Annotated in this window: 88 protein-coding genes; 70 read left to right on the forward strand and 18 right to left on the reverse strand. The window is 52.2% G+C overall.

Annotation, left to right across the window (positions count from 1 at the left end; translation table 11 throughout):
- The coding region (locus QWY27_RS12220; RefSeq protein ID WP_290195450.1) for an IS3 family transposase at positions 1-89 on the forward strand (89 nt) is incomplete at its 5' end.
- A 138-nt stretch (positions 90-227) separates the two neighbouring features.
- Positions 228-968 (forward strand): CoA pyrophosphatase, encoded by a 741-nt coding sequence (locus QWY27_RS12225; RefSeq protein ID WP_290198658.1) that lies wholly within the window; start codon positions 228-230, stop codon positions 966-968.
- Between the two features lie 10 nt (positions 969-978).
- On the opposite strand, the gene rsgA is transcribed toward QWY27_RS12225, so the two are convergent.
- Positions 979-1,878, reverse strand: coding sequence for a ribosome small subunit-dependent GTPase A (gene rsgA / locus QWY27_RS12230; RefSeq protein WP_290198659.1), 900 nt, complete (start codon positions 1,876-1,878; stop codon positions 979-981).
- A complete protein-coding gene (locus QWY27_RS12235; protein ID WP_290198660.1) occupies positions 1,875-3,119 on the reverse strand; it encodes a M48 family metallopeptidase in 1,245 nt (414 codons plus the stop codon). Before QWY27_RS12235 ends, rsgA begins: the two co-directional genes overlap by 4 nt.
- Before the next feature lie 59 nt (positions 3,120-3,178).
- Between QWY27_RS12235 and orn the strand changes: the two genes are divergently transcribed.
- Positions 3,179-3,772, forward strand: a complete 594-nt coding sequence (gene orn, locus QWY27_RS12240) for an oligoribonuclease (RefSeq protein WP_290198661.1) — start codon at positions 3,179-3,181, stop codon at positions 3,770-3,772.
- Here orn and QWY27_RS12245 read toward each other — a convergent pair.
- From QWY27_RS12245 to QWY27_RS12255, 3 genes are all read right to left on the reverse strand, one after another.
- Positions 3,759-5,162: an MATE family efflux transporter gene (locus tag QWY27_RS12245; protein WP_290198662.1), complete on the reverse strand. Its 1,404-nt coding sequence runs from the start codon at positions 5,160-5,162 to the stop codon at positions 3,759-3,761. The genes orn and QWY27_RS12245 overlap by 14 nt on opposite strands.
- A complete protein-coding gene (locus tag QWY27_RS12250; protein ID WP_290198663.1) occupies positions 5,159-6,898 on the reverse strand; it encodes an ArnT family glycosyltransferase in 1,740 nt (579 codons plus the stop codon). Before QWY27_RS12250 ends, QWY27_RS12245 begins: the two co-directional genes overlap by 4 nt.
- A gap of 106 nt (positions 6,899-7,004) precedes the next feature.
- Positions 7,005-7,271 carry a type B 50S ribosomal protein L31 gene (locus QWY27_RS12255; protein ID WP_290198664.1) on the reverse strand — a complete coding sequence of 89 codons (267 nt, stop codon included), beginning with the start codon at positions 7,269-7,271 and terminating at the stop codon, positions 7,005-7,007.
- A gap of 199 nt (positions 7,272-7,470) precedes the next feature.
- Between QWY27_RS12255 and QWY27_RS12260 the strand changes: the two genes are divergently transcribed.
- The 7 genes from QWY27_RS12260 to pgsA all read left to right on the forward strand — a co-directional run bounded on the left by QWY27_RS12260 (position 7,471) and on the right by pgsA (position 14,145).
- Entirely contained in the window at positions 7,471-8,286 is an 816-nt protein-coding gene (locus QWY27_RS12260; protein WP_290198665.1) for a class I SAM-dependent methyltransferase, read from the forward strand.
- Positions 8,287-8,309: 23 nt separating this feature from the next.
- Positions 8,310-9,326, forward strand: coding sequence for an ABC transporter substrate-binding protein (locus QWY27_RS12265; RefSeq protein ID WP_290198738.1), 1,017 nt, complete (start codon positions 8,310-8,312; stop codon positions 9,324-9,326).
- 100 nt (positions 9,327-9,426) lie between these two features.
- Positions 9,427-10,191 carry a pyridoxine 5'-phosphate synthase gene (locus QWY27_RS12270; RefSeq protein WP_290198666.1) on the forward strand — a complete coding sequence of 255 codons (765 nt, stop codon included), beginning with the start codon at positions 9,427-9,429 and terminating at the stop codon, positions 10,189-10,191.
- A 10-nt stretch (positions 10,192-10,201) separates the two neighbouring features.
- Entirely contained in the window at positions 10,202-10,639 is a 438-nt protein-coding gene (gene acpS / locus QWY27_RS12275) for a holo-ACP synthase (RefSeq protein WP_435433484.1), read from the forward strand.
- A 2-nt stretch (positions 10,640-10,641) separates the two neighbouring features.
- Positions 10,642-11,700 carry a beta-N-acetylhexosaminidase gene (nagZ, locus tag QWY27_RS12280; RefSeq protein ID WP_290198668.1) on the forward strand — a complete coding sequence of 353 codons (1,059 nt, stop codon included), beginning with the start codon at positions 10,642-10,644 and terminating at the stop codon, positions 11,698-11,700.
- Positions 11,687-13,549, forward strand: a complete 1,863-nt coding sequence (gene uvrC / locus QWY27_RS12285; RefSeq protein ID WP_290198669.1) for an excinuclease ABC subunit UvrC — start codon at positions 11,687-11,689, stop codon at positions 13,547-13,549. The genes nagZ and uvrC overlap by 14 nt, the downstream gene beginning before the upstream one ends.
- Before the next feature lie 17 nt (positions 13,550-13,566).
- Entirely contained in the window at positions 13,567-14,145 is a 579-nt protein-coding gene (gene pgsA / locus QWY27_RS12290) for a CDP-diacylglycerol--glycerol-3-phosphate 3-phosphatidyltransferase (protein ID WP_290198670.1), read from the forward strand.
- Between the two features lie 58 nt (positions 14,146-14,203).
- Here pgsA and queF read toward each other — a convergent pair whose 3' ends face one another.
- Positions 14,204-15,049 carry an NADPH-dependent 7-cyano-7-deazaguanine reductase QueF gene (gene queF / locus QWY27_RS12295; RefSeq protein ID WP_290198671.1) on the reverse strand — a complete coding sequence of 282 codons (846 nt, stop codon included), beginning with the start codon at positions 15,047-15,049 and terminating at the stop codon, positions 14,204-14,206.
- Between the two features lie 142 nt (positions 15,050-15,191).
- On the opposite strand from queF, the gene QWY27_RS12300 reads away from it, so the two are divergent.
- The 9 genes from QWY27_RS12300 (at position 15,192) to QWY27_RS12340 (ending at position 21,766) form a co-directional block, all read left to right on the forward strand.
- Positions 15,192-16,115 carry a P-type ATPase actuator domain-containing protein gene (locus QWY27_RS12300; RefSeq protein WP_290198672.1) on the forward strand — a complete coding sequence of 308 codons (924 nt, stop codon included), beginning with the start codon at positions 15,192-15,194 and terminating at the stop codon, positions 16,113-16,115.
- Positions 16,116-16,123: 8 nt separating this feature from the next.
- On the forward strand, positions 16,124-16,312 hold the full coding sequence (ccoS, locus tag QWY27_RS12305) for a cbb3-type cytochrome oxidase assembly protein CcoS (RefSeq protein WP_290198673.1): 189 nt from the start codon (positions 16,124-16,126) through the stop codon (positions 16,310-16,312).
- Positions 16,313-16,412: 100 nt separating this feature from the next.
- Complete coding sequence (ccoN, locus tag QWY27_RS12310; protein WP_290198674.1) at positions 16,413-17,879, forward strand: cytochrome-c oxidase, cbb3-type subunit I; 1,467 nt, start codon at positions 16,413-16,415, stop codon at positions 17,877-17,879.
- Between the two features lie 10 nt (positions 17,880-17,889).
- Entirely contained in the window at positions 17,890-18,579 is a 690-nt protein-coding gene (gene ccoO / locus QWY27_RS12315; protein ID WP_290198675.1) for a cytochrome-c oxidase, cbb3-type subunit II, read from the forward strand.
- Positions 18,579-18,752: a cbb3-type cytochrome oxidase subunit 3 gene (locus QWY27_RS12320; RefSeq protein ID WP_290198739.1), complete on the forward strand. Its 174-nt coding sequence runs from the start codon at positions 18,579-18,581 to the stop codon at positions 18,750-18,752. The genes ccoO and QWY27_RS12320 overlap by 1 nt, the downstream gene beginning before the upstream one ends.
- Entirely contained in the window at positions 18,749-19,699 is a 951-nt protein-coding gene (gene ccoP / locus QWY27_RS12325; protein ID WP_290198676.1) for a cytochrome-c oxidase, cbb3-type subunit III, read from the forward strand. The genes QWY27_RS12320 and ccoP overlap by 4 nt, the downstream gene beginning before the upstream one ends.
- Before the next feature lie 22 nt (positions 19,700-19,721).
- Complete coding sequence (gene ccoG / locus QWY27_RS12330) at positions 19,722-21,266, forward strand: cytochrome c oxidase accessory protein CcoG (protein ID WP_435433485.1); 1,545 nt, start codon at positions 19,722-19,724, stop codon at positions 21,264-21,266.
- 9 nt (positions 21,267-21,275) lie between these two features.
- Positions 21,276-21,506: a hypothetical protein gene (locus tag QWY27_RS12335; RefSeq protein WP_290198679.1), complete on the forward strand. Its 231-nt coding sequence runs from the start codon at positions 21,276-21,278 to the stop codon at positions 21,504-21,506.
- 14 nt (positions 21,507-21,520) lie between these two features.
- A complete protein-coding gene (locus QWY27_RS12340; protein ID WP_290198680.1) occupies positions 21,521-21,766 on the forward strand; it encodes a hypothetical protein in 246 nt (81 codons plus the stop codon).
- 41 nt (positions 21,767-21,807) lie between these two features.
- On the opposite strand, the gene QWY27_RS12345 is transcribed toward QWY27_RS12340, so the two are convergent.
- A complete protein-coding gene (locus QWY27_RS12345; protein WP_290198681.1) occupies positions 21,808-22,269 on the reverse strand; it encodes a MaoC family dehydratase in 462 nt (153 codons plus the stop codon).
- Between the two features lie 128 nt (positions 22,270-22,397).
- On the opposite strand from QWY27_RS12345, the gene QWY27_RS12350 reads away from it, so the two are divergent.
- Together QWY27_RS12350 and QWY27_RS12355 are read left to right on the forward strand one after the other, a co-directional pair.
- Positions 22,398-23,549 (forward strand): acyl-CoA dehydrogenase family protein, encoded by a 1,152-nt coding sequence (locus QWY27_RS12350; protein ID WP_290198682.1) that lies wholly within the window; start codon positions 22,398-22,400, stop codon positions 23,547-23,549.
- Between the two features lie 5 nt (positions 23,550-23,554).
- Entirely contained in the window at positions 23,555-24,571 is a 1,017-nt protein-coding gene (locus QWY27_RS12355) for an acyl-CoA dehydrogenase family protein (RefSeq protein WP_290198683.1), read from the forward strand.
- Positions 24,572-24,642: 71 nt separating this feature from the next.
- Here QWY27_RS12355 and fnr read toward each other — a convergent pair whose 3' ends face one another.
- A complete protein-coding gene (fnr, locus tag QWY27_RS12360; protein WP_290198684.1) occupies positions 24,643-25,368 on the reverse strand; it encodes a fumarate/nitrate reduction transcriptional regulator Fnr in 726 nt (241 codons plus the stop codon).
- Between the two features lie 238 nt (positions 25,369-25,606).
- Between fnr and clpB the strand changes: the two genes are divergently transcribed.
- Positions 25,607-28,201 carry an ATP-dependent chaperone ClpB gene (gene clpB, locus QWY27_RS12365; protein WP_290198685.1) on the forward strand — a complete coding sequence of 865 codons (2,595 nt, stop codon included), beginning with the start codon at positions 25,607-25,609 and terminating at the stop codon, positions 28,199-28,201.
- A gap of 85 nt (positions 28,202-28,286) precedes the next feature.
- On the opposite strand, the gene QWY27_RS12370 is transcribed toward clpB, so the two are convergent.
- From QWY27_RS12370 to QWY27_RS12390, 5 genes are all read right to left on the reverse strand, one after another.
- Positions 28,287-29,279, reverse strand: a complete 993-nt coding sequence (locus QWY27_RS12370) for an ABC transporter ATP-binding protein (RefSeq protein WP_290198686.1) — start codon at positions 29,277-29,279, stop codon at positions 28,287-28,289.
- Entirely contained in the window at positions 29,279-30,331 is a 1,053-nt protein-coding gene (locus QWY27_RS12375; RefSeq protein WP_290198687.1) for an ABC transporter ATP-binding protein, read from the reverse strand. Before QWY27_RS12375 ends, QWY27_RS12370 begins: the two co-directional genes overlap by 1 nt.
- The gene (locus tag QWY27_RS12380) at positions 30,331-31,224 is read right to left on the reverse strand and encodes an ABC transporter permease (protein ID WP_290198688.1); all 894 of its coding nucleotides are present in this window, start codon (positions 31,222-31,224) and stop codon (positions 30,331-30,333) included. The genes QWY27_RS12375 and QWY27_RS12380 overlap by 1 nt, the downstream gene beginning before the upstream one ends.
- Positions 31,225-31,240: 16 nt before the next feature.
- Positions 31,241-32,194 carry an ABC transporter permease gene (locus QWY27_RS12385; protein ID WP_290198689.1) on the reverse strand — a complete coding sequence of 318 codons (954 nt, stop codon included), beginning with the start codon at positions 32,192-32,194 and terminating at the stop codon, positions 31,241-31,243.
- 111 nt (positions 32,195-32,305) lie between these two features.
- A complete protein-coding gene (locus QWY27_RS12390; protein WP_290198740.1) occupies positions 32,306-33,907 on the reverse strand; it encodes an ABC transporter substrate-binding protein in 1,602 nt (533 codons plus the stop codon).
- A 437-nt stretch (positions 33,908-34,344) separates the two neighbouring features.
- Here QWY27_RS12390 and QWY27_RS12395 point away from each other — a divergent pair, with 437 nt between their 5' ends.
- The 4 genes from QWY27_RS12395 to QWY27_RS12410 are packed head-to-tail and all read left to right on the forward strand — an operon-like array spanning position 34,345 to position 37,886.
- Positions 34,345-35,085 carry an aspartate/glutamate racemase family protein gene (locus tag QWY27_RS12395; RefSeq protein WP_290198690.1) on the forward strand — a complete coding sequence of 247 codons (741 nt, stop codon included), beginning with the start codon at positions 34,345-34,347 and terminating at the stop codon, positions 35,083-35,085.
- 27 nt (positions 35,086-35,112) lie between these two features.
- Positions 35,113-36,006: a DMT family transporter gene (locus tag QWY27_RS12400; RefSeq protein WP_290198691.1), complete on the forward strand. Its 894-nt coding sequence runs from the start codon at positions 35,113-35,115 to the stop codon at positions 36,004-36,006.
- A gap of 41 nt (positions 36,007-36,047) precedes the next feature.
- Positions 36,048-37,034 carry a glycosyltransferase family 2 protein gene (locus QWY27_RS12405; RefSeq protein ID WP_435433480.1) on the forward strand — a complete coding sequence of 329 codons (987 nt, stop codon included), beginning with the start codon at positions 36,048-36,050 and terminating at the stop codon, positions 37,032-37,034.
- 12 nt (positions 37,035-37,046) lie between these two features.
- Positions 37,047-37,886 (forward strand): ChbG/HpnK family deacetylase, encoded by an 840-nt coding sequence (locus QWY27_RS12410; RefSeq protein WP_290198692.1) that lies wholly within the window; start codon positions 37,047-37,049, stop codon positions 37,884-37,886.
- On the opposite strand, the gene QWY27_RS12415 is transcribed toward QWY27_RS12410, so the two are convergent.
- Positions 37,875-38,588, reverse strand: coding sequence for an epoxyqueuosine reductase QueH (locus QWY27_RS12415; protein ID WP_290198693.1), 714 nt, complete (start codon positions 38,586-38,588; stop codon positions 37,875-37,877). The two genes, QWY27_RS12410 and QWY27_RS12415, sit on opposite strands and share 12 nt — an antisense overlap.
- Before the next feature lie 47 nt (positions 38,589-38,635).
- On the reverse strand, positions 38,636-41,446 hold the full coding sequence (glnE, locus tag QWY27_RS12420; RefSeq protein ID WP_290198694.1) for a bifunctional [glutamate--ammonia ligase]-adenylyl-L-tyrosine phosphorylase/[glutamate--ammonia-ligase] adenylyltransferase: 2,811 nt from the start codon (positions 41,444-41,446) through the stop codon (positions 38,636-38,638).
- Positions 41,447-41,528: 82 nt separating this feature from the next.
- Here glnE and QWY27_RS12425 point away from each other — a divergent pair, with 82 nt between their 5' ends.
- A complete protein-coding gene (locus tag QWY27_RS12425) occupies positions 41,529-45,137 on the forward strand; it encodes a YhdP family phospholipid transporter (RefSeq protein ID WP_435433481.1) in 3,609 nt (1,202 codons plus the stop codon).
- A 15-nt stretch (positions 45,138-45,152) separates the two neighbouring features.
- Here QWY27_RS12425 and rho read toward each other — a convergent pair whose 3' ends face one another.
- Both rho and trxA read right to left on the reverse strand, forming a co-directional pair.
- Complete coding sequence (gene rho / locus QWY27_RS12430) at positions 45,153-46,409, reverse strand: transcription termination factor Rho (RefSeq protein ID WP_290198696.1); 1,257 nt, start codon at positions 46,407-46,409, stop codon at positions 45,153-45,155.
- Between the two features lie 116 nt (positions 46,410-46,525).
- The gene (trxA, locus tag QWY27_RS12435) at positions 46,526-46,852 is read right to left on the reverse strand and encodes a thioredoxin TrxA (protein WP_290198697.1); all 327 of its coding nucleotides are present in this window, start codon (positions 46,850-46,852) and stop codon (positions 46,526-46,528) included.
- Positions 46,853-47,081: 229 nt separating this feature from the next.
- Here trxA and QWY27_RS12440 point away from each other — a divergent pair, with 229 nt between their 5' ends.
- The 17 genes from QWY27_RS12440 to trmD all read left to right on the forward strand — a co-directional run bounded on the left by QWY27_RS12440 (position 47,082) and on the right by trmD (position 67,850).
- Complete coding sequence (locus QWY27_RS12440; protein WP_435433482.1) at positions 47,082-49,094, forward strand: DNA topoisomerase IV subunit B; 2,013 nt, start codon at positions 47,082-47,084, stop codon at positions 49,092-49,094.
- A complete protein-coding gene (gene parC, locus QWY27_RS12445) occupies positions 49,095-51,404 on the forward strand; it encodes a DNA topoisomerase IV subunit A (RefSeq protein WP_290198699.1) in 2,310 nt (769 codons plus the stop codon).
- Positions 51,405-51,452: 48 nt separating this feature from the next.
- A complete protein-coding gene (locus tag QWY27_RS12450) occupies positions 51,453-52,496 on the forward strand; it encodes a CDP-6-deoxy-delta-3,4-glucoseen reductase (RefSeq protein ID WP_290198700.1) in 1,044 nt (347 codons plus the stop codon).
- Positions 52,497-52,552: 56 nt separating this feature from the next.
- Positions 52,553-53,872 (forward strand): extracellular solute-binding protein, encoded by a 1,320-nt coding sequence (locus QWY27_RS12455; protein ID WP_290198701.1) that lies wholly within the window; start codon positions 52,553-52,555, stop codon positions 53,870-53,872.
- A gap of 177 nt (positions 53,873-54,049) precedes the next feature.
- The gene (locus tag QWY27_RS12460; protein ID WP_290198702.1) at positions 54,050-54,817 is read left to right on the forward strand and encodes a TrbG/VirB9 family P-type conjugative transfer protein; all 768 of its coding nucleotides are present in this window, start codon (positions 54,050-54,052) and stop codon (positions 54,815-54,817) included.
- Entirely contained in the window at positions 54,814-56,442 is a 1,629-nt protein-coding gene (locus QWY27_RS12465; protein ID WP_290198704.1) for a hypothetical protein, read from the forward strand. Before QWY27_RS12460 ends, QWY27_RS12465 begins: the two co-directional genes overlap by 4 nt.
- A 2-nt stretch (positions 56,443-56,444) precedes the next feature.
- A complete protein-coding gene (locus QWY27_RS12470) occupies positions 56,445-57,767 on the forward strand; it encodes a type IV pilus inner membrane component PilO (protein ID WP_290198706.1) in 1,323 nt (440 codons plus the stop codon).
- Positions 57,751-58,212 carry a hypothetical protein gene (locus QWY27_RS12475; RefSeq protein WP_290198707.1) on the forward strand — a complete coding sequence of 154 codons (462 nt, stop codon included), beginning with the start codon at positions 57,751-57,753 and terminating at the stop codon, positions 58,210-58,212. The genes QWY27_RS12470 and QWY27_RS12475 overlap by 17 nt, the downstream gene beginning before the upstream one ends.
- Complete coding sequence (locus QWY27_RS12480; protein ID WP_290198708.1) at positions 58,209-59,924, forward strand: ATPase, T2SS/T4P/T4SS family; 1,716 nt, start codon at positions 58,209-58,211, stop codon at positions 59,922-59,924. The genes QWY27_RS12475 and QWY27_RS12480 overlap by 4 nt, the downstream gene beginning before the upstream one ends.
- The gene (locus tag QWY27_RS12485) at positions 59,911-61,056 is read left to right on the forward strand and encodes a general secretion pathway protein (protein ID WP_290198709.1); all 1,146 of its coding nucleotides are present in this window, start codon (positions 59,911-59,913) and stop codon (positions 61,054-61,056) included. The genes QWY27_RS12480 and QWY27_RS12485 overlap by 14 nt, the downstream gene beginning before the upstream one ends.
- A 106-nt stretch (positions 61,057-61,162) precedes the next feature.
- A complete protein-coding gene (locus QWY27_RS12490) occupies positions 61,163-61,843 on the forward strand; it encodes a prepilin-type N-terminal cleavage/methylation domain-containing protein (RefSeq protein ID WP_290198710.1) in 681 nt (226 codons plus the stop codon).
- Entirely contained in the window at positions 61,843-63,036 is a 1,194-nt protein-coding gene (locus QWY27_RS12495; RefSeq protein ID WP_290198711.1) for a hypothetical protein, read from the forward strand. The genes QWY27_RS12490 and QWY27_RS12495 overlap by 1 nt, the downstream gene beginning before the upstream one ends.
- 103 nt (positions 63,037-63,139) lie before the next feature.
- On the forward strand, positions 63,140-65,773 hold the full coding sequence (alaS, locus tag QWY27_RS12500) for an alanine--tRNA ligase (protein ID WP_290198712.1): 2,634 nt from the start codon (positions 63,140-63,142) through the stop codon (positions 65,771-65,773).
- Entirely contained in the window at positions 65,770-66,045 is a 276-nt protein-coding gene (locus QWY27_RS12505; protein ID WP_290198713.1) for a sulfurtransferase TusA family protein, read from the forward strand. The genes alaS and QWY27_RS12505 overlap by 4 nt, the downstream gene beginning before the upstream one ends.
- 66 nt (positions 66,046-66,111) lie before the next feature.
- The gene (gene rpsP / locus QWY27_RS12510) at positions 66,112-66,372 is read left to right on the forward strand and encodes a 30S ribosomal protein S16 (RefSeq protein ID WP_290198742.1); all 261 of its coding nucleotides are present in this window, start codon (positions 66,112-66,114) and stop codon (positions 66,370-66,372) included.
- A gap of 32 nt (positions 66,373-66,404) precedes the next feature.
- Positions 66,405-67,037: a ribosome maturation factor RimM gene (rimM, locus tag QWY27_RS12515; protein WP_290198714.1), complete on the forward strand. Its 633-nt coding sequence runs from the start codon at positions 66,405-66,407 to the stop codon at positions 67,035-67,037.
- Positions 67,038-67,046: 9 nt separating this feature from the next.
- Positions 67,047-67,850 (forward strand): tRNA (guanosine(37)-N1)-methyltransferase TrmD, encoded by an 804-nt coding sequence (trmD, locus tag QWY27_RS12520; RefSeq protein WP_290198715.1) that lies wholly within the window; start codon positions 67,047-67,049, stop codon positions 67,848-67,850.
- A 20-nt stretch (positions 67,851-67,870) separates the two neighbouring features.
- Here the strand turns inward: trmD and QWY27_RS12525 are convergent, their stop codons facing one another.
- Positions 67,871-70,744: a valine--tRNA ligase gene (locus QWY27_RS12525; RefSeq protein WP_290198716.1), complete on the reverse strand. Its 2,874-nt coding sequence runs from the start codon at positions 70,742-70,744 to the stop codon at positions 67,871-67,873.
- A gap of 155 nt (positions 70,745-70,899) precedes the next feature.
- Here QWY27_RS12525 and ndk point away from each other — a divergent pair, with 155 nt between their 5' ends.
- The 26 genes from ndk to QWY27_RS12655 form a co-directional block, all read left to right on the forward strand.
- A complete protein-coding gene (gene ndk, locus QWY27_RS12530; RefSeq protein WP_290198717.1) occupies positions 70,900-71,325 on the forward strand; it encodes a nucleoside-diphosphate kinase in 426 nt (141 codons plus the stop codon).
- 30 nt (positions 71,326-71,355) lie between these two features.
- Positions 71,356-72,501: a dual-specificity RNA methyltransferase RlmN gene (gene rlmN, locus QWY27_RS12535; RefSeq protein WP_290198718.1), complete on the forward strand. Its 1,146-nt coding sequence runs from the start codon at positions 71,356-71,358 to the stop codon at positions 72,499-72,501.
- A complete protein-coding gene (locus QWY27_RS12540; RefSeq protein ID WP_290198719.1) occupies positions 72,498-72,989 on the forward strand; it encodes a helix-turn-helix domain-containing protein in 492 nt (163 codons plus the stop codon). Before rlmN ends, QWY27_RS12540 begins: the two co-directional genes overlap by 4 nt.
- 32 nt (positions 72,990-73,021) lie before the next feature.
- Positions 73,022-74,275 carry a flavodoxin-dependent (E)-4-hydroxy-3-methylbut-2-enyl-diphosphate synthase gene (gene ispG / locus QWY27_RS12545; protein WP_290198743.1) on the forward strand — a complete coding sequence of 418 codons (1,254 nt, stop codon included), beginning with the start codon at positions 73,022-73,024 and terminating at the stop codon, positions 74,273-74,275.
- Positions 74,276-74,282: 7 nt separating this feature from the next.
- Entirely contained in the window at positions 74,283-75,572 is a 1,290-nt protein-coding gene (hisS, locus tag QWY27_RS12550) for a histidine--tRNA ligase (RefSeq protein ID WP_290198720.1), read from the forward strand.
- Between the two features lie 2 nt (positions 75,573-75,574).
- Entirely contained in the window at positions 75,575-76,207 is a 633-nt protein-coding gene (locus QWY27_RS12555; RefSeq protein ID WP_290198721.1) for a YfgM family protein, read from the forward strand.
- 2 nt (positions 76,208-76,209) lie between these two features.
- Positions 76,210-77,367: an outer membrane protein assembly factor BamB gene (gene bamB / locus QWY27_RS12560; protein ID WP_435433483.1), complete on the forward strand. Its 1,158-nt coding sequence runs from the start codon at positions 76,210-76,212 to the stop codon at positions 77,365-77,367.
- A 3-nt stretch (positions 77,368-77,370) separates the two neighbouring features.
- The gene (der, locus tag QWY27_RS12565) at positions 77,371-78,771 is read left to right on the forward strand and encodes a ribosome biogenesis GTPase Der (RefSeq protein ID WP_290198722.1); all 1,401 of its coding nucleotides are present in this window, start codon (positions 77,371-77,373) and stop codon (positions 78,769-78,771) included.
- Between the two features lie 6 nt (positions 78,772-78,777).
- Positions 78,778-79,851 carry a histidinol-phosphate transaminase gene (hisC, locus tag QWY27_RS12570; protein WP_290198723.1) on the forward strand — a complete coding sequence of 358 codons (1,074 nt, stop codon included), beginning with the start codon at positions 78,778-78,780 and terminating at the stop codon, positions 79,849-79,851.
- Positions 79,852-79,997: 146 nt separating this feature from the next.
- Positions 79,998-80,246, forward strand: coding sequence for an RNA chaperone Hfq (hfq, locus tag QWY27_RS12575; RefSeq protein ID WP_028817344.1), 249 nt, complete (start codon positions 79,998-80,000; stop codon positions 80,244-80,246).
- Positions 80,247-80,264: 18 nt separating this feature from the next.
- The gene (gene hflX, locus QWY27_RS12580; protein WP_290198725.1) at positions 80,265-81,371 is read left to right on the forward strand and encodes a GTPase HflX; all 1,107 of its coding nucleotides are present in this window, start codon (positions 80,265-80,267) and stop codon (positions 81,369-81,371) included.
- Positions 81,337-82,617, forward strand: a complete 1,281-nt coding sequence (gene hflK / locus QWY27_RS12585) for an FtsH protease activity modulator HflK (RefSeq protein ID WP_290198726.1) — start codon at positions 81,337-81,339, stop codon at positions 82,615-82,617. The genes hflX and hflK overlap by 35 nt, the downstream gene beginning before the upstream one ends.
- Before the next feature lie 16 nt (positions 82,618-82,633).
- Positions 82,634-83,509, forward strand: coding sequence for a protease modulator HflC (gene hflC, locus QWY27_RS12590; protein WP_290198727.1), 876 nt, complete (start codon positions 82,634-82,636; stop codon positions 83,507-83,509).
- A gap of 227 nt (positions 83,510-83,736) precedes the next feature.
- Positions 83,737-84,900 carry an ATP phosphoribosyltransferase regulatory subunit gene (locus tag QWY27_RS12595; protein ID WP_290198745.1) on the forward strand — a complete coding sequence of 388 codons (1,164 nt, stop codon included), beginning with the start codon at positions 83,737-83,739 and terminating at the stop codon, positions 84,898-84,900.
- Positions 84,901-84,982: 82 nt separating this feature from the next.
- Positions 84,983-86,278, forward strand: a complete 1,296-nt coding sequence (locus tag QWY27_RS12600; protein WP_290198728.1) for an adenylosuccinate synthase — start codon at positions 84,983-84,985, stop codon at positions 86,276-86,278.
- Positions 86,278-86,817, forward strand: coding sequence for a phosphoribosyltransferase (locus tag QWY27_RS12605; RefSeq protein ID WP_290198729.1), 540 nt, complete (start codon positions 86,278-86,280; stop codon positions 86,815-86,817). Before QWY27_RS12600 ends, QWY27_RS12605 begins: the two co-directional genes overlap by 1 nt.
- A gap of 67 nt (positions 86,818-86,884) precedes the next feature.
- Complete coding sequence (rpsU, locus tag QWY27_RS12610) at positions 86,885-87,097, forward strand: 30S ribosomal protein S21 (RefSeq protein WP_028817338.1); 213 nt, start codon at positions 86,885-86,887, stop codon at positions 87,095-87,097.
- Between the two features lie 43 nt (positions 87,098-87,140).
- A complete protein-coding gene (gene dnaG / locus QWY27_RS12615) occupies positions 87,141-89,072 on the forward strand; it encodes a DNA primase (RefSeq protein ID WP_290198730.1) in 1,932 nt (643 codons plus the stop codon).
- A gap of 477 nt (positions 89,073-89,549) precedes the next feature.
- Positions 89,550-91,946, forward strand: a complete 2,397-nt coding sequence (gene rpoD / locus QWY27_RS12620) for an RNA polymerase sigma factor RpoD (RefSeq protein WP_290198746.1) — start codon at positions 89,550-89,552, stop codon at positions 91,944-91,946.
- Positions 91,946-92,590: a response regulator transcription factor gene (locus tag QWY27_RS12625; RefSeq protein WP_290198731.1), complete on the forward strand. Its 645-nt coding sequence runs from the start codon at positions 91,946-91,948 to the stop codon at positions 92,588-92,590. Before rpoD ends, QWY27_RS12625 begins: the two co-directional genes overlap by 1 nt.
- A gap of 466 nt (positions 92,591-93,056) precedes the next feature.
- Positions 93,057-94,421, forward strand: a complete 1,365-nt coding sequence (locus QWY27_RS12630) for an efflux transporter outer membrane subunit (protein WP_290198732.1) — start codon at positions 93,057-93,059, stop codon at positions 94,419-94,421.
- A complete protein-coding gene (locus tag QWY27_RS12635; protein ID WP_290198733.1) occupies positions 94,411-98,382 on the forward strand; it encodes a peptidase domain-containing ABC transporter in 3,972 nt (1,323 codons plus the stop codon). The genes QWY27_RS12630 and QWY27_RS12635 overlap by 11 nt, the downstream gene beginning before the upstream one ends.
- Positions 98,383-98,427: 45 nt before the next feature.
- Positions 98,428-99,639, forward strand: coding sequence for a beta-barrel domain-containing protein (locus QWY27_RS12640; protein WP_290198734.1), 1,212 nt, complete (start codon positions 98,428-98,430; stop codon positions 99,637-99,639).
- Between the two features lie 38 nt (positions 99,640-99,677).
- Complete coding sequence (locus tag QWY27_RS12645) at positions 99,678-101,423, forward strand: LuxR C-terminal-related transcriptional regulator (RefSeq protein WP_290198735.1); 1,746 nt, start codon at positions 99,678-99,680, stop codon at positions 101,421-101,423.
- Positions 101,424-101,431: 8 nt separating this feature from the next.
- Complete coding sequence (locus QWY27_RS12650) at positions 101,432-102,241, forward strand: hypothetical protein (RefSeq protein ID WP_290198736.1); 810 nt, start codon at positions 101,432-101,434, stop codon at positions 102,239-102,241.
- A gap of 124 nt (positions 102,242-102,365) precedes the next feature.
- The coding region (locus QWY27_RS12655; RefSeq protein ID WP_290198737.1) for a VCBS domain-containing protein at positions 102,366-103,709 on the forward strand (1,344 nt) is incomplete at its 3' end.

Here is a 103,709-nt window from a genome sequence, read left to right on the forward strand (position 1 = left end):
ATATTCACTATTACAACAACGACCGGATCAAGACAAAACTCAAAGGGCTGAGTCCTGTGCAATACAGAACTCAACCCTTGAGGCCCTAATCCGCTTTTAAACTGTCCAACTTTATGGGGTCAGTTCATTCGAGGTGCTTTTTTGTTGGGCGAAGCATGCAACAAGATGTTAAAAAGGTCTATTAACTATTTTTATTCCATTGGTGTGTTGTCTATTTACCTTTGATTATGTCCTCAGAAGCCCCTGAAAATCTGCGTCCACGCCGCCCTCCAGTCAGACCTTCTTTTGATCCGATGACGCAGCCATGGAGTCCTTCAGCGCTTCCTTTCACTGCGGTACCCGCGCACAAGTTATCCGCCGGCGCTTTGCGCAGCGTATTGAGCGGGGAAATCCAGCGGCCACTCGACATTCCGAACGAGTCGCTCATCAGAATGCCTGGCCGTGAGGGAACGCCCGTTGAGGCGGCGGTGCTTGTGCCGATCGTGATGCGACCGGATGGGTTGACAGTCTTGCTGACTCAGCGGAGTGCGCATTTAAACGACCACGCAGGGCAAATCAGTTTTCCGGGTGGGAGAGTGGAGTCAACGGATGCGGATGCGCGAGCGACTGCACTTCGCGAGACTGAGGAAGAGACTGGCCTGTCCAGGGACTATGTGGAGTGTTTGGGAGGCTTGCCTCGTTACGTGACAGGAACCGGGTTTGCAATCAGTCCGGTCACAGCACTGGTTCGCCCCGGCTTTGTACTCAATCCTGATACCTTCGAGGTTGCCGAGATTTTTGAAGTACCTTTGACGTTTTTGACGGATCCGGCCAATTACCGTTTGCACCGTGCCGAATTGGCGGATGGCCGTATCCGTCAGTATTACTCCATCCCCTGGAAACAATATTTCATTTGGGGGGCGACAGCAGCGATGTTGCTAGGCATGTGCCAGATTTTGTCGGAAGCAGCCGGGGCAGAGGTCGACTGAAGGTAGAACTTTAGTAGCTTTCGTGATCGTCTTTTGCCTGGACAAGTCTGACATACAAAGCATGCCGAGCGGGGTTGATGTCTTGACGCGCCAGCGCGGCGAGCACTCCGCAGCCAGGTTCATGTTGATGGGTACAGTTATAAAAGCGGCAGTGTTCTCTGTGCTCGTTAAACTCGGGAAATCCGCGTTCAATTTCCTCACGACTCAAATGCAGCAGCCCAAAGCCTTGAAACCCTGGTGAGTCAATCAAGTCTCCACCTCCTTCGGGCAGGTGATAGAGGCGCGTACTCGTCGTGGTGTGGCGTCCAGCACCCAAGGCGACAGAATGTTCTTTTGTCGCGGCCTGTGCGAGAGGCACGAGGGTATTCAACAAGGTCGACTTTCCCATGGCACTCTGACCCAGGAGGAGCGAAGTTTTGTCTTTGAGCAAGGGCAGCAAATGATTATGCACATTGACCGGATCGCGGGCACAAATTTCAATAATCGGAACGCCCAGAGAACGAAAAGGTGCCAGTCTTTCCAGCGCGGCAGGCATCCCTTCAGTTAAATCAACTTTATTGAGCAAAATAATGGGCGTAATGTCTGCGGACCAGGCGCCTGCCAATGCTCGACCGAGCAAGTCATCTGAAAAGGGTGGTTCAACAGCAATGACGATCAGGAGCTGATCGACATTGGCGGCAAATTGTTTGCTGCGGGATTCATCAGAGCGATAAAGAAGATTTTTTCGCGCCAGAATTGTTTCTAGCGCACCTTCATCCTGACCTTGTGGCGAGATCAGGACGTCATCGCCCACGGCGGCATCATTTTTCTTACCGCGTGGAAAACATTTAATAAGCGTGCCATCTTCGATTTCGACAGTGTAATGCCGCCCATGGGCCGCAATGACGCGTCCTTTCAAGCGTTCGGTCATGTGGCAAGCAGTTGCCGAATACGGATAGCAACGGGTGGATGGCTATCGTAGAAGGCAGAGTGAAGCGGATCAGGGGTCAGAGTCGAAGCATTGTCGTCAACGAGCTTGACCAGCGCTGACACGAGCTGGTCTGCCGAGCTTTGATTGCTGGCGAAACGGTCCGCTTCAAATTCATCCTTGCGTGAAAACCAGCTAAACAAAGGCGTGAGTCCAAATGTGAAGACTGGCACCACCATAAAGAACAAAATGAGTGCCATGGCGTCATTCCGACCGCCTAGTTGAGGGAGTACACCCAAGTCTGTGTAGAACCATACCTGCTGGGCCAACCAGCCAAGAATGGCAAAGAAAATCAGTGCGCCGGTAAAGCTCATCACCAAGCGTTTCAAAATGTGATTGTGCTTGAAATGACCTAACTCATGTGCAAGGACTGCAATAATTTCATCCTTGTTCAAGCGTGCGAGTAGAGTGTCAAAAAATACGATGCGGCGAGCCCGACCAAAACCTGTGAAGTAGGCGTTACCATGCGCTGAACGTTTTGAGCCATCCATCACGAAAAGACCATTGAGCGAAAATCCGCAACGTTGAGCCAGTTCCTGGATCTGTTGGGCCAAAGCTTGATCCTCGAGCGGGGTAAATTTATTAAAAAGCGGCGCAATCCATGTTGGAAAAATAAATAAAACCAGCAAGTTGAACAAAGACCATAACCCCCAAGCCCAGACCCACCAAAATGTACCTGCCTCGGCCATGAGCCAAAGAACGGCGGCAATCAAGGGCAAGCCGAGTACGGCACCAATCGCGATGCCCTTGAGAGAGTCTGTAACAAACAGCTTTGGCGTCATCCGGTTAAAGCCAAACTTTGCCTCCAGTTTGAACTGCCGATAGATGGAAAAGGGCAAACCGAGCGCGCCGAGCAGTGTGATCACAGCAACGATCAGAAGGACTTGACGCAACAAATCGTGCGAGGTCAGCGTACTCACCCAGAGGTCTATCTGCTGTAAACCGCCCAGTAGGGTGAGCCCAACTAACACTGCCGCATCGAAAACGAGCTCGATCATACCCAGTTTGACCTTGGCCGCGGTGTAGTCTGCGGCCCGCTGATGGCTGGTGAGTCCGATACGTGAGGCGAACTCGGCGGGCACGGTATCGCGGTGACTCACGACATGCCGGAGCTGACGACTGGCCAGCCAAAGCCGGGTACCGATAGTCGCGAGAAGAAAGGCAATAAAAAGTATCGTAAGCATGAGTCCAGAGAGCCTTATGGCAGCATGTGAGAAAATCGTGTTTTAACTGGATTGATTATATGGCTAACACCCCCGCTCAGGCAGTTACCCCACAAAATGGAAAGTCAATTCCCAACGAGTTCCGCCTGGTTTGGCTGGACATGGAAATGACGGGTTTAGACCCTCAAAAGGAACGCATCATTGAGGTTGCTGTTGTCGTGACAGAGCCGGACCTGACAATTGTTGCAGAGGGGCCTGTTCTGGTGATCCATCAGCCTGACAGTCTGCTTGATGCGATGGATAGCTGGAACCGCTCCACCCATGGCAAAAGTGGCCTGACCGAAAAGGTTAAGGCGTCAACCCTGACTGAGGCGCAGGCAGAGGATCAGCTCATAGAGTTTTTGTCACGCTATGTTCCAGCGGGCAAGTCGCCCTTGTGCGGCAACACGGTGAGTCAAGACCGACGGTTTATGTTTAATTACATGCCCAAGCTTGAGCAGTTTTTTCACTATCGAACAATCGATGTCAGTACGATCAAGGAGCTTGCGCGACGCTGGAAGCCAGAGCTTTTAAAGGGATTTGAAAAACGCAGCAAACACGAGGCGCTTGCGGATATTTACGAGTCTATCGATGAGCTGAAGTACTATCGGGAAACGTTCATCAAACTGACCTGAGTCGCTTGATGATGTGACGGTACCAGCCGTGCAACAAAACGGCTGAGATCGCCAAGCCGATCGTCGCCATGAGCCACATGCTGCCGGCACCGACGGGTGAGCCCGCCAAGAGTTGATTGCGTAGCGGTTCAATTAGACCGCGACCTGGTCCAAAACCTAGCCACCAGCCTCCAAGTAAGCCTACTACCATCAGTGCAAAAATTTGTAGACACAAAGGCACGACGGCAACCTTGTGTGCGCGTAGGATGTAGCTGTTGATACATTGCATCGCATCAACCACATGAAAGAATGGCAACAGCGCCAACAAAGATAAGGCAATCGCGGCAACCGTGGCATCGTTCGTGTAAAGCGCCACAATGACGTCGCGGCCAAAGTAAAGCGCGCAAGCTGTGATGAGGGCGCCACATAAGCCGACCACTAAGCCCATCATGCTTGTTCGATGTGCCTGATGAAGTTGTCCGGCTCCAATCGCCTGAGCGGTGAGCGATGCGGTCGCGACACCGATAGCCATGGGCATCATGTAGGCGAGGGCGGCCAGATTGGAAGTGATTTGATGGCCGCCAATGACAGCCGTACCCTCTTGCGCAACCAGAAGCGCCATGAAAGTAAAGGCGCTGACTTCAACGAGATAGGAGCCTCCCATCGGAATGCCAAGTCGCAAGATGGCCCAGAGCTCGCTCCATTCAGGACGTCCAAGCTTTAATTTAAATTGTTTGTAAAAGGGCGTGCGGGTGACGACCCATAGCCCAATGGCCAGGTTGATCCAAAAGACAATTGCCGAAGAAATGCCTGCGCCTGTTGCCCCTAGCGCTGGGAACCCCCAGTTACCAAAAATCAGTAACCAGTTGAAAAATATTTTCAGAACAATCCCGAGGAGATTGATCATCATGATCAGCTTGGGCCGGGATACTGCGTTGGCAAGTGAGTAGACCGTGCGAAACATGAGTGCCGCAGGCAACGCGCAGGTAAGTGCAAGGAGATAGCTTTTGACGTTTGCACGCACAAGCGGATCAAGATCGCCAGAAAAGCTTAGCCAGACATCGGGAAAAAGCAGAACAGCCCCACCTACTACGGAGAGCAAGAGCGAGACCCAGATGCCTTGCCCCCAGGTCTGCCCAACACGCTCGAGTTTGCCAGCTCCCACGTACTGTGCCTGGATTGGAATGAGTGCGTGCATCACTCCCGTTAGTCCAATGAACACCGTGATGTAAATTGAAATCGACAAAGCCATCGTGGCGAGATCAATTGGACCAGCATGCCCAGTCATCGCCGTGTCAAGTACGCCAAAAGCCATGCTCGCCCATTGACTGATCAGGATAGGCCAGGACTGCTTAAATATGGCACAGAGGGTGGCGCCGAAAGATCGCGCCGAAGTATCAACAACGCTCATTGTATTGGCAGACGCAAAATTCTGTAGCGATCAAAGCGGTCAGCACCACGAGAGCCTTGCCAGAGCACTTCGGCATTTTCGCTAAAACCTGCCTCGTCATTTTCGAGTTTTTTGCGCGTCGTTTGCTGCAAGACAAATGGACACTGTGGATCGTAGACTATCTCAATATGATCAAACACATAGAGAGAGGCTTGCGGACCGAGTGCCAAGCCTTGGCCTCGTAAGCAGGCCAACTCACCAGGAGTGGAGGAGAGACTTTCAAGGGTCTGGCGAATTTCGGCTGACATGGGGCGATAGCTACGAACATAGTCGATCGCGGGCATCCAGAGTAAAACAAGCATGATCCAAGTCAGGGTCAGGCCACCGGCAGCGAGCAAGGATCCGCGCCACAGTGCATTGGGATTTGCTTTCACGCGCCAGACAATCATGGCAATCCAGCAAAGTGTGCAAACAATGGCAAGGGCGACGCTCCACCAGACGATTTGAGGTTCGTAGCCTGCTGTCTGACGCGCGATATTCAGTGAGATTTGCTGGGGAACGCCAAAATGCAGTGCGAACCAGCCTACCCAGACGCAGGCGACCGTAACTGAAAAACACATCAAGGCAAACCAGTCGAGCGTGTTGATCACGCCCCGACGCATGGTCGGAATGGCAAAGGCAGAGAGCACGGCGAGTGGACAAATAAACAGGACGTACTCGGCCTCCCCGGACTGTGACGACACAAAAAGCGTCAGCACGGCGCCAAGCATCAACGAAAAAGGCAGCCAGATATGCGGTGCGGTCGTCCAACGACGCCATTGCCAAAGTGCAAGGAGCGCCAAAGGCCAGGTTGGCCAGAGAAACCAGGGTAGATCGCGCATCGGTCTGACGGCATTTTCGTACTCGGGGAGTCCGAAATTCAGTTCATTCCAGTGCAGCCACGCTTTCATCCACTCGGGGTGGATGTTCATAGTGGGTATCCACCAGCTTGCAATCAGTGTAGCGGCTAAGAACACTGCAAACAGAGCATAATATCTAACCGACCATAGAGCTGAGCGCTTGATCAGTGCGATCGGCAATGCAAACAAGAGTGGCACCAAGCCCGGCCAAGCGCGTGTTAAAAACGCACCGGTCAGCGCGAGCGTGAGCATAACCATGCCCATCTTAGGCTTGTCCAGCATGCGAGCCAGCGCATAAAACCCAAGCGTTTGAAAAGCAAGATTGGCAGGTACATCTGAAGTTTCGTGAAACCGCAGCAGTACGCCGCCAGTAGCCAGAAAGAGCAAGGTCGCGACATCAGCCAGAAGTCGACCATAGTCTTTGACGGAAGGTTCGCCTCCAAATGGTAACGCAAGCGGTTGAGCCTCTGTTCGGCGTCCCAATAAGTAAGTTCCATACCAGACTGAGCCAAGGGTCATGGCAAACCAAATCAGATTAATGACGCGCGAGGCTGCAACTTCTCCGATCCATGAGCCGAACAAATGAATCAGGATCGCGCCTAACCACATCACCAGTGGTCCGTCTTGGGCAATCTTGATGTCGCCAAAATGAGGAATCAGCCATTGGTAACCTTGAGACTCCAGGGCCGATAACATCTTGGCCAGACTCAGCACATCATCTGTTTTCCAGGGGTCTCTGCCAAATAATCCTGCAATCACATAGGCAGCCGCAAGCACCAGCAAGATCAGTCGCGGGAGCTTGGTAGACGCATTGGCAGTCAGCCTTGCCGGAGTGGATTGGGTAGCAGAGAGCGACACGCGCAGACTCAAACCTTCAAATTAAGGACTTGGTGTGACATTAACAAAAAAAAGGCAGCCTAGAGGCCGCCTCATTTTTACGAACGCTGATCCTGATGAATCTGGATCAGGCAGATGCCTTTTTCGTTCCGGACGTGCGAGCAAAACGGGCACGGAACTTTTCAACGCGACCGGTTTCGACAATACGGGTCTGAGCGCCGGTGTAGAAAGGGTGAGATTCCGATGTCACGTCGCATTTGAAAAGAGGATAGGTTTTGCCATCCAATTCAATAGTTTCGCGGCTGTTGAGTGTTGAGCGGGTGATGAACTTGTTGCCTGTCTGCAGGTCAACGAACACCACATCGCGGTAATTAGGGTGAATCTCGGCTTTCATCTTAAATCCTTTCGGTTGGGCGGGTCGCCAGCCACATTCACTGTCGTCTCAACTGTAGTGAACACTACAGTTGTATCAATACAGCAATATCGCCACGTATCCTAAGTTAAGCTCGCCATTCTACAGGTAAAGGGGAGATTTCGCAATGTGACAATGCTATTCTGCCTGCCAGAGGGAATAAAAAAGGTGTTTTTTTACAATGGCTTGGAAAAAAACCGCTGCACCGCAGCGAAAAAATGCTGGTGTACAAAAAGAGTTGGTTACGTCTGTACGGGATATTCCCACCATTTCTGAGGGTGGAGGCGTCCGTTATTTGCATTTCGGTACTGAGTGGGTGCAGGGTGCGATGTGGGTATCAAAACCTGCGGAGCTGGTCCTTGAGTACACCGCGCAGATGATGGCTTGGCTGCTTTTTTTGGCGCCACCGCGGCATCAATCGATTGGCATGCTGGGTCTGGGCGCGGGGTCGCTCGCCCGATTTTGCCTGAAACATACCTCCAGCAAGATCAATATTGTCGAGTGGAACCCTCTTGTCACCTCAGCCTGTGAGTTGTATTTCAAGTTACCCAGGCCTTCAAGGATGTTGATCGAGCATCTCGATGCCGAGGTGTGGGTGAGTGATGGGCATCATCATGACCAATGTGCGGTATTAATGGTGGATTTGTATGATGCGCAGGCTGCGGGTCCGGTACGAGATTCGCTCGCGTTCTATCAGAATTGTCATCAGGTGCTTGGAGAGGTTGGTGTGATGACAGTGAATCTTTTCGGCGCGCACGCGAGTTTTGAAAAAAACATTCGTCGATTGAGCGCCGCGTTTGATGGGCGATTGTTGAGTTTGCCCCAAATTGACGCTGGTAATCAGGTTGTGCTGGCTTTTAAAGGACCTCCGATCAGTGTGTCGATTGAACAACTGCTCGCACGCGCCGACGATGTTGAGTCACAATATGGATTGCCGGCTAAGAAATGGGTGCGATCGATGATTGGCCGGACAGAAAACGGAATATTGACAGTGTGAGCGTTGTGATTTTTTTGAAGAAAATGAATGTACTGCGCGCCTTCTTGCTGGCAGGTTATCTAATGCTTGCAAGCGCCGACGTTTGGGCGCAAACAAAATCTGTCGCCATCTTTTTCTATCAGCAAGATGAGGTCACCGCCGAGGTTGTGGATGGTGTGAGAGAGGTGCTCCGGTCAGCCGGCTTTCGCGAGGGGCGCAATTTAAAGTTGAACGTGAAGGATGCTCAAGGCGTGCCTGAGCGCGTACAACCTATGGCGCTCGATATCATTCGTGGACGTCCCGATGTGATCATCGCGCTTTCACTCCCAGTTGTTCAGGCGGTGATGTCCCAAACTAAGCAAATACCCGTTGTTTTTGCGGGAATTACAGATCCAGTGCAGAGTGAAGTTTTAACCGGCTGGGGGCCCTCCGGAACCAATGTCACAGGGGTCTCCGATGCGCTTCCTTTACAAAAACGGATCGCATTGATCAGGCAGTTGGTACCTCAGGCACGTCGCGTCGGGGTCATATATAACCCTGCTGACGCGAACTCTATGTCGCAAATCAAGGAGTTTCAGGAGAACCTGAGCGGAACGGGTTTGATAGCGATCGAAGTTGCGGTGTCCAGACCAATCGATGTGGGTTCAGCCGCACGGAGTTTGATTGAAAAAGTCGATGTCTTCCAAACTTTTCTGGATCCATCGGTTAACCAGTCTTATGGTGCGCTCGTTCAAGTCGCCAACGACGCCAAGATCCCTTTGGTGGGTTGGGATATTAAAGACGTCAAAGCGGGAGCTGTAGCGGCCGTTGATTTAACCGAACAAGATATTGGAACTGCCGCAGGACGTCTGGCACTGAGGATTTTACGGGGTGTCAAGCCGGGTACGATCGCGCCCGAACTCATCGCTCAACCACCTATTTATGTCAATATGCAGGCAGCAGTCTTGCAGGCGGTTACTCTATCTCCCGCCTTGTCAAAAGTCGCTCGGCCCGTGAGTCGGACTTCATCTCAACCAGAGTCATCGTCGACTCAACCCGTTTCCAAACCGCGAGTCAAATAGGGGATCGACCCGCGCGCGCGTGATAATCTCATCATGATGGGTGACATGCCTGCTTGTGACCCGAAGATTTAAATAGACCCACATCTAAGAGAGCTCCAACATGATTGATCTAGGCGTCAATATTGATCACGTTGCCACCTTACGGCAACAGCGGCACACTCAGTATCCTGATCCCATCGCAGCTGCATTGCTCGCCGAGGATGCTGGTGCAGATCTGATTACCTTGCATTTGCGCGAGGACCGTCGTCATATTCAGGATGCGGATGTTTTTGCTTTACGCCCGCAGTTGCGTACCCGGATGAACTTGGAGTGTGCGATTACTGCGGAAATGCTGGCGATCGCTTGTAGGGTCCTGCCACAGGATGTGTGTTTGGTACCTGAAAAACGCACTGAACTCACCACTGAGGGTGGTCTTGATGTTGTGGGTGGTTTTGAAACGGTTAAAGCCGCCGTCCAGCAGTTGCAGGCTAGTGGTATTCGAGTCTCCCTTTTTATTGATCCTGATGCACGTCAAATCGCCGCGGCAGTTGATACCGGTGCGACGGTGATTGAACTCCACACAGGCGCCTACGCCGAGGCCGCTACTCCAGAGCAGGCACAAGCCGAGCTCAGCCGGCTACAACAAGCCATTGCGTATGCTGTGTCTCAAGGCTTGCGTACCAATGCCGGTCATGGTTTGCATTTTGGTAATGTTGCGCCGGTTGCTGCGCTTGAGGGCATTGCTGAACTCAATATTGGACATGCGATCGTGGCACAGGCCATTTTTGACGGTTGGGAAAATACCATCCGAAACATGAAAGCTTGCATGATCGAGGCCAGGCTGAAGGCTCAGCGTGGCGTGTTGCTTCAACCGCCTAAACATTGAGAGAGGACAGATCTTGGCTGCAATTGCCGGTATAGGAATGGACCTCGTCAAGATGGAACGGATTGACCGGGCTTGGCAGCGTCATCCCGAACGCTTTCCAGAAAAAATTCTCGGACAAGAGGAGTTGCAGGTATTTAAGGCCCGAGCTGCACGGGATCGCGCACGCGGCGTGCGTTATCTTGCGACGCGTTTTGCCGCCAAGGAGGCTTTCTCAAAAGCAGTGGGATTAGGTATGCGCATGCCAATGTGGTGGACGCGCATGCAGACTTTGAATGTAAAAGGAGGGCGACCCACTGTTGTTCTCTCTGGGCCCTTGGCGCGCTGGTATGAGATGCGTTTCGGTCCCGCACATGTTTCCCTGACCGATGAATCAGAATACGGCGCCGCCTACGTGGTGGTCGAAACTCTACAGGACGGTCCCAACAACAACACCACCGGAGCAGATTAAATATGCGTTCAGCCAGTAAACCTTCTATTCCCAGAGGCCCTTTAGTCGTCGACATCGCGGGCACCGTCATGACAGCTGCTGAAGAGGCTCGCTTACTGCATCCGCTTGTCGGAGGCGTCATTCTTTTTACCCGTAACTTCACCTCGCGCAAACAGTTGGTCGCACTCACAAAAAAGATTCATGACTTGCGATCACCCAGCTTATTGATCGCGGTTGATCACGAAGGCGGACGGGTGCAGAGATTTCGCACAGACGGCTTTACGTGCCTGCCCTCGATGCGTACCCTTGGTCTCGAATGGCTGAAAGACCCGATGCGGGCGATGCGTATGGCGACCGATGTCGGTTATGTCCTGGGGGCGGAGCTTCGCGCCTGCGGCGTTGACCTAAGCTTCACTCCGGTGCTGGATTTGGATTTCGGAGTCAGTAGTGTGATTGGGGATCGTGCATTTGATGGTGACCCACGCGTGGTCGCGATGCTCGCCCGTGCCCTGTCTCAAGGCCTGGCTCAGGCAGGGATGGGAGCCTGTGGCAAGCATTTTCCGGGACATGGCGCTGTGGCGGCCGACTCACATCACGCTATTCCGCGCGACAACCGCTCATTGAAAAAGATTTTGGCGCACGATGCTGCGCCCTATCAATGGTTGGGCGACCAGGTGATTCCCTCTGTCATGCCCGCTCATGTGATCTATACAAAAGTGGATGCGATGCCTGCGGGGTTTTCTTCCAAATGGATCAAGGAGATTTTGCGCCAAAAGCTGAGTTACGACGGCGTCGTATTTTCGGATGACCTGACAATGGAAGGCGCCGCTGTCGCGGGCGACATCCTTGCGCGCGCACGCGCAGCACTCCAGGCAGGTTGCGATATGGCTCTCGTCTGTAACCGTCCAGATCTGGCTGATGATTTATTGTCACGTCTGACCTGGAAAGCCACACGGCGATCAATGGATCGAATCGATCGACTGATGCCCAAGATGGTCGCGCCGGAATGGAAGTCTTTGCAAAAGCAACTGGCATATCTCGAGGCTTTGAAGTCCGTCCATACACTCAATGAGCGAGCCTGACTCTTCTGCCGCCTTTGAAGAAAAGGCTCCAGACGCTTTTGATATCAAAGCGTTCCTTGCTCAGTTGCCCCACTTGCCGGGTGTTTACCGGCATATCGATGCAACAGGAGAGGTTCTGTACGTAGGCAAGGCGCGTGATCTCAAAAAGAGGGTGTCTTCTTATTTTCAGAAAACGCCTTCGAGTCCCCGTATCGGCCATATGGTTGCACGAGTGGTGAAAATCGAGGTGACGGTCACCCGCTCTGAGGCTGAGGCGCTGATCCTGGAAAATAACCTGATCAAAACACTGCGCCCGCGCTACAACATTTTGTTTCGCGATGACAAGTCTTATCCTTATTTGATGCTTTCCGGACATGTCGCCCCCCGCATTGCTTATTACCGGGGGTCTACACAAAAAAAAGGGCAATTTTTTGGTCCTTATCCAAGCGCCTGGGCGGTGCGCGAAACGATCCAGATTTTGCAGAAAGTATTTCGGTTAAGGACCTGCGAAGATACCGTTTATGCAAATCGTTCCAGACCGTGTCTTTTACATCAGATTGGTCGTTGCTCGGCGCCTTGTGTCAAAGAGATTTCTCAAGAGGATTACGCTGCCGATGCTGAGCGTGCCGCACGCTTTCTGAATGGTGAAACACAGGAAATCATGGGCGATCTTGAGAAGCGGATGCAAGAGGCAGCCGAGGCATTGGAGTTTGAGCAGGCGGCTCTTCTTCGTGATCAGATGGGGGCGCTTGCCAAGGTGCTTCACCAACAAACTATGGAGGACTCTGATCAAAGCGATACCGATGTCATCGCAGTCGCTTCTTCTGGCGGAAAAGTGTGCGTCAATCTGGCGATGGTGCGAGGTGGACGTCATTTGGGTGATCGTGCATTTTTCCCCACGCATGCTGACGGAGACTCCAATGCGGAGGTGCTGGCGGTTTTTATTGCGCAACACTATGTGGATCATCCTTTACCTGCAGCGCTTGTGGGTTCGCACGCACTGCCAGATGCTCAACTCATTGACTTGATCGCAGAGTCAAAGTCCACCAAAGCCCGCTTTATCAGTCGTCCGCAAGGTGTGCGCAGGGCTTGGCTTGAGCAAGCGACGCGAAATGCGGAGATGGCGCTTGGCAGCGCATTGCTGGAATCGGGTGCCCGCAGTGCGAGAACCTTGGCGCTTGCCGAAGCACTTGATCTGGATACGGATCCTGTTGCTCTGGATGCGCTGCACATAGAGTGTTTCGACATCAGTCATACTGCGGGAGAGGCGACCCAGGCATCTTGCGTGGTGTACGCCCATCACGCTATGCAGCCCTCAATGTACCGGCGCTATAACATTGCTGGCATCACGCCAGGTGATGATTATGCTGCCATGCGACAAGTGCTGTCTCGTCGTTTTGGCAAAGTTGCGGACGGAGAGGCCAATATGCCTGGCCTGGTGCTGATTGATGGCGGTAAAGGGCAGGTGGAAATCGCGCGTCAAGTTTTTGTGGAGTTGGGGCTGGACACCGATGTTTTGGTGGGTGTTGCCAAGGGTGACCGCCGCAAGGTTGGTCTGGAGACATTGATTTTTCCAGATGATCGAGCACCCTTGGTGTTGGGCGAATCTTCTGCAGCGTTGATGTTGATTGCACAAATTAGGGATGAAGCGCATCGTTTTGCAATCACGGGTATGCGCGCCAAGCGCGCAAAAACCAGAAACGTGTCTCGTTTAGAGGATATCGATGGCATCGGTGCCAAACGCCGTCAAAGGCTGTTGGCCAGATTCGGTGGATTTAGTGGCGTGGCCAACGCCAGCATTGAAGATTTGGCGAGCGTCGAGGGTATCTCCCCTGAATTGGCCGAGCGCATTTACTTTTCCTTACGCTAAGTGGGTTAGCATAGCGTATGCCTTTAAATATCCCAATCATTCTCACATGGCTCCGAATCGCCATGATTCCGCTCCTTATTGGGCTTTATTATTTGCCCGATTCTTGGATGAGCGTGCCTGTGCGCGACACAACAGCAAGTCTGGCGTTCATCTTTGCTGCTTTGACCGATTGGTTTGATGGCTGGCTGGCTCGCCGCTGGAATCAGACTTCGTCTTTTGGTGCTTTCCTGGATCCCGTTGCAGACAAGCTGATGGTGTCTGCCGCACTCTTGGTTTTGCTGAATCTGGATCGCGTGGACGTGATGATTGCCCTGGTGATTATTGGACGTGAAATCACTATTTCAGCATTGCGTGAGTGGATGGCTCAAATCGGCGCCAGTGCAAGCGTTGCCGTTCATTGGCTCGGAAAGTTCAAAACCGCCGCTCAAATGATCGCGATCCCTTGTTTGCTCTATTACGACTCGCTTTTAGGGATTCCATTTGCGCAGATTGGCCAGGTCCTGATTGTGATCGCAGCCATTCTGACTGTTTGGTCCATGCTTTATTACTTACGCCGCGCGTTGCCGGTTATCCGCGAAAAGACTTCCAAGAGTTAGACTTGGTTGCGCAGTCCTTGCTTTGATTTATCAGTCAAAGGGCACATAGAGACGCCATTCATTGTCGGGCGCTACGCATCAGTGTTGGGGCCGGCATGCCCGGTGTGGCGCGCCAAGGATTGATATCCAAACCACCGCGACGGGTGTATCGCGCGTAAACCGAGAGGTGCTGAGGCTGGCAGCGCGCCAAAATATCCATAAAAATCGTTTCCACACATTGTTCATGGAAGCCATTGTGCATACGGAACGAAATAATGTATTTCAATAAACCCGCACGATCTATTTTTGGACCGCTGTAGTCGATTTGGACGCATGCCCAATCGGGCTGGGACGTCACGGGACAATTAGATTTTAGTAATCTTGAAAATAGAGACTCCTTCACGATCGTTACGCCATCCCGCCGGGCAGAATCCAGACAAAGCAAATCGGCGTTTGGCTCATAACAATCGATCCTGAGGGTTTGAGAATCCAGATCAATCCCCTCAAATTCGTCGATATGCAGACCTTTAAAACTGTTAGGAGCTATGTACTCAATCTTCACTTCAGCCCCGGCTGCATGGGATAAGTCTTTACGCACGGTGTCGAGCATGAGCCCAGCTGATTCAAACACACACTGATTTAGGCTGTTTAAGTAAAGCTTTAGGGACTTTGATTCAATAATGTAAGGACTCTTGCAATCAATCATCAGACGCAAGATACCCACGTGCGGCATGCCGTGAGGGCTTAGCCAAGATAATTCATAAGCATTCCATAGATCCCAACCCGTAAAGGGGAGCGCGGGACCCGTCAAGCCAAGCCGCTCTCTCGCCTCGGCTCGCGCAATCGGAAATAAAAGCGTTGGATCATAGGCTGTTGGATAGGAAACATCCTGACCAAGAGGCAGGTCGCGTGATGGGAGCTTCATTAGGGAGAGGAGTGTCTATTAAATAAACTGGATTTTACCTAGTTGATTTAAATCAAGGCGGGGATACACCTGCTACGCCTAGAATTTACTCACTATGGTCAAGTCAATATTTGCGTTAAATCGCCCACTCAGCCCCAGCGAGATGTCCGGACGTCGACGCAGTCTCGTCAGGCTCGGACTCGCCTGGCTTGCGATGATGCAGGTCATGATGTTCGCCTTGCCTGGATATCTGAGGATTGAGGCAGGCCCAAATGATAGTCTGGAGGTCTTGGACTGGGCCATTTTTCTGATGAATTGGGCCAGTCTTGCGCTGACCGTTCCGGTGGTGCTCTACGCGGCCTGGCCAGTGTGGCAAGGGGTTGCTCGCGCGTACTCCAAGCGTCGTGTCACGATGGACATTCCCGTTGCAACCAGCATCATTGCAGCTTTTATTCCGAGCGCCTATGCCACGCTGGCAGGGAACGGCGAGGTCTATTTCGACTCAGTGACAATGTTCGTCGCATTTTTACTGACTGCTCGCTATTTTGAAACCCGGGCGCGCCAGTCTGTTGAAGCAGGACAGGGCGCCATCCAACTCGACGCGCTTTGTCAGCCTTTGATTGAACAGTCTGATCGTGTTGCGACAGTTTTTATCATCGCCCAGCTAGGCTTTGCATTTTTGATTGCAGGGTTTTGGTGGGCCACACATCCTGAGCATGCCTTATCGATTCTTGTCGCCATGCTGGTGATGAGTTGTCCGTGTGCGCTGGCGCTTGCGGCTCCGATGTCCCTTGCAGCAACCCATGCTTGTCTTGCTGCCTACCCTGAAATGACTGATAAGCAACGCACTGTTTTGTTTGGGCGCACGCGACGCATCACTCGTCAAAACCTATATGGCGCGCTTGTTTGGCATGTGCTGACCATGCCGCTTGCAGCAGTCGGCTGGGTGACTCCCTGGTTGGCGGCTCTACTGATGTTTATCTCATCCGTTGCGGTCGTGGCCAATGCCTGGCGTCTCTATGCGATCCCCGCAGGGGAAAATCGTCCAACACTTTCCGGGGAGCTTCACCCCGAGACGCAGCCCTAGGAATCGTTTTGGAAATACTGTACCTGCTCTTGCCCTTGTCCCTCGCCGTGATTGCGCTTGTGGGAGGCATGTTGTGGTGGGCGGTTTTTTCAGGACAGTACGACGATCCCGACGCGGCCAGTCAATCGATTTTGCTGGACGATGATCGCGCCGATTCTGTTGCATGTTTATCACAAGACAAGCGCGCATCGGATTAGTTCTGCGCAAACATGATTAGGCTTGATATGGATCAAGTCCTGATTCTGATAGTTTGGGCATCATGGTGCAATCAGTCAATATCATCAATAAGGAAGTAATATGGCTCGCTCAAATGCGGTAACGGCCGAGACCTTCAACTACGGCATCGTCAGGCAGTTTGCCATCATGACGGTTGTCTGGGGTGTCGTCGGGATGCTCGTCGGTGTGATCATCGCGGCGCAGCTTCTATGGCCCCAACTCAATCTCGATATTCCCTGGTTGACGTATGGACGACTCCGACCGCTCCACACTAACGCAGTCATTTTTGCGTTTGGCGGCAGCGCGCTCTTTGCCGCGTCCTACTACGTTGTTCAGCGGACTTGTCAGGCACGCCTGTTTGGCGGCTTTTTGATTCCCTTTACTTTCTGGGGCTGGCAGCTCGTGATTGTGGGTGCGGCCATCACCTTGCCTTTGGGTATTACCACCAGCAAGGAATATGCCGAGCTTGAGTGGCCAATCGATATTCTGATCACTCTGGTGTGGGTGGCCTATGCAATCGTGTTTTTCGGCACGATCGTCAAGCGCAAATCCAAGCATATCTATGTCGCGAACTGGTTCTTCGGCTCCTATATTCTCACGATTGCTATTTTGCATATCGTCAACAATATTGAGATGCCTGCCACGCTCTGGAAATCTTACTCGGCCTACGCTGGCGTGCAGGATGCGATGGTGCAGTGGTGGTACGGTCACAATGCCGTGGGCTTCTTTTTGACCACAAGCTTTTTGGGCATGATGTATTACTTCATTCCCAAGCAAGCCGAGCGCCCCATCTATTCATATCGTTTGTCGATTGTTCACTTTTGGGCATTGGCCTTTACGTACATGTGGGCAGGCCCTCATCATTTGCTTTACACCTCCTTGCCTGACTGGACCCAGTCGCTCGGCATGGTGTTCTCCCTGATTTTGCTGGCACCCTCATGGGGTGGCATGATCAACGGGATTATGACCCTGTCCGGCGCTTGGTACAAGTTGCGTACGGATCCTATCCTGAAATTCATGGTGGTTTCGCTGTCGTTTTATGGCATGTCAACCTTTGAAGGTTCCATGATGTCCATCCGTACGGTCAATGCGTTGTCGCACTACACCGACTGGACTGTGGGCCACGTGCACTCCGGTGCATTGGGCTGGGTGGCGATGATTACCTTCGGCATGTTGTATTACTTGATTCCAAGGCTTTGGGGACGTGAAAAGATGTACAGCACCAAGTTGATTGAGGTGCATTTCTGGATCGCAACCATTGGTGTAGTCCTCTACATCGCGTCAATGTGGATCGCCGGAGTGATGCAGGGCTTGATGTGGCGTGCGACTGAGGCGGACGGTTCGTTGACTTACAGCTTTGTCGAGTCAGTGAAGGCCTCGGTTCCATTCTATGCGATACGTTTGTTGGGTGGTTTCTTGTATCTCTGCGGAATGTTCGTGATGGCTTACAACGTTTACAAAACTGTTGTGGGTGAAAAAGCGGTCAATCCCGAGATCCCAAAAGACATCGTTCAATCAGCCTCGGCTGCTGCCGTCGCAACAGCCTGAGGAGGAAATCATGGCAAATGAAAAGCAAAGTTTCTTCTCGCACAAAACGCTCGAGAAAAACATCGGTCTAATGATTGTTTGCAGTATCTTGGTGGTGTTGTTTGCCGGGTTGGTGCAAATCGTACCTTTATTTTTCCAGCACTCCTTGACAAAACCCACTGCGGGCGTGGAGCCATACGATCCACTCAGACTGATGGGACGCGACCTCTATATCCGCGAGGGCTGCGTAGGCTGCCACTCTCAACAGATCAGAATGTTGCGTGCCGAGGTGCAGCGCTATGGCTCTTACTCCTTGGCGGGTGAATCGGTATTTGACCGTCCGTTCTTGTGGGGTTCAAAGCGTACTGGACCTGATCTGGCCCGCGTCGGAGAGCGTTATTCTGACGAATGGCATCGCGTGCACTTGCGTAATCCTAGATCGGTTGTGCCTGAGTCCAATATGCCCGCTTATCCCTGGCTCGCCCAGCGTCAGTTGACTGGCAGTGACATCAAGGATCGTATGCATGCTTTGCGCATCTTGGGTGTTCCTTATACTGACGCGCAAATCGAAAGCGCACCTGAAGCGCTGAAAGGTAAGACTGAAGAGGATGCCATGATTGCATACCTGCAGGGCTTGGGTACCGGTGTGCGTCAGGCCGCGCAAGCTGCACAAGCCGCACAGGCCACTCAAGCAAAGCCAGCTTCAGCGGGAGGTAAATGATGCTTGCCTATCTCAATGCATTTGCAACTGTGTTGGCGATGCTGACATTTTTTGGAATTATCTGGTGGGCCTTTTCCAAGGGTCGTAAAAAAGCGAACGAGGAGGCCGCTATGTTGCCTTTCGTATTACCTGATGAAGGCACAGAGCAGCAGAAAAAGGAGTCGCGTCCATGAATGATTTTTTTGATGGGTTTTGGGGTTATTACATTGCGACCGTTGTGTTGGGTGGAATAGTCTGGTGTTTATGGTTGCTGTATTCGCAGCGTAAATGGCTGGTTAAAAAAACACCTGGCGTGGTGGAGGATACTGGTCACGTCTGGGATGGTGATCTGCGAGAACTCAATAATCCAGTGCCCAGGTGGTGGACGTACATGTACGTCATCATGTGTTTGTTTGGTGTGGGCTATTTGGTTTTGTATCCTGGTCTGGGTGCGTATCAAGGTAGCCTGGGATATACCTCAGCCACTGAAGTCCAGGCTGATCAAGCTCAGCTAAACGAAGAGGTCAAGCCTGTTTATGCTCGTTTTGCCTCGATGGATATTCCCGCGATCGCGGCAGATCCGGACGCGCGCGTGATCGGTCAGCGTTTGTTTTTGAATAACTGTGCCCAATGCCATGGTTCGGATGCCCGGGGTGCGATCAGTTTTCCCAACTTGGTTCAGGGTGACTCCATGTATGGGCGAACACCAGAAGCGATTCAAACCTCCATCACGAAAGGCCGTAATGGCATCATGCCTCCCATGAGTGCCACGATCAATCCAAAAGTGGCGGGTGAAATTGCGCAGTACGTTCGCTCCATGTCAGGCTTGGCGCATGACCAGATTCGAGTGATTGCTGGTAAACGCGAATACATGAATAATTGCGTGGCTTGTCACGGCGTTGATGGAAAAGGTAACAAGGCGCTTGGTGCTCCAAACTTGACGGATGATGTCTGGCTCTACGGCAGCTCCGAAGCTTCGATCGTTCACACCATATTGAATGGCCGAAACAACCGGATGCCTGCTCAGGAGCACTTGCTCACGCCTGAGCAGATTCGCCTGTTAACAGCTTGGGTATGGGGTTTGTCGGGCGGTAAAGACGTCACCACCTCGGCTGCGATGTCTAGCAGTCCTGCAAAATAAATGATCAAGATGATGCATGGTGATGCCGATGGCCTCTGATATTCAGACTCCAAAGTCCGAAGAGGTCGCGCCACTCGCCTGGCGACCACTTGGCAGCAAGCCTGTGCCGCCCGGTGCCGAGGTGCTTGAACAGACCTTGGCGGATGTGCGTCAAAAGATTTACGCCCGCTCTGTCGTGGGTATTTTTGCCCGCTGGCGCATTGCATTGGTTTTGCTGACCCAGGTGCTTTTTTATGGTCTGCCCTGGTTGAATTGGAATGGCCGGCAAGCAGTTCTCTTCGATTTGGGCGCACGTAAGTTCTATATCTTTGATATGGTACTTTGGCCGCAAGACGTGATTTACCTTACGCTTTTGCTGATCATTTCTGCCTTGGGATTATTCCTTTTCACAGCGGTTGCCGGTCGGCTATTTTGTGGATATGCCTGCCCCCAGACGGTCTACACAGAAATTTTCATGTGGATCGAACGCAAGGTCGAAGGGGATCGCGTGGCGCGTATCCGTCTCGACGAGTCCCCGCTATCAGTACGAAAGCTTCGTATAAAAGCGACTAAACATGCGCTGTGGCTTGTCGTCGCCTTTTGGACTGGCTTTTCTTTTATCGGATATTTTGCACCGATTCGCAGCCTTGCCCATGACTTGCTGGCGCTATCTCTCGGTCCATGGCAATGGTTCTGGCTGGTTTTCTACAGCTTTGCTACGTGGGGCAATGCAGGCTTTTTACGCGAGCAAGTTTGCAAATACATGTGTCCTTACGCCAGATTCCAGAGTGTCATGGTGGATCGAGACACGCTTGTTGTGACCTACGATGTGACGCGTGGCGAGCCTCGCGGCGCACGTTCACGTAAAGTCGATCACCGTGCCCAGGGTATGGGCGACTGCGTAGATTGCAGTATTTGCGTTCAAGTTTGCCCCACGGGTATTGATATTCGTCAAGGACTCCAGTACATGTGTATTGGCTGCGGCGCTTGTGTGGATGCCTGCAATCAAGTCATGGACAAACTTGACTACCCGAAAGGACTGATCCGCTACACCTCCGAGAGGGGCATTCTTGAAAATCTTTCACCCCAGGCGATCCGTAAAAGTCTATTCAGACCCCGTGTGTTGATTTATTCGACACTGATGCTGATTCTTGTTGCCATCTTTATAGGGTCCCTTGCGACGCGTACAACCTTGCGCGTGGATGTCATACGTGATCGAGGGATGTTGGGACGAGAAGTCGCTGGTGGTTTAATTGAAAACGTCTACCGCCTTCAATTGATCAATGCTTCCGAACAGGCTCTTGTTTTGTCTCTTGGCGTAGAAGGCGTGCCCGGAATGACCGTGGCTTTAGCTGATCGCACTTCAATACCGTTGGCGGGGACTAAACAAGGTGAGCAGGAACAGTCGACGGCGCGTATCCTTGTTCCAAGCGCCTCGAATCGTTTGATTGCAGTCGTTGTTAGAGCGCCAGCTGAGTCAGCCAAGCCCGGCCCGCAACCGATCCGATTCATTACTAAATCTCTGGGCGCCGATGGTGCCGTTCTGACAGAAGTCAACGAAGCTTCCAGCTTTATTTTCCCCAATTAAGGAGACCTCATGAGTGGCGCACAACAAAATGTAGAAACGACGCGCACCACCCCTTGGTGGAGAGAGCCTTGGCCATGGATTTTGATGGCAGGACCTGCCTTGGCGATTGTGGGTTGCGCGATCACCATTGCACTTGCCTTACAGAGTTTTTCTGATCAGCCTATCCTTGAGGGCGGCATGAAACGCGGATTGGTAGTGGAAAAAAATCCAGGCAAACCGCCTTCGACTGAAAAGCATTGATCAAGGGAGCTGCGATGCAGTGGCGATCATTAATGTGGATATTGTGGCCTTCTTTTCTGATGGCCGGTGTGGCAAGCGCGGTGGTATTCGCACTCGTTGATCCCTTGGATGTTGCGATCTTTGGCTACATTCGGCCGGAGCGCGAGGTTTTGTACGCGACAGGCTTTTTCTTTTTTTGGTCGATTGCAGCGCTTTCCAGTCTGTTGACGACCTTTATGGCACCCAAAAATCACAAAGAAACAGACGAAATGGACTTTTAGCTTCGGGAGGCGTGCCAGCACACCTTCGCTCTGTGACTGTCCTAATGTCTTTCCCCCGCCAGCATCCTGACTGCGGTGTAGGTCATGACGTCAATGCCGTCCTGATTTTTGACATCAACGCGGGAGGTGACGACTGCGCGATTGTGCTTGGAAGTGGGCTTGATGCCTGTGACCTCAACTTCCGCCCAGATCGTATCACCGGCGACCACAGGTTTGAGCACTTTTTTGTGCACCTCCAGCAACGCGAGTCCAGTACCCTGAACCATGCCCTGCATTAACAATCCTTCGATTAACCCGTAGGTCAGACCCCCGGGAACCGGACGGCCCTGCATGGCACCGTGTGCGAAGGTCTTATCGATGAAAATGGTTTCGAGCATGCCTGTGACGCTGATGAAGTTGATAATATCGGTTTCGGTCACAGTCCGTCGATAGGTCCTGAATTTTTGACCAACAGAGAGTTCTTGCCAGATATACCCTGATCCCAAAAGCTTAGTTTCAGTCATGTCTTCCTCGGTGAATTGGCTGTTATCGTGTCAAACACATACAATCTTCAGAGTATAAAACGATCCTGCATTGCCATCATTTAGGCTCAGTTGTGACACCATGAGGCCTTCTTCTAGACAGGTTAAATATGCTGACAGCACTTGAATTTACAGAAGTACCGCACGACGAACTTGCGTTTAGGGCAGAGATACGTGCCTTTTTGAATGACGAGATGCAGGGCGTACCCAACCACATCAAAGCACGCTCTTGGATGGGGACCAGCGAGGCTTTCAGCAAAAGCCTGGCCAAAAAAGGTTGGCTTGGTTTGACCATTCCTAAAGAATATGGAGGGTCTGGAAAAGGTTTTTTCTCCCGTTTTGTTTTGTCTGAAGAGTTGCTGATTGCTGGTGCGCCGGTTGCTTCGCACTGGATCGCCGATCGACAGAGTGGGCCTTTGATTTTGAATTTTGGTACAGAAGCGCAACGTCAGTTTTACATTCCAAAAATTTGTCGTGGCGAGGCTTTTTTCTGCATTGGTATGAGCGAGCCCAGCTCGGGCTCCGACTTAGCCAGTATTCGTACGCGCGCGACTAAGACAGCTGATGGTTGGCTCTTGAACGGAAGCAAGATCTGGACAACCAATGCCCATGGCTGCCATTACATGATTGCTCTTGTGAGAACCTCAGGCGAGACTTCGGATCGTCAAAAAGGTCTCTCGCAAGTCATTATCGATCTCAAACTGCCAGGAGTGACCGTTCGTCCCATTCGTGATATGGCCGGAGATGCGCATTTTTCCGAGGTGTTTTTTGATAATGTACAGCTCGCCCCGGAGGCATTGATCGGGGTTGAGGGACAAGGTTGGGATCAGTGCACCGCTGAATTGGCTTTCGAGCGAAGCGGACCCGAACGCATTTACTCCAGCATCGCTTTGCTGGACAGTTGGATGGCCTGTCTACGCGAACAAAATGTGAATGATGCCCAAACCTCTACCCTCGTGGGATCTCTGGTTGCAGAAATGGCTGTCTTGCGCGCGCTTTCTTTGGCTGTGACGCAAAAGCTGGTGGCGGGTGAGAGTCCTGCCACTGAGGCCTCCGTGGTCAAGGATTATGGAACTGATTATGAGCAAAAACTTATCCGGCAAATCAGTGCATGGCTGGGCGCGCATCCTGATTTTGTCGCCAGTCCTGATTTGTTACAGACCCTTGGATATCTGGAGCAGATGGGGGTAACGTTTTCATTACGCGGCGGTACCCGCGAAATTTTGCGTGGCATCATCGCCCGCGGTCTTGGTTTGAGGTAATCAATATGCAGAACTCTTTTTACGACTCCGCTGATCGCTTCTTTGCCCAAGAGTGTTCGCCCTCGCAGTTGCGTTTGATCGAGCTGGGAAACAGTCCTAAACCACTTTGGGAAACGCTCTTAACCGCGGGATTCATCGATGGCTTGTTGCCTGAAAGTGCAGGGGGTGCAGGCCTGAGTCTGACAGATGCTTGGCCGATCATGTTTTGCATGGGGCGTCACGCAGTGCCATTGCCTTATGCCCACTCGATGTTTGCGCGGGCTTGGCTGAATCATCAAGGATTGACCTTGCCGGAGGGATCTCTGACTTTTGCTCCCTTCCAGCTGAATGACAAAGACGGTGGCTTGACTGCGCATGCGGTCAGTTTTGGCTTGGTAGCAGACTGGGTGTTGGCCCAGCATGGCAAACAGGTGTGGTTGTTGCCTGCCTCTGAGGCAAATGCGACGCCTTCGGGAGGCCATGGCACGCTCGATGCTGATCTGACTTGGAACAAAGAGGTTGTTCAAAAATCCTTTCTAGGTAAATGGGACCAGCCACAAATTTCTCATCTCCTGGCTTTGTCGCTGTCTGTTTTGATTGCGGGAGCGGCTGATCGGGTGTTTGAAATGACACTTGCGCATGCGAATCAACGTGAACAATTTGGTAAACCTATTGGCCGCTTTCAGGCTTTGCAGCAACAGATCAGTGAAGTCGCTGAATTAGTGTTTGGCGCTCGGATGGCCACTGAGATGGCTTGTCGCAGCATTGACTGGCAGCCTGCGCCGATGCTGGCTGCTTTGGCTAAATCCCAGGCAAGTCAAGCAGTTGCACGCGTAACGGCCGTCGCGCATGCCGTGCATGGCGCGATTGGCGTCACCCACGAATACGATCTGCAATTGTTTACCCGCAGGCTCAACGAATGGGCACGTTTAGGGGGGGGGCACGCTTATTGGGCCGAGCAGATTGGGAGCGAAGTTTTGGCGTCCAAACAAATCACACTCGACTTTGTGCGATCTGAGTTATTTCAAGAGGGTAAGCACTAAACCACAGCATCTCTTGGCATCGACAGATCCCGTAAGACGGGTGGACTCAATCGGCCACCCTGACTATGCCGTTAACAGGGCTTGCCCACCAGTTCGTTGAGTGCCGCCATATCCAAAATCTTGATTTCGCGCTGGCTGACGCGAATCACACCGTCGCGTGCAAATCTTGAAAACAAGCGACTGACGGTCTCTAGAGTGAGACCGAGATAATTACCGATTTCTTCACGGCTCATCCGCATGATGAATTCGGTGGATGAGTAACCCAGCGCGGCAAGGCGTTGGGACAAATTGATTAGAAATGCGGCGAGTCGTTGCTCCGAACGCATGGAGCCAAGCGCAAGCAAGACTTGATGGGAGCGGGCGATTTCTTTGCTCATCAACCGGCGGATCTGATGCTGTAAAGAGGGAACGTATCGGCTGATTTCGTCAACATCATCTAGTTTGACGACGCACACCTCAGAGTCTTCCATTGCGACCGCGGTCGAACTGTGGACACCATCCATCATGCCATCAAGACCAACAATTTCCCCGGGCAGGAAAAAACCGGTGATTTGTTGTTGGCCAGAGGCTTCGGTCAGTTGGGTTTTGATCGAACCCGTCCGCAGGCCATACAAAGCGTCGAGCGGGCTGCCGAATTGGAAAAGGGTTTGTCCTTTTTCGATACGCAAACGCTCCTTGACCAGTTCGTCGAGTTTTGCGACCTCACTGGCAGGCATGCCGACTGGTAGGCAAACGCTGCCCATCATGCACGTTGAGCAATGCGATGATTCCGATGTAACCGGTACCCTTTTAAGCATAACTCTAAGACTCCTTGTGCAGCCGCAGCGAATTCAATACATAACTTGTGAACGTCATTGTATATCCCTTGGCTGCAACTCTTGATTTAAGTCAAGCTAACCTCAGTTTATACGCAGTAAGCTAAGTATAAATTACAGCAAATTTTAGGATTTACCATTGAAAAGCGTTGAATTGTCCCTATTTACTCTTTAACAGATATTGGCCAAAAGCCACTCACACAATGTTAGGAGCAACACCATGCGTTTTGACAAATTAACGACCAAGTTTCAACAAGCACTCGCAGATGCCCAGAGCCTGGCTGCGCGTAACGACCATCCTTACATAGAACCTGCCCACGTCTTGTCCGCCTTATTGGCCGATAGCGAGAGTGGCGCCGGCAGTCTGTTAGCGCGTGCCGGCGTGGCAATCAATCGCTTGCAGCCTGCTCTGGACACGATTGTTAAAGGCCTGCCTCAGGTAAAGGGTGGCGATGGCAACATCCAAGTCAGTCGCGATTTGCAATCAGTTTTTACTCGCGTAGACAAAGAGGCCGCTAAACGTGGCGATACTTACATTCCGAGCGAGTTGTTTCTGCTCGCCTTGTCTGAGGACAAGGGTGACGTCGGGCGAGCGCTCAAAGAGGCAGGGCTTCAGCGTCAGGCACTAGACTCAGCTATTGATGCTGTGCGGAGAGGTTCCTCCGTGCAGGATCAGGAAGGCGAGTCCAACCGCGAGGCGTTGGCCAAATATACGACAGATCTCACTGAGCGCGCGCGTCAGGGCAAGCTTGATCCCGTCATTGGTCGGGATGACGAGATTCGCAGAGCGATTCAAATTCTGCAGCGCCGGACTAAAAATAATCCTGTGCTGATTGGTGAGCCTGGTGTGGGTAAAACCGCGATTGTCGAGGGTTTGGCTCAGCGTATCGTGAACGATGAGGTCCCTGAGACTCTGCGAGGCAAGCGTGTGCTGTCGCTGGACTTGGCGAGTTTGCTCGCCGGTGCGAAGTTCCGTGGCGAGTTTGAAGAGCGTCTTAAAGCTGTCTTGAAAGAACTCGCTCAAGACGATGGTAGCTACATCATTTTCATTGATGAGATCCACACCATGGTTGGGGCGGGTAAAGCCGAAGGCGCCATGGATGCCGGCAATATGCTCAAGCCTGCGCTGGCCCGCGGTGAATTGCATTGCATTGGCGCGACTACTCTCGATGAGTATCGCAAATACATTGAAAAAGATGCTGCGCTTGAACGCCGTTTTCAAAAAGTGCTTGTCGACGAGCCCGATGTGGAATCGACCATCGCGATCTTGCGTGGTTTGCAGGAGCGCTATGAGTTACACCATGGTGTCGAAATTACCGACCCTGCGATCGTCGCCGCAGCCGAGCTCTCGCATCGATACATTACAGATCGTTTCCTGCCCGACAAGGCAATTGATCTGATCGATGAGGCTGCTTCACGCATTCGAATGGAAATCGACTCCAAGCCTGAGGTGATGGATCGACTCGATCGTCGCATTATTCAATTGAAGATCGAGCGCGAAGCCGTCAAAAAAGAAACTGACGAAGGTTCTATCCGCCGATTCCAGATGATCGAGGAAGAACTTGAAAAGCTCCAGCGTGAATACAACGATTTCGAAGTGATTTGGAAAAGTGAAAAAGCTGCTGTTCAAGGCACTCAGTCGATCAAAGAGGAGATTGAGCGTGCGCGTGCCGAAATGGCGGAGCTACAGCGCAAAGGTCAGTTCGATAAGCTTGCCGAGATCCAGTACGGCACCTTGCCTGAGCTTGAGTCCCGCCTCAAGGCGGCTGAGGGTTCTGCCGAGGCAAAAGCGCCGGGTGAGCGTCCGAAGCTTTTGCGCACTCAAGTTGGTGCCGAGGAAATCGCCGAAGTCGTATCGCGTGCGACGGGTATTCCTGTCTCCAAAATGATGCAGGGCGAACGTGACAAATTGCTCAAGATGGAAGAGCGTTTGCATGATCGTGTGATTGGCCAGGATGAGGCTGTTGGCTTGGTGGCTGATGCGATTCGACGCTCCCGTGCGGGTTTGTCTGATCCTTCGCGTCCTTACGGTTCGTTCTTGTTTCTTGGGCCGACAGGTGTTGGAAAGACAGAGCTCACACGCGCGCTGGCTGATTTCATGTTCGATTCAGATGAGCATCTCATCCGTATTGACATGAGTGAGTTCATGGAAAAGCATTCGGTTGCGAGATTAATCGGCGCGCCTCCAGGCTACGTTGGCTATGAAGAGGGCGGGTATCTGACCGAGGCGGTTCGCCGTAAACCCTACAGCGTTGTGTTACTCGATGAGGTTGAAAAGGCGCATCCAGATGTTTTCAATGTCCTGCTTCAGGTTCTGGATGATGGTCGCTTGACCGATGGTCAGGGGCGCACAGTTGATTTCCGTAATACGGTGATCGTGATGACCTCTAACCTTGGTTCTCAGCACATTCAGGCGATGGTGGGCAAGCCTTACGAAGCGGTCAAAGAAGTTGTATGGGAAGAACTCAAACAACATTTCCGTCCTGAGTTTCTGAACAGGATTGACGAGGTTGTCGTCTTCCATGCTCTGCAAAGCCAGCATATCGAAAAGATTGCGGGTATTCAGATTAGACGCTTGGCGCGTCGGATGGAGCAGCAGGAAATGCGTCTGGAGGTCTCAGATGCGGCACTGGCTGAGCTTGCACGCGAAGGCTTTGATCCGGTCTTTGGTGCCCGTCCGCTCAAGCGTTCGATTCAGCAGCAGTTGGAAAACCCAATTGCCAAGCTGATTCTGGAGGGGAAGTTTGGGCCAAAAGATGTCGTCCCAGTCGATTGGCGCGATGGTAATTTTGTCTTTGAGCGAACCCTTCAGTAACAGTCGCTCTCACTTGTTTGCATGACAAAAATCGGCCCAACGTTTTCAAAGCGTTGGGCCGATTGTCTGTAGATAACGTTTGAGTCTAGACCGCGATCGCTGTCTGATCGGTTCTGTGGCAGCGCGCACTGTGATCCGGTGTGATTTTGATAATCTCAGGCACACTTTGGCGGCACGAATCAATCGCAAGGCTACAACGGTCCGCAAAAACGCAACCAGGGGGCAAGTTACTCAGGTCGGGAGGCGAGCCTGGTATGGTTTCAAGTCGCGTACCTTTTGCGACATTGCCGTGTGCCAGACTCTTGAGCAGTGCGCGCGTGTAGGGATGACGCGGGGTGCGCATCAGCGTTCTAGTTGTGCCTTCCTCGACGATACGACCCGCATACATGACAGCAATCCGGTCGGCCACCTCCACTGCAGCACCAATGTCGTGGGTCACAAAAATGACTGATAGACCAAGCTCGCGCTGCAATTCGCGTAAGAGCAACAAAATTTGAATTTGCACGGTAGCATCAAGCGCCGTGGTCGGTTCGTCTGCAAGCAAAAGCTGAGGGTGGCTGGCCAGCGCAAGCGAAATCATCGCGCGCTGTCTCATCCCGCCGGACATTTCATGGGGGTAGGCATCGAGGCGACGTTCCGGACTTGGGATCCGAACACGTTCGAAAAGTGACAACGCACGGGCACGCGCGGCTTCCTTTCCGATCGACTCGTGACGCAGGATCGCTTCAATGATTTGCTCGCCCACTGTGTAGACAGGATCAAGCGCAAGAAGGGGTTCCTGAAAAATCATCGAGGCGATTTTGCCTCTGAAACTCGAAAGATCGGCGTCAGACAAGGTCACGACATCCTGGTCTCCAACGATGATTTGTCCCTCGAGTTTTGACTTGTCAGGATTATGCAGACGAAGGATTGAGCGCAGTGTCACGCTTTTGCCAGAGCCGGACTCTCCAATCAACGCCACAACTTCGCCTCGCTTGACGGACAAGTTAACGCCAGACACCGCACGAACGGGCTTGCGCCCCCCGGTAAAGGTGACCGTCAGATCACGGATGTCGATAAAAGGTTTTTCTTGGTTCATTACGCTGCCTCCTGAGCCGCTTTGGGCGCTTCAGTATGGCCACTATTGATGACATGCATCAGGCAGGCCACGCCGTGCCCGTCTTTTGACATAGCCAATGGGGGCATTTTTTCGGAACAGACCGCTTGCGCATGCACGCAGCGCGTGTGGAAGCGACAGCCAGAGGGTGGGTTGATCGGATTGGGCGGATCTCCAGCCAGAGGTGGTTCTTCAGTTCTGTTGTCGGGATCCATCGAGGGAACCGAGGACAGCAGGGCGCGTGTATAGGGATGTTGAGGCGTTTCAAAGAGCGTCTCGCAGTCACCGATCTCCACCACTTGGCCAAGGTACATCACCATCACGCGATCCGAGATGTAACGCACAACGTTCAAATCGTGGCTGATAAAAACATAAGTCAGTCCAAAGTCTTCTTTGAGATCGAGCAGCAAGTTCAACACCTGTGCCTCGACTGACTTATCGAGAGCAGATACAGCCTCATCCAATATGATCAAGCGTGACTGCAAAGCAAGTGCGCGCGCAATGTTGACGCGTTGGCGCTGACCACCCGACAACTCATGCGGGTACCGTTCAGCAAATCGCACGGGATCAAGACCCACGCGTCTAAGTAGGTCTCGCGCCCGTTCAATGGCTTCGTTCTTTGGCACGCCGTGCACTTGAGGCGCGAATGCAATAGAGTCCTCGATCGTTAATCGGGGATTCAGCGAGGCATAGCTGTCTTGAAAAACCATTTGTGCTTGCCGGCGAAACTCTTTGAGTGAGAGATCACGACTGCCGACGGACATGCCGTCAAAAATGATGTCGCCGTTATCGGGTGTGATGAGGTTCATCAGCAAGCGCGCGGTGGTGGACTTTCCACAGCCTGATTCGCCTACGACGCCAAGCGTTTCTCCTTTGCGCACCATAAAGTCGATACCATCGACGGCGCGCACCACACCACCGCCTCGGCCAAGCATATCTTTTTTGAGAGCAAAGTGTTTGATCAGGTTTTTAACCATCAGCAGCGGCTGAGCCTGACCACCAATATCCGGTTGAGTGTTCACGATAGTATTCATCAGTTCTTGATCTCCATGGCGTTGCGCAAGCCATCCGAGAGCAGGTTAAAAGCGATTGAGGTCACAAAGATCATCACGCCAGGCAGGGCGGCAATCCAGGGCTGAACGTAGATTGCGGTGCGAAGTGTGTTGAGCATCAGTCCCCACTCAGGCTCGGGAGGCTTGACACCCAGTCCCAAAAAGCTCAGGCCTGAAGCGAGAATCATTGAGACGGCAATCAAGCTGGTTGCATAGACAAAGATGGGTCCTAGAACGTTACCCAGCACATGAACGCGAACAATCGTGAAAGCGTTGGCTCCTGAGGCGCGCGCCGCATCGACAAAGTCTCTCCCTCTGATCTGTGTGGTCACACTTTCCGCTACACGCGCGATCGGAGGAATAAAGACAATGGTGAGAGAGATTAGAGAGTTGGTAATTCCTGCGCCCAAGACACCTGACAGCGCAATGGCCAGCAAAACAGAAGGGAAAGCATAAAAAACGTCAATCGTGCGCATGATGACGGTATTGATTGTTCCACCCGCATAGCCTGCGATCAGACCAATCACCGAACCTATGCCAAACGCTAGAATCACAGGCGTAATACCCATGAATAAGGAAAGTTTGGCGCCTACGACGAGCCTACTCAACATGTCGCGGCCAAGTTCATCGGTGCCCAGTAGGTGATTGGGAAAGCCGATTGGCTTGAGTCGTTTAATGATGGAGGACTGAAACGGATCGTGTGGAACTAACCAAGGTCCAAAGATGGCCATGATTAGTAGGATCAAAATAACGATGCCGGCAAAGACGGCAACCTTGTCGCGCAGGAAACGTTGTCCAACGTTTTTCCAATAACCCGTGGATTTTTCCATGGCGACTGCAGGGACTTTGGAAGGATCGACTGTGATGTTGAGCATGTGAATCCCCTGTTCCTTAGCTACGCGCGATGCGAGGATCGAGCAGGGTCTGAATGACGTCTACGATCATGTTGAGCACAACGAAGAACATCGCCAGTACAAGAATCGTACCTTGGAGGAGCGGGAGGTCTCGTTGGAAGATTGCCGCATTCAACAAGAATCCAGTTCCCGGCCATGAAAATACGGTTTCGATCAGGATCGAGCCACCTAGCAAGTAGCCAAGTTGTAAGCCCATCACCGCCAAAGCTGTTGGTGCAGAGTTTTTGACTACATGCATGAAAATTCCCACATTGGTCATGCCTTTTGCACGGAGTCCGACGATGAATTCCTGCGCAAGAATATCCGCCACCAATGCGCGAACTGTCCGGGCGATGATGCCCATCGGGATCACACTCATGGTGACCGCAGGGAGAATCAAGTGCTTGATGTGCTCCCAGTCCCAGACCCAGTCGGCCGAGCCGCCGGGACCGGCTCCGCTAGGCGGTAGCATCATGAGGGTTGAGCTGAAAATAATGACTAGTACCATGCCAAGCCAGTAGTGAGGCACGCTCACGCCAAGTACGGAAGTCAGTGAAGCAGCTTTATCAATCCAGGAGTTTTGAAAGTAACCTGCGACAAAGCCAAACAAGCTGCCAAAAATGAAACCAATGATGGTTGCAAACACTGCGAGTCTGAGGGTATTTCCAACTGCTTTAATGACCTCTTCCGTGACAGGGCGGTTGGTTGCGATCGATGTTCCCAAGTCACCTTGAATGGCACGTGCAACCCAGTGAAAAAACTGTTCGGGATATGAGCGATTGAAACCATAAAGATCCATTAATTGATCGCGTAAGTCCTGAGATGCATCAGGAGGCAAAATCGCCATCAGTGGATCGCCCGGCGCTAAATGAACAAGTGAGAAACAGACGAGTGCTACGCCTACCATAATCGGGAGGGTGTAAACCAGACGCCTCAGAAGAAAGCTAAGCATTAGAGGAGGTCTCAGAAAAAGGGTTGGGGGTCGTCACGAAACTGAAATAGACACAAAAATAGACACAAAAAAGCTCGCCACACCAAAAAGATGTGACGAGCTTTGACGGTTTTACTGAATGTTCATTGTCGCAAGATCGATGAACCAGTTCTGTGGCTGAACAACATCCTTGACCCTCTTGCTCATCGCACGAGGACCAGCATCGTGGGCAACCCAGACAAAAGGAGCATCATTGACGATTTGAGTGTGGAGGTTTGCAAGCGCGACATCACGCTCTTTTGCATCAAATGTAGTGCGTGCCTTCGTCACAAGGGCTTCGACTTCTGGGCTGTTGTAGTAGCCCCAGTTGTTCGAAACAGGAGGGAATGTTCCTTTGCTGCTAAAGCGCACCATACCAAAGAATGGATCCATTGCCGAGAAGCTGACGTTGATCGCATTCGCACCGTTGGCGGATGAGTCTTTAGCACCCTTGCGCCAGTTGGTAAACAGGGTGTTCCATTCGATGACATCGAACTCAACGTTGAAGAAGCACTTTTTCAGTGACTCTTGAACGAATTCGTTCATTGGTAGTGGTTGCATCTGACCAGAACCTGAAGCGGAAATCTGCACTTTGACTTTTAAAGGCTTGGCAGCAGAGAAGCCTGCGTCAGCCATCAGCTTTTGAGCGGCTTTAGGATCGTATTTAACATCGAAAGAGGGTTTGCCGAACCAGGGGTGATCAGGCGCCATGGTGCCTTTTGGAATCCCCATGATGCCGCCAAGCAAGGTCTTGAGACCTTCGCGATCCACGCACAAGTTTGCTGCTTGACGTACGCGCTTGTCCAGCCAAGGTGAGCCCTCGGCAAACGAGAGCTGCCAAGGCCAAACGTGTGGCTGTGGGTTGCTGTAGATCGTGAAGCCACGCTGTTTGATTTGAGGCATGGCGTCTGGAGCAGGCGCTTCGATCCAGTCAACTTGACCAGAAAGCAGGGCTGCGGTTCGTGCATTGGCCTCAGGGATCGGAAGTAAAACGACGCGATCAATTTTAGGGACGCGCTTTGGATCCCAGTAGTCTTTGTTTGCCACCATTTCAACACGTTCGCGCGGAACGAACCTCGCCATCTTGAATGGACCGCTACCAGAGGCATCCGCTGCAAAAGCAGCCCAGGCTTGCTTGGCGCGCTCAGCTGGATTGGTGACTGATGCAGGCACAGCCGCAAGTTTTTTCTTCCAGTGCTCGGGCGAGGCGATAAACAGGTTGGTCAGGTTAATTGGGACAAACGCATCAGGTTCGCTGCTTGTGAGTTCGACTGTTAAATCATCGATTTTTCTGGCGCTGCGCAGAGTCGGCATGCGTGAGGCCGTTACGCCCACCTGCGAGGCATCAAAGTGGGGGGCGTCTTTGTCGAGTACTTTTTGTACGTTCCAGACGATCGCGTCGGCGTTGACAGGCGAGCCGTCATGAAACTTTACACCGGGACGAAGCTTGAAAATCCACTTTGTCTTGTCGTTCGGATTGACTTCCCAGGAAGTCGCCAAACCTGGGATTACAACACTTGGAACATCCGACTTTGAGAGATCCCACTGTGTCAACGAGTCGTACATGGGGATGCCGGTGAAACGGTTACCCTCAAAACCTTGATCGGGCTGACCGAGTGTGCGTGGAATGTCGGCGGCAGTCATGCCGATACGCAAGACTTTTTCCTGTGCGGAGGCAGGAAGGGCTGCAACCATGGCAAGCGCTGTGGACAAGACGGTGAGTCCGAGTGGTTTGCCTACCAGGCGGGAAATCAACGTGTGTTGTTTCATGGAATCTCCAGTAATTCGGTTGTAAAAATATAGCTAACAGGTTTTGCTGCAAATCTGATACTTTTAGACCGGTCTCTATTGTCTGCCTCCAGCTCGAGTAAGCCATCGTGACCGATGTATGACCAGTGGTACGTACGACGTATTGAGATACGTTTTCTTATCTAAGCAAAAATCGTGCCATTCATCACCTAAGCTTTTTTCTATGTTTGGTGAGAAATGCCGTCGGTTTTTTTAGTTCTCTTTAAAATTACTTAACTTTCTATGCTCCATCGTGGTGTCTCATGTTCATTTTGGGGCATTTTTATCCAGATTGGTGCAAGAATTTTGTATCAATAGTAACTAAGGTAAACCAATTAGACACAATGAAACTACTTCTCATAAACCCTAATACCTCGCAAGCCATGACGGCTGCGATTGCCAAGGGCGCGCAGGCTGTTGCGGGTCCAAATACTGAGATTATCGCCACGCAACCCACATTCGGCCCCTTGTCTATTGAAGGGCACTATGATGAGGCTTTTGCCGCCGCAGGTGTTGCCGAGCAAGTCAAGCTGGCTGCTTCATGGAGTCCTGACGCCGTGGTCTTGGCATGTTTTGGCGATCCCGGCTTGGAGGCTGCGCGTGAGGTGACTTCGGCACCTGTGCTTGGCATCGCAGAAGCGGCTTTTCATGCCGCAAGCATGCTTGCAACGGGCTTTTCAGTCGTGACGACGATGACACGCACATGCATCATCGCTGAGCGTCTGGTTCAGCGCTATGGGTTCGAGCATCAATGTCGCGGTGTGCATGGCACTGACATAGCGGTATTAGATCTCGAAGATGGCGGAGAGGAAATCATCGGCCAGATTGAGCATGCTGCACGTGAAGCGCTCAAGCGAGATCGAAGCGGGGCAATCGTACTGGGCTGCGCCGGAATGACCACGCTCTGCCATACATTGACTCAACGCCTCGGAGTGCCTGTCATTGATGGCGTCGCTGTTGCGGTCAAGTTTGCAGAGGCACTCTGCGCCTTGGGACTGGGAACAAGCAAACACGGTGACTATGCCACCCCCTTGCCAAAAGTCTACACTGGTTGGGCGGGACCCTTGGGTTGGCCCAAGGCGTAATGATTCAATCAACGGTATAGAGGCAGCTTGCTCACTCGGCTCCAATCGCTATTAGCGATTCATTTTGTCGCAATTCTATTCGGGGCAACCGGAATTTTCGGTGTCCTGATAGACGCCGATGCAGAGGTGATCACTTTAGGGCGCGCTTTTTTTGCTGTGCTTGCCCTGTTTGCCTTGAGCCGAATGTTTAGCTTGAGGCATGTCCAGCATTGCTCGGGACTCGTGTCCTGGCGCAGGCATTCAAAGACCTTCGTGACGAGTGGGGCCATGCTGGCCTTGCATTGGGTAACATTTTTTTACTCAGTCAAGCTTGGAGGCGTGGCAGTCGCGACGCTTGGTTTTGCAAGTTTTCCTGCCTTTATCACGTTGATCGAATCACTATTGTTGAGGGAAAAAGTCGGTCGACCAGAGTGGATACGTTTATTTTTGGTCACACTCGGTCTTGTCTTGATTACACCTTCCTTTGATTGGGCGGATCGGGGCACAGAAGGTCTTGTCTGGGGTGTCGTTTCCGGAGCGGCCTTTGGTGTTCTGGCTGTGATCAATCGACGTCAATTGAGTCAGGTTAATGCTTTTCAAGTCGCGGGTATTCAAAACGCTCTGGTTTTCCTTTTTTTGTTGCCATGGGTTTTGCCAGTCTGGCGACAGGTGAGTGTGACGGATTGGATGCTGATTGCGTCGCTGGGTGTGGTCTGCACGGGTTTGGCCCATCTGTTGTTCGTGGCAAGTTTACGGCAGTTGCCGGCTCGGACAGCAGGTTTGGTGGTCGCTGCCGAACCCCTTTATGCAATCCTGTTTGCATGGGTGCTATTTAACCAAATCCCTTCTGGCAGAATGCTGGTTGGAGCCGCTGTGATGATGGCAGCCATTTTTAGTGCTAGCCTAGCAGTACGTCATCGCAACACCCAATCGAACGGCTAAAGTTATGATGTTGCGATAAAGTTTAATTTTCCACCCACGATATGACAGTGCAGACTCCCGTTTTACAAACACGTGATTTGACCCGATCGATGGTCAGTTGTGTGGTGCCTGCTTACAACGAGCATGACAACCTTGGTTTGTTATTGCCCCGACTGCAAGCTGTTTTGACTCAAACTGGTGCAGACTGGGAAGTGATCGTGGTCGATGACGGCAGTCGCGATGAGACAGCGTCGTTGATGTCCGGGTGGATCCATCAACCTGGTTTTCGCTACGTTCAGTTGTCTCGCAACTTTGGTAAAGAGCCTGCTATTACAGCTGGGATAGAGGCTGCGGTTGGCGATGCTGTGCTGATTCTCGATGCCGACCTTCAGCATCCGCCCGAGCTCTTGCCAAGGATGCTGAGTCGCTGGGAAGCCGGCATCGATATGGTGTATGCCGTGCGTGAAAACAGGGACGATGAAAGCCTGGGGAAACGCTTGGGCACCAAATTATTCTATTCTTTACTCAAAAGCTCCCGTGGCGTTGAGGTGCCCCCGCATGCTGGCGATTTTCGCCTGATGGATCGCTCGGTTGTCGATGCGTTGCTTCGCTTGCCTGAGCGCAATCGATTCATGAAGGGACTGTATGCTTGGGTGGGATTTAACACTGAGGCGATTCAGTATGTTCCGGATGAAAGAAAACATGGTGAGTCGCGGTTTAATGTCCTGACACTTTTGCGTCTTGCGCTCGCGGGTTTAATGTCTTTTACGACTTGGCCGTTGCGCCTTGTCAGTTTATTAGGTTTTGTCGTCTCGATCTGCTCGTTCGGGTATGGACTTTTTATAGTGATTGATTATCTTCTCTATAGAAATCCTGTCGATGGTTGGCCAACGATCGTGACGGTATTACTGTTTTTTTCAGGGATCAACCTCATGTCTTTGGGAGTTGTCGGCGAGTACATCGCTGGCATCTTCGATGAGGTGAAAGGCCGGCCGCTCTATATCGTGCGGCAAGCGATTGGAAAGCCCTTTAAACGCACCAAGCCCTGAGGGATCAGTCCGATGAGCATCAATGTGCGCCCACTTGTTGTTTGCGCGGATGATTTTGGTATCGAACCAGGCGTGAACGCCGCGATTGTGGCGCTTGCACAAGCAGGGCGGCTCAGTGCAACTGGTTGTCTCGTGACCGCTACGAATTTCCCTGTCGCAGCGCCGTTACTGAGAGATGTCCCGATTGATGTCGGTTTACACCTCAATTTCACAGAGTTTTTAGGGATTCCCGGGCTTTACACTTCCCTTGGAAAACTCCTCGCACTGACGTATACGCATCGTATATCTCGACTCGAAGTCCGTAAGCAGGTGAATCATCAGCTTGACTTGTTTGAACGCCATATCAAGCGTGTTCCAGATTTTGTTGATGGACATTTACATGTGCACCAGTTTCCCGTGATTCGTGAGGAGTTGCAAAGCGCCTTGATTCAACGCTATCCAAAGAGTTTGCCTTGGCTGCGTAACACGCAACCTACCCCGATGTCTGACGCACTGCCCTGGATGCAGCGTTTTAAAGCGCACGTCATCGGCGCCCTAGGTTCCCGTACTTTAGTTCGTCAAGCCAAGCGTGCCGGATTCCTGACCAATGCAGGGATGATGGGGGCGTATGATTTTTCTCGTCCGCATCCTCCATACTTTGAGATGCTTGTCGAGTGGCTCAAGCATGCGCCTGCCAATAGTGTGCTGATGACGCATCCTGCCCAATATGCTTCTGAAAAGCTTGCTTTTGGTCAGGACCGTGTTGAGGAGTATCGCGTCCTGGGCGGTCGCCAGTTCGCTGAACTGTTAGCTGATCATCAGCTGTGGATTTCGCGATTATCCAAGCAGGATGAACAAGCACTAGGTGCTTGATGATTGATTGGTGGTGTTAGTTTCGGACGCATCAGTAGGCGCGTTCAATATTTCCTGGCGTCCATAGAATTTCACTCCCAGCGTGATGCGGTCACGACCCTGCGCCCGACGATGTCTGTTGGTGTCTCTGAGAGAGTACACGCAGCCGCAATATTCTTGCTGGTAAAACTCTTCGCGTTTGCTGATTTCGATCATGCGGGCGGACCCCCCATGTTTACGCCAGTTGTAGGTCCAGTAAAGCATGTTGTCATAACGCGAGGCGGCCCGTTCCCCAGAACCGTTAATTTGATTCATATCTTTCCAGCGTGAAATACCTAGCGAGCTGGTGATGGTGTCGTAGCCATGTTCGTAGGCATAGAGGGCCGTACGCTCAAAACGCATATCAAAACATTTCGTGCAACGCTCACCGCGCTCTGGTTCGTTTTCCAGACCTTTTATACGATCGAACCAATTGTCTACATCATAGTCGGCGTCTATAAAACCAATGCCATTTTTCTCTGCGAAACGGATATTTTCATTTTTGCGGATTTCATATTCCCGAACAGGATGGATGTTCGGGTTGTAGAAAAAAATGTCGTATTGGATGCCGGCAGCAAGCATCGCCTCCATCACCTCGCCTGAACAAGGAGCGCAGCAAGAGTGCAGCAAAACCTTTGTGCGGCCGGATGGAAGGCAGAGAGAGGGGCGAAGTGGATCTTTCACGATGCTTGAAGTCTTTTAAAAAGAGTACCCGTGATTTTAGACTTTTTTTAAGTGTTGGTAGCACCCAGAACGAGCGTCCATAAGCTTTTGACAGCCTCTCGTTCAGCGTGGAGTTGATCTTGAGGTACACGCGCTTTCTCAGCGCCTTGCAAGCGCATTTGATGCTGTGCGCGACGCAGGTTTCGATAGGCATCCCCCGCGAGCTTACCGAGCTCGGAGGGGATGAGCCCCGCCTCTGCACTCAGCCTAAGCAAAGCGATGTTGCCGAGATTTCCCAGCAAGGAAGGGTGCTGTCGCGCGTGAGTCAGGACGAGGTATTGTGTGACAAACTCAAGATCGACCATGCCACCAGGGTCGTGTTTGATGTCAAAGTCTGCGCTTGTATTAGGGTGTCCGGCCGTCATTTTTTTACGCATCTGACGGACTTCCTCGGCGAAGAGCTCTGGCTGGCGTTCGATCTTGAGAATATCCTGACGAATGCGCTCAAAACGTTCGCCAACTTCGGGATCGCCCGCGGCAAAACGCGCCCGGGTCAAAGCCTGATGTTCCCAGGGCCATGCCTTTTCCATTTGATATGTTCGAAACGCCCCAACAGAAACAGCCAAAAGTCCAGCATCCCCATCGGGTCGCAATCTTAAGTCTACCTCGTAGAGACGGCCTGACGAGGTCATTGTAGACAGCCATGAGGTGATGCGTCTGCCCAGTTTTGTATAGAGTTCCGTGGCATCCTCTCGCGGATCGTCATAAAGATAAACCAAGTCAAGATCGGAAGAGTAGCCCAGCTCCTTGCCTCCTAGGCGACCGTAAGCAATCACAGCGAGTTTCATTGGAGGCAAGTTGCCTGAGGCATCCGGTTTGGCAATGAGTGGCCAGACTCTATGCAAGGTTTCATTCAGCAACATATCCGCCAAGGCAGAGAGCTGATCGCCCAGACTCTCTACAGTCAGGGCCCCTTCGAGATCCTGCGCCAGCAGCTGAAAACTGATTTGGCGTTGAATGTCGCGCATCATGTTCATTTGCTGTTCAACATCCGTGCTGCCATCGGGCATTACACACGCATCGAGATCCGCACGCAACGCCACTTCAACGCGGGCATAGTCAACCGGTTCCATGAGCACCCGCCATGCGATCAGACTATCGAGCACGACGGGATTTTGAATTAAATACTGAGCCGCCCAGGGACTTGCAGCCATCATCCGCGCGATCCGTGCAAGGGTCTCAGGATATTCAGCAAGTAAAGCAACATAGGCGCTGCGTTGAGATATCGATTCGATTAAATCCAGCAGCCGGTAAGCGGTCACAATGGGTTGCTGAGTCTGGCTTGCAGCATGCAGAGCGATCGGAAGCAGGGTATCAATACGATTACGACTTGTCGTTGAGAGGGCGCGAATACGATGTCCCTCTAAAAAGCTGTCGATACGCGCAGAAAGTGCTTGGGCTTGATCGCCGAACAGCGCTATTTTTTGATCGAGTGCTGACCCTTCAACTGCATGCCCTGATATTGGGGTGGGCGCGGTTTTTCCTTTGCTGGTATCGGTTGGGCTCGCGTTACTTTCATCTCCAAGACCAGCGATACGAAATGCATCGCGAAAAGTAGACTCTACAAACTCCCGATGTCCGTTGAGGGTCTGTTCAAAATCATGTCGGGTCATGCGCATCGCTTGCGCAAGCTCAGCCATCCGCTCAGGAGTTTGTGGCAGGAGATGGGTTTGCGCATCTTCGGCATATTGCAAAGCATGTTCGACACGACGTAAAAATCGGTAGGCTTGGGCGAGCTTGTCTGAGCGTTCTTGCGTCAAAATACCTGCTCGTCGCTGAGCTTCCAAAGCGTTTAAGAGGCCGCGTTGCTGAAGTGCAGGCATCCGCCCACCACGGATGAGCTGGGAAAGTTGGACGACGAACTCGATTTCCCTTATGCCTCCATCCCCAAGCTTGATGTTGTGAGTAGAGTCGACGCCTGGACGCGCCAAGGCTTTACGTTGCCAATCCTGACGAATGCGCTCTCTGAGCGCGCGCAGTGCTGCCAGCGCATCAAAATCGAAATATTTCCGATAGACGAAGGGTAGCCTCAAGCTCTCCGTATGCTGCAGGCTTGCTGTCGGATCACTTTGTTCAAAAGCTTTTGCGGGAATGACCCGACCTTTGAGCCAGGCGTAACGTTCCCATTCACGGCCTTGAGTGAAAAGATACTGCTCAAAGGCGTCCAGACTCCAGGCAACGGGTCCAGAGTCTCCATCGGGACGCAGTCGCAAGTCAGTCCGAAACACCTGACCGTCCGCATCAGCCTCTGACAAAATGGGCATCATCTTTTTGGTGAGCTTGGCGTAAAACTCATGATGGCTGATTGGTCTTGAACCATCCGTTTCGCCCTCTTCGCCATAAAGCATCACGAGATCGATGTCAGAGGAAACATTCAGCTCGCAACCGCCTAGTTTGCCCATACCGATAATGATCATTTCCTGAGGCAGCTTGGTTGTCGGATCTCTTGGCGTGCCATGAACAGGAACTAAATCTTGCATGACGCTCCGATAAGATTGGCTGACGCACAGGTCTGCCAGGGCAGTCATTGCGCCAACAACCTCTTCCAAGTCGGCCAGACCGCCTAAATCCCGCACCATGACAAGATAGAAAGTCCTTTTGCGAAGTTGCCTTAGAACTTTCTTGCAGGTTGAAATGTCCAAAAGTGCACTGGAAGCTGGTTGCCCAGACAGCTCGGCGAACCATTGCTCGATTTTGGCCGGAGTGACGGCTTGAAGGCTTTCGCGTTGCAGCCAGTCAGAGAAGTCAGGGTGCGTGTTGATCAGACGTCGCAACACACCTGACCAAGCTACAGCATTTCCTAAGATTGATTCAGTCATCGATCGTTGCGTCATCAAGTTAAAATGAGCCAATCCTACATTCTAGTCATTGGTCTTTCAAAGGCAATAAATAGTTTTGATATTGATCCAAAAATCCCTTCGCATACTCTTGATTGGCTTGCTGCTCCTTTATTTTGCTGCAGCCACCATGATGCTGGGCGTCCGCTACCTTGTTTTGCCCCATATTGACTCATGGCGACCCCAGATTGAAAAGCGCTTGTCAAACGCCTTGGGTGCCCAAGTCACGATGGGCGAGATTGCGGCAAGTTGGTCCGGGCTCAATCCCACCTTGGCATTGGAAAACCTGCGTCTGCGCGATTTCAAAAGTAATTCTGAGCTTTTGTATGTGCCCGATGCCTTTGCCGTTGTCTCCTGGAGGAGCATTTTTGCGCTCGATTTACGATTGCGACAGCTAGAGATCAACGGTATTCACCTGTCTGGCAGTCGAAGGTTGGACGGCAGAATCGTGATGGCCGGGACTGTGCTGGCTGAACAGACTGATGAAAAGTTTAATTTTTCCACCGAAACGCCAGCCGTACGTTGGCTTTTAAACCAGGGCGAGATTGTTGTTCGTGATGCGAGCTTTCACTGGGACGATCACTTTAGGGGGGCTGAATCGCTTTCGCTGACCGGGATTGAATTCAAAATATCAAATAGCCTTTTTCGGCATCAACTGCGGCTCAGTGCCAACTTGCCCCATAAGCTTGGAGAGTCTCTGGAGTTGATTATCCGCACGGACAGTTTGTTTAATCCTCTCGCCTCCCACGAGCAAGGCGATGTGGAAATTTATATTGAAGTCAACGATGCCCAACCCAGTGCCTGGAGTCCCTGGGTGGATGTTCCGACTGTTGATGGACGTTTTGCCACACGTTTATGGATGACGATGTCATCTGGACATTTCGGGCGGGCAACCATGGATCTGGCTGGTGCCCATGCTGCAGTGTATTTGGGGGAGGGCGATGCGACCGTCTTGCGGGCAGACTCACTTCAGTTGCGATGGAGTGGCTGGTTAGGCGATTTGCTTCCTGACAAGAAATGGCTGATTTTCGATCGCAGTCCGAACGAACTTGGTGCCTCGCTCACGCTCTCTGGTCAAGGATTGATCCTTGATTCCAAAATGTTCGAGCCAAGCGCCCTTGTGATCGGTGATGTGTCAGCCAACACCCAGTGGAATCGCAATGCTCGGCAGCAACTTACACTGAACGCCACGCGAATCTCTCTCTCGGGCCCAACAAATGCTGAGCTTCGCGGATTGTGGACGCAGGGACCAGAGGGCTCGCCCGGTGTGGTGGATGTAACAGGGACCCTGAATAGTTTGGATCCCACAAAGCTTTATCAATATGCTACGACAGAGGTCACTGCCGAGACTCGCGAGTGGCTGCGACGGGCGATCCTCAGTGGCAGTCTCAAACAGGTTAACCTGACGCTTCAAGGTGATTTAGCTAAATTTCCGTTTAATGCTCCTGGCAAGGAAGCGGGTATTTTTCGCCTCGAAGGCCAACTTGATCAGGTTTTGCTTGACTACGATTTTGTTGAACCGAATCAGCCACAATGGCCTGCCGTGACCATTGTGAATGGCGATCTTGTTCTCGATAAGCTCGTTTTAACAATCAAAAGCGATCAGGCCGAATTAAGAGGAGTACCCGGAAAGCCAATACAGTTATCGGGGTTGGAGATCAAAGCGCCAGATCTTTGGTTTAATCCAAACATTTCCATTCGACTACATAGCTATGGGCTTGCTCAGGAATATCTCTCGACTTTGAGCCGGACACCCATCGCCCATGATTTTGGCAAGTCCCTTGAAACGCTGCAGCTAAAGGGACAGGCGTCAATGCCCGTGGCCGTTGATTTTGATCTTGAAAAGCAGCAGGCGGTGATGGTCAATGGTCAGTTGAAATTGACAGACGTTTCAGCTGCCTTGTCCAAAGACGGCATACCTGTCGACAAGATTAATGGCGCAATTGATTTCACGGATAACACCCTGGTCGTAAAGGAAATGCGGGGAGTAGCCTTGGGGGGGGGCGTCAGCCTGACGGGTGAGTGGGGGCCTGTCAAACGTCAATTTTCGCTTCGGGGAGAAGCAACAACGATTGCCTCTGAAAAACATCAAAAACTCAGCGCGATGCTTGCAGTCACAGGGAGAACAAATTACAGGGCAGATATTAAAGGCAATGACAAGGGTGGATTTGAGCTTGACGTCAGTTCAACACTTGAAGGGCTGACGATCAAACTTCCATCTCCACTTGGTAAGTCGGCAGGTCAGAAGCGTCCCTTATCCTTAAAAATGTTCAGTACCAACCAAGGCAAAGCGGACAGAACCGCTTTGACCTTCAGTGTAGGCAACCTGAACGGTCGATTTGAGCATGATCCAAATGGTCGCGGTCAGCCTTATTTTTCAAGAGGCTCGATTGTGATGGGAGGGCCTGCTACGCTCCCGGCCGCTGGCCTGTCGGTGAATCTGGGTTTTGATCGTGTCAATTGGGATGACTGGAAAGCGCTAACTGATCAGCTCACAGCTCTCCCAAACCAAACGGCCGCAGCGTCGGGGCCGGCTGTTTTTCCGCCCCTACACCAGTTGCGTTTGCGTTCGCCAGAGTTTGTTTTTGCTGAGCTCACCCTCAATCAACTCGATTTGATGCTCAGCAGAACGGCTGCACAAAAATGGGCTGCCCGGCTCGAGTCAAAACAGACTCAAGGCGTTGCCTCCTGGACAACTAGTCCAAAAGGGCTTGTGGGGCCTGTTGTCGCAAGGTTCTCAAGACTTTCTGTGGGTACTGAAGGCGGCGCCGCAGGAGAGCCTCCCAAGACTGAGGTCATCGATGAAAAACAATGGTCGTCCATGCCTGCGATCGATTTGACCGTAGAGGATTTCACTTTATACGGTAGTCGACTCGGCGCCTTGCACCTGGTCGGCGAGAACGTAGATAACGGTTCGCGTTGGACAATCAAGCAACTGGACATCACGAATCCCCATGCATCAATGATCGCTAAAGGTTCATGGTTACTAAAAGGTCAAGAGCGAGGTGTGAGTCTCGATGGTGAAATCAAGCTCCTAAACCTTGGCAAGCTCTCCGATCAAATGGGTTATGAAAATCGGGCTGCCGAGGGTGAGGGCACGATTAAGGCAAAAATCAACTGGCTAAATTTCCCCTGGGTGTTTTCATATGCAGGTCTGAATGGCGAGGCCAATATTGATCTTAAAAATGGCGTTTTTCAGCATGTGAATTCGCGCAGCGCTCGCTTGCTCGAGGTGCTGTCTTTGCAATCCTTGCAGAGAATCCTGAGTTTGAACTTCAGGACTGGAGAGGAGTTCAAGGATGGCTTTCCCTGGAACAGTATTTCGGGCGATCTTACGTTGAATCAAGGCGTAGTCAATACAACGGATTTGGTTGTTCGCAGCCCCATTGCACGCATTTCGCTGACTGGTGGCTCAGACTTAAATCGCAAGGTATGGGATTTGAACGCGGACGTGCGGCCTATTCTTGATATGAGCGGTGCAGCAGTCGCCACTGCATTTGTGGTGAATCCCATTGCTGGTCTGAGTGCCCTGGTCTCGCAATTTTTATTACGCAACCCAATCGAGCGAGCGATGAGTGCAAAATACCAAGTAAAAGGAACTTGGGATGAGCCAGAGCTCATCCCAGTTGGTGTGCCGACCCCCGTGCCAGATCAACCGGTCATAGGTGGATAGGTCATTACCTGAATTTTATTTTTTCATCATGTCAAAGAACTCAGCATTGTTCTTTGTTGAGCGCATTTTGTCCATGATGAACTCCATCGCTTCGATTTCATCCATGTCATGGATAAATTTGCGAAGCACCCAGATTTTTTGCAATAAGTCGGGTTTGATCAACAGCTCTTCGCGGCGTGTACCAGACTTATTAAGATTAATCGCTGGATAGACACGTTTTTCTGCCAGGCGACGCTCAAGGTGCACTTCGGAGTTGCCCGTTCCTTTGAATTCCTCATAGATGACTTCGTCCATGCGGCTGCCTGTTTCAATCAAGGCAGTACCAATAATTGTCAAGGAACCGCCTTCTTCGAGGTTTCGTGCCGCGCCAAAAAAGCGTTTGGGACGTTGAAGGGCATTTGCATCGACACCACCAGTCAGCACTTTGCCAGAAGCGGGAACCACGGTGTTGTATGCACGAGCCAGGCGCGTGATTGAGTCAAGAAGAATCACAACGTCTTTCTTCATTTCGACTAAACGTTTTGCGCGTTCAATCACCATCTCCGCTACCTGGACATGCCGTGTTGCAGGCTCGTCAAAAGTAGACGCTACGACCTCTCCGCGAACAGTGCGCTGCATTTCAGTGACTTCCTCGGGGCGCTCATCGACAAGCATGACGATCATGACCGCATCAGGAAAGTTCGTCGTGATGGCATGTGCGATATGTTGCATCATCACCGTTTTGCCTGACTTAGGACTTGCCACAATCAGACCGCGCTGGCCCTTACCGATTGGCGCAAAAATATCCAGAATCCTGCCAGTCAGATTTTCTTCGCTTTTGATGTCGCGCTCGAGCGTCATGACCTTGTCCGGATGCAACGGAGTCAAGTTTTCAAACATGATCCGGTGCTTGATCGCCTCGGGAGGAAAGCCGTTGACCTTGTCGACTTTTACAAGAGCAAAATAGCGCTCACCATCTTTTGGTGTTCGAACCTCACCCTCGATTGAGTCACCCGTGTGTAGATTAAAGCGACGAATTTGCGAAGGAGAAATGTAAATGTCGTCTGTACTGGCGAGATAGGAAGTGTCAGGCGAGCGCAGAAAGCCAAAGCCGTCCGGCAGCACTTCTAGAACACCATCACCAAAAATCTGCTCACCTTGTTTGGCTCGCCGCTTCATGATCGCAAACATGAGCTCTTGTTTACGTAGACGGTTTGCGTTTTCAATTTCGAGGCCTGCGGCCATCTCTAGCAGCTGCGAAACGTGCTGCGCCTTCAGTTCATTCAGGTGCATTGATATTTATCTGGAAAAGTGGCTTCACAAGAAGTCAGGGGTCAAAGAAAAGAGGGAGGAGACGCGCTAAGCAGAGTCGGTGGCGGGCCTCGGACGGGCCCGCGCGTGGAAACGAATTAGATCGCGCCGTTTAAAAATTCAGTCAGCTGAGACTTTGAAAGCGCACCAACTTTGGTCGCTGCCACTTTGCCGTCTTTGAAAAGCATCAAGGTGGGGATGCCACGGATACCGAATTTTGCTGCGGTTTCCTGATTTTCGTCAACGTTCAGTTTTGCAACGGTAACTTTACCAGCAAACTCGGTCGCAACTTCTTCGAGCATCGGGGCAATCATCTTGCATGGACCGCACCAAGCCGCCCAATAGTCGACCAGCACGGGCTGGGAGGATTTCAGTACGTCTGCATCAAAGCTGACATCGCTCACGTTTTTGATGTGTTCACTCATGATTTTCTCTAGGGTATTTCAGTGATGGGTCTGTACGACCGTCAGACACGTCCGGCATTTAGGCTTTTATATGCCCGATGAGGGACTTTATGCGGCTGCATTTTATTCATTAAAGCACAAATTGAACAAAACAGATGAATGAATCCCCCACTTTTTGATGTTGCACTGAGGCAGTACCCCCCAAAATGCTGCTCACTTATTGATCATGCCGGGTCTTGCCGTGCTCCAATTGCCAATTTCCGTAAAATGGGCAATCTTTTCCACAGATCCTGGGGATAACTTGAGTACGAAGTCCTACAACGAATCATCCATCCGAGTCCTCAAAGGACTGGAGCCGGTCCGACAACGACCTGGCATGTACACACGCACGGAAAATCCTCTTCATATCATTCAAGAAGTCATTGATAACGCCGCTGACGAGGCGCTTGCGGGCTTTGGCAAGCTTATTCAAGTCACGATGCAAGCCGACGGCAGCATCACGGTTGAAGACGATGGTCGCGGGATTCCGGTTGGTTTGCACCCTGAGGAGCAAGCTCCCGTGGCTGAGTTGGTCTTCACACGCTTACATGCCGGGGGCAAATTCGACAAAAAGGGGGGCGGAGCCTATGCTTTTTCTGGTGGCCTTCATGGCGTTGGTGTCTCCGTCACAAATGCGTTGTCCAAACGCTTAGAGCTGGTTGTTTGGCGAGAAGGTGCCGCACATCGTATGGTTTTCGCCAATGGCGACGTTGTCGAACCCCTCAAGCTTGTCCCTGAGTTAGCGAGGAAGAAATCAGGCACTCGCGTGCGTGTGTGGCCGGACCCCGCTTTTTTCGATTCTGCAGTGATTCCCCCGCATGAACTCATGCATTTGCTGCGTAGCAAAGCTGTTCTGATGGCGGGCGTAAAAGTCACCTTTCTAAACGAAAAAACAGGAGAGTCTCGAACCTGGCAATATCAGGATGGATTGGCTGGATATCTCACCGAGGCTTTGCAAGGGTTGGAGCTACGTGTACCACTGTTCTCAGGGGAGCAATTTGCTTTAGCCGACCACGAAAACTTCGCCGAAGGTGAGGGTGCTCAGTGGGTCGTTGCTTGGGCGGATGAGGGCAATGTGGTCCGCGAATCATACGTAAATCTGATCCCGACGCCTGCAGGCGGCACCCACGAGTCGGGTCTTCGGGAGGGGCTTTTTGCTTCAGTCAAAGGTTTCGCGGAGCTGCACGGGCTGCTTCCCAAGGGCGTCAAACTCTTGCCTGAGGATGTTTTTGCTCGTACAAGCTTTGTTTTGTCAGCCAAAGTCCTTGACCCTCAGTTTCAAGGACAAATCAAAGAACGCTTAAATAGCCGCGATGCCGTGCGCTTAGTAGGAGGTTTTGTACGCACCTCTCTGGATCTCTGGCTGAACAGTCATGTCGAATACGGCAAAAAACTAGCTGAATTAGCGATCCGCCAAGCGCAGGCCCGCGCGCGCTCCGCTCAGAAAGTGGAAAAACGTAAAAGTTCAGGCGTGGCGGTCTTACCCGGAAAACTGACAGATTGCGAGTCTTCGGATACCTCACGCACCGAGGTGTTTTTAGTTGAAGGGGACTCCGCTGGGGGTTCGGCCAAAATGGGCCGGGATAAAGAGTTTCAAGCCATTCTTCCTCTCCGGGGTAAGGTCTTGAACTCCTGGGAGGTTGATCGGGATCGCTTGTTTGCGAATAACGAAATTCACGACATTGCTGTGGCAATCGGTGTCGATCCGCACGGCCCCAACGACACACCGGATCTTTCTGGTTTACGTTATGGTCGCGTGTGTATTCTTTCTGATGCGGACGTTGACGGCTCCCACATTCAGGTTTTGTTGCTGACGCTGTTTTACCGACATTTTCCGCGTTTGGTTGAGCTTGGTCACGTTTTTGTTGCCCGTCCACCACTGTTTCGCGTGGATGTCCCCGCACTTGGCAAACGTCCGGCCCGCAAAGTCTATTGCTTGGACGCCGGTGAGCTGGAGGCCGTACAGGACAAGCTTCGCAAAGAGGGTGTACGCGAGGGCTCTTGGGATATCAGTCGATTCAAGGGGCTTGGAGAAATGAGCCCAACCCAGCTCTGGGAGACGACCATGAATCCCGACACGAGGCGTATGCTTCCGGTCGGATATGGCGCGCTCGATCAGGCCGCCACCACACAAATGTTTGACATGTTGATGGGTAAAGGCGAGTCTGGCGCCCGTCGTACCTGGCTCGAAGAAAAAGGCAACCTCGCTGAGGTTGATATTTAAATGACTGATGGATCCCAACCTGGTTTGTTTGACCCGAGCGATGCGGAGGCATCGCTAACGCTTGGCTTATATGCCGAGCAAGCTTATCTTGATTATGCGGTCTCGGTTGTGCGCGGCCGCGCCCTACCTGATGTCGGTGACGGCCAAAAACCCGTCCAACGCAGAATTTTGTACGCCATGCAGGCCATGGGCCTTCAATCTGGCGCCAAGCCTGTCAAGTCGGCCCGCGTCGTCGGTGATGTGCTGGGTAAATATCATCCGCACGGAGACCAAGCTGCTTACGATGCGCTAGTGCGAATGGCGCAACAGTTTTCTTTGCGCTATCCCCTGATTGATGGTCAGGGTAATTTTGGTTCACGAGATGGAGATAACGCGGCTGCGATGCGTTACACCGAAGCTCGGCTGACGCCTTTTGCTCGGTTGCTGCTCGATGAGCTTGACGAAGGCACCGTAGATTTCATTCCGAATTACGACGGCAGTCACCAAGAGCCTTCCATGCTGCCGGCGCGTTTGCCCGTCATGCTGCTCAACGGCGCATCTGGTATTGCAGTCGGAATGGCGACAGAGATACCCGCACACAATTTGCGTGAAGTTGCGCAAGCTTGTGTGGCGTTAATCAAAAATCCATCGCTTGCGGAATCCGAGCTTTACGAAATGATTCCGGGTCCTGATTTCGCGGGTGGTGGTCAGATTATTACGTCTCCCTCAGATATCGCCCAGATTTATCAAACGGGGCGTGGATCTCTCAAGGCGCGTGCGCGCTGGCAGTTTGAAGAGATGGCTCGAGGTCAGTGGCAACTGGTCGTGCATGAGTTGCCACCCGGTGCGTCTTGCCAAAAAGTACTTGAAGAAATCGAAGACCTGACGAATCCCAAAGTCAAAACGGGAAAGAAAGCCTTAACTCCGGAACAACAGCAAACCAAGGCCCAGATGCTGGCGTTGCTCGATGCTGTGCGTGACGAGTCAGGAAAAGACGCCGCTGTCCGTCTAGTGTTTGAACCCAAAACCTCAAAAATAGATCGTGAGGAGTTTGTGACGACCCTGTTGGCACTGACCAGCATGGAAACGAGCGTGCCAATCAATCTTGTTTGTATCGGCACGGATCATCGGCCTCGCCAAAAAGGCTTGCGCGATGTATTGCTTGAATGGATCGGTTTTCGTACGCATACTGTTCTGCGTCGTACACGGTACCGGTTCGACAAGATCACGGACCGCATTCATGTGCTCGAGGGTCGGATGCTGGTGTATCTCAATGTTGATGAGGTCATCCAGACGATCCGAGAGTCTGACGAGCCTCGCCCGGCATTGATGGCTCGCTTTAAATTAAGCGAACGTCAGGCGGATGACATTTTAGATATGCGTCTGCGTCAACTGGCTCGCCTTGAGGGCATCAAGATTGAGCAAGAGTTGTCGGAAAAGCGCGCAGAGCAACAAAAGCTCCAAGAGTTGATCGAGCAACCCAGTGCACTCAAAAAGCTTGTGGTCAAAGAAATCGAGGCGGACTCCAAGCTCTATGGGGATGAGCGACGAACACTTATTCAGGTCGCTGAGCGTGCCGTCAAAGAAGTCCGCGTTCTGGACGAGCCCGTCACAGTTATTGTTTCTCAGAAAGGTTGGTTGCGTTCGCGCCAAGGTCATGGCCATGATGCAACGCAATTCAACTTTAAAGCGGGCGACGGTCCCTACGGCGTCTTCGAGTGCCGCAGCACAGATTCGCTGATTGCTTTCGGCGACAATGGTCGTGTTTATAGTGTTGCCGTTTCAAGCTTGCCCTCGGCGCGCGGGGATGGCGCACCCGTGACGTCCATGATTGATCTTGAGCCAGGCTCACACATTGAACATATGGTCGCGGCCTCAGCTGATAGCAAATGGCTACTGAGCACCCGTCAAGGTTTTGGCTTTTCAACCAAACTTTCTGACATGATGAGCCGGCAGCGGGCTGGCAAGCAGTTTGTCACCCTCGAGAAAAACGATCGTCTGCTCAGACCGGTCCCGCTTTTCTCTCAGGCAACGCATGTGGCCTTCTTTTCTGCTCGCGGCAAATTGTTACTGATTGCTCTTGATGAGGTAAAAAGTTTGTCTTCCGGCGGCAGGGGAACAATCTTGATGGGTATTGATGCACCCGATACCTTGTCGCAGACTGTACCCGTCTCTAAGTCTGGTTTGCGTGTGACTGGGACCTATCGAAGTAAACAAGTCGAGGATATTCTTTCAGGAGCATCCCTTGAGCAGTATGTCTCCAAGCGTGCTCGCAAGGGGAGATTGCTTGATATTCGCTCCAAAGAACCCGTTCTTTCCCCGGTACTTTAAAGATAAAATGCCGCACAACATGATTCACGTTCTTTTTTAGGTATTCCCATGTCGTTCCAAGTCACCGTCCAGCCCAGCCAGCATCAGTTTCCTGCAGATCCAGACAAAAGTGTGCTGGATGCTGCTCTTGCCGCCGGGATATTGCTGCCATACAGCTGCCGCAGCGGTGCCTGTTCGACCTGCAAAGCCCGGGTGGTATCAGGGACCGTGGAGGCTGGTCATAGCGCCGCACAAATTCTGACTCCAGAGGAGATTCACGAAGGCTTCACCTTGCTATGTCAAGCGCGTGCGACATCTGATCTCGTCATCGAGTCGCGCGAAATACGATTAGCCTCTGACATCCAGGTGCGCAAGCTTCCCTCCCGTGTGACCTCGATTCAGCGACCCGCACCCGATGTTGCGGTCTTGACATTGCAATTGCCTGCGACCGAAACCTTCCGGTTTTATGCGGGCCAGTACGTCGAGATCATCCTCAAAGACGGCAAGCGTCGCAGCTATTCCATGGCGAATCCTCCTCATTCTGCGGCGTCCCTTGAACTACACGTCCGTCATTTGCCTGGTGGTATGTTTACCGACCATGTGTTTGGCGCGGGCGCAACCCAGATGAAAGAGCGTGAAATCTTGCGCGTAGAAGGACCTTTCGGTTCATTTTTCCTGCGTGAAGACAGCGACTTGCCTATCGTGATGCTTGCCAGCGGCACGGGCTTTGCACCGATCAAAGCAATTGTCGAACACATGATCCACAACAACATAAAGCGTCCCGTGACGCTTTATTGGGGAGGACGTCGTCCCGCCGATCTCTATATGCATTCGCTCGCTCAGCAATGGGCTCAGACCTTGCCCGATTTCACGTACGTACCTGTCGTTTCAGATGCTCTACCAGAAGACGGCTGGACCGGACGCACCGGTTTTGTGCACCGGGCTGTGATGGAGGACTTTCCCAGTCTGATGGGGCATCAGGTTTATGCTTGCGGAGCGCCTATTGTCGTGGAATCTGCCAGACGTGAATTCGTTGCTCAGTGCTGTTTGCCCGATGATGCTTTTTTTGCTGACGCATTTACCTCAGAAGCAGACATTGCCGCATTAAAATAAGTATTTCCTCGCACAAAGGTTTTGTGCCCTTGACCGTTATCAATAGGATCTTCAGCGTGACCCTCCTTAAACGTATTGCCGTAGTGCTCGGTTTATCTTGTGCTGTTGCATTGCCTGTTCAGGCAAATCCAGTCAACATTGAGGTCTGGCACACAATGACCTCGATTCACAAGTCCGAGTTCGAAAAAATTGCCCGCCGCTTCAATAACGAACAAAAAGACGTGAATGTCGTATTGAAAGCCTTCCCTAATCAGGATGCACTGCGTAAGGCAGGAGAAAAAGCTGTTGCTGAAAAGCGCAAGCCTAATCTCGTCCAGCTGCCAGATAATCGCTCGCCTGAAATTATTGCCCAACACAAAGACATCATTCCTCTTCATCAGCTGCTGAAACAGTATCCGATGAAAGATGCAAACTGGTTTCTGACACAAACAACAGGTTTTATGCGGGACAATCAAGGCCGTCTGATGGCCTTCCCCTACATGGCTGAAATCCCCGTGATGTTCTATAACGTTGCAGGGTACAAAAAAGCAGGGCTCGATTCAAACAAGCCCGCAAGAACATGGCCTGAGTTGCAAAATCAATTGCTGGTATTAAGAGACAAGGCACATTATCAGTGTCCCTTCGCGACCAGCCATCAGGTGACCACGCATCTCGAAAACATGGCACCCATCAATGGGGCCTTGTATGTCACACCCAAAAACGGACTTGATAATGTCAAGGGCGCGCAACTTAATCTTCTCGATCCAGTATTTATGCGCCATCTGTCCATCATGGTCAGCTGGAAGCGCTCGGACTTGTTCCCGTTTAACAGCAACGGCACCGAGGCTGACGAGATGTTTGCTGATAATCGTTGCGCAGTCATTACAACCACCTCTGGTGCTTTGGCGCGCATGCAAGACGCAAAAGGCCTGAGCTATGGCGTTGCGCCCTTGCCGTTTTATGACCAGGTTGTCCGTACAGCGGGCGCGCCTTACGTGAGCGGGTCAGCGCTTTGGGCAACATCGGGTCACACCAAAGAGCAAGACAAGGCCACCATGACCTTTTTATCCTTTTTGGCTCAACCGGTGATTGCTTCCTCCTGGCATCAGCGTACAGGCTTTTTGCCACTGACTGACGCAGCATTCCGAACCGCTGACGCAGCGTTTTATGATCGTATCCCTGGTGCGCGCCAATTAGTCGATAGCATGCGCAACGTCAAGGATCCCAACAGTCGTGGTTTCCGTTTGCGTAATTATCCTCAGATTGAGCCAATTCTGAGTCGCGAATTTGATGCGGCGTTGTCAGGCAATACACCTCCTGTCGAGGCGTTAACCAAAGGTGTCGACCAAGCGAAGGTCCTCTCTCAGGATGCACCGGTCGCACCAAGACGCAAATAATGAATGAGCGGTGTCAACATAGCAAACGTACTTTGACACCTTGACTCAGAAATAAAAACGGAGCCTTTAAGGCTCCGTTTTTATTTCGTGTCGTTTTGCTCTATGCGTAATAGATGCAATTGTCCTGACGTGTATTCGGAGCCAACATAGTCGTCTCCGAACACAGACGAAATAAATATGTCAGCGACATGGATTGCCAGTGCTTCCTTAATTCTTTTTTTAACCGCATGCGGGGGAACGGCCTCACTGCATTCTAGCGGCCATCGTGTTGGCGTGAACATTCCAACTGGCGCGTTGGATTTTGGCTGGCGCTTGTCGGGCGAGCGTTCAGTCGCACCGCTTCAGGTTTTTTCCGATCCCACACATATTTGGTTGCATTGGCAGCCTCATCAAACCATACCCGCGATTTTTGGAGTCACCGAATCTGGTGAGCAGATTGTTGACTATGAACGCCATGGTCCTTATGCCAAGCTCGATGGTCGTTGGGATGCGTTAGTTTTTCGGGGTGCCCACCAACAGGCTAGAGCCCGACGCATTCATACACAGTCGGCGCCAAGCAGTTCAATACCGACTGTTGCCAATTCACCTGTCACGCCGTCGGTTGCTCAGCCCGTGACTGAGCCAATCAGTGCATCCACCACTGCTTCACAGGCTTTTTATGCTATTACACCAGGTGACAAAAATCTGAGACAGGCATTATCCCGATGGTCGGGTCTAAGCGGCTGGAGATTTCAAGCGGAACATTGGTCTGTGGATGTTGATATTCCATTGACTGCTACTGCAAATTTTTCAGATGATTTTATTGCTTCCGTGCGTGCATTGATTGAAGCCACTGAACTATCAGATCGACCATTGCAGCCTTGTTTCTATGCCAATCAAGTCTTGCGGATTGTTCCACTGACTGAAGCGTGCGATCGCACCCTCGTTGAGGGCGCGCGCGTATGAGGGCTTTAAACAGCAAACTTCTTAGGCCATCCCTTTATGTGACCTCGCTTTTGATAGCATTTTCGCTATTAAATGGGTGCGCACTCCATCAGCGCCTTGCCCAGCAGGAGGGACGCGTTAAACAGGCGCGTGGACTGATAGAGCAAAAGCAGGAGGGCTTTGAGGCTGCAACAAAATCCGCCCAGCATAGGGCTCAAGCACAGCAGGTTGCAAAGCCCTGGCTAATGGGACGCGCGATCCCGCTGGCTAGGGAGGTGACTCTCCCTCCCGCATTAAGGGGAAAGATTGATACGACCTTGATGTATCGCGATGGCAAAGTAGATCTGCCAAGCTTGGCAGATCGCATCACACAAGCCACTCAAATTCCCGTTCGAATCAAACCTGATGCGCTGTTGCCCGCTGAGCACTTTTTACCTCGCTTAAGCACCGCAGCTGTTCAAACAGTTAGCACTGCACTGACGCAAGGGCAGGCTCCGATGGGTACCCGGCCACTGCCAGAGGTGCTTGACATTGTGTCACGTCGCCTGGGTGTCCTGTGGCGTTATCACGATCGGGCGTTGGAGTTCTATCGCACGGAGACGCGTGTCTTTGATGTGCGGGCGCTCACATTGTCTGCGCAGGCAGATGCCAGGCTTGGACGGACAGCTAACAGCAAAAGCGGAGGGTTTGACAACTCATCCCGAACATCACTGGTGGCCTCTGATCAGCATGTCCTGCTTGCAATTAAAGAAAGACTGGAGCCATTTTTATCGCGTGCGGCCATTATCGCTGCCCAGCCAGGTGCCTCAACCTCTATCGTCGTGACGGATACACCTGAGGTGCTCAAGGAGGTTGCACAATATTTGGAAAGAGAAAATCGAATTTTGACCAGACGCGTGCGGTTGATTTTCGAGGAAATCACATTGGTGACGCATCAGGACGCAGAGTTTGGCTTGGACTGGGACACTCTCTGGGAGCACGGCAAGCTTGCTGCATCATTGTCGAGTTCGCTGGCGGGAACTGCGGTGACAGGCGTGACTGCAAAGCTTGGTGCATTGCCCTCGGCATCCGTGCGCAGTCAAGCTGTCCTCAACGCCTTATCCAAATACGGTACGGTCTTGAGGCACGTGACGATTCCAGTGCTGACGCTTAATCGTAGGCCTGTCACGCATGCTGTCAGAACCACTTTTTCCTATATTGATCAAGTGAAGTCTACGCAACATGCAGAAGCTGGTCATGCATCGACTCGAACAGGTCTTGGGTCGGTCTCGGTCAGTCAAAAAGAGGAAACGGTCGGCGCATTTTTGACGCTGGTCCCCGATGCACAGGAAAACGGACAGGTTCTGTTGTCTGTCGCTTACGACAACACTGTCGCGCAGCCTCTCAAGTCTGTTGTGGTGGGTGATCCGGGTAGTCGATTGCAGATTCAGCAAATCACGATTGACGGACACGGGACCGTTCAGCAAATTGCCCTGAAAACGGGTCAGCCGATGCTGATTTCAGGTTTTGATTCCAAACAGGATGAGTCGGATCGTAGTCGACTGACACCAGAGTCCCCCCTTGTTCTCGGAGGCTCGGATCGCGCCCGGCAGTCTCGCACGGCCACATTGATTATGGTGACTGCTCAAGTTGAGGAGGGGATTTGATCATGCCTTGCAGTTTATCTTCGAGTGCTCAGTCTGAGGCATGTGTCGTGTCGTATTCTGAAGGCACCGATCTCGTGTTCGCACTAGACTGGACGCCACTGGTAGGAGGTTTACCGGAAAAGCTAGGTAGGCAACGTGCGCGTGCGGCAGGTGCGACACATTTTGTAGTCATGGGCAGTTTGGCTGCTGTAGTCGGATATGGCGTGATTCGTTATCAATCGTCAGGCGATGGAGAAAGGCGATCCGAATCCGTGCGTGCAGCTTACGCTGCGGCAGCACTATTCGCTCTCGCACATCCTGAAGGCGTGATTGCAGCCATTTGGTCTGTCCCAGAAAAAGGTTACTGGTTCGTTGCTGTGAACTCAGGTTTGGTCTTGGCGCAAACTGATCGATGGTACTCAACCCTTGTTGAGGCTGAAGCGGCACTGCTTGGTTTGAAAGAAAGATTTCCAGCAATGCGTGTGCTTCATACTGAATATTTAGGAGAGGATGGGGTATCCGATTGGATACTCAAGCGTATCAACCCTCAAGCGCGTCTGGAAAAAATGACCAGACAAAATAGCCGATTCATCCAGTTAGTTTGTCTCTCATTCGTTATCACGATATGTGGTTGGCTATGGTTAGATCGTCCGAGCCATCAGGCTTTACCTCTACCGGAAGATCATGCTGACGAGCGTTGGCAGCAAGTGCTTCAAGACTTTTCAAACAAACATCCTGTACACCATGCCGACCAGTTATTTAAAGTCGTGGCTGCGTGGCATCAGGCGCCGCTGAGTCCGGGTGGGTGGACACTCAAACAGGTCCTGTGTGAACCCCTGGGAATGGACTGGCATTGTGCCGCTCGATATCAGCGCATGAAAAAACTTGCGATGAGCGAGCAGTTGGATGCCGCAAAGCCAGAGGGTTGGATCGCGGAATTTAGCGATTTTGATCATGGCATCTTGAGATGGAGTGTGACGGATGCCGCCAGTATTTTTGAGCCTGTACCTCAAACGGTTCCTTTCAAAACCTGGTTGAGTTATCTGCAAAGTGTCGCACCAGTTTTTCAATCCATACAGATAGGTTCAGGTTCGCCAGTCCTGTTGCATGCCCCCTTAAGTCAAATGGGTGTGGCATTGGCGAGACCATCATCAATCAAGCCTTTAAAGCGAAGGATGCTTGCGATTAAAGGTCCTTTACGTTCGTTATCCGCATTAAAAGGACTCACGATACCTGTTCGCTGGCGCAGCGTGCAACTTGATTTGGGTATGCCTGAGGGACAGGGTGTCAGTCGAAGTGAGCTAATCGTTAGCCTGAATGGAGAAGTATTTGAAATTTCCGAATAAATACAACGGTGATATGTTTGCTTCAATTTGGATCGTGCGGTTGAGAATGCCTGTTGTGATTGTATTGACAGCATTATGGATCCAAAGCGCAGAGGCAAACGAAACAAGATCTTCTGAACCAAATGTAGTGCAGGAGCTTTTGCAATTGGATACCCAAGCGGCCTTGCTTGCCGCAAGAAAGAATGTTGTGGGTAATCTTTCGCAGCCTGGTCCTGTCACCCATCTAGTCACAGAAAATATTTTGCTGGCTATCTATGGTGTTGGACAATCACTGACTGCGGAGGTTTTACTTGATGCGGAGCCCCATGTTTTTAAAAATCGACAAGTTAAACCTGTTACGGGTCGATCGGTTCAATACACACTTGAGCGGATTGCACCGCCTTGCATCCATTTGAAAAAATTGGAAACGCCAGAGGTGTTATGTCTGGGGCAGGTACGGCCATGAAAATACAGGGTGTCTTGGCAGTAGAGAACACGCCATGGGAAATTCGAACGCAAGACGAGCTAGAGCGCTTAGTTCCCAAGATTATGCGAACCTTAGTTAAAGAGCTTGAGGTGCTGAGTCTCATGAGTCGAATGTGTCCGGTGCTTCTGAGTGACGGTTCAGCAGCGGTATTCGTTTTGAGGCAACACTATCACGATGATCAGACGCTTGCTCTTGTTCAACTGCTTAAGCAACGTGGGTATCGCTTGAATGCGACACCACTGTTCGTGCTTTCAGCTGCGCTGCTTATTGCAGTATCAAAATCGGTACGAAAATCAGCGATGATAAATCCCAATCTGCCAGATGCCTCATCTAGCTCGAGCGCGCTGGTGTTGGCGATGAATGCTATTTTGATCTGGGGGCTTCGACAGCGGGCAAGCGACATTCACTTCAATGTGAGACGCGATCAGAGCGAGTCAGCTGTGATGTTCACGATAGATGGGCGCTATGTTTGTCCGGATCTCTATGCAAGGCTTCCAACCGCAACAATGATGGCGATGCTCGCGGTCACCTGGATGGAGGTGGCAGGTGGCAATGGCGCGGTGTTCGATCCTACCATTGAGCAGCAAGGGCGTGTGAGTCGTGAGCTTGATGGGCAACGTGTTTGTCTGCGTTGGGCTTCCCTTGCGACTGATCAGGGGCCTTCTGTCTGTTTACGTGTATTGATTCAGGACTCGACGGATTTAACCCCTGAACTCTCGCAACTTGGATATTTGGATACCCAGATATCCGCTCTCAGAAGGGCGAGTATGAAACAGGGTGGTGCCATTGTTCTTGCAGGGACGGTCGGATCTGGTAAATCCACCACGCTTGCTACGTTAATGCGTGAAATTCCAGCGCATAGAAAGATTGTGACACTTGAAGATCCGGCTGAATATCTGATTCCGAATGCTTTGCAAAATACGGTTTCCAGATCAAACGATGAAAATGAACTGGGTGTGTTCGACAATAAAATTAAAGCATTCAAACGCTCTGCGATGAACGATTTGCTGATCGGTGAAATCAGAGATGCAGCGGGTGGTCGTGCTTTTTCAGATCTAGCTGGTTCAGGGGTCAGCATCTATACGACCGTGCACGCAGGATCGGCCCTCTGGATTCCCGCGCGTTTAGCCTCTAGCTTCATAGGCGTTCCCAGAGATTTGCTCGCCACGCCTGGCATCCTCAAGTTGCTGGTGTTTCAGTGCTTGCTACCGCTGCTGTGCCAAGGGTGCGCACTACGCTACGAGCAAGTCGTCCAGACCGGTGTATGGCGGTGCGCACTCAATCGTGCTCGATCAGATGCATGGCGGGAGGCTTGGGTAAGTGAGCTGGAGGAGCAGTTTGGGCTGTCAAGAGATCGACTGAGGTTTCGCTCTCTTGCAGGGTGCGCACGCTGTGCGAATGGGTGGTCGGACTCGCTTGGCATTTTGGGTCGAACTGTTGCCGCCGAGCTGATCGAGCCGTCAGAGGAGCCGGAATTTTTGACTGGTCTTCTACAGCAGGACGGCTTGTTATTGCACCGTTGGTTTGAACAACGGCCGCGCAGGGCATTAATCGATGAAGATATGGCGGGGAAAAGTGCCAGACAGTGCGCGCTCTTCAAAGTTTGGAAAGGGCTAATCGATCCGAGAGTGGTTGAACAGTTTTTTGGCTCGACTGACTTTTCCGGGGAACGACCACATGTCAGTTTATGACTGGATCGTTTCCCTAAGGCTGATTCGGTGGCGCACGTTTTGGTTTCGAACAAAATTGTGGATTGCTGCAAAAGCTTTCAGATCTCAGCGAGCTGATTATTACGAGTATTTGGCTGATTTAATTGAAGCCACGCTGGGCACAAAAACACTTCAAACTATTTTTCAAGACGACGCGGCACGTCATGCATCGAGTCGGGCTCGCAGTTTTTTGTCGCGCGTGTGGCTTGACCGATTTCCCCAAACAGGTGGTGATTTATTTACCACCTGGCATGGTAGCTTGCCAACAGAGGATTTGCTTGCCATTCGCTCGGCACAATATGCGGGTGCGCACGCACTGACGCGGACACTCAGGCAGCTTGCTGAAGTCGTCAGGCTAGTCGATCGCGCAGTCAGTCTTTTAGTGACAACAGCATTTGTCGGCGTCGCTGGATTATTGATGGCACTGGGTTCAATATTATCGATCCCTTTCTTTACAGTTAAACAACTGAGGCAAGCGTTCGCTTCAGTGCCTACTGAATACTATTCAAGCTGGACCCAAGCCTTGTTTGCGACGGCTGACTGGCTCAGTACGGCATGGCCGTTTGTCGCATTCCTGATGGTTTGCTTTGCGGTTGTTTTCAGTGGATCTTTCGCAAATTGGACTGGACCATTGCGTGTCTTTGCTGATCAGTTTGGCCCGTGGGCGTTCTATAGGCGCGTGCAAACGGTGCGATTTATTGCATTATTGGCTGTGACTCTCAGCCCAGGTCGTCATCAGAGCTCTCGTTTACGAGAGGCGATATTCTTGCAAGTGCATGGCGCTTCACCATGGTTTTTAAAACATTTATACGCGATGGTGACGCGCCTGGATTTGGGCTCGCATGCCATTGAGGCGATGGATACTGGTCTGATTGACTCAGAGATATGGTGGTATTTCACAGATTTGATTCAAACACTTGGTTTGGACGAGGCCTTGATACGAACTCGAATCAGAACCGAAGCGCATGCAATGAGACGCATCCATTCACAAGCACTTTTTTTAAGGTGGTGTCTGTTGTTACTCGCGCTATCGATTGTCTTGGGTATTGCTTTTTGGCACGTCCAAGTGTTTGAAGAACTCAGACAGGCGTTGAGTTTGCATTATTCCCGCTAAGGCAGAAATGTTCGCTCGAACCCTGTGATTTTCATGCGGCAACATCGGTTCATTGAAGCGTTTAACTAGAAACACAGTTTTTCATTTTTCTATAGGTCACTATTTCATGTCTCATCATATTGAATCAGTTGGTATCCATTACAGTGTGCGTCCTGAGTGTTCTCCCCGCGCATACCAACAGGGACTTTTTACTGGGGTTTTGCAGCGTCAAAAGGGATTCTCTCTCATTGAAATTTCGATTGTCACGACGATCATGATGTTGCTTGCCATTGTTGGTATTCCAGCCATACAGGGTTATGTTGTTGAAAGTAAAGTTCCGAGGGTTGCTGAGGAGTTGCAGCGTTTTGTCGCACGTCTGAAGGTCACGACCAACGGATTTGGCGCAAGTCCCTACGCAGGCGTTGATACTAGGGTGCTTGCAAACGCGTTGCGTGGTTCCAGTGTCGTGGCGGTGTCTGGCGAAGGCGCGAGCGCGAATGTTGCCCATGGTCTAGGCGGTCCGGGTGTTTCAGGTCGCGGCGTGGTTCGCGTGGCACCTTATGCATTGTCGGGAGCCCCTATTGGCTCGGCTTTTTTGCTGACTTTAAATGATGTGAATCATGCGGCGTGTCCGGGTCTGGCCTCTATTTTGCAACGCATCGCAGAAGTCGTTACGATTTCCGGTGCGGGAGGGCCTGTCATGGTTAAAAACACATCGCACCAACCGGCTGCCGCCTATGATCCTTTGCTGGCTGACGCACAGTGCCTAAGCGGTGACCGCAATGTGTTCGAGTTTGTGATTCGCTGATGCGTTCGAGTCAATATGGTTTTTCGCTATTTGAGATGATTGTGGTCACGGCCATCACATCTCTGATCGGTGTGTGGTCGGCGACGTCTTGGGTGCAACAGTCCGAAGACGCAGCATCTGAGGCGATGGGGCAGTGGTTGGTGTCTGTCAAGGCATCTGTCGATCAGATGCTGGTTCGTCAGGGGGATTACCTAACAGGTATTTCAGTCGCCAACGAATCCTCTCAGCAATACGGCGATATTTGGCATCCTACTGTTCAGGAGCTGATTCAGGCTGGGCATTTGGCGAGCGGTTTCTCCAAACGTCCACCTTTGGGGTATGACATCAGTATCACTATCCTTAAACCGACAGGTTTGTGTTTGACTCTGGGCTGCAAGTTAGAGGCCTTGACGATCGTTAAGCCTCAGTCGCTGCAATCGGAGCAGGCAGCCAATTTGAGCCGGATAGGGAAAATTTTGGCTTCATTTGGCGGACAGGGGGCCAGTGTTTCCCAGCTCTTGCCTCTGCGGGTCAGGGGGCCAACCATGGATCTACCCAATCCGCCTGTTTCAGGATCTTCAGCTTTGCCAATCGGTTCAATCGTGCTTCACAGTTTTTATGACTCGAGTGCGCAGGTGAGTTTTTTGAGGCAAGGCGAAAGAAGGGATGTGCATCTTGGCGCTGACCTGCAGGTAAAAGGAAGGTTAGCCGCTGGAGGCAGCATTTCATCACAAGGAAACATCCACGCTGCGGGGTCGATTAAAACGGACGGTGCGTTTAGCTCGGGTGGATCGATGACGTCAGGAGGCGCTATTTCGGCGAACGGACCTATTTCTACTAAAGCCTCTATACATGCGGGTGGGGAGATTGTTGCTTCCGATCGAATTCGCAGCGCAGGACATCTTCAACTTGGCGCGGTCGCTAGTACGGGAGATGCGTGCGAAGGTCAAGGCCTTCTTGCGCAGGCACAAGGCGGAGGACTGTTGATTTGTCAGGCCGGTAAATGGCAGCGAAGTGCAAAGATGTGGGGAGGACATTTCATTATTCACTCGGGTTTCAGGTGCGATATGTTTGGAGGTTTGAATATTGATCGTCGCAATCCCTTGACGGGTGACTGTTCTTGTCCACCGGGCTACGTCCCGCAACTGATGGCTGTGTGGCGCTCGCCCCATCAGTCTGACAACGAGTTCCACACGTTTGTATGTCTGGACTGAAGCTTTTACCGGGCGTCGCATGCCCGTATAATCGACTACTTAGCCTGAGAGGGGACCTGTATTTCTATCCCGCTCGTCTTTTTTCCTCCTTTGATGCCGCACGATGAAAACGACCGAAATCCGTCAGAAATTCTTGCAATTTTTCCAGTCCAAAGGGCACACAATCGTGCCTTCATCGTCATTGGTGCCAGGCAATGATCCCACATTGTTGTTCACCAACTCCGGGATGGTGCAGTTTAAAGACGTATTCACTGGCAAAGATTCTCGTCCCTACAAAAGGGCGACTTCTTCTCAGCGCAGCGTACGCGCTGGTGGAAAACACAACGACCTGGAAAATGTAGGCTACACGGCTCGTCATCACACCTTCTTTGAAATGCTCGGCAATTTCAGCTTCGGTGATTATTTCAAGCGCGATGCCATCGCCTTTGCCTGGGAGATGCTCACCGGCGTATATGGTTTGCCAAAGGAAAAGCTTTGGGTAACGGTCTATCAAGAGGATGACGAAGCCTACGCGATCTGGGAAAAGGAAATCGGTGTGCCGCCCCAGCGTATCATTCGCATCGGCGACAACAAAGGTGCCCGCTATGCCTCGGATAACTTTTGGCAAATGGCCGATACTGGACCTTGCGGACCCTGCACGGAGATTTTCTACGATCACGGTGCAGACATCTGGGGTGGACCTCCAGGATCTCCCGAAGAAGACGGCGATCGCTACATTGAGATCTGGAATCTGGTTTTTATGCAGTTTGAGCGGGATGCGGCGGGTAATTTAACGCCTCTACCCAAGCCGTGTGTCGATACGGGTATGGGTCTTGAGCGGATTGCCGCTGTCCTGCAACACGTCCACTCCAACTATGAAATTGATCTGTTCGTGGCCTTGATTGCAGCCGCTGCGCGTGAGACGGGCTGCAAAGATTTATCCAATAACTCCCTCAAAGTGATTGCCGATCATATCCGGGCATGTTGTTTCCTGGTCGTGGACGGTGTGATTCCGAGTAACGAGGGCAGAGGCTACGTGTTGCGTCGTATCATTCGTCGGGCGCTGCGTCATGGTTACAAACTTGGTCAAACCAAGCCATTTTTCCATCGCATGGTGGCCGACCTTGTTAAACAAATGGGAGAGGCTTACCCTGAGTTGACCAATAACGCCGCCCGTGTTGAACAGGTCTTGCGCCAAGAAGAAGAGCGTTTTGGAGAAACCCTGGAGAACGGGATGAAAATCCTTGATGCGGCGCTTGCGGTTTTGCCGGCTGCCAAAAAGGATCACGCCCAGGTGTTGGATGGCAATACGCTATTCACCCTCTATGACACATATGGCTTTCCGGTCGATTTGACTGCGGATATTTGTCGAGAGCGCGGTGTCGACGTTGACCATGCAGGCTTTGAGGTCGCGATGGAGCGTCAGAGAGATCAGGCGCGTGCTGCTGGCAAGTTCAAAATGGTCGAGGGGCTGTCATATTCCGGCGCACAAACTGTTTTTGAAGGCTACGAGCATTTGCAGCGTCCTGCCAAGGTCTTGGCGCTTTATTTGGGTGGTGCTTCTGTTGACCGTCTGACCGCAGGGCAGGAAGCGATTGTCGTGCTTGATACCACGCCTTTTTTCGCGGAGTCCGGCGGTCAGGTGGGCGACACCGGTAGCTTGACTGCGAGCGGCGCAGTGTTTGAGGTGTTGGATACCCAAAAGATTCAGCCCGGAGTGTTTGGTCACCACGGACGGCTTTCATCAGGAGCGTTATCCATCGGTGATGCGGTTACAGCGACTGTTGATGCCGAACAGCGTGCCCGTACTGTTCGCAATCACTCTGCGACCCATTTGATGCATAAAGCCTTGCGAGAAGTGCTGGGCGGTCACGTCCAGCAACGTGGCTCTTTGGTTGATGGTGAGAAAACACGTTTTGACTTTGCCCATGATGCGCCAATGAGCGAGGATGAAATCGCCCGCGTTGAGGCGATTGTCAACGCCGAGGTTTTGAAAAACCAAGCTGCGGTTGCTCAGACAATGTCTTATGACGATGCTGTCAAAGGTGGCGCGATGGCACTCTTTGGAGAGAAATATGGCGATAGCGTCCGCGTCTTGGATATTGGTTTTTCCAGAGAGCTGTGCGGCGGTACGCACGTTGCGCGGACCGGTGACATCGGGCTGTTTAAAGTAGTGGCCGAGGGCGGGGTGGCGGCTGGCGTGCGGCGGATTGAGGCCGTCACTGGCTCTAACGCCTTGGCGTGGGTACAAAACTTGAATGCGACGATGCAGCGTGCGGCGACCGCATTGAAAACCCAAGCATCGGAGTTGCCCGAGCGTATTGCTCTCTTGCAAGAGCAGCTTAAGTCCGTAGAAAAAGATCTCGAGCATGCTCGCGCAAAGCTCGCTTCTAATGCAGGTCTTGCCCTGACAGAATCAGCTGTTGACATGCCTGCGGGTTTCAAGCTGCTTGTGACAGAGGTCAAAGGGGTCGATCCCAAGGACCTACGTTCAATGGTCGATCAGCTTAAGGATCGACTCAAGTCCGCGGTTGTTCTGCTTGCAGCGATCTCCGCAGACGGGAAAATTAGCCTGGTCGCAGGGGTGACGGCTGATTTGAGTAACAAAATCAAAGCTGGGGATCTTGTGGGTTTTGTGGCTGGCCAGCTAGGTGGCAAGGGTGGTGGGCGTCCTGATATGGCGATGGGAGGCGGTACCGATGTGAAAGCATTACCCGCCAGCCTGGCCAGCGTGAAGGCCTGGATTGAGTCAAAATGAACGTAACGGGTTCTATGCAAGGGCAGCAGTCCATTCCCTCTTCGTACGATGAGACCGTTGATGCGACTGGACTGGCATGTCCGCTTCCCATTTTGAAGGCTAAGAAAGCTTTGGCTACGTTATCCCCTGGTCAGGTGTTGCGAGTCATTACCACCGATCGGGGCGCAGTGCGGGATTTCCAAGCGTTTTGTAAACAAACTGGCAACCTTTTGTTGGCACAGGTTGACGAGACAGGTAGTGTGACGCATTATTTAGAGCGTAGATTGAAATAAACGGTGTTTATTCATTGTTTAGTGCTATACTCTTTGGCTTTACTGAACATTTTCAAGGGATTACGTATGGTGGTGATTCGCCTGGCCCGTGGCGGCTCCAAGAAACGTCCTTTTTACAACCTCGTGGCGACTGATTCCCGTGATCGTCGTGATGGTCGTTTCATTGAGCGCGTTGGTTTTTACAACCCAGTTGCAAATGCAAACGAAGAGCGTCTTCGTATTGCTTTAGACCGTGTCCAGCACTGGACAGGAGTGGGTGCACAGTTGTCCCCAGCGGTTGCCCGTCTGGTTAAAGACTTCTCTGCAAAAGTCGCAACTGCGGCTTGATAGAGTCTTTTGTCTGACTTCGCAGCGCATCCATGGCTGACATAGGCGCTCAACAGGCGCCGAACGATTTGATTGAATTGGGTCGTATTGTGTCAGCCTATGGTGTGCGAGGTTGGGTTAAAGTACAGCCGCATTCTGCGCAAGGTTTGGTCTTGCGAGCTGCGCCTGTCTGGTGGCTTGCGCCACCTGCTTTGCCTGCGTCTCCCGGTACTGGGACTCAACACGCTGTTGCATTTCGTCCCCACGCAGTTAAACAATCCAGACCCCAAGGTTCCACTGTCGTAGCTGACCTTGAGCACGTGGGCGACCGTGATGTGGCTGAGTCTTTGCGCGGCTATACCGTTCATGTCTCTCGGCAATACTTTCCCAAAGCCCAGGCAGATGAGTTCTACTGGGTTGATCTGGTCGGGTGTTTTGTATTCAGCGACGGGCAGTTAGCAGGGATAGTAGAAGAGGTTGTCGATAACGGTGCGCACGCAATTCTGCGTGTTCAGAGAATGACAATTGACGGGGATCAGTCCCCAACTGCAGACCATGTACCACAGCTCTGTCTAGACGCCAAAGGGCGCCTGCAAGAAATCTTGGTGCCATTTGTCGCGGCGCATGTTCAGCATGTAGATATTGCATCACGTCGAATCGAAACCGACTGGCCGCTTGATCTCTAGGAGGTTCTGTTGCGCATCGACGTCATCACTTTGTTTCCGGATATGTTCGGTGTGGTGCGTGACGCGGGTGTCACAGGACGTGCACATCAACAAGGGATTTGGAAACTGAATGCCTGGAATCCCCGCGACTTTACTCATGATATTCATCGCACTGTCGATGACAGGCCCTACGGCGGCGGTCCCGGGATGGTCATGCTGGCTGAGCCACTTAAACAAACTCTGCTAGCCATTCAAGAAGATAGAGATTCTGGCCCGACACCTCCTACTGAGTCGTCAGTCACCGCAAATAAACCACCAGTCATTTTGTTATCACCGGTCGGTCTGCGTTTTAGTCAGACTGAAGCGGCGCGACTCGCTGACTCACAAGGCGCCATATTCGTATGTGGTCGTTACGAGGGAATTGATCAGCGGTTTATTGATGACTGTGTCGATGAGCAGTGGTCGTTGGGAGACTTTGTTTTATCAGGTGGCGAGATTGCAGCCCTGGCGATGATTGACGCTGCTGTGCGTCTGATGCCTGGTGTCTTGAATCACGGCGATTCATCCCTGCAGGACTCTTTTCAAGCATCAATGTCTGGTTTATTGGATAGCCCCCACTACACGAGGCCAGAAGTGTTGTGGGGTCAGTCCGTACCCGCAGTCTTAATGTCTGGTAATCACGCACATATTGCGCGTTGGAGACGGGAGCAATCTCTGGCGCTTACCGCCAAAAATCGCCCTGACTTGCTAGCAATGGCTCGCAAAAATGGTTTGCTGACCACGTTGGATGAAAAGTTCTTAGCCAGTCTCAACCTCACGCAACCTCACGCTTGATTGAGTCTGGCCATCGAGAATCAATTCAATTTAGCCCGCTGCCCCTTGACCTGAGCGAGTGTTTCGCCAAATTGGGCGACGCGCTCTTTCTCCTGCTCGACGACAGCGGCAGGTGCGCGCGCCACGAAAGACTCATTGGAAAGTTTGGCCTGCGCCTTATTGATTTCTGCTTCCAGGCGAGCGATTTCTTTGTCTAGCCTGACTTTTTCAGCTGCCACATCAATTTCGACTTTCAGCATCAAACGCGTGTTGCCAACGACCTGAACAGGAGCGCCATCGTCGGGGAGGGTGCTCATGACCTCGACGCCAGAGAGCTTGGCCAACGCAGCAAGATATGCGGCATGTTGTTGCAGCATTTCCTGCGGACCTTCGGCAATCAGCGGGACGCGCGTCGCAGGCGAGAGGTTCATCTCACCACGCAAGGCGCGGACGGCTTCGACTTGGCCCTTGAGCTGATCGACTTGCGCGCAAGCTGCCAGATCGATGGCATCCAGATTTGCTTGAGGGAAGGGCTGTATGGAAATGCTTGTGACATCCGCTGCCGCGCGCTTGCCTGCCACGACGGAAACCTTTTGCCAAAGCTCTTCTGTGATGAATGGCATGATTGGATGCATCAACCTGAGAATCGCCTCCAATACCCGAATGAGTGTGCGTCTCGTCGCACGCTGTTGGTCTGGACTACCCTGCTGGATTTGTACCTTTGAGAGCTCAAGATACCAATCACAGTATTCGTCCCAAACGAAGTGATAAAGCGCGTTGGCGATATTGTCGAAGCGATAGTCTGCAAAGCCCTTTGCGACGTCAAGTTCAAGTTGCTGGAGTCGACTGATGATCCATTTGTCAACAAAACTCTGGGCGTTTGAGTCGACCGGAGTCATGTCCTGGCCTTCGGTGTTCATGAGCACAAAGCGCGTGGCATTCCATAGCTTGTTGCAAAAATTTCTGTAGCCTTCGCACCGTTTCAGATCGAAATTGATGTTCCGACCGAGCGTAGCGTAAGCGGACATTGTGAAACGTAGTGCATCGCTGCCAAAGGCCGGAATACCATCAGGGAATTGACGGCGGGTCGCTTTTTCGATGGCGCCCGCTTGTTTGGGATTCATCAGGCCAAAAGTACGTTTTTTGACAAGTGTTTCAAGATCCACGCCATCGATCAGATCGACCGGATCTAGCGTATTTCCTTTGGACTTGCTCATTTTTTGACCCTCAGCGTCGCGGATCAAGCCATGAACATAAACGTGTTTAAAAGGAACTTGGCCGGTCAGGTGTGTGGTCATCATCACCATCCGGGCCACCCAGAAGAAAATGATGTCAAAACCCGTTACCAGAACACTGGAGGGTAGGTATTTTTCGTAGTCAGGTGTTTTGTCAGGCCAGCCCATCGTTGTGAAGGGGACAAGCGCAGAAGAAAACCAAGTGTCCAACACATCCGGATCGCGTACGAGCGGGCCCTGCACGCCGGCTGCCTGGGCCTGCTGTATAGCATCTTGCTCGTGATGCGCAACAAACACCTGACCATCGGGCGCATACCAAGCCGGAATTTGATGACCCCACCAAAGTTGACGCGAGATGCACCAGTCTTGAATATTTTCAAGCCATTGGTTGTAAGTGGTTGTCCAGTTGCTTGGAAAAAACTCGACTTCGCCTTTTGCGACCACTTCGAGAGCGACCTCGGTAATACTTTTGCCGGGATGCAGGGTGTCGGCTGGAGCGGGCTTGCTCATTGCGACAAACCATTGGTCCGTGAGCATGGGCTCAAGAACCTCGCCGGTTCGGTCGCCGCGAGGCTGCATCATCTTGTGCGCATCGACCTTGATCAGGAAACCTTGGTTCTCCAGCTCCTTAACAACGGCCTTGCGGGCCTCGTAGCGGTCAAGACCACGAAATTGTGCAGGGCCCTGATCGTTGATTTTTGCATCGAGAGTAAAGATCACAATCAGAGGCAGGTTGTGACGCATGGCGCAGGCATAGTCGTTAAAGTCATGCGCCCCAGTGATTTTCACGCAACCCGTACCAAAAGCCTGATCGACAAAATCATCCGCGATGATCGGGATTTGACGGTCACAAAGTGGCAGATCGACCATTTTGCCGACCAAATGCTGATAGCGCGGATCCTCAGGATGAACACATAAGGCACCATCAGCCAACATCGTTTCGGGGCGGGTCGTTGCTATCGTCATGCCCCGGATGGTTTCTTTGGTGCCATCTTCATGCGTGATCGTCTGGGGACCGTCTACGAAGGGGTAGAGGATGTGCCAGAGATGGCCATCCGTTTCTACAGATTGCACTTCCAGATCTGAAACGGCTGTGAGAAGCTTAGGGTCCCAGTTGACAAGTCGTTTGCCGCGATAAATTAAACCTTGCTTGTAGAGGCGCACAAAGGTTTCAACCACACCGGCGGACATTTGCTTGTCCATCGTAAAGTACTCGCGCGGCCAGTCAGCCGAGGCGCCCAAGCGCCGAACTTGGCTGGTGATGGTGTTGCCGGAAAGCTCTTTCCATTGCCAGACTTTTTCAATGAATTTTTCACGCCCGAGATCGTGTCTTGAGGTTTTTTGGGCATCGAGTTGGCGCTCAACGACGATCTGGGTGGCAATACCCGCATGATCCGTGCCGGGAACGAACACGGTGTCATGACCAAGCATACGGTGATAGCGAATCAGGCCGTCCATGATGGTTTGATTAAACGCATGACCCATATGCAGGGTGCCAGTGACGTTCGGGGGCGGGAACTGTATAGCATAGGGAATGCCTGCACCCGGTCCGCCTGCAGTGTGCTGACCCGCTGCAAAATAGCCCCGTTTTTCCCATTCCTGATACCAGCGCGCCTCGAGCGAAGCGGGTTCAAAACTTTTGGAAAGTTCCCCATCGGGAGTCGTGTTGGGCTGATTCATCAAAATATCCGGAAAAGTAGTGTCGCAAGGCGTCGCCGATAGGCGAATAACTCGCTATTTTAGGGTGTTGTGGCCAGATGTGGCGTGCTAGAATCATGGGCTAGGGTCAGCACAAGCAAAGTCCCTGTTTTTATTGAGATTTATTGGAGTTTTACATGTCAGTCGAACGTACCCTCTCGATTATCAAGCCTGATGCCGTGGCAAAAAATGTCATTGGCCAGATCGTTGCCCGCTTTGAAGGCGCAGGCCTGAAAGTGATCGCTGCGCGCATGATGCACTTGTCGCGCGCAGACGCTGAGCGTTTTTACGCTGTTCACAGCGCACGTCCTTTTTTCAAAGACCTCGTTGATTTCATGATTTCTGGTCCTGTTTTTGTTCAGGCGCTCGAAGGCGAGAACGCCATCCAGAAAAATCGCGATCTGATGGGTGCAACAGATCCCAAGAAAGCAGAGAAAGGCACGATCCGTGCTGATTTCGCCGATAGCATTGACGCTAATGCTGTCCACGGCTCCGATGCGCCTGAAACAGCACGCGCCGAAATCGCTTTCTTTTTCCCTGAAATTAATATCCACAGCCGTTAATTCGGTTGTCTGGCTCGTGGCACATCGCGCATGCATCCTGAACCAATCAATCTGCTTGGGCTCGACGCTCCGGCACTGACCCAGTTAGTGGGGCAGTGGGGGGGCAAGCCATTTCGTGCCCGGCAATTGCAAAAATGGGTGCATCAGCGAGGAACGAGTCAGTTCGACGACATGACCGACCTAGCGCGCGATTTTCGCGCGCAACTCGCCGAATCTTGTGTTGTTCAGGCTCCCAGCGTTCTAACACAGCACCGCTCTGCCGATGGCACCAGAAAATGGTTGTTTGATGTGGGCCAGGGCAATGCGATCGAGTCCGTCTTCATCCCTGAGGACGATCGTGGCACGCTTTGTATTTCAAGCCAGGCAGGCTGTAATGTCGCCTGCAGGTTTTGCTCAACGGGTCACCAGGGCTTCAACCGAAATCTCACTGCCGCGGAAATCATTGGCCAGCTTTGGTGGGCGCGACATGAGTTGATGCAGGATCTCTCGTCTGCGCGCGTCAGCGCAAGCGTGACGACTGACACGCGTCTGATCAGCAATGTTGTGATGATGGGTATGGGTGAGCCACTGCTTAATTATGAGCCTGTGCTTGCCGCGCTGCGCATGATGCTTGACGACAATGCGTATGGTTTGTCACGCAGGCGCGTCACTGTCTCTACATCGGGTGTTGTGCCCATGATGGATCGCCTGTCGCAGGATTGTCCGGTGGCTTTGGCGGTTTCTCTGCATGCGCCCAATGATGGGCTGCGCGATGAGCTGGTGCCTCTCAATAAAAAGTACCCCCTTAAAGAGCTTCTCGCCGCTTGTGAACGTTATCTTGCGTTTGCGCCGAGGGACTTCATTACTTTTGAATATGTGATGCTTGATGGCGTGAATGATACGGATCAGCATGCTAAACAGCTCGTTGACATTGCGCGCAGCATCCACTGTAAGCTCAATCTCATTCCTTTCAATCCTTTTCCTGCTTCAGGTTTGAAAAGGTCCTCGAATGAGCGTATTAGGATTTTTTCCCAACACTTGATGGATGCTGGGATTGTGACCACTGTTCGTAAAACACGCGGTGACGATATTGATGCAGCGTGCGGACAGTTGGCCGGAGAAGTCAAGGATCGAACGAACCTGAGTGAAAAAATGGCTATCAGAAAAACGATCCCCATCAAGGAGACAAGAGCATGAGTCAGCTGGAGCTTGGTACCCCGTTGAAAACTGAGTCTGCTCCAGCGCCTTCGGAGCTGATCACCTCTGCAGGTTCTTTGCGTGCCTTGCGTGTTTCAAAGGGTTACTCCATCCAAGACGTCGCGGTTCGTCTCAAATATGCGGCGCGTCATATCGAAGCGCTTGAGACCGAGAGTTATGACAGCCTCCCGCAGGGTTTGGCTTTGAGGAGCATGATCAGAAGCTACTCCAAATTTCTGGGTATCGATTCGAGGCCTCTGGAGGCCTCGTTGCAGTCGCGCATTGGAAGTGTTCAGGGCGGTATTGCCAATCACACTTCAACGCGTACGCTTGGTGCGCACCATGTCGAGCATGTCACGCATTCGGGTGCGCTGTCATGGTTTGTTCTGATTTTTTTAGTTGTGATCGTGGTGCTGGGTGTGGCGATTTGGCAAGGTTTGCTGCCTGCCGCGTGGGTGCCTGACTGGATCGAGGCCTTATTCCAATGAGCCAGAGCTTTCTCTCCACCGAGCCCGCCGCGATGCATGCTCCATCTATCGGACCACGTGCCCGTCATCCCACCCGACAGGTTGTGGTGGCTTGGGGACAGCAAAAAGTCAGGATTGGTGGCGATGCGCCTATTGTGGTTCAGTCCATGACGAACACTGACACGGCCGATGCGATTGCTACCGCGATTCAGGTCAAGGAGCTTGCGTTAGCCGGCTCTGAAATTGTCCGCATCACTGTCAACACACCTGAGGCGGCGCGTGAAGTCATCGCAATTCGTGAGCAGCTTGACCGCATGGGCGTTTCAGTGCCTCTGGCAGGAGACTTTCATTACAACGGCCATAAACTGCTGACTCAGTTTCCTGATTGTGCGCAGGCTTTATCCAAATATCGCATCAACCCCGGCAATATGGGTGGTGGCAAAAAACGAGATGATAATTTTGCACAGATGATCGAGGTCGCGTGCCGCTATGAAAAACCTGTGCGTATTGGTGTGAACTGGGGCAGCCTGGATCATGAGCTCCTCGCCAGGATGATGGATGACAACGTTAAATTGGCTCAGCCTCGAGATGGACGCGCAGTCATGCGAGATGCGCTGGTCGTATCGGCCATTAGTAATGCCGAGCGAGCCAAGGAACTTGGTTTGTCAGGCAATGGCATCATTCTTTCCTGCAAGGTGAGTCATGTTCAGGATCTGATTGCGGTGTATCGGGATCTTGCTGCGCGTTGCGATTATCCTCTGCATCTTGGTTTGACCGAAGCTGGCATGGGCAGCAAAGGTATCGTTGCCTCGACTGCCGCGTTGAGTGTTCTTCTCCAAGAAGGGATTGGAGACACGATCAGGATTTCTTTGACACCCGAGCCGGGTGGCGATCGGACCCGCGAGGTCATTGTGGGCCAGGAGATTCTTCAGACGATGGGTTTGAGGGCCTTTACTCCCATGGTTGTCGCTTGTCCCGGCTGTGGTCGCACAAGCAGTACTGTTTTTCAGGAGCTCGCTGATCGTATTCAGACCTACCTGCGCGATCAAATGCCGAAATGGAAAACGCAATATCCCGGAGTCGAGTCCATGAATGTTGCCGTAATGGGATGCGTGGTTAATGGTCCGGGAGAAAGTCGCCATGCTGATATTGGTATCAGCCTGCCTGGTACCGGCGAGGTGCCTTCTGCGCCAGTGTTCGTAGACGGAGAGCGTACTGTTACCCTCAAAGGTGATCATATCGCCGAAGAGTTCCAGCAAATTGTTCAAGATTACGTTGCGCGCCGCTATGGCGCACACACGAGATAACTTATTTATGACACAAGCTTTTTCCAAGGTCACCGCCATACGCGGTATGAACGATGCATTGCCCGGCGCGGGTGCGCGCTGGGAGCAGCTCGAAGAAATCGTACGCACTTGGCTCACCGCATACGGCTACAGAAATATGCGAACGCCTATTCTCGAGCATACCCGTCTGTTCACGCGTGGCATTGGCGAGGTCACTGACATTGTAGAAAAAGAGATGTACAGCTTCATTGATTCACTGAATGGCGAATCGTTGACCATGCGACCAGAATTCACTGCCGGCATGGTTCGGGCTGCAATCGAACATAATTTGCTTTATGACCGTCCTCAGCGCGTGTATGCGATGGGACCTGTTTTCAGGCACGAGCGTCCGCAGAGAGGTCGATACAGACAGTTTCATCAGATAGATGTCGAGGCACTCGGCTTGGCGGGCCCCGACATTGATGCTGAACTGATCGTGATGGTTGCCAGACTTTGGAAAGCCCTTGGGATCACGGATGTGCAGCTTGAGCTCAATTCACTTGGGCAAGGACAAGAGCGCGCCGCGCATCGCGCAGCCTTGATTGCACACCTTGAGGCACACAAAGATGTGCTTGACGAGGACGGGTTGCGTCGGATGTACACCAATCCTTTGCGTGTGCTGGATACTAAAAATCCTGCCATGCAAGCGATGGCTGACTCGGCGCCCAAGTTATTTGACTTTTTAGGCGAAGAGTCTCGCGCCCATTTCTCGGGTGTTTGTGAACGTCTAGACGATGCCGGGGTCGCGTATCGTCTCAATCCCAGAATGGTAAGAGGGTTGGATTACTACAATCTCACAGTTTTCGAGTGGGTGACCGACAAGCTAGGCGCGCAGGCTACGGTTTGCGGCGGTGGTCGCTATGATGGCCTGATCGAGTTGCTAGGCGGAAAATCCGCCCCTGCAGTCGGTTTCGCAATCGGTATGGAAAGACTGATGGATTTGTGGGGTCAATATCAGCCCGAGACTCAACAGCCTGAATGCTTGGTGTATTTTGTTCATCAAGGAGAGCATGCACAACGTAAAGCGGCTACGTTGGCAGAAAGGCTCCGCGATGAGGGTATTTCCGCGATTGTTCATGCTGGTTCCGGAAGTTTTAAGTCGCAGTTCAAGCGAGCGGATACAAGTGGCGCTCGGATTGCGGTTATTCTTGGGGGCGATGAGCTCGCCGCGGGGGCAGCGTCAGTCAAGATGTTGCGTGGTGATCCTTCTGATACTCTCGCTCAGCAACAAGTACCGCTTGATGATTTGGTGATGTTTTTGAAAGATAAGGTTAATTAGGTATGGCTTACGATCTCGACGAGCAAGAACAACTAGACCAGATTAAAGCCTGGTGGAACAAGTACGGTACCCTGATTTTGACAGTCTTGATCATCGCGACTGCGGTGGTTGGCGGCTGGAGGGGCTGGCAGTGGTACGAAGGGCATCAGTCCTCCCAGGCTCGCGGCTATTTTGAGGCACTTGAAGAAGCAGGGCGCTCGCAAGGAGAAGAGTCTGTCGCCCGCATCAATGCTGCGATGACAACCCTAAGAAAAGATTACGCCACGACGGATTATGCTGCGCGGGGTGCGCTGGTTGCAGCGTCTGCTCTTGTTGCTCGCAAGGATTTGCCTGGTGCGCGTGCGCAGTTGGAGTGGCTCGCACAATCCAAACATGCGGCTCTGGTGCCTGTCGCGAAGTTGCGTCTTTCGGCATTGTTTCTTGATCAAAAAGAATACGATTTGGCGCTGGCACAGCTAAAAGACGCGCCGCCTTCCTTTGAAGGTTTGTTTGCCGACCGTCGGGGCGATGTATTGGCGGCTCAAGGTAAAGACGCCGATGCAAAAAAAGCTTGGAATCAAGCAATCGAGTCACTTGGTGTCGCGAATCCTTTGACACCAATCGTTAAGCTCAAACTTGATGCATTGGGAGGTTGACCATGCGCAAAGCCTTTGCGGGAAGTCTAGTTCGAGTCACGATGATGCTGATTGCATCCTTCACTCTTGCGGGCTGCGGCCTGTTCGGGGGCGGGGATGATCGCTACAAGCCAACACCATTGACCTCGTTCTCCCCCGGACTTGCTGCGCAGGCTGCGTGGAAAACTCAAATTGGTAGCGGTTCAGGTATTGGCTTTGCACCAACGATTATTTCAGGTTCGGCTTATGCCGCCACACCAGATGGTGCTGTTGCGAAGGTCGATCTTCAGTCGGGCGCTGTCGTCTGGCGAGCAATGATTGATAAAAAACTCTCGGCCGGCGCTGGCAGTGATGGAAAGATTACTGCAGTCGTGACGCGAGAGGGTATGGTGGTAGCGTTGGACGAGTCTGGTCAGGTCAAGTGGCGCACTCAGGCTACGAGCGATGTCTCGATCCCGCCTGTAGTTGGCTATGGTGTTGTGGTGGTGCGCAGTGGCGACTACCGTGTGCAGGCCTTCAATGCTGAAACGGGCGATCGTATTTGGAGCGTCCAGCGACCTGGCCCCGCTCTGGCCTTGCGTGCACCCACCAGGATGGTGATGCTGGAGGGTCTCGTGGTGAGTGCGATACCTGGAGGAAAGCTGCTGGGTATCAATGCTGTATCAGGCGATGTCCAGTGGGAGGGGGTTGTATCGATTCCCAAAGGGTCAACCGATCTTGATCGTGTGATTGATATTGTTGGCGCACCAGTGGTGCTCGGCCCTGTGATGTGTGCGGCGTCCTATCAGGGGCGGGTTGTCTGCTTTGATATCGCCGCGGGTGGGCGCCCGGTTTGGGCGAAGGATTATTCATCCCTTGTCGGTCTGACGATCGATAACACCCAAGTCTATATTCCCAGCCAGACTGATGTCGTGACGGCTTTAAGCTTACAAAATGGTTCTGCAGTCTGGACTCAAGAAGCTTTGCGCAATCGCAAACTGACCAGCCCTGCTGCGGCGGGTGTGGCTGTAGCACTGGGTGATTTTGAAGGATTTGTGCATTTCCTTGCAAAAGATGATGGGCATATGCTTGCCCGTGTATCTGTTGGCGGCGGCGCGATTCGCTCTCCGCTTTTGGCCACGCCCCAGGGCGTGCTTGTTCAAACGGGTGATGGTGCGCTCGTAATGTTGGCGTTGAAATAACTCGTGTCTGTGAAACCTGTCGTCGTTTTAGTGGGTCGCCCCAATGTGGGTAAATCTACCCTTTTTAATCGTTTGACGCGATCGCGCTCAGCGCTGGTTGCCGACTTTTCGGGACTGACCCGGGACCGTCATTACGGCGAGGGGAGAGTGGGTGAGACGCCTTTCATTGTTGTCGATACGGGAGGTTTTGAACCTGTTGCTAAAACAGGCATCCTGCATCAGATGGCGCGACAGACCAAACAAGCAATTGCCGAAGCGGATGTCGTAATTTTTATGGTGGATGCGCGCGCAGGCCTGAATGCGCACGATCACGATATTTCCAGACTGTTGCGCAAGCTCGGGCAGCGTGTGATTCTCTGTGTCAACAAGGCCGAAGGCATGCCCCATGGTAGCGCTGTGGCTGAGTTCCATGAGCTGGGACTGGGTCTTCCTGTTGCTATTTCAGCTGCGCATGGTGATGGCATTGCGGATCTGATCGAGCATGCGCTGGAGGGGCTCGGTGAGCCTGCTCCCGAACCGCACGCATTCGATGCTGACGATGCAGAGCCCTCTGCTGAGGCGCTTAAGGTTGAGGGTGAGCAGTCGGAGCCCGAGCTCAAACATCGTATCAAACTGGCTATTGTGGGACGTCCCAATGTTGGAAAGTCGACATTAATCAACACGCTTCTTGGTGAAGAGCGTGTGATTGCTTTTGATATGCCCGGTACGACGCGTGATGCGATCGAGATCGAGTTTGATCGTGGCGGCAAACAATATACCTTGATTGACACGGCCGGCTTACGCAAGCGCGGCAAGGTGTTTGAAGCGATTGAAAAGTTTTCTGTCATCAAGACCCTCCAGGCGATTGAAGCCAGCAATGTGGTGCTGCTCATGATCGACGCGCAACAAGAAGTCTCCGAGCAAGATGCACACATCGCAGGCTTTATTCTTGAAACGGGGCGTGCGCTAGTAGTCGCAATCAATAAATGGGATGGGCTGGACGCCGATCAGCGCGAAAAAATCCAGCGTGAGTTCGACCGAAAGTTACGGTTCTTGTCGTTTGCCCGTGTGCACACGATTTCTGCTTTGCGCGGACAAGGCATCAATACCGTCTTGAAATCTGTTAATGCCGCACACGCTGCTGCCTTTTCCAAGCTGTCGACTCCGCGTTTGACAAGAGAACTCCAGGCCGCCGTGGAGCAACAGCCCCCTCCACGCAAGGGGATTTTTAGACCCAAAATGCGCTACGCTCATCAAGGTGGACAAAATCCTCCTCTGATCATTGTTCACGGCAATGCCTTGGATGCCATCCCTGATTCATATCGACGCTATCTTGAAAACAGATTCCGGGATGCTTTCGAATTGGCTGGCACACCTTTGCGGATTGAATTTAAATCGTCCTATAACCCTTACGCCGATAATTGAGTATTCATGAGTCGTTACTGGAATAGTTTGGTCGCTAAGCTTGATCCCTATGTGCCGGGCGAGCAGCCGCGGATACAAAACTTGATTAAGCTCAACACAAATGAGCATCCTTATGGCCCGTCACCTAAAGTGATCGAGGCAATCAAGGCGCATGCGAATGACAGTTTGAGGCTGTATCCAGATCCTTCGGCTCTCGAGCTTAGGCAGTCTATTGCACGTCGGTTCGGCTTGGCACTTGATCAAATTTTTGTTGGCAATGGCTCTGATGAAGTGCTGGGGCACGTTTTTCATGCGCTACTCAAGCACGATCGGCCCCTGGTATTTCCGGATATCACCTACAGTTTTTACCCTGTCTATTGTGGTCTCTACGAAATTGATTTCAAAACGATTCCCCTAGATAGCGAGTTGAAAATCAGGGTGGAGGATTACCTTCCCGGCGCTGCGGTCGGCCCGGTGGGTGGAATTATTTTCCCTAATCCCAACGCGCCAACAGGTGCCGCGCATAAATTGGGTGAGGTTGAACGTATCATCGCTGCGAATCAGGATGTTGTCGTGGTAGTAGACGAAGCCTATGTGGATTTTGGCGCGCAAAGCGCCGTCAGCCTGATCGACAAATACCCTAATTTATTGATTGTTCATACGTTGTCCAAGTCTCGTTCTTTGGCTGGATTGCGCGTGGGCTATGCGATGGGTCATCCTGATCTTATCCAGGGTTTAGACCGTGTGAAAAACTGTTTTAATTCCTATCCACTCGATCGTCTCGCGCTCGCTGGTGCAACCGCGGCAATGGAGGATCAGGAATATTTTGAAAAAACTCGTGATGCCGTAGTTCATTCACGCGAAGCCTTGACCAACGGGCTCGAACAACTTGGGTTTCAGGTGTTGCCTTCTGCGGCTAATTTTGTATTTGCCAAACATCCCGCACGAGATGGTGCAGCGTTGGCTGCAGCACTACGTGAAAAGAATATTATTGTTCGTCACTTTAAAACACCTCGTATTGATCAGTTTTTGCGTATCACGATTGGTACAGATGAGCAGTGCGCCCAACTTTTGGATGCTTGTCGGCTTATTTTGAGTTGAAGCCTCTTTCAACGATCAATTGGTAACTAAACGTTTCATTTACTAGCGTGTCGAGGGGAAACCCTGTACAGTATGGTCATTGGCGCCGCATCGCAGCAAATGTTTCACAATGCGGGGTCGTTTAAAACAACATATGGAGCCTGCCAATGAGCAATAAAGGGCAAACTTTGCAAGATCCTTTCCTGAATGCACTGCGTAAAGAGCACATTCCCGTTTCGATTTATCTGGTGAATGGTATCAAGCTTCAGGGTCAGGTCGAGTCGTTTGATCAATACGTTGTGTTGCTTCGCAACACCGTGACTCAAATGGTCTACAAACACGCTATTTCCACGGTCGTCCCTGCACGCGCCGTCAGCTTGCCTGTTGATGCCTCCGCTGAAGCAGAGGCTGAATAGTCAAACTGAGATTGACGCATGCGTGCGTTAATCATCAGTGTTGATCTCGGATCCCCTGACCATGCTGCGCATGCTGAAGAGTTTGCGTTGCTGGCCAAGGGTGCCGGCGCTAATTTGGTGGCAACACTCAACGCCCGCCGTCAGCGCCCAGATGCAGCCTACTTTATAGGTTCCGGCAAGGTCCAGGAGGGCGTTCTGCTCGCCCAAGAGTCCGAGGCCGAAGTGGTTCTTTTTGATCAGCCGCTTTCACCCGCACAGCAACGTAACCTCGAACGTCAATTCAACCTGAGAGTTGTTGACCGCGTAGCCCTGATTCTGGATATTTTTGCGCTGCGCGCTAAAAGTCATGAAGGCAAACTTCAGGTCGAGCTTGCGCAACTTCAACACCTATCGACCAGATTGACACGCCTTTGGTCTCACTTAGAGCGACAGCGAGGCGGCATTGGCATGCGAGGTCCTGGTGAATCTCAGCTCGAGATGGATCGTCGGATGATCGGCGGCAAAGTCAAACTTTTGCGCGAGCGTCTCGAACGTGCCCAGCGCCAACGCACAACGCAGCGCAGATCTCGTGTCCGCGGCTCAATCCTCTCGGTTTCTCTGGTTGGGTATACCAACGCCGGCAAATCCACATTGTTTAATGCAATGACCCGTGCCGATGCCTACGCTGCCGACCAGCTGTTTGCCACACTTGACACGACGACGCGCCGCTTGTGGATTGAGGGGGCCGGTCAAATTACCCTTTCGGATACTGTGGGTTTCATTCGGGACTTACCTCCCACGTTGATTGCCGCATTTCGGGCCACTCTCGAAGAAGCCACGCAGGCGGATTTACTCTTGCATGTTGTGGATGCCGCGAGTCCTCAGCGCGATGAGCAAATCGCCGAGGTCAACAAAGTCCTGGCGGACATCGGTGCAGCAGATATTCCCTGCATAATGGTCTACAACAAAACCGACTTGGCAGGACTGGAATCTCGTGTCGAACGAGACGAACATGGTACGATTTGTCGAGTTTTTTTAAGTGCTCAAAAGCGCTCTGGCTTGAGCGGGTTGCGTGACGCGATCAGTCAGTTTGCTACTACCTCGGAAAATAATGCGATCTCTTACGAAAATATTCAATCTGAATGATCCCGGCTGGGGTCGGGGTCAGGGCGGTGGCGGCAACGAGCCTCCTCGTCGTCCGCCTCAGGGAAATGGTCCACCCGATCTGGATCAGGTTTGGCGTGATTTCAACAACCGTCTTGGTGGTCTTTTTGGTGGCAAGCGGGGTGGTGGCAATACAGGCGGACCGCTTGGTAGTGGTGGTCCGACGCCTCGTCAGTCCAAAATTGGACTGGGAGTCATTGTCGCTGCCGCGGTGGTTCTTTGGCTTGTAAGTGGTTTCTTTATTGTCCAAGAAGGCCAGGTTGCGGTGATTACGCAGTTTGGTAAATACAAGAGCACGGCACAGGCTGGTTTTCAGTGGCGTATTCCTGCCCCGATTCAGTCGCATGAGATGGTTAATCTCTCTCAATTGCGTACGTTCGAGGTTGGCTTTCGCGGGAATCCCCGCAATCGCGTGTTGCCCGAGTCCCTGATGTTGACAGATGATGAAAACATCGTGGATGTGCAGTTCGTTGTTCAATATCGCCTGCGTGCAGATGGCGCACCTGATTACCTTTTTAAAACAAAGGATCCTGACGAATCTGTTCGCCAGGTTTCTCAGTCTGCCATGAGAGAGGTTGTTGGTACACGCTCCATGGACTTCGTTCTTTACGAGGGTCGTACTGCTGTTGCCGCCGAGGTTCAAAAGCAAATGCAAGAAATTCTTGATCGCTACCAGACCGGCATTCAGGTGAGCAGCGTGGCGATTCAGAACGTTCAGCCTCCAGAGCCTGTTCAAGCCGCATTCGACGATGCTGTGAAAGCAGGTCAGGATCGCGAGCGCCAGATCAACGAAGGTCAGGCTTATCGCAATCAGATTGTGCCTCTTGCAGCGGGTCAGTCTTCGCGGATGCTGGAGCAAGCCGAAGGCTACCGTGCCCGCGTAGTGGGTAACGCAGTCGGTGACACTGCCCGCTTTACAAGCGTACTGGCGGAGTATCGCAAGGCTCCCGAAGTTCTTCGCGAGCGTATGTATCTAGAAACGATGCAGCAAATGTTCGCCAATGCCAGCAAGATTCTGGTCGATACTTCAGGTTCGAACAATATGCTTTATTTGCCGCTGGACAAGATCACACAGCAAGCTGCTCAAGGCGCGCAGCGTCCTAACCCCATGGCAAATACTCCTGTTCAAACCAACGCACCCGCTCCCCTGACTCAGCCTGCGCCTGTCACACGGCCAGCTGCTCAAGGGCCTTCCAACACACTGACGCGCGATCGCGGCAGTCGATAACACAGAGGACAGAATCATGAAAAGATTATTTCCCCTGTTGATCGCCTTGTTCATTGGCGCGGTGGTGCTGTCTTCCTCCGTGTTTATTGTCCGTGAGCGTGACTATGCGCTGGTTTTTGCGCTCGGCGAAGTCAAAAAGATCATCTCCGAACCGGGTCTTTATTTTAAGTTGCCACCTCCATTTCAAAATGTGGTGACCTTGGATAAAAGACTCTTAACGATTGATTTGCAGGAAGCAGAGCGGATTCAAACCTCTGAGAAGAAAAACCTGTTGATTGATTCGTTCGTCAAGTGGCGTATTGTTGACCCCAGGCTGTACTACGTGACCTTCGGTGGCAACGAACGCGCTGCACGCGAGCGTCTACAAGCTCAGATCAGAGATGCGTTGAACGCTTCAGTCAACATTCGTACCGTCAAGGATGTTGTATCACTTGAACGCGATGTCATCATGACCGAGGTGCTCAATAACGTCGCAAAGCGCGCCGAACCATTGGGAGTTAAGATCGTCGACGTCCGACTCAAACGTATCGAGTTTGCTCCGGAGATTTCCGAGTCGGTCTATCGCCGTATGGAGTCAGAGCGTGTGCGAGTGGCGAACGAGCTGCGTTCGATCGGGGCGGCCGAGGGTGAGCGTATTCGTGCCGAGGCGGATCGCGAGCGCGAGCAAATCTTGGCTCGTGCGTATGGTCGTGCCGAGGCGATCATGGGTGAGGGCGAGGCTGAGGCTGCTGGCTTATACGCCAAGGCCTATGGTGCGGATCTTCCGTTCTATAGCTTCTATAAGAGTTTGGAGGGCTATCGTGCGGCGTTCGGAAAATCGGGAGATATCCTGGTTGTCGATCCGAGCTCAGACTTTTTCAAGTATCTCAAGAACCCGCAGGGTAAGAAATAGTTTGTATGCTCTTTGGCTTTGATTGAGGAACTTGCCTCGGTCAGAGCCGTACGATGCCTCGATAATCTGTATAATGCATTGTAAGCTTTAACGATTGTTCTGGCGGCTTGCCGGGCTTACGCCCCAAGCCGCTTTTTGTTTGGCCGCTCGTTTTGAGCGCAGCCGGGCAATTGAGCGGTTGTTATGAGTTCTTGTTGAACTTAACCCTTTTAAATTTACTTGCGATCATGAAAGGCAATTGGTTGTTGCCAGAAAGTTTGGCAGATATGTTGCCGGCCGAGGCGCGCCGTATCGAAGATTTGCGTAGGCATCTTCTGGACTTGTTCCGTACTTACGGCTTTGAGTTGGTTGCGCCGCCTCTGGTTGAATACATCGATTCGTTGCTTTCCGGAACCGGAAGCGACCTGAATCTGCGCACCAGCAAACTGGTGGACCAGTTGTCTGGCCGTACGCTGGGCGTACGTGCTGATATGACGCCGCAAGTCACACGCATTGATGCGCATTTACTGAATCGTTCCGGGGTCACTCGCTTGTGCTACTGCGGCCCAGTTTTGCATGCTCGTCCTGCTGGCTTACTGTCGAGCCGTGAGCTTTTGCAAATAGGTGCCGATATTTACGGTCACGCTGGTGTCGAGGCCGATCTTGAAATTATTCGTTTATCTTTAGAAAGTACGAGGTTGGCGGGTGTTCAGGCTGTGCGCTTGGATCTTTGTCACGCTGGCTTGGTGCGCAGCTTGCTAGAGGGCGATCCTCAGGCTCAAGTCCGAGCAGATGAAATCATGGCATTGCTCCGTGAAAAAGACTTGCCTGGGTTGAGCATGCTGGACAAAGGTGACTTGGCTCTCCAGTCTTCCACGGTTCAAGCGCTTTGCGCCTTACCTCAGCTCTACGGTGATATTTCCGTTATTGCGCGCGCGCGTCAGGTATTGCCGGCATCTAGCGGCGTGACACAGTCTTTGGATACGCTTGAGCAGTTGCTGTCATCTCTAGACGATGTGTCGGTGGGCGTTGATTTGGCCGATGTTGGTACCTATGGATATCACTCTGGTGTGACATTTTCCATCTATGCCGAGGGTTGGCATGATGCGATTGTTCAGGGCGGGCGTTATGACGATGTAAGTCGAGCGTTCGGTCGTGCGCGTCCCGCAACGGGCTTTAGTCTGGATTTGCGCAAGTTGGCGGCTGGTTTGTTGCCTGCCTTGCCGGCTCCTGCGATCCGAGCGCCTTCCGGGCAGGATGCTGGATTGCGCCAAGCGATGCAGGATTTGCGCCAGAGAGGCAACATAGTTGTGCAAGTTTTCCCCGGTGAAGTTGCCACACATGATGAGTTTGTATTTGATCGCGAGCTTGTGTTGCGTAACGGTCAATGGATGGTTCAGCAGGTTCTTTAGGCTTCGGTGCGAGGATTTTCATTTTGATTATCCTGGTGCTTGGAGATATTTCTCTCGATACTGATTGGTTTGATTACCCAATATGAGCAAGAACATCGTAGTAATTGGCACCCAATGGGGTGACGAAGGCAAGGGCAAGATTGTTGATTGGCTCGCAGAGTCTGCCAAGGGCGTCGTGCGTTTCCAGGGTGGGCATAATGCCGGTCATACACTCTGGGTCAATGGCAAAAAGACTATTTTGCGATTGATTCCTTCGGGCATTATGCATCCTAGCGTGACTTGCTATATCGGTAATGGCGTCGTGCTGTCTCCCGAAGCGCTTCTCAAAGAGATTTCCGAGCTTGAGGCGGCTGGTCTGGATGTGCGGTCACGTCTAAAAATTTCAGAGGCATGTCCTTTGATTTTGCCCTACCACGTTGCACTCGATCAGGCGCGCGAAGCACGTCGTGGCGACGCCAAGATCGGTACGACCGGTCGGGGTATTGGCCCCGCCTACGAGGACAAGGTCGCTCGCCGTGCGCTGCGCGTTCAGGATTTGTTTGACCCCCAGGGTTTTCGTGCAAAAGTTGACGAGGTCTTGGACCTACATAACTTTGTTCTGACCAAGTACCTTGGTGCGCAAGCTGTTTCAGCACAAGAGGTCGTTGATCAGGCGATGGCCTTGGCACCTGCTGTTGCTCCGATGGTGGCGGATGTCAGCAGTTTGCTGTTCATGGCCCAGCAGGCCGGTCAAAATCTTCTGTTCGAGGGTGCTCAAGGCGCGCTATTGGATGTTGATCATGGCACCTATCCCTATGTCACCAGCAGTAATTGCGTGGCGGGTGCGGCGGCTGCGGGTGCAGGGGTGGGGCCGCAAAGCCTGAATTATGTTTTGGGCATCACCAAGGCTTATGCGACGCGAGTCGGTTCTGGTCCATTCCCGACGGAGCTCCTCGATGAGACCGGGGCGCGTCTGGCGACCGTTGGCAAAGAATTTGGTTCGGTGACGGGGCGTCCTCGCCGCTGTGGCTGGTTTGATGGTGCCGCGCTGAAGCGTTCAGTCCGCTTGAACGGTATATCCGGTCTGTGTATTACTAAACTGGACGTTCTGGATGGCTTGCCAGTGTTGAAAATGGGTGTGGGCTATGAGCTGGATGGTCAAAAGTGTGACGTCCTGCCTTATGGTGCGGCCGCTGTTGCGCGCTCCAAACCCATCCTCGAGGAAATGCCTGGTTGGACTGAGTCGACTGTCGGGATCACTGATTTTGATCGCTTGCCTGTGAATGCTCAGCGTTACCTCAAGCGCTTGTCCGAGGTCTGCGGTATACCAATCGACATGGTCTCGACGGGTCCGGATCGCAACGAAACGATCATGTTGCGCAACCCCTTCGCATCCTGATGTCCGACACCAAAGAGGGCCAGGATTTACAGGTGGATTGGGATACTTATCATCGTCTAATTGAGCGGCTGATTATCTTAGTTCACTTGTCGGGGGCCAAGTTCGACCAGATTCTGTGTCTAGCACGAGGTGGCTTAAGAGTCGGAGACGTGTTTTCCAGAGTGCTGAGGCTGCCTCTCGCGATTTTGGCGACCAGCAGCTACCGGGAGCAAGCCGGTCGCGCCCAGGGCGAGCTCGATATTGCTCCATTCATCACGATGACGCAGGGGACGCTCACAGGGCGTCTTCTTCTTGTAGATGATCTGGTGGATAGTGGCCACACGCTCAGCGAGGTCAGTCAGCACCTGATGAGAACCTATCCAAGTATTGAATCGATTCAGTCGGCTGTTATTTGGTACAAAGCCTGCTCGAGCGTTGTACCGGATTTCTATGTTGAAAAGCTGTCGACGAATCCTTGGATTCGTCAGCCTTTTGAGATGTATGACAGCTTAACCCCTCAAGATTTAGTTGAAAAAAGCGCCAAAGATCTGTCGAAATAGCGTATTTATGCTATGATCTAAGGCTATTTAGTTGTTTAACTGTATTATTTTTTACGTCACGCATCCTATGCCTATCGTTCGTCTGAAAGAAAACGAGCCCTTCGAAGCCGCACTTCGCCGCTTCAAGCGCACAATCGAAAAAACTGGTCTGTTGACAGAATTGCGCGCCCGCGAGTTTTATGAAAAGCCAACTGCTGAGCGTAAGCGCAAGCAGGCTGCCGCCGTTAAGCGCCATTACAAGCGCATCCGCAGCCAGCAATTGCCTCCACGCATGTACTAATCTCACGGCGCACTCGTTGCGCCGTTCACGTATGGTCTGAGCGTTGATCCCAGATTCCTTTATCCAGGATCTTCTTGCCCGAGTCGATGTCGCAGATGTCGTCGGCCGTTACGTGCAGTTAAAGAAAGGCGGCATTAACCTTTTAGGTTTGTGTCCCTTTCATAACGAAAAGTCTCCCTCTTTCACTGTCAGCCCTGCAAAGCAGTTTTATCATTGTTTTGGTTGTGGAGCGCATGGGAGCGCCATCACATTTTTGATTGAGCATACTGGGGCCAGTTTTCCTGAGGCAGTCCGTACGCTTGCGAGTGCTGTGGGCATGACTGTCCCAGAGGAAAATCGATCTCCTGGACAAAAAGCGGCGAGCTCTCGCCGACGCGAAGAAATCTCCCAACATACCCAAGTCCTCGAGCTTGCCCAAAAGCATTATCTTGCGCAATTGCGTGATAGTCCTGCGGCCATTCGTTACCTTAAGGAAAGAGGACTGACAGGGCAGATTGCCAAAGAATTTGGGTTGGGCTGGGCCAGTGCTGATCGCCAAGCTTTAGCGAAGGTATTTCCACGCTATGACGATCCGCTTCTGGTCGAGTCTGGCCTTGTAATCGAGTCTGAAGACGGTCGCCGCTATGATCGTTTTCGTGAGCGCATCATGTTCCCGATCCGAAACGCCAAGGGCGAGATTGTGGGCTTTGGTGGACGCATTATTGGTAAGGGCGAGCCCAAATACCTCAATTCCCCAGAAACGCCTGTCTTTTCCAAGGGCAATGAGCTGTATGGTCTGTTTGAGGCCAGAAGCGCGATTCGTGCTGAGGGTTGCGTGATTGTGGTCGAAGGCTACATGGACGTTGTCGGTCTCGCGCAATTAGGTGTCCGTCATGCGGTTGCTGCACTAGGGACGGCGACAACGCCCACACATATTCAAAAGCTCCTTCGTGCGAGCGACAAAATCATCTTCAGTTTCGATGGCGATGGCGCTGGCAGGCGGGCTGCTTGGCGGGCCCTTCAGGCTTCATTGCCATTCTTGAGGGATGATATATCTATCCGGTTTTTATTTTTGCCGGCAGAGCATGATCCGGATAGTTATATCCGGAAATTTGGCGAAGAAGCTTTCAGGGCGTGTATAAATGAATCGGACGCGCTTTCCACTTTTTTTCTAAACGAGTTGGCCGCGCGACATTCTGTTCAAGAGCTTGAGGGGCGTTCTGCTCTGGTGCATGAGGCGAGACCCCTGTTGGCGCAGATTCCTGCAATTGCTCTAAAAGTCCAGCTACAGAATGAGCTGGCGCGTCTTGTTCAATTTACGCCTGAAGAGCTGAGTCAATTGCTCGCTCAGGAGGCTCCCCACAAAATGGCGGGGCTGCCTGATCCCGGTCAGCCCTCTGCCGGAGCTCAGGCGCGTGCAGGCGCTGCGGCTGACGAGGGTCCAATATTTCCGTCCTTTGGTCATGAAAACGGTTCGAATGAAGCTGGTGCGCCTACTCGTGGCGGTCAGTTCCCTGCTGGTCGAGTCCGACAGGGGCGGCAGGCGTCTGCGCCTCGCGCCGTCGCACCGTTGGCGCGTCGTTTGCTGCGTCTGCTTTTGACTCATCCGGAGTTAGTCGATCAAATGGGCGAGCAGCAGATTGAAATCTTGGCGCGCGGGCCTCATCTGGAAATGGTGCGGGATTTAATCGTTTTAATCCAGGCCTCGGGGGCCAGGCATGTTGGCGCCTTGATTCAGGCCGCTGATCCCGGAGCGGATTTGGGTGTGCTGATGATCTCGCTTGCCGAGGATCTAATGGCTCAGGAACCCTTGCCTAACCCGCAGCTTGAGTGGGAGGATGCTGTGCGGCGTATCGAATTGGATGGCTTAAAGGCCGAGCAGCAGTCACTCATTGGACAGGGATTAAATAATTTGCATGCCCAGCAAAAATATCAGGAACTTTCTCAGAGTATCACCCGTCTAATGAGGGTGATTGAATCAAGCAAAACGTCTTGATTCGGTTAAAATCAACGGTTTACGCAGCTCAGGCGTGTGTTTGATTCAAGCACGGATTGAGCAGGCTCGTGCTTGATGCACACATAAAAAACAAGAGCGATCATGACTCAATCTGTTGGCAAGAAAAAATCGATAGCTGCAGCAAAACCAACACCTAAAGCGGCAACTAAAGTCGTCGCCAAGTCTACTCAAGCAATAGGTAAAAATACGCCTAAGTCGGGTGCCAAGCCTGGTGCAGCATCTGCTGCGAAGTCGTCAGCAACTAAAACGGTATCAGTCAAAACGGTATCAACCAAATCGGCAACAGCGAAATCAGCCCCTGCAAAAGCTAGGGCTAAACCTGCTCCAAAGACTGTTGCCAAGCCTGCCAACAAACAAGCCTCCAAGTCTGCTGCCAAGTCCGCCACGCATGCACCAGCTAAACCTGTTTCAACTCATTCCGCAGTAAAAACTGCAGTCAAATCAGTCAAGGATTCAATGAAGTCGGCTTCAAAAAGTAAATCCGCAGTGCCCGAAAAAGTCAGCACCGCAAAAAGCAATGTGAAACCTGCCGCTAAAGCCGCAGAGAAACCTGCAGCAAAGCCCGCAGCGAAGTCCCCCGAAAAAGGGGCTGCTACGTCGGCTGCTAAACCGGCTATCAAGCCGAGTGCTAAAGTCTCTGACAAAGGTGACAAAAAAGCCCCAGCGAAAGTCGCTGCCAAGAGTGCCTCTGCTAAAGACGCAGCGCCTGCCGTTAAAGCAGTTCCTGCTAAAGCTGCGCCTCCTGCACCTGTGTCGTCGAAGGCCCCTGGCAAAGTCGATGTCTCCAAGCCAGCTCCTCCAAAAGACGAAGGTGATGGTCCGCCTAAAAAGGCGAGTGGTCGCCCTCCAGGTGGTACAGGTCGGCGTCCTGGTCGCCCCTCTAAAAATCCAAACAATAACGACGCGGATTTTGGGGACTCCGGTGATGGTGATCACGAGGTCGAGGTTGTGCCGGAACTCAAACCGATCAAGCGTGGCAAGCGCGGCAAAGGTGAGGGCAAGGACCTGATAGCTCGCGGTCCAGTGACGCCCGAGGAATACGAAGCGCGTCGAAATCGCCTGAAATCGCTGATTAAGCTTGGCAAGGATCGTGGTTACCTAACCTACGGCGAGATCAACGACCATCTGCCTGATGATCTGGTGGATGCTGAGGCCATTGATGGCATTATCAGCACGTTTAGCGATATGGGTATCGCGGTCTACGATCAGGCTCCCGATGCTGAAACGTTGTTGCTCGGTGAAAATGCGCCTGTCGCGACCTCTGATGATGACGTCGAGGACGAGGCCGAAGCGGCGCTGACGACAGTTGACTCGGATTTTGGTCGAACAACTGATCCGGTGCGCATGTATATGCGTGAAATGGGCACGGTTGAGTTGTTGACTCGTGAAGGTGAGATCGAAATTGCCAAGCGGATCGAGGAAGGCCTCAAGCACATGGTGATGGCGATCTCGGCATGCCCGACGACTGTCAATGAAATTCTGAACCATGTTCAGCGTGTTCGTGAGGGACAGGCTCAGATCGATGAAGTGGTCGACGGTTTGGTTGATCCGGACGATGGCGCTGAATACGCAGGTGCTGGCGTTTCTGACGAGGCAGACGAAGATGGTCCCGCAGGAGGCATGAGCAGCAAACAGCTCGAGGATCTGCGTGTCAAGGGCTTGGCCAAGTTTGAGATCGTCGGTATCGAGTTTGCAAAAATGCGTGCGGCCTATGAGCAGGATGGTTATCGGTCACCCACATACATGGCGGCCCAAGAGGCGATTCAAAATGAGCTGATGGGCATTCGTTTTACAGCCAAAATGGTCGAGCGTCTAGCTGATACTCTACGTGCCCAAGTCGAGGAGGTTCGCAAGATCGAGCGTCAGGTGCTCCATACGTGCGTGGATCGTGCTGGGATGCCTCGTTCGCATTTCATCAAGGTTTTCCCGGGCAACGAAACGAACCTTGATTGGGTGCTCGGTGAAGTCGCCGCGGCGACTGACTATGCGCACACGCTTGAACGTCACGTGCCTGCCGTACAGGAACTTCAGCAAAAGCTGATCGATTTGCAAGTCCGCGTGGTCCTGCCTCTTAAAGACTTGAAAGACGTCAATAAGAAAATGGCCACTGGCGAGGCAAAGGCTCGCAAGGCCAAGCGCGAGATGACTGAGGCGAACTTGCGTCTGGTGATCTCCATTGCTAAAAAGTACACCAACCGCGGTTTACAGTTTCTGGATCTGATCCAGGAGGGCAACATTGGCCTGATGAAGGCGGTCGATAAGTTTGAATACCGTCGGGGCTACAAGTTCTCTACCTATGCAACATGGTGGATTCGACAGGCTATTACGCGTTCGATCGCTGATCAGGCGCGTACGATCCGTATTCCTGTCCACATGATTGAGACGATTAACAAAATGAATCGTATCAGTCGTCAGATTTTGCAGGAGACAGGTGCCGAGCCTGATCCCGCGACACTGGCTTCAAAAATGGACATGCCTGAGGACAAGATTCGAAAGATCTTGAAAATTGCCAAAGAACCGATTTCAATGGAAACACCGATCGGCGATGATGACGATTCGCACCTGGGTGATTTCATCGAGGACATGGCAACGCTTGCACCCGCGGATGCCGCACTGCACGGTTCGATGCGCGATGTCGTCAAGGAGGTTTTGGATTCGTTGACGCCTCGTGAAGCAAAAGTGTTGCGCATGCGCTTTGGTATTGAAATGAGCACGGACCAAACCCTGGAAGAGGTAGGCAAGCAGTTTGACGTCACGCGCGAGCGGATTCGTCAAATAGAGGCTAAAGCCTTGCGCAAGCTCCGTCACCCAAGTCGTTCGGACAAGCTCAAAAGCTTTCTCGAAGGTCAGTGATGCAAATTCAAATCCTCGTCGTCCATCCTAGTCCTCTTGTGCAATCTGCGCTTGAGTGTCTCATCCGTTCGGATGCGACTTTTTGCGTCGTGAAAACGTTTGCCAAAGGCTCAGAGCTTGCCGCGTTTCTGACCACCACGACGGATCGTTTCGATGTGGTGCTCTTGAGCGCCGAGGATGAGCAGCCTTCGCTGATGCTGCGCATCTCTGCCATGAGCGATGCGAAGGTGTTGTTGCTTGCCCTTGAGCGCGAGCCCTCGAATGTTGAGGACTGGCTTAAGGAGGGTGCACGAGGTTTGATTAACCCCCAGGCTGATAGCGCTCAGCTTTTTAAAGCGCTCACCAAGGTTTACGCCGGTGAGTTTTGGTTTAACCGACAGATTACCTCGCGTATTTTTAGTGGTCTCGGTCAGTCCAAGGAGCTTTCCGAAGAGCAAAAGCGGATTGCTGAGCTGACAGCCAAAGAAAAACTTGTTGTGAAGGCCGTTGTGGACGGAGGGGGCAAGACCTTGCGCGAGACCGCCAAGGATCTCGAAATCAGCGAGAACACCGTTCGTAACCATTTGCGTTCAATTTATAGCAAACTTGGTTTGGCCAACCGACTTGAGCTTTTCGTTTTTGCCCAGCAGCATTTGGGTCGTTAGTTAAAGTCTTTTTGACTAAGATATTCGCACACCTTCAGTTTGGGCGAGTATTTGAAAAAACCCCTATCGCTAAGAGTGGATAGGGGTTTTACTTTATAGCTGTGGTATAAAGATACCATTAAGAATGGCTTATTTATCCCGTCTCGACATTGCAACAAATAGTACCTGTCAAGTCGATAACGATTCTCCATTGTTTTAATAAAAGCTAGACTGGGTTCTATAACTCTTAGGACGTCGTTGCGCTGTAACTTTCGGTCTTTTTTCTTCCATCATGCATTCAACACATTCAACCAACCTGCTGTTTGGTGCTGGTCTCGTGCTGCGGCGCGGTAGATTTGTTTTTGTGTGCATGTGTTTTTTTCTGATTGCTATGTTAGTGGGTTGTTCAACGCCCATAAAAGAAGAGGGCGATGCTCCGGACGGACCCGATTATGTGAAGTGGATACCGAAAACATTTAACGGACCTGTGAATGAAAGTCTTCCACGTCCAAAAGAGCATTGGTGGAAAGATTTCGGTAGCACCGAGCTAGATGGGCTTGTCGATACCGCTTTGACTAATAACTACGAGTTGCGTGTTGCTGTGGCTAGAGTGGCGCAAACGCGTGCGCAGGCAAATATCGTTCGCGCTGCGCAATCACCCACGGTTGATTTGACGGCCGGTTACAAAAACCAGGCTCCTGGTCAAGGTGTCGGGTATGCCGCGACCACGGACGATTGGGGCAGTCAACCTGTCTGGCAGGCTGGATTGGCTGTGAATTACGAGCTCGATCTTTGGGGTAAAAAAGGTTTTAACTCACAAGCCGCGTATTCTTTGGCTTTAGCTAGCGAGTTTAATCGTGAAGCTGTCGCGCTCAGCTTGATCAGCGATGTTGTAACAGTTTATTTTCAAGTGATGGCGTTGACGGAGCGGATCGCGGTTGGTGAACGCAATCTGGATACGATCCGAATGGTGGGAAGAAACTTACAGCGTCGATTGGATCGCGGCGATTCAACGCTTATTGATGTTTCCCAACAGCTTGTCTTGGAAAGCAACACGGATGCTCAGCTGACAAACTTAAGGTTGCAGCGTGAGCGGGCTATTAACCGACTGGCCTTATTGATCGGCACGACACCTTCGGCGCTGAGGCTCACGGGCGGTTTGGTCGAAGACGTTAAAACTCCAATCGTGCAGCCTGGTTTGCCCTCGGACCTTCTGTGTCGCCGACCGGATATTCGTCGCGCAGAGGCCGCACTTGAGTCGGCTCAGGCGGATTTGTATGCGGCGCGTGCCAATTTGTTACCGTCCTTTGCACTTTCCGCTCAGGGTGGATTTGGCAGCTTTTTGTTGTCATCTATTTTGGCGCCGCAGAGCCTTTTTTATAACCTAAGTGCCAATCTCGTTCAGAATGTTTTCGATGGTGGCAAGCGCAAGTCTGAGGTTGAGCTGGCCAATGCCAAAAATCGGGAGTTGCTTGAGGCGTATGCCAATACCGTGCTGTCGGCGATGCGCGATGTTGAAGATGGGCTCTCAGGGGTGGCGCTGACGGCTCGTCAATACGCAGCTCTGAATAATGCGCGTCAGCGTGCACGCAAGCTTGCTGAGTACAGCGTCACGGTGGTCGAGCGCGGCGGGATGGATTTTGTTCAATTATTCCAGGTTCAGGGGACTGTGATTGCTGCTGAAGATGCGGCGATTAATGGTCGTTTTGAGCAAATCAGGGCCTCTGTTGACCTCTACAAGGCAATTGGGGGCGGCTTACGTCTAGGCGAGGATCCTTGCCTGGGCGGTGGCAAACTCCCCGAGGCGGATGCGCGTTGGCGGGCAAGTGCTGAGAAAAGTAATGTCAAATAAAAGTACAGCAACCATGTCTGAGAAGCCAAAGGCCAAAGAGTCTTTGAGTCTGATGTCGCCTTTCGCAGGTGAGTGGTTCACAATTTTTTCTTCGAGCTTCACGATCAACATACTTGCCTTGGCTTTCCCGTTGTTGATGCTGCAACTTTACGATCGGATATTGCCCTACGAGTCTGTCGATACGCTTGGGCTGGTCGCGATTACTGTTTTACTGGCGATCTTTGTCGAGACCTTGCTGAGGATCGCGCGCTCTTATTCCACGGCGTGGACGGCCGCGCGATTTGAATATCGTGCAATGATGGCACTGACTGAGCGCGCGTTGGCTGAGCCTCTCCATCAATTTGAGCGCAAGGGTACCGGGGCGGTGATGTCTCGGTTCAAGGCGATTGGAACGCTTCGCTATCATTACTCTGGTCAGACTTTTCAGCAGTTGATGGATTTGCCTTTCACGTTTCTGTACGTGCTGATTGCGGCGGTGATGAGTCCTTGGATTGGTTTATTACTGCTCGCCGGCTATGCCGTTTTTATAGTGATCATTTGGCATCACGGTAAAAGTTTTCCTGCCTTGGTCAAGGAGCAAAAAGAAGCCGATCTTAGACGTGGAAACTTTTTAAATGAAACGCTTAGAAATATCCACACACTTAAATCGATGACCATGGAAGCATTGATGCTGCGGCGTCATGAGCGTTTGCAAGAGGCTTGCGCGCGCTTGATGTCGCGGGTGACCTATGCGCTGGATATGTCCTCCGGTCTGGGTAATATTTTTTCACCGTTGATGACTGTGCTGACGGTCGCGCTGGGTGCCTGGCTTGTTATCAACGGGGATATGACAAATGGTGAGCTAGCAGCGTGTGTGTTGCTGGGGATGCGCTCTCTGGCGCCGTTACAGCGCTTGGGCGGCATCTGGTCGAAACACCAGCAAGATAAAATTTTGCGTGCAGACCTCGCCCGCGAACTGGCCCAACCTCAGCTGCCGGTCGAACCACCGCATGCCGTTTCATTGGATACGCAAGTTGTTCCGGGCGAGATACGGGGCGTGAGTATTGGGTTGCAAAATGTGACCTACCGGTTTCCCTGCGCTGAGAAGCCTTTATTTGAGAATTTGTCACTCAATATTGAGCCTAATGAGTGCCTGTTGATTGAAGGTCAAAGTGGATCAGGGCGGAGCACGTTACTGCAACTACTAGCCGGCGTGGTTGAGCCGCTTGATGGTCAGATTTTGATTGATCATCGAGATATCAAGTTTTTGAGCTCGACTGAGCTTGGCCATTCCTTGGCATACCTATCGCAACAAACCCAGATGTTCGAGGGATCCTTACTCGACAATATTAGTAGTTTTGATGATGACCGCATCGATTTAGCGCTTGATACTGCCAAGCGACTTGGCTTGGGTGAGTTTGTTTCCAGGATGCCCCGCGGATGGGACTCGACTGTAGGAGATATGGCGACTGATTCCATGCCGCCTGGTTATCGACAGCGTTTGGCGATTGTGCGAGCGTTGAGTGGCCATCCTCGGGTGATTCTGTTCGATGACGCGACGTCCACGATGGACTCTGAGGGCGATACCCTGTTTTTACGTTATCTGCAGTCGATGGTCGGGCGTGTCACGATTGTCATGATCTCTCAGCGACCGTCTTACAAGCGTTTGGCAACTAAAACAATTTATCTTCGAAATGGTCGCTTTAGTGAGAGTGGCCAAACTGAACCCCAGGATGAGCCGATTGCAGAGGTGAGTCCAGCGCTTGATAGCTTACCCTCAGCAAATACTCAAAGTCAGACGACTTTGCCACAGCTTGGTGACGCTCTTCCCTCTACAACAGTCAAACCTTTACCCAACGCGTTGGAGTCTGAGTTTGATCCGTTGAGATGGGATCGCGCGCGTGAAATGGTCGATGCGCAGTTTAAAGTCAGGACGGATTTTGCAGGTTGTTTGACTGTTTTGCTGAAACAGATCAATGCCCGGGTCAGTACGCGTGAAATCGCCGAGTCACTCCCTTATTTCGAAGAGGCTCTGGATCTGTCAGGTTTTCAGAATGCGATGGCTGAACTTGGCTACAAGCCAAAAGAAGTTCGGTGCCGTCTTGGCGCGCTTGAAGTGCGCTCGTTGCCCTGTTTATTTGTGCCTGATCATGATCTGGCGTTTATTGTGCTTGGACGGACGGGTCATCAGGTACGCGTTGCAAATGACCCGGATCAAGAAGCGCGCTTAGTGTCTGATCTGAATATTGAAGGGCGAGCCTTTTTTTACGAGCAGGTGGATCGCTCGACGGTTGAGAACGGTTCCTGGGCGATGCGTGCGCTGAAAAGATTCGCGCCTTTGATTGGGCAGGCTACGCTATCGGCGCTTGTGACGGGTTTGGTGTTGATGGCGGGACCGCTATTCATGATGGTGGTTTACAGCACGGTGATTCCGACTGGCGCGGAAGACACTCTTTTTTATCTGTCTGTTGGCGCGGTCTTGGCGTTGTTGTCGAGTTTTGCGTTTATGCGTCATCGCGCGCATATTTTGGCCTACATCGCAGGTCGAATTGAATATTTGTTTGGCGCCAGTATCTTGCAACAGGTATTTCGGATGTCGCCGTCCTTTACGGAGCGTTCATCCGTCGGTGCCCAGACATCGAGAATCCAGAGCTTTGAAGCCATTCGTGACATGTTTATCGGTCCGCTTGCTTCAACCTTTCTGGAGTCCCCTGCAACGATTGTCCTGCTGGTGGCGCTGTCGATTATCAATCCAATCGCTCTTCTTGTTTTCGGCATCATGGTTCTCATTTATGCCGTGTTGTACTGGACTTTTTCAGGTCGTACGCAGGCGCTTGTCACTGAGCTGAGCCAGGCAGTCACCGAGCGCGATGAGTTTCTGGTGGAACTGATTGTCAAAATGCGGGCGGTCCGGGAAAGTCACGCGCAAAGGCTGTGGCTCGAGCGTTTCCGTGAGGTGTCGGCTACAGCCGCGATGGCTTCGTTTAAGTCTGAGCGACTCTCTTCCTTGCTGGTCAGTAGCTCGTACTTCCTGATGATGCTTGCTGCGCTTGGGATTGTTGTGGCGACAGTGCCTGCGGTTTGGTCTCACTCGGTCACTTCTGGTGCGTTGATTGCCTCGCTAATGTTGATGTGGCGAGTGTTGACGCCTGTTCAGACGGTCTTTACCAATATGACGAGAATGAGGCGTGTGGGGATGGCGGTCAAGCAAATCGATAGTCTGATGCGGATTCAACCTGAGCGAATTGAAACCTCGCAACCTGTCAGCAGTCGAAAGTTGGCAGGTGAAATTGAGTTTGCGCGCGTGTCGTTTAGGTATTCGATCAAAGTGGATCCTGCCCTGATTGGCGTGGAGTTTCGGATTCAGCCCGGGCAGATCGTCGCGATGACGGGTCCCAATGGGGGCGGTAAGTCGACATTGCTCAAGCTGATCCTTGGCATGTATCAACCGCAAGCTGGCGCGATACTTTTGGACAATATCGACATACGCCAAATCGATCCGCTGGTTTTAAGACGGTATATCGGTTACGCACCGCAAGATATACAACTGTTTCGGGCAACGATTGCTCAAAACCTCCGGCTGGCCCGTCCAGACGCAACGGATGGCGATCTATACGAGTGCCTGGAGATGGCGGGTGCGCTCGAGCAGGTTCTTGCTTTGCCTCAGGGACTTCAGTATCGCGTGGGTGATAACACGAATGAGTTGGCCGCAAGCCTTAAACAGAAGCTGTCGCTTGCGCGGGCGTATTTAACGCGCGCGCCCATCATGTTGTTCGATGAGCCTGGTAATGGACTCGATGAGCTGGGTGATCGCAAATTCATCGAGACTATAAAAAGTATGCGTGGCAATACAACGGTTGTGTTTATTAGTCATCGACCCAGTCATATCAAGTTGGCGGATACGCTAATGATTTTTGACAAAGGCTATTTGCGTGCGAGTGGTGCGCCTGATGCGCTGCTCAGACAACCTGTAGCGTCTTGATGTTTGAGTCTGTTTGTATCGCAATTATTTGTGAGAAGAGAGTCTGTGAAAAATTCTGAACCCTACCAACCCGATAGCGCGCCGGCCTCGCCGCTCGTGCTGGGTGATCGTACGGATAACTATGTCGCCAAAGCGATCTTGCTGGAGGAGGCTGCGCCACCTTCTTATCTCAGGGCGACTGTCAATCTGGCGGCAGTGTCGCTGATATTGTTTTTGGTTTGGGCGTATTTTGCAAAACTCGATGTTGTCGCGTTGGCACCCGGACAAATACTGCCGGTTGATTCGGTGATGGTTGTCCAGCATGTGGATGGCGGACGGATCGCGAGCATAGAGGTCAGGGACGGACAGCTTGTTAAAAAAGGCGAGTTGTTGATGCGTTTGAATGATACGGAAGCCGCTGCTGAGTATCAAACCCTGAGCGCGAAGTATTGGGGACTGTATGCGCAGGTTGAGCGTTTGCGTGCTCTGATTGGTGAACGTCCGGCAAATTTTAGTGAAGTGCCTCAGGCGTATCGGGAAACTGTACAGGAACAACAGCACACCCTTAAAACTTCTTTGCAGCAAATCGCTCAGCAGAAGGATGAAATCAAAATTTTGCGTGAAGTCAGCAAAATCCGGACTGAACTGGCAGAGGAAAAACTGGCAACTCGTGTGCAGGCTCTTGATGCGCAGAGGGCACTGAGTCAGGCAGAGGCCGAACTGCTGCGGTTTAGACGCAGCCAGATGGATGAGCTCAACGCCTCGTCGAACGAACTGGTGCAGACTCAAGAGCAATTGACCAAATTAAAAGACCGACTGGATCGAGTCGATGTGTTGTCGCCTGCAAATGGCGTTGTTCAGGACCTGAAGTTTCGTACGGTCGGTGGCGTCATTCCACCCGGAGCAATGCTGATGAACGTTGTCCCTGTCGACAGTCAGATGCATGCGGAGGTTAGGGTGTCGCCGGTTGACATTGGTTTTGTCAAGAAAGATCAAACGGTCAGGCTCAAGGTCAGCACATTCGACTTTATGCGTTACGGCACGATCGACGGACGCGTGTCGATGGTCTCTCCCTATAGCGTGTTGGATGAGAATCAAAACCCGTATTTCAAGGTCAATATCACTGTACCCAAAGAGTATGTCGGTGATGATCGTACCAAGAAAGTTGAGCCGGGCATGACTGTCCAGGCGGATATTTTGACGGATAGGCAGTCTGTGATGCGTTATTTACTTCGTCCGATTTACGTTGCCCTGAATCAGGGTATGCGTGAGCGCTAATTTGATATTCAATCAAGCGAAATCAGGCAGATCAAAGCATGAACAAGCGCGTAGAGAGTGACTTGGACAAGGCCCGGCCGCTGACCCCTCGGCAAGAGCAGATATTGTCTTTGTTGACTGAGGGTAAAAGTAATAAAGAGATCGCCGAGGAGCTTGGTATTCAACAAGGAACGGTGAAGCAGCATTTGTTTGTGCTCTTTCGTCGTCTCGGTGTTGTGAATCGTGCCAAAGCCGTGATTGCGGCCAGCCAGTTGCTCAAAGCACAACGCTCAAGGGGGCGTGAGTCCGGATGGACGCGCCCCGCAAAACAGGCTGCTATTCATAAACCAGGCTATGTCTGGAGAATGATCGCGGTCGTGGCTGTTTTTCTACCAGATGCGACGTCTATTTCCACAGGGGTCTTGGTTCAGCGCGATCAATATTTGTTATCTTTGCGCCAGACTGTTGCCGAGTTTACGGAAGCCTTGGATGGTCAGTTTGTTTCAATGCCTTACGGTGGTTTTTTAGCGTGGTTTGGTCATCCGTACTCGCATCTCGATGATGCGGATCGTGCTGTGCATTTGGCGCAGTCTATTCAGAGATGGTCGGACGATTATTGCCGCGAACATTTTGGGGCAGGTGATTCTGAGCTGTTGACGAGGCCAATCGGGATCGGTGTGGCCTCGCATCCCGAGGTCGTGGCTGAGAAGACAGTGCAACTGACGGGCGCCGAGTCTTTCAGGTCAGCGGCTATTTTGGCGCGTCATGCCAGGCCGCTCGGTCGACCGCTTGCGGATGAGTCGACCCAACGTCTTGCTCCTCTTAGTGTGCAGTGGATCAAGGTCAAAGCTTCCTCAGACAAGCCAATTGGTCGCCAGCGTGAGGGCAGTGTTTCCGCAATTGGTCAATATGGCCAGTCCCTGCTTGATAATCGTCCGCGCTGGGGTGGAATGGGTTTTTTAGGCGAGATTTATGCCTCCGTTCAGAATGGCGTTGCGCAATGGGTATCGGTTGAATCATGGCCGCCTGCCGCTGCGACTGCGTTAATTGACACGATTGGCAATGCCGCCGTGTGTTCGGGGGGCTTTAATGTTTTGCGTTTACGAGTGCCGGTGCAGACACGCCGCGATCGAATCGTGGCTGGTTTTGTCGGTCAGATCGAGATGGTGGCAGCCGAGCTCAATGCCCCGGTCGATAAGGTTTATACGCTTGCCTCGGATGGCGAGAGGTTGGGTTCGATGCTCAGGGACTGCGCAAGCAAGCCTCTGGTGGTTCAGGTATATGGCTTAAAAGCCCTAGATGCCTTGGCGAGTGTATTGGGTGAGCGGGGGGTTAATCAGTTAGTGTCCTGTCCGATATTGATCGTCGCCGCGAACTTGATGGATGTTGGACAGGCGCAAACAGTTGTCCGTTTGTTGGGCCCCCGTCCGAAAAGCGATGCACCTACCAGAGTGTTTGAGATGCGCTCATTGGATCATCATGCTTTACCGCAGGCGATACGTGCCGATTTGCAAGCGCTCTTGGATGGTTTGTCGGTTGTTTCCAAACAGATGATCGTGACGGCTGCGACCGATCCACTCAAGCCAATCGATGACGTTGTTTCCAAAGCCGGATTACCGCACCACCAGACTCAATCTTGTCTGTCGGAGCTGACCGCTTCAGGGTTGATCGCACCTAAGTCGGGCGGCGGTTTTCAATTTCGTGACCTCACGACTGCCCAGGCTATTCACAGCTTGACGGTTTCCCTTCCGGAAGCGGGCGTATCTTCAGTGCCCAATACGGAGGCTTTGCGCTCATCAAGCTAAGGGCTCAGATGAAGATCAGCTTGTTGTTTAGCCAGATTTGTATAGTCATCGTTTGTTTTCTCGGTGATCCCGCCTCTGCGCGTGAAGACCCAGTAGAGCGTCCAGCAGCCACGCGCACTGCCAACGTTGTCGTGATGACAATTAGCGGCAGGATATCAAAACGAACACTTGAGTACTTTAAGTCGGCTCCCCCCGCTGCAAAAGGAGATCCGATTCCAGCTGGCTTGATTGTGTTGTTGGATTCGTCTGGAGGGGATGGTGCGGTCGCCATGGAAATTGGGCGCATGCTTCGGCGTGCAAAGGCGCATATTTTTGTAACAGGTCAGTGTTCAAGCGCATGTATGTTTATCCTTGCAAGCGGAGTGGTGCGAGGAGCTCCTCCTTATACCGTTGGTATTCACAGAGGTCGTATTACTGTGACGAATCCCGATGGAAAGATTTTGAAAGAAGTTGATGCCAGTGAAAATCCTAAAGCGGCTGCGGCACTAAAAAAGTTTGAGCAGGATGCTCAGGCATATTTTGCAGAGATGGGCATGCCTCCCCAACTGTTTGCCGCCATGCAAGCCCATACCCAGAAAGGTGTGTATCGGCTCAATCATAGTGAGGTAGAAAAGTTTGGTTTAACCGGCTTTGAGCCTCAGTATTTCGATCAACGGGCTAAGTTTTTTGAAGCACAGAAAGGACCCTACAAAATGGATGGTTCCGAGCTGCGTCGGCGTACCGCAAGAGTCGCCTCGCGCTGCGGAGAGTTTCATGCGGACCGAAAGAAGTTTGTTGACTGTTATTCAGAGGTTTTGCGTGATCGGTTTTTGAATTAATCTTAAAGGAATTGTTACTAAGGTTATATAACCTTTTGTTGTATTGAGGGTGTACCAACAGGCTATTAAAGTCCAGTTTAGAGAAGTCTCAATTTGAGACGCGCTGGAATGATAAGGCACTGAAATGGCTGACGAAAATAAACCTACCCCACAGCAATCACAGGATGCCGTTCAACTTGATAGTTTGACGTCACTTCAGCAAACGACTGAGGGCGATCAGACTGCAGATGCGCCTGTCACGGATGTGAGAGCGGATTCGAATGTGGCGTCTCCTCAAGTTGGCTCTCAAGACGGCCCAAGCTTTTACCTCCCTAATACAGACCTAACGAATGCACCGCCTGCCCAGTCTGGCGATTCACCGGTGAGTGATTCTGATAGTGATTCAGCGGATACCCCTCAAATTAATGATGGTAATGAGGTAGACGACACTGGCTTAGATCTTTTCAGTGTGACGGTTGCAGACACCCCCGAGTCTCAAGCGACTCCGTCTCAATCCAGTGAGGGTACGTCTGCAGCGAATAGTATAAGTTCCTCTTCGGGGTCGGGCTCGGGCGCACCCGGACCTACAAATGGGGCGCGTATCGGAACTGCGCAGACTCAAGAGGAAGTCGCAGCGGAGGCGGGTGGGAATGAGCAACAGGTCCAGCCGCTTGTTCTTGCACCTGAGACGCAGCCAGTTGAGTTAACGGCAGTGCCTCAGACAAACGAGGCAGTTGTTGCAGATCCGATTGCTCCGGCTATTCCAGTTACTCCGGTTACTCCGGTGGCGCCGGAGAGCGTGTCTACTTTATCGAGTGCCGCTGTTGCGCTGACCGAAAGCGATGCAGTGCTTAGTGTCAGTGGCGCGCTTGTAGTGACGGATGCAGATGTAAATGCGGCTACCGTAGTTGCGCAAAGTAACACCGAAGGCGCCTATGGATTTTTTAGTATTGGTAGCAATGGTGCCTGGACGTATACAGCCAAGGGTGCGCTGAATCAGCTTAGTGATGGTCAGGTTTTGACCGAGACTTTTGCCGTTGCGACAACGGATGGTGGTGGTTCGACCGTGACGATCACGGTGACGGGCAGCAATGACGGTCCTGTGGCGACCGATGACAGCACGGGCACGGGTGAAAACGCGGTGCTCAACAGCCGTGTGCCGGTGGCCACGGATGTGGATGGCACCGTTGAGAGCTACACGTTAGTGGAGGATGTCACCGCGGGCAAGCTGACGTTTAACGCTGACGGCACTTACTCCTTCGATCCGGAAAGCGCCTTTGATGACCTGGCTGATGGCGACACGCGAGCTGTCACCTTCACGTACACCGCCACCGACGACTTCGGTGCGGTGAGCGGCACCCAGACCGTGACGATCACGGTGACGGGCAGCAATGACGGTCCTGTGGCGACCGATGACAGCACGGGCACGGGTGAAAACGCGGTGCTCAACAGCCGTGTGCCGGTGGCCACGGATGTGGATGGCACCGTT

The sequence above is a fragment of the Zwartia vadi genome (assembly GCF_030410375.1).
Classification (GTDB): Bacteria; Pseudomonadota; Gammaproteobacteria; order Burkholderiales; family Burkholderiaceae_B; genus Zwartia; species Zwartia vadi.

Bases quoted from the DNA above. Each gene is read 5' to 3' on its own strand.
- QWY27_RS12225 (WP_290198658.1), top strand. From the start codon at position 228: ATGTCCTCAGAAGCCCCTGAAAATCTGCGTCCACGCCGCCCTCCAGTC.
- rsgA (WP_290198659.1), bottom strand. From the start codon at position 1,878: ATGACCGAACGCTTGAAAGGACGCGTCATTGCGGCCCATGGGCGGCAT.
- QWY27_RS12235 (WP_290198660.1), bottom strand. From the start codon at position 3,119: ATGCTTACGATACTTTTTATTGCCTTTCTTCTCGCGACTATCGGTACC.
- orn (WP_290198661.1), top strand. From the start codon at position 3,179: ATGGCTAACACCCCCGCTCAGGCAGTTACCCCACAAAATGGAAAGTCA.
- QWY27_RS12245 (WP_290198662.1), bottom strand. From the start codon at position 5,162: ATGAGCGTTGTTGATACTTCGGCGCGATCTTTCGGCGCCACCCTCTGT.
- QWY27_RS12255 (WP_290198664.1), bottom strand. From the start codon at position 7,271: ATGAAAGCCGAGATTCACCCTAATTACCGCGATGTGGTGTTCGTTGAC.
- QWY27_RS12260 (WP_290198665.1), top strand. From the start codon at position 7,471: ATGGCTTGGAAAAAAACCGCTGCACCGCAGCGAAAAAATGCTGGTGTA.
- QWY27_RS12265 (WP_290198738.1), top strand. From the start codon at position 8,310: ATGAATGTACTGCGCGCCTTCTTGCTGGCAGGTTATCTAATGCTTGCA.
- QWY27_RS12270 (WP_290198666.1), top strand. From the start codon at position 9,427: ATGATTGATCTAGGCGTCAATATTGATCACGTTGCCACCTTACGGCAA.
- nagZ (WP_290198668.1), top strand. From the start codon at position 10,642: ATGCGTTCAGCCAGTAAACCTTCTATTCCCAGAGGCCCTTTAGTCGTC.
- uvrC (WP_290198669.1), top strand. From the start codon at position 11,687: ATGAGCGAGCCTGACTCTTCTGCCGCCTTTGAAGAAAAGGCTCCAGAC.
- pgsA (WP_290198670.1), top strand. From the start codon at position 13,567: ATGCCTTTAAATATCCCAATCATTCTCACATGGCTCCGAATCGCCATG.
- queF (WP_290198671.1), bottom strand. From the start codon at position 15,049: ATGAAGCTCCCATCACGCGACCTGCCTCTTGGTCAGGATGTTTCCTAT.
- QWY27_RS12300 (WP_290198672.1), top strand. From the start codon at position 15,192: ATGTCCGGACGTCGACGCAGTCTCGTCAGGCTCGGACTCGCCTGGCTT.
- ccoN (WP_290198674.1), top strand. From the start codon at position 16,413: ATGGCTCGCTCAAATGCGGTAACGGCCGAGACCTTCAACTACGGCATC.
- ccoO (WP_290198675.1), top strand. From the start codon at position 17,890: ATGGCAAATGAAAAGCAAAGTTTCTTCTCGCACAAAACGCTCGAGAAA.
- QWY27_RS12320 (WP_290198739.1), top strand. From the start codon at position 18,579: ATGCTTGCCTATCTCAATGCATTTGCAACTGTGTTGGCGATGCTGACA.
- ccoP (WP_290198676.1), top strand. From the start codon at position 18,749: ATGAATGATTTTTTTGATGGGTTTTGGGGTTATTACATTGCGACCGTT.
- ccoG (WP_435433485.1), top strand. From the start codon at position 19,722: ATGCCGATGGCCTCTGATATTCAGACTCCAAAGTCCGAAGAGGTCGCG.
- QWY27_RS12335 (WP_290198679.1), top strand. From the start codon at position 21,276: ATGAGTGGCGCACAACAAAATGTAGAAACGACGCGCACCACCCCTTGG.
- QWY27_RS12340 (WP_290198680.1), top strand. From the start codon at position 21,521: ATGCAGTGGCGATCATTAATGTGGATATTGTGGCCTTCTTTTCTGATG.
- QWY27_RS12345 (WP_290198681.1), bottom strand. From the start codon at position 22,269: ATGACTGAAACTAAGCTTTTGGGATCAGGGTATATCTGGCAAGAACTC.
- QWY27_RS12350 (WP_290198682.1), top strand. From the start codon at position 22,398: ATGCTGACAGCACTTGAATTTACAGAAGTACCGCACGACGAACTTGCG.
- QWY27_RS12355 (WP_290198683.1), top strand. From the start codon at position 23,555: ATGCAGAACTCTTTTTACGACTCCGCTGATCGCTTCTTTGCCCAAGAG.
- fnr (WP_290198684.1), bottom strand. From the start codon at position 25,368: ATGCTTAAAAGGGTACCGGTTACATCGGAATCATCGCATTGCTCAACG.
- clpB (WP_290198685.1), top strand. From the start codon at position 25,607: ATGCGTTTTGACAAATTAACGACCAAGTTTCAACAAGCACTCGCAGAT.
- QWY27_RS12370 (WP_290198686.1), bottom strand. From the start codon at position 29,279: ATGAACCAAGAAAAACCTTTTATCGACATCCGTGATCTGACGGTCACC.
- QWY27_RS12375 (WP_290198687.1), bottom strand. From the start codon at position 30,331: ATGAATACTATCGTGAACACTCAACCGGATATTGGTGGTCAGGCTCAG.
- QWY27_RS12380 (WP_290198688.1), bottom strand. From the start codon at position 31,224: ATGCTCAACATCACAGTCGATCCTTCCAAAGTCCCTGCAGTCGCCATG.
- QWY27_RS12385 (WP_290198689.1), bottom strand. From the start codon at position 32,194: ATGCTTAGCTTTCTTCTGAGGCGTCTGGTTTACACCCTCCCGATTATG.
- QWY27_RS12390 (WP_290198740.1), bottom strand. From the start codon at position 33,907: ATGGTTGCAGCCCTTCCTGCCTCCGCACAGGAAAAAGTCTTGCGTATC.
- QWY27_RS12395 (WP_290198690.1), top strand. From the start codon at position 34,345: ATGAAACTACTTCTCATAAACCCTAATACCTCGCAAGCCATGACGGCT.
- QWY27_RS12405 (WP_435433480.1), top strand. From the start codon at position 36,048: ATGACAGTGCAGACTCCCGTTTTACAAACACGTGATTTGACCCGATCG.
- QWY27_RS12410 (WP_290198692.1), top strand. From the start codon at position 37,047: ATGAGCATCAATGTGCGCCCACTTGTTGTTTGCGCGGATGATTTTGGT.
- glnE (WP_290198694.1), bottom strand. From the start codon at position 41,446: ATGACTGAATCAATCTTAGGAAATGCTGTAGCTTGGTCAGGTGTGTTG.
- rho (WP_290198696.1), bottom strand. From the start codon at position 46,409: ATGCACCTGAATGAACTGAAGGCGCAGCACGTTTCGCAGCTGCTAGAG.
- trxA (WP_290198697.1), bottom strand. From the start codon at position 46,852: ATGAGTGAACACATCAAAAACGTGAGCGATGTCAGCTTTGATGCAGAC.
- parC (WP_290198699.1), top strand. From the start codon at position 49,095: ATGACTGATGGATCCCAACCTGGTTTGTTTGACCCGAGCGATGCGGAG.
- QWY27_RS12450 (WP_290198700.1), top strand. From the start codon at position 51,453: ATGTCGTTCCAAGTCACCGTCCAGCCCAGCCAGCATCAGTTTCCTGCA.
- QWY27_RS12460 (WP_290198702.1), top strand. From the start codon at position 54,050: ATGTCAGCGACATGGATTGCCAGTGCTTCCTTAATTCTTTTTTTAACC.
- QWY27_RS12465 (WP_290198704.1), top strand. From the start codon at position 54,814: ATGAGGGCTTTAAACAGCAAACTTCTTAGGCCATCCCTTTATGTGACC.
- QWY27_RS12470 (WP_290198706.1), top strand. From the start codon at position 56,445: ATGCCTTGCAGTTTATCTTCGAGTGCTCAGTCTGAGGCATGTGTCGTG.
- QWY27_RS12480 (WP_290198708.1), top strand. From the start codon at position 58,209: ATGAAAATACAGGGTGTCTTGGCAGTAGAGAACACGCCATGGGAAATT.
- QWY27_RS12485 (WP_290198709.1), top strand. From the start codon at position 59,911: ATGTCAGTTTATGACTGGATCGTTTCCCTAAGGCTGATTCGGTGGCGC.
- QWY27_RS12490 (WP_290198710.1), top strand. From the start codon at position 61,163: ATGTCTCATCATATTGAATCAGTTGGTATCCATTACAGTGTGCGTCCT.
- QWY27_RS12495 (WP_290198711.1), top strand. From the start codon at position 61,843: ATGCGTTCGAGTCAATATGGTTTTTCGCTATTTGAGATGATTGTGGTC.
- alaS (WP_290198712.1), top strand. From the start codon at position 63,140: ATGAAAACGACCGAAATCCGTCAGAAATTCTTGCAATTTTTCCAGTCC.
- QWY27_RS12505 (WP_290198713.1), top strand. From the start codon at position 65,770: ATGAACGTAACGGGTTCTATGCAAGGGCAGCAGTCCATTCCCTCTTCG.
- rpsP (WP_290198742.1), top strand. From the start codon at position 66,112: ATGGTGGTGATTCGCCTGGCCCGTGGCGGCTCCAAGAAACGTCCTTTT.
- rimM (WP_290198714.1), top strand. From the start codon at position 66,405: ATGGCTGACATAGGCGCTCAACAGGCGCCGAACGATTTGATTGAATTG.
- QWY27_RS12525 (WP_290198716.1), bottom strand. From the start codon at position 70,744: ATGAATCAGCCCAACACGACTCCCGATGGGGAACTTTCCAAAAGTTTT.
- ndk (WP_290198717.1), top strand. From the start codon at position 70,900: ATGTCAGTCGAACGTACCCTCTCGATTATCAAGCCTGATGCCGTGGCA.
- rlmN (WP_290198718.1), top strand. From the start codon at position 71,356: ATGCATCCTGAACCAATCAATCTGCTTGGGCTCGACGCTCCGGCACTG.
- QWY27_RS12540 (WP_290198719.1), top strand. From the start codon at position 72,498: ATGAGTCAGCTGGAGCTTGGTACCCCGTTGAAAACTGAGTCTGCTCCA.
- ispG (WP_290198743.1), top strand. From the start codon at position 73,022: ATGCATGCTCCATCTATCGGACCACGTGCCCGTCATCCCACCCGACAG.
- hisS (WP_290198720.1), top strand. From the start codon at position 74,283: ATGACACAAGCTTTTTCCAAGGTCACCGCCATACGCGGTATGAACGAT.
- QWY27_RS12555 (WP_290198721.1), top strand. From the start codon at position 75,575: ATGGCTTACGATCTCGACGAGCAAGAACAACTAGACCAGATTAAAGCC.
- bamB (WP_435433483.1), top strand. From the start codon at position 76,210: ATGCGCAAAGCCTTTGCGGGAAGTCTAGTTCGAGTCACGATGATGCTG.
- hisC (WP_290198723.1), top strand. From the start codon at position 78,778: ATGAGTCGTTACTGGAATAGTTTGGTCGCTAAGCTTGATCCCTATGTG.
- hfq (WP_028817344.1), top strand. From the start codon at position 79,998: ATGAGCAATAAAGGGCAAACTTTGCAAGATCCTTTCCTGAATGCACTG.
- hflX (WP_290198725.1), top strand. From the start codon at position 80,265: ATGCGTGCGTTAATCATCAGTGTTGATCTCGGATCCCCTGACCATGCT.
- hflK (WP_290198726.1), top strand. From the start codon at position 81,337: ATGCGATCTCTTACGAAAATATTCAATCTGAATGATCCCGGCTGGGGT.
- hflC (WP_290198727.1), top strand. From the start codon at position 82,634: ATGAAAAGATTATTTCCCCTGTTGATCGCCTTGTTCATTGGCGCGGTG.
- QWY27_RS12595 (WP_290198745.1), top strand. From the start codon at position 83,737: ATGAAAGGCAATTGGTTGTTGCCAGAAAGTTTGGCAGATATGTTGCCG.
- QWY27_RS12600 (WP_290198728.1), top strand. From the start codon at position 84,983: ATGAGCAAGAACATCGTAGTAATTGGCACCCAATGGGGTGACGAAGGC.
- QWY27_RS12605 (WP_290198729.1), top strand. From the start codon at position 86,278: ATGTCCGACACCAAAGAGGGCCAGGATTTACAGGTGGATTGGGATACT.
- rpsU (WP_028817338.1), top strand. From the start codon at position 86,885: ATGCCTATCGTTCGTCTGAAAGAAAACGAGCCCTTCGAAGCCGCACTT.
- rpoD (WP_290198746.1), top strand. From the start codon at position 89,550: ATGAAGTCGGCTTCAAAAAGTAAATCCGCAGTGCCCGAAAAAGTCAGC.
- QWY27_RS12625 (WP_290198731.1), top strand. From the start codon at position 91,946: ATGCAAATTCAAATCCTCGTCGTCCATCCTAGTCCTCTTGTGCAATCT.
- QWY27_RS12635 (WP_290198733.1), top strand. From the start codon at position 94,411: ATGTCAAATAAAAGTACAGCAACCATGTCTGAGAAGCCAAAGGCCAAA.
- QWY27_RS12645 (WP_290198735.1), top strand. From the start codon at position 99,678: ATGAACAAGCGCGTAGAGAGTGACTTGGACAAGGCCCGGCCGCTGACC.
- QWY27_RS12650 (WP_290198736.1), top strand. From the start codon at position 101,432: ATGAAGATCAGCTTGTTGTTTAGCCAGATTTGTATAGTCATCGTTTGT.